The organism is Duganella levis, assembly GCF_009857605.1.
GTDB lineage: Bacteria > Pseudomonadota > Gammaproteobacteria > Burkholderiales > Burkholderiaceae_D > Rugamonas > Rugamonas levis.
On the sequence record NZ_WWCT01000017.1, the window covers coordinates 53,643 to 164,177 of the forward strand.

General features: G+C 63.3%; 93 protein-coding genes, 5 tRNA genes and 1 pseudogene (1 of these 99 cut by a window edge). 60 read left to right on the forward strand and 39 right to left on the reverse strand.

Features of this window, described 5'->3' with window-relative positions:
- From GTP69_RS19675 to GTP69_RS19715, 9 genes are all read right to left on the reverse strand, one after another.
- Positions 1-294 carry the 5' portion of a LysE family translocator gene (locus tag GTP69_RS19675; RefSeq protein WP_161056440.1) on the reverse strand. It extends 336 nt beyond the left edge of the window, so only the first 294 of its 630 coding nucleotides appear in the window; its start codon is at positions 292-294; its stop codon lies beyond the left edge, outside the window.
- A gap of 54 nt (positions 295-348) precedes the next feature.
- Positions 349-1,518 carry a methyltransferase gene (locus GTP69_RS19680; protein WP_161056441.1) on the reverse strand — a complete coding sequence of 390 codons (1,170 nt, stop codon included), beginning with the start codon at positions 1,516-1,518 and terminating at the stop codon, positions 349-351.
- Between the two features lie 87 nt (positions 1,519-1,605).
- Positions 1,606-2,520 (reverse strand): hypothetical protein, encoded by a 915-nt coding sequence (locus GTP69_RS19685; protein WP_161056442.1) that lies wholly within the window; start codon positions 2,518-2,520, stop codon positions 1,606-1,608.
- A gap of 78 nt (positions 2,521-2,598) precedes the next feature.
- The gene (locus GTP69_RS19690; protein ID WP_110848759.1) at positions 2,599-2,808 is read right to left on the reverse strand and encodes a hypothetical protein; all 210 of its coding nucleotides are present in this window, start codon (positions 2,806-2,808) and stop codon (positions 2,599-2,601) included.
- A gap of 43 nt (positions 2,809-2,851) precedes the next feature.
- Positions 2,852-3,364, reverse strand: a complete 513-nt coding sequence (locus GTP69_RS19695; protein ID WP_161056443.1) for a putative metalloprotease CJM1_0395 family protein — start codon at positions 3,362-3,364, stop codon at positions 2,852-2,854.
- A gap of 53 nt (positions 3,365-3,417) precedes the next feature.
- Positions 3,418-4,557, reverse strand: coding sequence for a serine hydrolase domain-containing protein (locus GTP69_RS19700; RefSeq protein ID WP_161056444.1), 1,140 nt, complete (start codon positions 4,555-4,557; stop codon positions 3,418-3,420).
- 8 nt (positions 4,558-4,565) lie between these two features.
- On the reverse strand, positions 4,566-8,486 hold the full coding sequence (locus GTP69_RS19705; protein ID WP_161056445.1) for an AAA family ATPase: 3,921 nt from the start codon (positions 8,484-8,486) through the stop codon (positions 4,566-4,568).
- Entirely contained in the window at positions 8,483-9,709 is a 1,227-nt protein-coding gene (locus GTP69_RS19710; RefSeq protein WP_161056446.1) for an exonuclease SbcCD subunit D C-terminal domain-containing protein, read from the reverse strand. The genes GTP69_RS19705 and GTP69_RS19710 overlap by 4 nt, the downstream gene beginning before the upstream one ends.
- Before the next feature lie 65 nt (positions 9,710-9,774).
- A complete protein-coding gene (locus tag GTP69_RS19715; protein WP_161056447.1) occupies positions 9,775-12,411 on the reverse strand; it encodes a sensor domain-containing diguanylate cyclase in 2,637 nt (878 codons plus the stop codon).
- Positions 12,412-12,546: 135 nt separating this feature from the next.
- Here GTP69_RS19715 and GTP69_RS19720 point away from each other — a divergent pair, with 135 nt between their 5' ends.
- The 7 genes from GTP69_RS19720 to clpB all read left to right on the forward strand — a co-directional run bounded on the left by GTP69_RS19720 (position 12,547) and on the right by clpB (position 23,768).
- Complete coding sequence (locus GTP69_RS19720) at positions 12,547-13,788, forward strand: winged helix-turn-helix domain-containing protein (protein WP_161056448.1); 1,242 nt, start codon at positions 12,547-12,549, stop codon at positions 13,786-13,788.
- A gap of 10 nt (positions 13,789-13,798) precedes the next feature.
- Complete coding sequence (locus tag GTP69_RS19725; RefSeq protein WP_161056449.1) at positions 13,799-14,788, forward strand: DUF2804 domain-containing protein; 990 nt, start codon at positions 13,799-13,801, stop codon at positions 14,786-14,788.
- Between the two features lie 7 nt (positions 14,789-14,795).
- Entirely contained in the window at positions 14,796-17,201 is a 2,406-nt protein-coding gene (locus GTP69_RS19730; RefSeq protein ID WP_161056450.1) for a bifunctional acetate--CoA ligase family protein/GNAT family N-acetyltransferase, read from the forward strand.
- A gap of 212 nt (positions 17,202-17,413) precedes the next feature.
- A complete protein-coding gene (locus GTP69_RS19735) occupies positions 17,414-18,037 on the forward strand; it encodes a hypothetical protein (protein ID WP_371868030.1) in 624 nt (207 codons plus the stop codon).
- Positions 18,038-18,115: 78 nt separating this feature from the next.
- Entirely contained in the window at positions 18,116-20,650 is a 2,535-nt protein-coding gene (locus GTP69_RS19740) for a DUF349 domain-containing protein (protein WP_161056451.1), read from the forward strand.
- Complete coding sequence (gene moaE, locus GTP69_RS19745) at positions 20,647-21,105, forward strand: molybdopterin synthase catalytic subunit MoaE (RefSeq protein ID WP_161056452.1); 459 nt, start codon at positions 20,647-20,649, stop codon at positions 21,103-21,105. Before GTP69_RS19740 ends, moaE begins: the two co-directional genes overlap by 4 nt.
- Positions 21,106-21,170: 65 nt before the next feature.
- Complete coding sequence (clpB, locus tag GTP69_RS19750) at positions 21,171-23,768, forward strand: ATP-dependent chaperone ClpB (RefSeq protein ID WP_161056453.1); 2,598 nt, start codon at positions 21,171-21,173, stop codon at positions 23,766-23,768.
- 4 nt (positions 23,769-23,772) lie between these two features.
- Here the strand turns inward: clpB and GTP69_RS19755 are convergent, their stop codons facing one another.
- Positions 23,773-24,666 (reverse strand): GGDEF domain-containing protein, encoded by an 894-nt coding sequence (locus tag GTP69_RS19755; RefSeq protein WP_161056454.1) that lies wholly within the window; start codon positions 24,664-24,666, stop codon positions 23,773-23,775.
- Positions 24,667-24,775: 109 nt separating this feature from the next.
- Positions 24,776-25,561, reverse strand: a complete 786-nt coding sequence (locus GTP69_RS19760; protein WP_161056455.1) for a helix-turn-helix transcriptional regulator — start codon at positions 25,559-25,561, stop codon at positions 24,776-24,778.
- 89 nt (positions 25,562-25,650) lie between these two features.
- Between GTP69_RS19760 and GTP69_RS19765 the strand changes: the two genes are divergently transcribed.
- Together GTP69_RS19765 and rraA are read left to right on the forward strand one after the other, a co-directional pair.
- Positions 25,651-26,886: an MFS transporter gene (locus GTP69_RS19765; protein WP_161056456.1), complete on the forward strand. Its 1,236-nt coding sequence runs from the start codon at positions 25,651-25,653 to the stop codon at positions 26,884-26,886.
- Positions 26,887-26,919: 33 nt separating this feature from the next.
- Positions 26,920-27,414: a ribonuclease E activity regulator RraA gene (rraA, locus tag GTP69_RS19770; RefSeq protein WP_161056457.1), complete on the forward strand. Its 495-nt coding sequence runs from the start codon at positions 26,920-26,922 to the stop codon at positions 27,412-27,414.
- A gap of 44 nt (positions 27,415-27,458) precedes the next feature.
- On the opposite strand, the gene GTP69_RS19775 is transcribed toward rraA, so the two are convergent.
- Positions 27,459-27,674: a hypothetical protein gene (locus GTP69_RS19775; protein WP_229261054.1), complete on the reverse strand. Its 216-nt coding sequence runs from the start codon at positions 27,672-27,674 to the stop codon at positions 27,459-27,461.
- Between the two features lie 2 nt (positions 27,675-27,676).
- Positions 27,677-27,934 carry a hypothetical protein gene (locus GTP69_RS19780; RefSeq protein WP_161056459.1) on the reverse strand — a complete coding sequence of 86 codons (258 nt, stop codon included), beginning with the start codon at positions 27,932-27,934 and terminating at the stop codon, positions 27,677-27,679.
- A 165-nt stretch (positions 27,935-28,099) separates the two neighbouring features.
- Between GTP69_RS19780 and GTP69_RS19785 the strand changes: the two genes are divergently transcribed.
- Positions 28,100-29,059: a 23S rRNA (adenine(2030)-N(6))-methyltransferase RlmJ gene (locus GTP69_RS19785; protein ID WP_161056460.1), complete on the forward strand. Its 960-nt coding sequence runs from the start codon at positions 28,100-28,102 to the stop codon at positions 29,057-29,059.
- Between the two features lie 45 nt (positions 29,060-29,104).
- On the forward strand, positions 29,105-30,370 hold the full coding sequence (locus tag GTP69_RS19790; RefSeq protein ID WP_161056461.1) for an EAL and HDOD domain-containing protein: 1,266 nt from the start codon (positions 29,105-29,107) through the stop codon (positions 30,368-30,370).
- 65 nt (positions 30,371-30,435) lie between these two features.
- Here the strand turns inward: GTP69_RS19790 and GTP69_RS19795 are convergent, their stop codons facing one another.
- The 3 genes from GTP69_RS19795 to GTP69_RS19805 are packed head-to-tail and all read right to left on the reverse strand — an operon-like array spanning position 30,436 to position 33,008.
- Positions 30,436-31,689, reverse strand: coding sequence for a lipoprotein-releasing ABC transporter permease subunit (locus GTP69_RS19795; protein WP_161056462.1), 1,254 nt, complete (start codon positions 31,687-31,689; stop codon positions 30,436-30,438).
- Between the two features lies 1 nt (position 31,690).
- On the reverse strand, positions 31,691-32,416 hold the full coding sequence (locus GTP69_RS19800; protein ID WP_161056463.1) for an SAM-dependent methyltransferase: 726 nt from the start codon (positions 32,414-32,416) through the stop codon (positions 31,691-31,693).
- A 1-nt stretch (position 32,417) separates the two neighbouring features.
- Positions 32,418-33,008 (reverse strand): Maf family nucleotide pyrophosphatase, encoded by a 591-nt coding sequence (locus GTP69_RS19805; RefSeq protein ID WP_161056464.1) that lies wholly within the window; start codon positions 33,006-33,008, stop codon positions 32,418-32,420.
- A gap of 125 nt (positions 33,009-33,133) precedes the next feature.
- Here GTP69_RS19805 and GTP69_RS19810 point away from each other — a divergent pair, with 125 nt between their 5' ends.
- The 30 genes from GTP69_RS19810 to GTP69_RS19955 all read left to right on the forward strand — a co-directional run bounded on the left by GTP69_RS19810 (position 33,134) and on the right by GTP69_RS19955 (position 57,936).
- On the forward strand, positions 33,134-33,631 hold the full coding sequence (locus GTP69_RS19810) for a YceD family protein (RefSeq protein WP_161056523.1): 498 nt from the start codon (positions 33,134-33,136) through the stop codon (positions 33,629-33,631).
- Positions 33,632-33,772: 141 nt separating this feature from the next.
- A complete protein-coding gene (gene rpmF / locus GTP69_RS19815; protein ID WP_072783806.1) occupies positions 33,773-33,955 on the forward strand; it encodes a 50S ribosomal protein L32 in 183 nt (60 codons plus the stop codon).
- 146 nt (positions 33,956-34,101) lie between these two features.
- Positions 34,102-35,163, forward strand: coding sequence for a phosphate acyltransferase PlsX (gene plsX, locus GTP69_RS19820; RefSeq protein WP_161056465.1), 1,062 nt, complete (start codon positions 34,102-34,104; stop codon positions 35,161-35,163).
- Positions 35,164-35,179: 16 nt separating this feature from the next.
- A complete protein-coding gene (locus GTP69_RS19825; protein ID WP_161056466.1) occupies positions 35,180-36,163 on the forward strand; it encodes a beta-ketoacyl-ACP synthase III in 984 nt (327 codons plus the stop codon).
- A gap of 100 nt (positions 36,164-36,263) precedes the next feature.
- The gene (fabD, locus tag GTP69_RS19830; protein WP_161056467.1) at positions 36,264-37,199 is read left to right on the forward strand and encodes an ACP S-malonyltransferase; all 936 of its coding nucleotides are present in this window, start codon (positions 36,264-36,266) and stop codon (positions 37,197-37,199) included.
- Between the two features lie 48 nt (positions 37,200-37,247).
- A complete protein-coding gene (fabG, locus tag GTP69_RS19835; RefSeq protein ID WP_161056468.1) occupies positions 37,248-37,994 on the forward strand; it encodes a 3-oxoacyl-ACP reductase FabG in 747 nt (248 codons plus the stop codon).
- A 142-nt stretch (positions 37,995-38,136) separates the two neighbouring features.
- Positions 38,137-38,376 (forward strand): acyl carrier protein, encoded by a 240-nt coding sequence (gene acpP / locus GTP69_RS19840; RefSeq protein WP_055936274.1) that lies wholly within the window; start codon positions 38,137-38,139, stop codon positions 38,374-38,376.
- 30 nt (positions 38,377-38,406) lie between these two features.
- Positions 38,407-39,654, forward strand: a complete 1,248-nt coding sequence (fabF, locus tag GTP69_RS19845) for a beta-ketoacyl-ACP synthase II (RefSeq protein ID WP_161047154.1) — start codon at positions 38,407-38,409, stop codon at positions 39,652-39,654.
- 156 nt (positions 39,655-39,810) lie between these two features.
- Positions 39,811-40,236: a protein YgfX gene (locus GTP69_RS19850; RefSeq protein ID WP_161056469.1), complete on the forward strand. Its 426-nt coding sequence runs from the start codon at positions 39,811-39,813 to the stop codon at positions 40,234-40,236.
- Between the two features lie 77 nt (positions 40,237-40,313).
- Positions 40,314-40,916 (forward strand): RNA polymerase sigma factor RpoE, encoded by a 603-nt coding sequence (rpoE, locus tag GTP69_RS19855; RefSeq protein WP_161056470.1) that lies wholly within the window; start codon positions 40,314-40,316, stop codon positions 40,914-40,916.
- Positions 40,917-40,963: 47 nt separating this feature from the next.
- A complete protein-coding gene (locus GTP69_RS19860; protein WP_161056471.1) occupies positions 40,964-41,251 on the forward strand; it encodes a sigma-E factor negative regulatory protein in 288 nt (95 codons plus the stop codon).
- Positions 41,252-41,442: 191 nt separating this feature from the next.
- Positions 41,443-42,855, forward strand: a complete 1,413-nt coding sequence (locus tag GTP69_RS19865; RefSeq protein ID WP_371868034.1) for a Do family serine endopeptidase — start codon at positions 41,443-41,445, stop codon at positions 42,853-42,855.
- Positions 42,856-42,902: 47 nt separating this feature from the next.
- Complete coding sequence (locus GTP69_RS19870) at positions 42,903-43,151, forward strand: glutaredoxin family protein (RefSeq protein WP_161056472.1); 249 nt, start codon at positions 42,903-42,905, stop codon at positions 43,149-43,151.
- 167 nt (positions 43,152-43,318) lie between these two features.
- Positions 43,319-45,112, forward strand: coding sequence for a translation elongation factor 4 (lepA, locus tag GTP69_RS19875; protein WP_161056473.1), 1,794 nt, complete (start codon positions 43,319-43,321; stop codon positions 45,110-45,112).
- Positions 45,109-46,026: a signal peptidase I gene (lepB, locus tag GTP69_RS19880; protein ID WP_161056474.1), complete on the forward strand. Its 918-nt coding sequence runs from the start codon at positions 45,109-45,111 to the stop codon at positions 46,024-46,026. The genes lepA and lepB overlap by 4 nt, the downstream gene beginning before the upstream one ends.
- A gap of 11 nt (positions 46,027-46,037) precedes the next feature.
- A complete protein-coding gene (locus GTP69_RS19885; protein WP_161056475.1) occupies positions 46,038-46,412 on the forward strand; it encodes a DUF4845 domain-containing protein in 375 nt (124 codons plus the stop codon).
- Positions 46,413-46,427: 15 nt separating this feature from the next.
- Entirely contained in the window at positions 46,428-47,222 is a 795-nt protein-coding gene (gene rnc, locus GTP69_RS19890) for a ribonuclease III (RefSeq protein ID WP_161056476.1), read from the forward strand.
- A gap of 12 nt (positions 47,223-47,234) precedes the next feature.
- Positions 47,235-48,140 carry a GTPase Era gene (gene era / locus GTP69_RS19895; RefSeq protein WP_110848724.1) on the forward strand — a complete coding sequence of 302 codons (906 nt, stop codon included), beginning with the start codon at positions 47,235-47,237 and terminating at the stop codon, positions 48,138-48,140.
- A gap of 12 nt (positions 48,141-48,152) precedes the next feature.
- Positions 48,153-49,010 carry a DNA repair protein RecO gene (gene recO / locus GTP69_RS19900; RefSeq protein ID WP_161056477.1) on the forward strand — a complete coding sequence of 286 codons (858 nt, stop codon included), beginning with the start codon at positions 48,153-48,155 and terminating at the stop codon, positions 49,008-49,010.
- 11 nt (positions 49,011-49,021) lie between these two features.
- Positions 49,022-49,783 carry a pyridoxine 5'-phosphate synthase gene (gene pdxJ, locus GTP69_RS19905; RefSeq protein ID WP_161056478.1) on the forward strand — a complete coding sequence of 254 codons (762 nt, stop codon included), beginning with the start codon at positions 49,022-49,024 and terminating at the stop codon, positions 49,781-49,783.
- The gene (acpS, locus tag GTP69_RS19910) at positions 49,780-50,175 is read left to right on the forward strand and encodes a holo-ACP synthase (RefSeq protein WP_161056479.1); all 396 of its coding nucleotides are present in this window, start codon (positions 49,780-49,782) and stop codon (positions 50,173-50,175) included. Before pdxJ ends, acpS begins: the two co-directional genes overlap by 4 nt.
- Positions 50,172-52,025: an excinuclease ABC subunit UvrC gene (uvrC, locus tag GTP69_RS19915; protein ID WP_161056480.1), complete on the forward strand. Its 1,854-nt coding sequence runs from the start codon at positions 50,172-50,174 to the stop codon at positions 52,023-52,025. Before acpS ends, uvrC begins: the two co-directional genes overlap by 4 nt.
- A gap of 98 nt (positions 52,026-52,123) precedes the next feature.
- Positions 52,124-52,705, forward strand: a complete 582-nt coding sequence (gene pgsA / locus GTP69_RS19920; protein ID WP_161056481.1) for a CDP-diacylglycerol--glycerol-3-phosphate 3-phosphatidyltransferase — start codon at positions 52,124-52,126, stop codon at positions 52,703-52,705.
- A gap of 86 nt (positions 52,706-52,791) precedes the next feature.
- Positions 52,792-52,867: transfer RNA gene (locus GTP69_RS19925), tRNA-Gly, on the forward strand.
- 70 nt (positions 52,868-52,937) lie between these two features.
- Positions 52,938-53,013: transfer RNA gene (locus GTP69_RS19930), tRNA-Gly, on the forward strand.
- 46 nt (positions 53,014-53,059) lie between these two features.
- Positions 53,060-53,135: transfer RNA gene (locus tag GTP69_RS19935), tRNA-Gly, on the forward strand.
- Between the two features lie 57 nt (positions 53,136-53,192).
- Positions 53,193-53,266, forward strand: a tRNA-Cys gene (locus GTP69_RS19940).
- Positions 53,267-53,275: 9 nt separating this feature from the next.
- A tRNA-Gly gene (locus tag GTP69_RS19945) sits at positions 53,276-53,351 on the forward strand.
- Positions 53,352-53,722: 371 nt separating this feature from the next.
- Entirely contained in the window at positions 53,723-56,716 is a 2,994-nt protein-coding gene (locus tag GTP69_RS19950; RefSeq protein ID WP_161056482.1) for a sensor histidine kinase, read from the forward strand.
- Entirely contained in the window at positions 56,713-57,936 is a 1,224-nt protein-coding gene (locus tag GTP69_RS19955) for a glycoside hydrolase family 5 protein (RefSeq protein ID WP_161056483.1), read from the forward strand. The genes GTP69_RS19950 and GTP69_RS19955 overlap by 4 nt, the downstream gene beginning before the upstream one ends.
- Positions 57,937-57,985: 49 nt before the next feature.
- Here GTP69_RS19955 and GTP69_RS19960 read toward each other — a convergent pair whose 3' ends face one another.
- The 3 genes from GTP69_RS19960 to GTP69_RS19970 all read right to left on the reverse strand — a co-directional run bounded on the left by GTP69_RS19960 (position 57,986) and on the right by GTP69_RS19970 (position 60,422).
- A complete protein-coding gene (locus GTP69_RS19960; RefSeq protein ID WP_202424496.1) occupies positions 57,986-59,419 on the reverse strand; it encodes an alpha/beta hydrolase family protein in 1,434 nt (477 codons plus the stop codon).
- Between the two features lie 131 nt (positions 59,420-59,550).
- The gene (locus GTP69_RS19965) at positions 59,551-60,111 is read right to left on the reverse strand and encodes a hypothetical protein (RefSeq protein ID WP_161056484.1); all 561 of its coding nucleotides are present in this window, start codon (positions 60,109-60,111) and stop codon (positions 59,551-59,553) included.
- Entirely contained in the window at positions 60,108-60,422 is a 315-nt protein-coding gene (locus GTP69_RS19970; RefSeq protein WP_161056485.1) for an autorepressor SdpR family transcription factor, read from the reverse strand. Before GTP69_RS19970 ends, GTP69_RS19965 begins: the two co-directional genes overlap by 4 nt.
- 385 nt (positions 60,423-60,807) lie before the next feature.
- On the opposite strand from GTP69_RS19970, the gene GTP69_RS19975 reads away from it, so the two are divergent.
- A complete protein-coding gene (locus GTP69_RS19975) occupies positions 60,808-61,830 on the forward strand; it encodes an XdhC family protein (RefSeq protein WP_161056486.1) in 1,023 nt (340 codons plus the stop codon).
- Between the two features lie 68 nt (positions 61,831-61,898).
- On the opposite strand, the gene GTP69_RS19980 is transcribed toward GTP69_RS19975, so the two are convergent.
- From GTP69_RS19980 to GTP69_RS20015, 8 genes are all read right to left on the reverse strand, one after another.
- The gene (locus GTP69_RS19980) at positions 61,899-63,011 is read right to left on the reverse strand and encodes a sensor histidine kinase (RefSeq protein ID WP_161056487.1); all 1,113 of its coding nucleotides are present in this window, start codon (positions 63,009-63,011) and stop codon (positions 61,899-61,901) included.
- Positions 63,012-63,158: 147 nt separating this feature from the next.
- Entirely contained in the window at positions 63,159-63,746 is a 588-nt protein-coding gene (locus tag GTP69_RS31605; RefSeq protein WP_161056488.1) for an RNA polymerase sigma factor, read from the reverse strand.
- Positions 63,747-63,956: 210 nt separating this feature from the next.
- Positions 63,957-65,309 carry an extracellular solute-binding protein gene (locus GTP69_RS19990; protein ID WP_161056489.1) on the reverse strand — a complete coding sequence of 451 codons (1,353 nt, stop codon included), beginning with the start codon at positions 65,307-65,309 and terminating at the stop codon, positions 63,957-63,959.
- Positions 65,310-65,312: 3 nt separating this feature from the next.
- Positions 65,313-66,149 (reverse strand): carbohydrate ABC transporter permease, encoded by an 837-nt coding sequence (locus GTP69_RS19995; RefSeq protein ID WP_161056490.1) that lies wholly within the window; start codon positions 66,147-66,149, stop codon positions 65,313-65,315.
- A complete protein-coding gene (locus tag GTP69_RS20000) occupies positions 66,146-67,063 on the reverse strand; it encodes a carbohydrate ABC transporter permease (RefSeq protein WP_229261056.1) in 918 nt (305 codons plus the stop codon). Before GTP69_RS20000 ends, GTP69_RS19995 begins: the two co-directional genes overlap by 4 nt.
- On the reverse strand, positions 67,060-68,163 hold the full coding sequence (locus tag GTP69_RS20005; RefSeq protein WP_308494442.1) for an ABC transporter ATP-binding protein: 1,104 nt from the start codon (positions 68,161-68,163) through the stop codon (positions 67,060-67,062). Before GTP69_RS20005 ends, GTP69_RS20000 begins: the two co-directional genes overlap by 4 nt.
- A complete protein-coding gene (locus tag GTP69_RS20010) occupies positions 68,160-69,257 on the reverse strand; it encodes a glycoside hydrolase 5 family protein (protein WP_161056491.1) in 1,098 nt (365 codons plus the stop codon). Before GTP69_RS20010 ends, GTP69_RS20005 begins: the two co-directional genes overlap by 4 nt.
- A 27-nt stretch (positions 69,258-69,284) precedes the next feature.
- A complete protein-coding gene (locus tag GTP69_RS20015; protein WP_161056492.1) occupies positions 69,285-70,523 on the reverse strand; it encodes a sialidase family protein in 1,239 nt (412 codons plus the stop codon).
- A gap of 170 nt (positions 70,524-70,693) precedes the next feature.
- On the opposite strand from GTP69_RS20015, the gene GTP69_RS20020 reads away from it, so the two are divergent.
- The 5 genes from GTP69_RS20020 (at position 70,694) to GTP69_RS20040 (ending at position 77,984) form a co-directional block, all read left to right on the forward strand.
- Positions 70,694-71,656: an ArsR/SmtB family transcription factor gene (locus GTP69_RS20020; RefSeq protein WP_161056493.1), complete on the forward strand. Its 963-nt coding sequence runs from the start codon at positions 70,694-70,696 to the stop codon at positions 71,654-71,656.
- A 314-nt stretch (positions 71,657-71,970) separates the two neighbouring features.
- Complete coding sequence (locus GTP69_RS20025) at positions 71,971-74,712, forward strand: TonB-dependent receptor (RefSeq protein WP_161056494.1); 2,742 nt, start codon at positions 71,971-71,973, stop codon at positions 74,710-74,712.
- 86 nt (positions 74,713-74,798) lie between these two features.
- On the forward strand, positions 74,799-75,734 hold the full coding sequence (locus GTP69_RS20030) for a Gfo/Idh/MocA family protein (protein ID WP_161056495.1): 936 nt from the start codon (positions 74,799-74,801) through the stop codon (positions 75,732-75,734).
- 16 nt (positions 75,735-75,750) lie between these two features.
- Positions 75,751-76,665: a CE1 family esterase gene (locus GTP69_RS20035; RefSeq protein ID WP_161056496.1), complete on the forward strand. Its 915-nt coding sequence runs from the start codon at positions 75,751-75,753 to the stop codon at positions 76,663-76,665.
- A gap of 113 nt (positions 76,666-76,778) precedes the next feature.
- The gene (locus GTP69_RS20040; RefSeq protein WP_161056497.1) at positions 76,779-77,984 is read left to right on the forward strand and encodes a DUF2252 family protein; all 1,206 of its coding nucleotides are present in this window, start codon (positions 76,779-76,781) and stop codon (positions 77,982-77,984) included.
- Positions 77,985-78,113: 129 nt separating this feature from the next.
- Here the strand turns inward: GTP69_RS20040 and GTP69_RS31860 are convergent.
- Together GTP69_RS31860 and GTP69_RS20050 are read right to left on the reverse strand one after the other, a co-directional pair.
- Positions 78,114-78,224 (reverse strand): annotated as a pseudogene (locus GTP69_RS31860) (SDR family NAD(P)-dependent oxidoreductase); the annotation flags it as partial.
- Between the two features lie 117 nt (positions 78,225-78,341).
- A complete protein-coding gene (locus tag GTP69_RS20050) occupies positions 78,342-81,782 on the reverse strand; it encodes an indolepyruvate ferredoxin oxidoreductase family protein (RefSeq protein WP_161056499.1) in 3,441 nt (1,146 codons plus the stop codon).
- Positions 81,783-81,912: 130 nt separating this feature from the next.
- On the opposite strand from GTP69_RS20050, the gene GTP69_RS20055 reads away from it, so the two are divergent.
- The 4 genes from GTP69_RS20055 to GTP69_RS20070 all read left to right on the forward strand — a co-directional run bounded on the left by GTP69_RS20055 (position 81,913) and on the right by GTP69_RS20070 (position 85,676).
- Positions 81,913-82,383, forward strand: coding sequence for an Lrp/AsnC family transcriptional regulator (locus tag GTP69_RS20055; protein WP_161056500.1), 471 nt, complete (start codon positions 81,913-81,915; stop codon positions 82,381-82,383).
- A gap of 90 nt (positions 82,384-82,473) precedes the next feature.
- Complete coding sequence (locus GTP69_RS20060; RefSeq protein WP_161056501.1) at positions 82,474-83,487, forward strand: dipeptide epimerase; 1,014 nt, start codon at positions 82,474-82,476, stop codon at positions 83,485-83,487.
- A 44-nt stretch (positions 83,488-83,531) separates the two neighbouring features.
- Positions 83,532-84,716 carry a serine hydrolase domain-containing protein gene (locus GTP69_RS20065; RefSeq protein ID WP_161056502.1) on the forward strand — a complete coding sequence of 395 codons (1,185 nt, stop codon included), beginning with the start codon at positions 83,532-83,534 and terminating at the stop codon, positions 84,714-84,716.
- 69 nt (positions 84,717-84,785) lie between these two features.
- Complete coding sequence (locus tag GTP69_RS20070) at positions 84,786-85,676, forward strand: helix-turn-helix transcriptional regulator (protein ID WP_161056503.1); 891 nt, start codon at positions 84,786-84,788, stop codon at positions 85,674-85,676.
- Here the strand turns inward: GTP69_RS20070 and GTP69_RS20075 are convergent.
- From GTP69_RS20075 to GTP69_RS20095, 5 genes are read right to left on the reverse strand one after another with little or no spacing between them, the layout of a single operon-like run.
- A complete protein-coding gene (locus tag GTP69_RS20075; protein ID WP_161056504.1) occupies positions 85,673-86,059 on the reverse strand; it encodes a YybH family protein in 387 nt (128 codons plus the stop codon). The two genes, GTP69_RS20070 and GTP69_RS20075, sit on opposite strands and share 4 nt — an antisense overlap.
- Before the next feature lie 7 nt (positions 86,060-86,066).
- Positions 86,067-87,431, reverse strand: coding sequence for an MFS transporter (locus GTP69_RS20080; protein ID WP_161056505.1), 1,365 nt, complete (start codon positions 87,429-87,431; stop codon positions 86,067-86,069).
- Positions 87,428-89,164, reverse strand: coding sequence for a M14 family metallopeptidase (locus GTP69_RS20085; RefSeq protein WP_229261057.1), 1,737 nt, complete (start codon positions 89,162-89,164; stop codon positions 87,428-87,430). The genes GTP69_RS20080 and GTP69_RS20085 overlap by 4 nt, the downstream gene beginning before the upstream one ends.
- A gap of 2 nt (positions 89,165-89,166) precedes the next feature.
- Complete coding sequence (locus GTP69_RS20090) at positions 89,167-90,669, reverse strand: aldehyde dehydrogenase family protein (protein ID WP_161056507.1); 1,503 nt, start codon at positions 90,667-90,669, stop codon at positions 89,167-89,169.
- 59 nt (positions 90,670-90,728) lie between these two features.
- Positions 90,729-91,640, reverse strand: coding sequence for a LysR family transcriptional regulator (locus GTP69_RS20095; RefSeq protein WP_161056508.1), 912 nt, complete (start codon positions 91,638-91,640; stop codon positions 90,729-90,731).
- A gap of 96 nt (positions 91,641-91,736) precedes the next feature.
- On the opposite strand from GTP69_RS20095, the gene GTP69_RS20100 reads away from it, so the two are divergent.
- Together GTP69_RS20100 and GTP69_RS20105 are read left to right on the forward strand one after the other, a co-directional pair.
- Positions 91,737-93,098, forward strand: coding sequence for an acyclic terpene utilization AtuA family protein (locus tag GTP69_RS20100; RefSeq protein WP_161056509.1), 1,362 nt, complete (start codon positions 91,737-91,739; stop codon positions 93,096-93,098).
- Complete coding sequence (locus tag GTP69_RS20105) at positions 93,085-93,396, forward strand: AtuA-related protein (RefSeq protein WP_161056510.1); 312 nt, start codon at positions 93,085-93,087, stop codon at positions 93,394-93,396. Before GTP69_RS20100 ends, GTP69_RS20105 begins: the two co-directional genes overlap by 14 nt.
- 3 nt (positions 93,397-93,399) lie before the next feature.
- Here GTP69_RS20105 and GTP69_RS20110 read toward each other — a convergent pair whose 3' ends face one another.
- Positions 93,400-95,007, reverse strand: a complete 1,608-nt coding sequence (locus GTP69_RS20110) for a GMC family oxidoreductase (protein WP_161056511.1) — start codon at positions 95,005-95,007, stop codon at positions 93,400-93,402.
- A complete protein-coding gene (locus GTP69_RS20115) occupies positions 94,997-97,141 on the reverse strand; it encodes a TonB-dependent receptor (protein ID WP_161056512.1) in 2,145 nt (714 codons plus the stop codon). Before GTP69_RS20115 ends, GTP69_RS20110 begins: the two co-directional genes overlap by 11 nt.
- A 414-nt stretch (positions 97,142-97,555) precedes the next feature.
- Here GTP69_RS20115 and GTP69_RS20120 point away from each other — a divergent pair, with 414 nt between their 5' ends.
- Entirely contained in the window at positions 97,556-98,281 is a 726-nt protein-coding gene (locus GTP69_RS20120; RefSeq protein WP_161056528.1) for a nitroreductase, read from the forward strand.
- A 33-nt stretch (positions 98,282-98,314) separates the two neighbouring features.
- Positions 98,315-99,979 carry an AMP-binding protein gene (locus GTP69_RS20125; protein WP_161056513.1) on the forward strand — a complete coding sequence of 555 codons (1,665 nt, stop codon included), beginning with the start codon at positions 98,315-98,317 and terminating at the stop codon, positions 99,977-99,979.
- Positions 99,980-100,098: 119 nt separating this feature from the next.
- Here GTP69_RS20125 and GTP69_RS20130 read toward each other — a convergent pair whose 3' ends face one another.
- Positions 100,099-100,764: a TetR/AcrR family transcriptional regulator gene (locus GTP69_RS20130; RefSeq protein WP_371868033.1), complete on the reverse strand. Its 666-nt coding sequence runs from the start codon at positions 100,762-100,764 to the stop codon at positions 100,099-100,101.
- Between the two features lie 314 nt (positions 100,765-101,078).
- Between GTP69_RS20130 and GTP69_RS20135 the strand changes: the two genes are divergently transcribed.
- From GTP69_RS20135 to GTP69_RS20150, 4 genes are all read left to right on the forward strand, one after another.
- On the forward strand, positions 101,079-103,712 hold the full coding sequence (locus GTP69_RS20135; protein WP_161056514.1) for a TonB-dependent receptor: 2,634 nt from the start codon (positions 101,079-101,081) through the stop codon (positions 103,710-103,712).
- A gap of 25 nt (positions 103,713-103,737) precedes the next feature.
- A complete protein-coding gene (locus GTP69_RS20140; protein WP_161056515.1) occupies positions 103,738-104,763 on the forward strand; it encodes a YncE family protein in 1,026 nt (341 codons plus the stop codon).
- A 183-nt stretch (positions 104,764-104,946) separates the two neighbouring features.
- Positions 104,947-105,606: a response regulator transcription factor gene (locus GTP69_RS20145; RefSeq protein ID WP_161056516.1), complete on the forward strand. Its 660-nt coding sequence runs from the start codon at positions 104,947-104,949 to the stop codon at positions 105,604-105,606.
- Positions 105,599-106,987 carry an ATP-binding protein gene (locus tag GTP69_RS20150; protein ID WP_161056517.1) on the forward strand — a complete coding sequence of 463 codons (1,389 nt, stop codon included), beginning with the start codon at positions 105,599-105,601 and terminating at the stop codon, positions 106,985-106,987. Before GTP69_RS20145 ends, GTP69_RS20150 begins: the two co-directional genes overlap by 8 nt.
- Here GTP69_RS20150 and GTP69_RS20155 read toward each other — a convergent pair.
- Entirely contained in the window at positions 106,913-108,025 is a 1,113-nt protein-coding gene (locus tag GTP69_RS20155) for a DegT/DnrJ/EryC1/StrS family aminotransferase (RefSeq protein WP_161056518.1), read from the reverse strand. The genes GTP69_RS20150 and GTP69_RS20155 overlap by 75 nt on opposite strands.
- Positions 108,026-108,128: 103 nt before the next feature.
- Complete coding sequence (locus tag GTP69_RS20160; protein WP_161056519.1) at positions 108,129-108,839, reverse strand: acid phosphatase; 711 nt, start codon at positions 108,837-108,839, stop codon at positions 108,129-108,131.
- A 253-nt stretch (positions 108,840-109,092) separates the two neighbouring features.
- Between GTP69_RS20160 and GTP69_RS20165 the strand changes: the two genes are divergently transcribed.
- A complete protein-coding gene (locus GTP69_RS20165) occupies positions 109,093-110,454 on the forward strand; it encodes a TolC family protein (protein WP_161056520.1) in 1,362 nt (453 codons plus the stop codon).
- Positions 110,455-110,535: the final 81 nt, after the last annotated feature.

Here is a 110,535-nt window from a genome sequence, read left to right on the forward strand (position 1 = left end):
GCCGCCGGTGTTGGCGAAAAACGCCCGCAGGCCGATGTAGATCAGATAGCCGGCACCGGCCAACTTGACGATCGTGAATGCAGTCGATGAGGTCATCAGCAAGGCGGACAGGCCGACGGCAGCGCACAGCGTGTGGATGAAATCACCGGCGGCGATGCCAAGGCCGGTGAGGATGCCGGTCTTGCGGCCGCCCTGGACGGTGCGGGTCAGCACCAGCAGCACCGCCGGACCGGGAATCAGGAACAGACCGAGGACGATGACAACGAAGGCGGCGAGATTGGACAAGTCAAACATGCGGTCACTCCGAAAAGAAGATCAGCAAATTCTAGCATCACCTTCGTAGGCGGTTCAGGCCGCTGCCAGTCGCCACAGCGACGTCACTTCAGCCGCGCGGGCGGTGTGGAGGGGATCGGTGTCGTCGCTGGCGCGCGGGTGGGTTGGGCGCACGTCCTGGCGGCCGGTGACTTTCAAGCCGGCGGCGGCGATCCATTCCAGTAGCTGTTCGCGCGGACGCAGGCCAAGGTGCTCGGCCAGGTCGGACAGGATCAGCCATCCTTCGCCGCCCGGCGTCAGATGCTCGGAGAGGCCGGCCAGGAAGCCGCGCAGCATGCGGCTGTCCGGATCGTAGACCGCGTATTCAATCGGCGAACTCGGACGCGCCGGCACCCACGGTGGATTACACACCACCAGCGGCGCGCGGCCTTCGGGGAACAAATCGGCCACGCGCAATTCGACTTTGTTATCGAAGCCCAGCAGCGCCAGGTTTTCGCGGGCGCAGCTCAGCGCGCGCTGATCCTGGTCGGTGCCGACCACGCGTGCTATGCCGCGCTTGGCCAACACCGCCGACAGCACGCCGGTACCGACGCCGATGTCGAACGCCAGATTGACGCCGGCCGGCAGTGGCGCATCGGCCACCATTTGCACGTATTCGCCACGCACCGGCGAGAACACGCCGTAGTGCGGATGGATGCGCGCTTCCAGTGCCGGAATCTCGACGCCGGTGCGGCGCCATTCGTGCGCGCCGATCAGGCCAAGCAGTTCGCGCAGCGAGGCGATGAACGGTTCTTCATAGCGGCCATAGGCTTCGTTGCAGGCCAGCTTGACGTCCGGCGCGCGGCGCAGCGGGATGGTGTAGCCATCCTCGAAAGGAATCAGCAGCATGGCCAGCGTGCGCGCGCGTTGCGACTGCGCCTGGCGATGCAGGTGGAAGGCTTCGGTCGGCGTGGCGGGAATCTTGGCTGGCTTGTTCTTTTTAGCCGGCTTGGCTTTGTGGTCGGCGCGGCGGGCCAGCGCTTGCAGCAGCTGGCGCGCATTCTGGAAGTCGCCGCGCCACAGCAGTGCGGTGCCTTCGCAGGCCAGGCGATAAGCTACATCGGCGTTGGTGCGGTCGTCGGCGATGACCACGCGTTTTGGCGGCGGCATGCCGGCTTCGGAGCGCCAGCGCGCGGAGCGTGGTTCGCCGTTCTCCTCCCAATGGATGTGTGATGGCGTCGGGGAGGAGGTAATTTGTTCGGGCATGTGGGGGCTATCGGCAGAATATAGGACGCGCTACGCCAGGCGGCGTAGCGGAAAGTGTCGCTATTATACCGGTCAGCCGGGCGGCGCTCAGGTTGATGCGGTGTTGGTCGGCGTTGTGTCGTCGGCAGCGGCTGCAGCATCGGCGGCGGCTGGCGTGCTTGCCGCCGTCGTTGGCGTCGTGACATCGGTGCTGGCTGGCGTATCGGTGGCGCTGGCGGCTGCCTTGGCTTTGTCTGCAGCCGTTGGCGGTGCGTAGGTGTTGGTGTCCTTGCTGTCGACCAGATTGAGCAAGCGCAGCGACAGGCCGCGCAGCGTGTTGCGGTCGATGCCGTCGGATTTGTCGTTGCTGTTGTTGGAGGTGGACAGCGCTGTTTGCAAATCGCGGCCTATCAATTGGAACAGATCCGCCAGCGTGCCGGGGAAGTCGATGTTCGGCAGCTGCACGCTTGGCAGATCTTTGGTCGACTTGCCATCGCCGGACTGCTTGGCCGGCTGCGCGCTGCTGGCGTTGTCGGCGCTGCTGGATTGGCTGGCTGCCGCACTCAGCTCGGCGTTGTACTGGACTTCCACTTCAAAATCGAACTTGCGGCCGTCGGCGGTGGTGATGGTGCCTTTGCCGACGAAGTGCGAACTGTCGGTCAGGCTGAAGGCCGCGGCATCGGTGGTGCCCTGGGCGCCGGAGGTGTGCTGGTAGCCGGAGGTGTGCTGGTAGCCGACGGCGACGCTGGAACTGGCTTCCAGGCTGGCCGAGTCGAAATCGATCACTGCGCCCTTGGCGTCGTCGCCGAACAGCGCTTGCGTGAAGCTATTGACGAAACTCTGGGCGAAATCCACCGTGGCGTTGCCGAGCGAGGCGACGCGGCTGTCCAGGTCCAGCGCCTTGCTGGACGAGTTGGCAGCGGAGACACCTTGCGTTTTCTGCAAGGCCGGCGTTTTCGGGTCGGCTTGCGTGCCGGTGAAGAGCGATGGCAGGCGCGCGCCCAGATTCGAGATGGTAGACATGGCAGATTCCGGTTTCAATGTAACTTCTACAATAATTAACGGTATCGTAGTCGATTACTTGAGGGCGCGGCGCGTAAATTAATGGTGGTGGGTCCAGCCCTCTGGTGCGGCCAGGTAGGATTGCACGGCGTCTTTCTGGCCGATGGCGTGATGTTTCACTTCGCCGCAGGCGCAAACACCCACGTAAGGCTGGATATGCGAGCAGGCCGACACCTTTTGCAGGCGGACTTGCACGGCTTTGGCGCATTTAACGCATTTGAAGGTGAGGGTGCGTGGTGCTTTTAACATGGTTGTATCGCTGCTTGAAAAGGCAAAGGCGGGATTTTATCACTCACGCATAGATATCCACCGAGGGCGCGGCCGCCGGCACGGCGCCATAGGCGTTCTGGGTTTTCTGCTGCGCCAGTTCGGCGCGGGCCTGGTTTTCCATCTGCTGCGCCTGGGAGGCAACCGCGCGATCGGCGCTGGACGGTTCGGCCGGGGCCAGCGCCGCCGCCTGGATGGTGCGCGCGCGTTCAATGGTTTCTTGCGGCGTGGCGCCGGGCGAGGTGTCGATATTGACTTCGCCGCCGGTAGCGTAATCGACGCCGTTCGGGCCGCGCTGATAGGTGTAGGATGCGCCGGAGGTGGCCAGTCCGCCGGCAGCGGCCAGGTGGGCTTGTTCGTGCTGGCGCACTTCGAGGTCACGGGATTTGAGCTTATCCAGCATGGCCAGCGCTGCTTCCGACAGCTGCGTGGTGGCCGATGGCGTGGCTTGCGGCGCAGCGCTAGCCGTCGGCGGCGCTGGCGCAAAGCGCGTCGCCGGAACGGTGGCATAGCTGGATGGGATGGCGCCGACATTCATGGGATGAGAACCTCCCTCTGAATGATAGCAAAAAAACAGCGCGGCGCTACATCCTATTCGGTGACGGTGGCCACCACGGTGTGCAGCAGGCGATTGACCTTGGCGCCCATGTCATCGGAGCCGTAATCGCCGGCGGTGACCACCAGCGTCAGATCCAGTTCCGGCACGATGAAGATGCGCTGGCCGCCGTTGCCAAAGCCGGCGTTCCAGGCGACGCGGTGATCCTTCCACGCCGCCGTGCCGGCCCACCACTGGTAGCCGTAATGGATTTCGTCCGGCTGGTCGCCTGGGCTGCGGAAGCCGACGCTCAGGCGTGGCTTGAGCGAGGCGTCGATCCAGTCTTCCGCCACCAATTGGCGGCCGTTCCAGCGGCCGTGGTTCAGCATCAGGCGTCCCAGCTTGGCCATGTCGCGTGGACGCAGGCGCAGGCCGGCGAACGACGCGGGGCGGCCGCGCAGGTCGGTCACCCACTGCCATTGGGTGATGCCGAGTGGCGCGAACAATTCGGCGCTGGCCACGTCCAGCCAGGGCTTGCCGGCGACGCGGCTGACGATGTCGGCCAGGATCAAGGTGCCGCCGCCGTTGTAGTTCCACTTGGTGCCGGGCGGCGCTTCGATCGGCCGTTCCAGCACGTAGCGTACCGGATCGGTTTTCCAGAACAGGCGCATCTCGTTGTTGGGCTGCGCGCCTTCGTCCCATTTCCAGCCGCCGCTCATGGTCAACAGGTGTTCGAGGTTGATAGCGTCCAGCGCGGGGGAGTGCAGGTCTTTGTATTCCGGGTAGTAGTCCAGCACCGGCGTGGCGAGGCTGGCGATTTTGCCTTGCTGTTTTTCGATGCCGACCAACAGGCTGATGACGCTTTTGCCGATGGAGCGGTTGTCGTGCAGCGTGTCCGGGCCGAAGTTGACGGTCGGCGCGAACGGCGGCCATACGCCGAGTCCACGGGCGATCGATTTGTCCTTGCCGCTGCGGTACATCTCGGCCACCAGTTTGCCATGGCGTTCGATGACGATGCTGTGGATGTTGTCCTTACCCTGGGCGATGGCGGTCAGCGTCAGGCACAGGGTGGTGGGATTGAAGCCGCTGGCTTCAGGCGTGCTGAGTTCCCAGCCGTCGGTTTGGATGGTGGGGATGGCGCAGGTGGCTGCGCCGGCCGACAAGGGAAACAGCAAGCAAAGAACGGCGCGGCGCATGCAAGCTCCTATTGAACGCTGATGGTGCTGCGGCCACCGGCGGATGGTTGGACCAGGATTCTGGCCGAGATCCGCTCGGTCATTTCCTGTACGTGGGAGATGACGCCGACCTTGCGGCCCATTGCTTGCAGGCCGTCCAAAGCATCCATGGCCACGCGCAGGGTGTCGGCATCCAGGCTGCCGAAGCCTTCGTCGATGAACAGCGATTCGACGCGCACGCGGTTGGAAGAGAGCGAGGCCAGTCCCAGTGCCAGTGCCAGCGAGACCAGGAAGGACTCGCCGCCGGACAGCGAGTGCACGGAGCGCATTTCGCCGCCCATGTCCTGGTCGCGCACCAGCAGGGCGAGCGATGGCGCGGCGTTGTTCTGGATGCGTTCCAGCTGGTAGCGGCGCGACAGGTGGTTGAGGTGGGCGTTGGCGTAGCCCAGCAGGACGTCCAGCGTGAATTGCTGGGCGTAGTTGCGGAAGCGTTTGCCGTCGGCGGAGCCGATCAGGTCATCCATTCGCGCCCAGCGCTGGGTGATGGATTCCTGGTGTTCGATTTCGGCCAGCATGGCGCTTGAGCGGTGGCGCTTGTCGTCGTCTTGCGCCAGCGCGAGGTGCAGCGCGGTGGCGTGGTCGTTGGCGGTTTTGCGTTCGGCTAGCAGGGCGTTGAGCAGGGCGGCGATGACCATGGCCGGCGGCTCGGCTGGCGCTTCGTCGGCGGCTGGCGCGGATTCCGGCAGCGCTTCGGACCACAGATCGGCGATGGCCGGCGCGGAGCCGTCTGCGGCCTTGGCGTTAGCGCTGGCGGGCGGCGCGGAGCCGGAATTTTCCGCGTCGTCCGACGTTTGGGCGGCGGTGCGTGGCGGCGGGGCGGTGAGTTGGTGCTGTTCACGCTGGCGCTGGCGTTCTTGCAGCACCGTCGTGGCCTGGTCGGCGGCGCGGGCCAGTGTTTGCAGGGCTTCGCGCTCGCTGTTGATGTCGTCGGCGGACAGGGCGAGCAGGTCGCGTAGTTGCGTCAGATCGTGCAGGCCGGCGTCGGGCTGGCGCTGCTGGAATGTGGTCAGCCAGTCTTCCAGGCGCGCGGCGGCGGTGGTGGCGGATGCGTGCAGCGTGGCGAGACGATTGCCTGCCTGCACCAGTGCTTCGTCGGCGCGCGTGCGGGCTTGCGTTGCTTGCTGCGCGGCGGCCTGGCTGGCCGCATGGCGCGCTTTGGCGGCATCGATGGCGGCTTGCAGCGCGGTTTCGACGTCGCGAATCTCCTTGCCGCCCCACATCGCCATGCGCTGTTCCTGACTGGCTTTTACGCCCGCATCGACAGACGTGAACGCAGCGCGCGCGGCGAGGGCGTCCTGGTCGGCCTTGGCCAGCGCGTCGTTCAAGCCTTTCAGCTCGACCTCAATGGCGGCCATGCCTGCTGCGCGGTCGTCATATGCCGCGCGCTGTGCCAGCCACTGCTTGCTCTCGGCCTGACGTGCTTCGTAAAACCGCGCCGGGCCGGACCTCCAGTCTTCCTTCCATTCTTCGCTCGGAATATCGCCGCCGCTGAAAGCCGAATCCAGATCGGCCAGCAGGCCGCTCAACACCAGCGCCACTTCGATGCGCTGATCTTCCAGCGCCTTGTATTCGGTATTCGCTTGCGCCAGTGCGGCCTTGGCGGCGGCAGCCACGGTTTGCAGTCGCGTATGTTCGGCTGCAAAGCGCTCGTAAGCCGTTTGCGCCTGGTCGCGCGCTACACGCGCCGCTTGCACCTCGCGCTCCTGCTGCTCGACGGCTTCCAGTCCTTGCTGCGCCTCTGTCAGCTTGTCGATGAACCACTGCGTGCGTTCGGCCTCCGGCGGCACCGCGTTGGCGACTACCAGCGCATGCGCGGACCACGTGGCAGACACGCGTTCCAACTGCTGCTGCAACGAGCGCTGCTCTGCCGCCAGTACGCTGAGATGATCGGCGCTGGCCTGCGCGGTGGCGCGCTGCGCGGCCTGTTGATTGACGTTGACTTCCAGCTGCTGACGGCTGCGCGCCACATCGCCCTGCAACTCGCGCAGCATGGTTTGCAGGCTGTCGTCGTTGTGGCGATACGGATGGTCCTTGGCGCCGCACACCGGGCAGGGCGTGTCGTCTTCCAAAGTCTGGCGCAGCGATTCCACGCTGGCTGCAGTGGCGGCTTCCGCCAGCTTGAGCGAACGTTCCGCCTGCACGCAAGTCGCCAGAATGGCGATGCCTTCCTGCTGCGCGGCCACCAATTGCGTTTCGGCGGCAGTCATCGTCTGGCGCAGTTGCGCCGATTGCGATTCGATTTGCGCGTTGCGGGTCTGGCGAGAGTCCAAATCCACCCAGATTTTCTCCGCGCCGGTCAGGCGGCTGCGGTACTGCTCCCAACTGGTGCGCGAAGCCTGCAACTGCTCGATCGAATACGAGGCAAGGTGCTGCGCGGTTTGCTGGCGCTGAAGCTCCAGCGTTTGCAGCGCTTCGACGGCGCCTGCCAGCCTGGTGCTGGCGTCAGCTTCCTCGTCGCGATGCAGTTGCGCGTTGCGCTGCACGCGCGATAAACCGGCATGCAAACGTTCTGCCTGCGCGGCAGCCTGGCCGGCCTGCACGAACAGCACGTCCCAACGCTCCCACTGCTGCGCCAAGGCCTTCCAGTGTTTGTGCTGCTCCAGCCATGTGACGCCAGCCTGTTGCTGCGCCGTCAGGCGCGCAAGTTCGCCTTGACGCGATTGCAGTGCAGCTTTTGCCGCGGCGTCGGATTGGTCGGCTTTCTCGCACGCGGCAGAGGCCTGCCGCCATGCGGGAAGCATCGCTTCGATGCGGGCGTCCAGCGCCTTGGCCTGATCCAGCTGCGGTGCGGCGGCGCGCTGCGCGGCTTCCGCTTCCTGCTGGCCGGCGGCGGCTTGCGCCTGTGCGGCATTGGCCTGTTCCAGCCCCAGCGCGGCCTGCTGCACGTTGTGCGTGCCGGCGACGATGGCTTCCTGCGTGGCGGTGATGTCGCCGTCGATGCGGCGAATATCCTCTGCCAGCGGACGTGCCGGTTGCACGGCGTCGATGCGCGCCAATGCGGCGCGGCGCGGTGCCGCGGCTTCCACCGAGGCTTGCGCGTCGGCGCTGGCCTGGCGCGCGGCTTGTTCTTCCTGTTCGAGGCGTTCCGCCTGCTGGTGCCAGCGCAGTTCCTGCTCCAGCTCCGCCTTCTGCTGATCCAGCGCTTGCAGGGCGACGCCGGCGTCGGCGCTTTTCGCCAGCAGCTCGGCGCGCTCCTCGGCGTTAAGCGGCTTCTGGTCGGCCAGGCGCAGGTTCAGTTTTTGCAGCGCGGCCTGTTCCAGCTTGTTGCGCTCAAAGGCGCGGATCGAGATTTCGGAATAGACGGTGCTGCCGGTCAGCGTCTCCAGCAGTTCTCCGCGCTCGTTGTCCTCGGCTTTCAGGAAGGCTGAAAACTCATTCTGCGCCAGCAGCACCGCGCGCGTGAACTGTTCAAACGACAGGCCAATGCGTTTTTCGATTTCCGCCTTGACCTCGGTCTTGGTGGCGCCAATCAGCTGTTCCGATGGCAGCAGCTTGAGTGACATGGTGGTCGGTTGCAGAGCGCCTTCCGCCTTGGTGCGGGAGCGGCGCACGCTCCAGCGTGCGCGGTACGAGGCGCCGTCGCTGCCGACGAAGTCCACTTCCGCATAACCTTCCGCCGTGCCGCGACGCAGCAGCGTGCGCGGGTCTTGCGTGGAGACGGTCTCGTTGCCGACGTCGGCCAGATAATTGCGTCCCGCCACGCGCAGCAGGCGTGGCGTGGCGTCGTACAGCGCCAGGCACAGGGCGTCCAGCAAGGTACTTTTGCCGGCGCCGGTCGGGCCGCTGATGGCGAACAGGCCGGTGGAGGCCAACGGCTCCGCTTCAAAATTGACGCTGAATTCCTCGGCCAGCGAGGCCAGGTTCTTGCCGCTGATTTTCAGGATTCTCATGGCAGCATCAACTCCGCAAAGGCGCTCAGTTGATCGGCCGGCGCTTCATTGCCGAAGCGCTGCTGGTACAGCTGCCTGAAAATGTCGTCGGGCTTGAGCTTCTCCAGCTGGTCCAGCGTCATCACTTCCTTGTCGATGGAAGAGGCGCGGGCGGCGGTTGAGGTTTCAATCTTCGCCAGCCGTACCGGCTTGCCGTCCAGTGCCGCTTCGATGCGCGCGCGCAGGCCGGGCTCCGGTTGCTCCAGCAGCACGCGCACTTCCAGATACGGCTGCTGTTCCACCGGCGCATCCGGCGGCGACAGCGCGGCCAGTTCCTCCAGCACCTGCGTTAGCGGCGCCGGCTTGGATGGCACGCGCAGCAGCTCCACCGCGCGCGGCACAGGTACTGGCACAATCTCGCGCAGCACCGGGCCATCGAGGTCGATGCGCAAAATCTGGTGCGCGTAATTCACCTCGGCGAAGGATAGCGGCAGCGGGCTGCCGGAGTAGCGGATATGTTCCTGCTTGCCGACGTTCTGCGCCAAGTGCAAGTGACCCAGCGCCGCGTAGGCGATGGCCGGATCGAAGATCCCGGCCGGCAGCATCTCGGTGCCGCCAATAACGATGCGGCGTTCCGAATCGTTGGACATCTGCCCATCCACCATATGGCAGTGGCCCATGGCGACGATAGCCTGGCCGTCCTGGCGCTTGCTCAGCGCCAGCGCAAACGCCTGCTGATACAGCGTGGCGATGCCGGCCAGATAAGGATCGGCGCCATCTTCAGTGGCCACGCGCGGCACGTCGCCGGGACGCAGGAACGGCACGGCCAGGCACCAGGCCTCGACTGCGCCGCTGCGGCCCGTCAGCGGCAGCACCAGTGATTCGACATCGATCTCGCCATCGGCATTGCGCTGCACGGCGCCGATCACGCGCGTGCCGTGGGCTTCCAGCAGCGGTCCGGGCGCATCCAGCCGGCCCGGCGAATCGTGGTTGCCGGCGATGATGATCAGGTTCAGATGCGGCGCGCGCTCTTTGGCGATCCGCAGGAAGCGGTACAGCTGCTTTTGCGAGGCGGATGACGGGTTGGCGTTATCGTAAATATCCCCTGCGATCAGCAGCACGTCGGCCTGTTCGGCGACGATGGCGTCCAACAGCCAGTCGAGAAAACGCTGGTGTTCGTAATGACGCTCGAAATTATGCAGGGATTGGCCGAGATGCCAGTCGGAGGTGTGCAGCAGACGCATGAAAAATAGGATGAAGCAGCCGGAAAGCGCTCAATATAGCGCAAGCCGGCGGCTCCCGGTTTGATTTATGCCGCGTTGCTTGTCGGTGGATGGGCCGGCAAACCGGCGCGGAAGGTGTTGCGGCCGGCCTGTTTGGCCTCGTACAGCAGGATGTCGGCGCGGTTCAGCAGTTCGGCGGGGCTGACGTCTTCGTCGCGGAAGTAGGTCAGGCCGATGCTGGTCGATATCGACACCACCGTGCCACCCAGGTCGAAATCGGCCTGCATGGCGGTGACGATTTTGGCGGCGGCGGCCGCCGCGTCATCGGTGCGGTGGATGCGCTCCATGATGATGGTGAATTCGTCGCCGCCCAGCCGGGCGATGGTGTCGCTGGCGCGCATGGTGTGGGTCAGACGTGCCGAGAAAGCTTTCAGCAGGGCGTCGCCGACGGCGTGGCCGAAAGTGTCGTTGACCGGCTTGAAGCGGTCGATGTCCATATACATCACTGCCATCAGGTTGCCGTTGGCGCGCGACGTGGCCATGGAGTCGTGCAGCTTTTGCAGGAAGCCGGCGCGGTTGGTCAGGCCGGTCAGGGCGTCGACCTGCGACAGCCGCAGCAAACGCTGTTTCTCGCGCTTTTGCACGGTGATGTCCTGACGCATGACGTGGAAGCCGATCACATTGGCGCCGTCTTCGTCCATTTGCGGGATGTACACCACTTCGTAGGTGCGTTCAGTGGTGTCGCTGTCGTCGTCTTCCTCGAAGGTCAACGTTTCGCCTGCCAGCGCGCGCAGCACGTACGGTTCCAGGAAGGCGTAGCGCTGCTCGCCCAGCGTTTCGCGGATACTGCGGCCCAGCACCGTGGAGCCGGTGCGGTTGAATTCCCGCTCGTAAGCGACGTTGTGGAAGCGGTAGACCTGTTCGGCGTCGATGTAGGCCACCATCGCCGGCAGCGTGTCGGCGATGGTGCGCAGCCGCGATTCGCTTTCGCGCAGCGCCATCACCGACTTGCGGACGTGGGTGATGTCGTCCACCGTGCCGACGTAGCCGTAGACTTTGCCGTCCACCACCATGGCGGCGATCTTGAACGAGACCCAGACGATCATGCCGTCCGGGTGCACGCAACGCAGCGTGTCCTGATACGGCGCGCGGGTTTGCGCCATGTGCTGTAGCGCGTTCTTGAGCACTACCCGGTCTTGTGGATGGACGGCGCGCATCCAGGCGTCGCCCAGCGCTTCCTCGCGCGTCAGGCCGGTGATCAGCTCAAAGGTGCGGTTGACGTAGGTGCAGTGGCCGGAGGCGTCGGCGCGCAGCAGGCCAAGCGGCGAGGCGTCGTTGACGGCGGTGAGTTCGGCCTGCTGCTTGCGCGCGGCCAGTTCGGTTTCCTTGCGCGAGGTGATGTCGCGCACGTTGACCGCGACGCCGTCGGTGATCGGAACGATCTGGTGGTGCAGCCAGTGGACTGCGCGGTTGGGCAGAAAGTCGACTTCGATTTCCTCTTCCAGCGGCTGACGCGATTCCAGCACATGGCGGAATTTTTCGACGAAGCCCTTGGAATGCAGTTCCGGCATTACTTCCACCAGGCGCTTGTCCTTGATGTCGGCGCTGCGGTAGCCCATCAGCTGTGCGCCGCGTTCATTCAGGTCGGCGATGGTGAAGTCGAGGATCTCGCGCCGCGCGCCGCGCATGCGGCAGGCCTTGAGCAGGTAGACCGCATCCAGGCTGGCGTCGGCGGCGGCGCGCAGCATCAGCTGGGCTTCGATCACCATGCTGGCGGTGCGGCGCAGGCGGTGCGCCTGGCGCATCAGCAGGTAAACGAACAGCGTTACCAGCACCGACACTACGGTGGCGGCGCCAAAGTACATATTGCGGCGATGTTCAAATCGCGCCATGGCCGATGGAATGGGATTGCCTACCACTGCCGTCAGCAGGTAGCGCTGCATCTCGGCGTAGCCGTACACGCGGTCGACGGCGTCGAAGCGGCGCTTGAGCAGAAATTCCTCGGCCGGCTGGGTGACGCTGGGCTGCGGCACGCTGAAGTCGATGCTGTCGCTGATGATCACCTGGTCGTCGATGCGGGCGGCGGACATGCCGTTTTCGCGGCTGATCAGCATCACCGCGCCGCCGGGATCGACGTTCAGGCGGTCGTAGTCCTCGACGAAATAGGCCGGATCGATCATCACCATGATCACGCCGGCGAAGCTGCCGTCGGGATGATTTAGGCGGCGCGAGATCTGGATCTGCCATTTCTTGGTGCGGCTGTCGACTACCGGCGTGGCCACCAGCGACACGTCGGACGGGTTGTTGGCGTGGTTGCGGAACACCGGCTGGCGTCTCAGGTCCGGCGTGAAGTAGCCGTTCAAGCTGTCGATGATGCGGCCGTCGCGGTCCAGAATCGCCAGCGGCAGATCGAGCTTGGTCGGCAGCAGCGAGTCGAGCAGGCCGTTCTTGCGGGTGAATTCGGCCAGCCGCAGCGCGCCGCCGGTTTCCTCGTATTTGAGCTTAAAGAGCTGGGTGGCGTGATCGACCTGGCGCAGCAGGTGGGTGCTATGCTCGGCCAGCGTGCGCGCCAGCGATTGGCTATGCAGCACCGCCTCGTAACGGGCGGTGTTCTGCTCCTGCCGGACCTGATAGGTGACGGCGGCCCAGGTGAAAATCAGCAGCGCCGCGCCGAAGGCGGGCAGCAGTATCGCGCGGTACAGACGGCGGAAGAAATCGCGCATCGGGGAGGGTTCCTCATCGGTATCGGAAATCTTTCGGGGTATTCTGCACGGAAATATCGCTTTTGGCGTGAAAGTGGTGAAAAAAACCTCAATCCGTTCACAGGCAATATTGAAAACTTTATTAGAATAGCGCTCATGACTGAACCGATATTGAGCCTGTCCGCCGCGCGCGCGCTGCACCTGGCGGCGCAAGGGCTGTTGCAGCCGCGCCGCCGCAAGGCGCGCCAACCCGATTTGCTGGCGGCGATCCGGCAAATGGGCGTGCTGCAAATCGATACCATCCACGTGGTGGCGCGCAGTCCGTACCTGGTGTTGTGGAGTCGTTTGGGCGACTATCCGCAGCCATGGCTGGAGCAGGCGCTGGCAGACGGTGAGCTGTTTGAATACTGGGCCCACGAGGCCTGCTTTGTGCCGGTCGAGGACTACGGCCTGTATCGCCATCGCATGCTGGACCCGGAGGCCATGGGCTGGAAGTATTCCGCCACATGGATGAAGGAGCGCCGCGCCGAAGTCGACGCGGTGCTGGAACATATCCGCGTCAACGGCCCGACGCGCTCCTCGGACTTTGAACGCACCGACGGCCAGGCCGGCGGCTGGTGGAGCTGGAAGCCGGAAAAGCGTTCGCTGGAAGTGTTGTTCACCACCGGCGCGCTGATGATCGCGGCCCGCCACAACTTCCAGCGCATCTACGACCTGGCCGAACGCGTGCTGCCGCACTGGGACGACAGCCAGTTGCCGCATATGGACGAGGTGCGCCGGGAATTGGTGCTGAAAGCCGTCAAAGCCATGGGCTGCGCGCGCGCCGGCTGGATCAGCGACTACTTCCGCACCAAGCCGCCGCGCTTCGATCCCGAAACGCTGGTGGAGCAGGGCGCCTTGCTGCGCGCCTGGGTGGATGACTGGGATGATCCGATCTACGTCCATCCCGACCACACGGACCTGCTGGACAGCGCTGCCGCCGGCATGCTGGGGCCGACGCTGACCACCATCCTGTCGCCGTTCGACCCGGTGGTGTGGGACCGCCGCCGTGCGCTGGAACTGTTCAACTTCGACTACCGGTTGGAATGCTACACGCCGGCCGACAAGCGCAAATACGGTTATTTCACGTTGCCGATCCTGCGCCGTGGCGCGCTGGTGGGCCGGGTGGACGCCAAGGCGCACCGGCGCGACGGTGTGTTTGAACTCAAATCGCTGGTGCTGGAACCGGCCGCGCACGTCAGCGACCGCTTCACGCGCGACGTCGCCGCCGCGCTGCAACGGCTGGCCGACTGGCACCAATGCCCGCAAATACAGATCACGCAAGCGACGCCCGCCAGTTTCGGGCCGCAGCTGCAAGCCGCACTCAGTGCGGCAGAACCAGGCAAGGAAGCCGCATGAAGGTAAGTAAATGACACTGCCCGCCGCCCCCGCCAGCCTGCTGGCCGCCGACGGACAGCCGCTCTTTGGACGTTACGCCGGCCAGGTCGGCAATATCGACTGGAGCCAGCTGGCCGCACCATTTTCCCGCAGCCCGCTGTGGCGAAGGTTTCACCACAAGCGCTGGCATTACGTGGCGCTGTGCACGGAGGAGGTATTCTGCGCGGTCGCCATCGTCGATCTGGGCTGGATCAGCACTGCCTTTGCCTATGCCTTCGAGCGCAAGGACGGCGACATGCTGGCCAACTTGTCGCAGGACGGCTTGCCGCTGGTGTCGGCCAAGCTGGCCAACCATGCCGGCGAGTCGAGCAGCTTTTCGCGGCGCGGTACCCACATCGCGATCGACACCAGTGGTGACGGCAGCTATTCGCTGACGCTGCGCAGCGATTACCTGGAAGTCGATGCCAGCTTCGGCCCGTCGCCATCGCCGCTGTTGCTGGCCACCGGGCCGATTGCACAAGGCTCGGTGCACGCCACGCAGAAATCGTCGGCCATGCCGATGCGCGGTGAAGTACGCACGTGGCGCGATGAATTCAAGCTCGATGGCGGTGTCGCCAGCTTCGATTACTCCAACGGCCTGCTGGCGCGGAACACCGCCTGGCGCTGGGCCTCGGCGCACAATATGGAACTGGGCTTCAACCTGCAGGCCGGCTATTTCGGCGATCATGAAAACGCGCTGTGGCTGGACGGCGACCTGATTGCGCTGGGTCCGGCCCACTTCCTGTACGATAAAAAGGATGCGCTGTCGCAGTGGCACATCTTTACCGAGGACGATATGCTGGATCTGTACTTCACACCGGAAGGCGCGCGCCGCGACAACAAGAAGATGATGGTGGCGGCCAGTCGCTATCTGCAGCCGATCGGCACCTTCAGCGGCTGGGTGCGCGCCGCGCCGGATCAGCCGAAACGCATGGTTACGCAGCTGATGGGCGTGACCGAAGACCATTCCTCCCGCTGGTAAGCCAAACATGAGCATCCGTAATCTCGACCGTCTGTTCCAACCGCGTTCCGTGGCCGTGATCGGCGCGTCGGACAAGCCGCTGCGCATCGGCACGCGGGTGCTGGCCAATCTGCTGGACGGGGAATTCACGCGCAGCGGCGGCACTGTATGGCCGGTCAATCCCAAGTACCAGCGGCTGCAAGGCTTGCAGTGCCATGCGCGGGTCAGTGCGCTGCCGGTGTCGCCCGACCTGGCCATCATCTGCACGCCGCCGGCCACCGTGCCGGGGCTGATCCACGACCTGGGCGCGGCCGGCTGCAAGGCGGCGATTGTGATGACGGCCGATCCGGGCCACAGCGGTGGCCGCGGCCTGCGCCAGCCGATGCTGGAAGCGGCGCGGCCGTATTTGCTGCGCATCCTCGGCGCCGGCAGTGCGGGCTTGCAGTCGCCGGCAATGGGACTGGACGCCAGCTTCACGCAAATGCCGGCGCGGAAGGGCAAGCTGGGTTTTGTCTCGCAATCGGCGGCGCTGGCAACGGCGGTGCTGGACTGGGCCGGCCAGCGCGGCATCGGCTTCTCGCGTTTTGTCGCCATGGGCGATGGCGCCGACGTCGATTTCGGCGACCTGCTGGACTATCTGGCCGCCGATGGCGAAACGGAAGCCATCCTGCTGTGTATTGAACATGTGAGCAGCGCGCGCAAGTTCATGTCGGCCGGGCGGCTGGCCGCGCGCGGCAAGCCGGTCATCGTGCTGAAAGTCGGGCGCGATGCGGCGCCGGGCGCGGACCTGGTGTTCGATGCGGCGATCCGCCGCGCCGGCATGCTGCGCGTGTACTCCACCGAGGATTTGTTCGACGCCGTCGAAACGCTGGCGCGCCAGCGGCCGCAGCGCGGCGAGCGGCTGGCGGTGCTGACCAACGGCGGCGGCCTCGGTTTGATCGCGGCCGATGCGCTGTCCTTCACCGGCGCGCAACTGGCGGAGTTTTCGCCGGAGACGCTGAAGCGGCTGGCGCAGGCCGGCGCGCCGCAAACCAATCCGGTCGACTTCCTGGCCGACGCGCCGGTCGAACGCTACACCGGCGCGGTGCAGGCGCTATTGAATGAATCGCAGGCCGACGCGCTGCTGTTCCTGCACGCGCCGACCGCCATGGTGGGCAGTGAGCTGATCGCCCGCGCAGTGGCGCCATTGATGCAGGCGGCAGGCAAGAACGTGCTGTCCTGCTGGCTGGGTGGCAGTTCGGTGGCGCAGGCGCGCCGCGTATTCGCCGACGCCGGCCTGCCAACCTACGACACGCCGGAGAAAGCCGTCAATGGCTTCCTGCAGATTGCCCAGTACCGGCGTAACCAGGAGCTGCTGATGGAAGTGCCGGTCGGCGTGCCGACCACCGGCGCCAAGCAGCGGGCGGCGGCGCGTGCGCTGGTGCAAGCCGCGCTACACGCTGGCCACAGCGAATTGACCGACGCCGATGCGCGCGCGCTGATGGCGGCGTATGGCATCGCGCTGGCGACGCCGCAGCAGGCCGCGCTGGCCGGCGCCACGCTGGCGGCGGCGCGCATCCAGATCAGTCACGATCCGGTGTTCGGGCCGGTGGTGTTCTTCGGCCAGGGTGGCATTGCGGCCGATGTGGCGGCCGACCGCGCGGCCGGCCTGCCGCCATTAAATATGGCGCTGGCGCGCGACCTGGTCGACCGTACCCGCGTCTCGCGCCTGCTGGCGCAGGGCCAGACCCCGGCCGACGCCGAGGCGCTGATCCGCACGCTGGTGCAGGTGGCCGACATGGTGGCCGACCTGCCGGAATTGACCGAACTGGATCTGAATCCGCTGCTGGCGATCGGCGGCAGCGTGGTGGCACTGAGCGCGCGCATGCATCTGGCCAAGGCGCGCGGACGGCGCACGGAACTGGCGATCCGCCCGTATCCGCAGGAGCTGGAAGAGCGGCTGGACTGGAAGGGCGGCCAGATCCTGCTGCGACCGATCAAGCCAGAAGATGGCGCGCAGCACCAGCAGTTCTTCAGCGCGCTGGCGCCGGACGATGTGCGGCTGCGCTTTTTCTCCGCCATGCGCGAACTGCCGCCGGCCCAGCTGGCGCGGTTGACGCAAATCGATTACGACCGTGCCATGGCGTTCATCGCCACCCGGCCCAATGCCCAAGGCCAGCCGGAAACGCTGGGCGTGGTGCGGGCGGTGCTGGACCCCGATAACCAATCGGCCGAGTTCGCCATCATCGTGCGTTCCGATTTGAAAGGCAAAGGACTGGGCTACATTTTGTTCCAGAAACTGGTGGATTATTTCCGCGCCCGGGGCACGCGCGAGATCGTCGGCGACGCCTTGTCGGAAAATGCCGGCGTGCAAAAATTGATACGCCACTTCGGCGGCGTGGTATTGCCGCATCCGGAAGCAGGAATGGTGCGCTTGCAACTGCCTTTGCGATAGCATTCGCGCCACGCTTGAGATATATTGGTGCTACCAAACGTGCCTGCGGGTTTGTTCTAGCGCAAAGCGCCGTTGTCGGGAAACTTTACACTTTTACTTCCGCTATCCAGCCTTGGGAGTCAGTCAGAATGTTAACCGCCACATACACTTTGGTAGCCCTCTCGGTCGAGCAAGCCAGTGTTCGTTTGAGTCTGCTATCGTTTCAAAAGTATGTGCGCACCACGCTCATGCAGCAGAACCGCATGACGCTGTCGCAACTGGAATATGCTTGCGAAAACCTCAATACCCTGTATCAGGCTTGCCATTGGCGCAAGACTGAAATGTACCTGATCCCGGCGCTGCGCGACGCGACCGAGCGGGCCGATCATCTATTAGACGAACTCAACCGCCTGAACCAGTCGGCGCTGACTTCGATCCGCCTGCTGCAAGATAAGCTGGGGTCGTTGGCCGATGTGCGCGACGAGCAAGTCAGCGAAGTGTGCGACAGCATCGACCTGTTCTGCGCCTCGCTGCTGAAGCGGCTGGAAAAAGAGGAGCAGGAGCTGTTCGGGCTGGCGCGCAACGCCATCGCCGGCGATACCTGGTTCTCGATTGCCAACCAGTTGATGATGCACGATAAGCATCTGGATGAAATGAAACGTTCCGGCCTGCCGCCGGCGGAAGCGGCGCAAGTGTCGGCCCGCCGTCGCGCGCTACCGGGCGGGGAGGTGGATGACGGCCAGATTTCGATTCCCGGCTTGCAGGTGCTGCCCATCGTCAGCCTGGAAGAAGTACCGGCCCCACCGCCGAAAAAGCCCGTGCGGCAGTCGTCACGCGACGATGCAATTATGAAATAACCGCCCCGTAGAGCACTAGCCGGGCAAATTTCCCCTGCTTTGCTATGATGGTGGTTTTAGCCATCACCACTGGGCACCATGTTCGATTTCCTCTTTAAGCGTGCGACCGAAACCTCGGCCGTTCCCACAGCACCTGCGGCCACGCCCGAACAGGATGCGGCTGCGGCCGCCACTGCCGGTCGTCGGGACGAGCAAACGCAGCGCGCCGCCGCGCTGAATGGCAACGAAGCGGCCGCCGTCGCCTTGATCCTGGAGAGCGAGTTTGCCAGTGTGCGCCTGAGCGCGGCTGAGCATGTGCAGTCGCAGCCAGCCCTGGAACAGGTGTTGCAGGCGGTGCGCAATACCGACCGCCGCGTCGCCAAGCTGATGCAGGGGCGGCTGGACGCCATCCGTTACCAGCTGGCCGAGCAGCAAAAAGCCCAGGCTTGCCTGGATCAGGCGCACCGGATGTTGCAAGATGAGAAACTGACGCCGAACCAGGTGGCGGAGCTGGATCGTCAGTGGCAGGTGGTGGCGGCGGTGCCGGCGCTGGCCGAACCGTATGCGACCGCGCGCGCGGCGCTGGCGGCGCGGCTGGAGGCGCAGGTGGCATTGCAGCGCCGCATCATCGATGCGTTGGCGGCGGTGCGCAAGTTGCCGCACGCCGGTTTGCCGGCGGACGGGGCGCTGCAAGCGCTGGAACGTCATGCCGCCGACCAGGCGGAATACCAACAAGCACCAGAACACGGCGCCTTGCCGCGCCACCTGCTGAGCGACTTCGCCCAAGCGGTCGAGCAGGCGCGCGCCGCGCTGACGGTGGCGCAGAAGCCTGCCGCCGCGACTGGCGTTGCCCCGGCGTCGAAGCCTGCTGCCACGTCCGCCGCTGCCAACGCGGCAGCAGGCGCGTCTGCGGACCCGGCGACGGGTGATGCCGCCTCCGCCACAGCGAGCGGTGAATCCGCCGCTCCCGGCGCTGCATCGGCCGACGCCGTGCCCGCCAAGCCAGCCAAACAGCCAAAACAACCCAAGCAGCCGCCGACGGAAGTCGACAAAAAATTCCTGGAAACCATGGACGCGCTGGAAGCCGCCCTGGAGCAAGGTCAACTGCACGCCGCCGCCGAGCACGACAAATGGCTGCGCGACCACAAGGCCCGCCTCACGCCCGCCCAGAACGACCACCTGACCCACGTCCGCGCCGAACTGAAGCGCCTGGGCGACTGGGCCCGCTGGGGCGGCAACGTCTCGCGTGAAGAGCTGGTCAAGGCCGTGGAAGACCTGGCCGGCCAGAAAATGGCCATGAGTGAGCTGGCCAAGAAAGTCGGCAGCATGCGCGACCGCTGGAAAGCGCTGGACGCCGTCTCCGGCCACGCGCCGAAATCGCTGTGGGAGCGCTTCGACGCCGCCTGCACCAGCGCCTACGCCCCGGCCGCCGCCCACTTCAAGCAACTGGCGGACGAGCGTCACGCCAACGCCGCCAAGGCCGAGGCGCTGATCGCCGAGACCCGTTCGCTGGCCGAATCGGTGGCTGCCGATGGCGCCGACCTGAAAAACGTGGCCGCCGCTGGCCAACGCCTGCGCCAGATGTGGACCCGCCTGGGCACCATCGACCGCAAGGAAAAACGCAAGCTCGACCACACCTTCGACAAGGTGCTGGCCGCCATGCTGGCGCCGCTGTCCGAGCAGCGCAAGGTAGAAGCCGCCAAGCGCGAGGAACTTATTACCGAAGCGGAAGCGCTGGAGCCGTCCGAGCGCCACACGCTGGACAAGCTGCGCCGCCTGCAGGAACGCTGGCAGGAGCAGGCCAAGTCGCTGCCGCTGGAACGCAAGGTCGAGCAGGCGCTGTGGCAGCGTTTCCGCGCCGCTTGCGACGCCATCTTTGCCAAGCGCAAGGAAACCGCCCACGCCGCCGATCACGAGCGCAAGGCCCATCTGCATGCCCGTGAAGCCATCTGCCACGAACTGGAAGAAGCCACCTTCAGCGGCGACGACAAGGCCCAGCTGGCCGCCATCGCCAAGGCGCTGAAGGATGCCGCCAACGCCTGGAACGCCGCCGGCGTGGTGCCGCGCGCGTCCGAGGCACGCATCAACCAGCGTTATCACAACGCGGTCGGCAAGGTGCAGGCGCAGGCGGACGCGATCAAGCGCCGCGCCGGCGCGGCCCAGGCCAATGCGCTGCGCGACAAACTGCGCCTGAACCAGGCGCTCGAAAACGAAGTCGCTTCGGATGGCGCCGCCATCGACGCGGCCGAGTGGCAAGCCAAATGGGCGGCGTTGCCGTCGCTGGGCAATGATTACGAACGCGCGCTGCAAGGCCGCTTCAACGCCGCGCTGGACGCGCTCAACGGCAAGCGCAGCGACTACGCGGCGCAGCTGGAGCGCAACCGCGCCAAGCTGCTGGACGAAGTGCTGCGGCTGGAAATCGTGGCCGGCGTCGACAGTGGCGCTGAGTTTGCCCGTGAACGCCTGAAGATGCAGGTCGAAGTGCTGCAATCGTCGCTGAAATCCGGCCAGAAACCGCAATCGGCCACCGCCGCCTATCTGCAACTGTGCGCGATGCCGGCCCTGGCCGACGCCCGCACCGCCAGCCGCATCGAGCAACTGTTCCGCCGCATCGGCGCCTCGGAGCGCGCATGAGCTTGAACGAAGTCCGCATTCAGACCGGGGATTTCGATTTGTCGACCGAGGTGGCGCAGCTGCGCGCCGGCTACCCCAAAGTAGGGGGCGTGGTCACCTTCGTCGGCACGGTGCGCGATCTGAATGAAGGCGCTACTGTGTCGGAGATGGAGCTGGAGCACTATCCGGGCATGACCGAGCAGGCGATCAGTGACATTATTGACAAGGCCAGGCAGCGCTGGCCGATTTTCAGTGCGCTGGTGATTCACCGCGTGGGGCCGCTCAAGCCGAAGGATCAGATCGTGCTAGTGGCGGTCACCTCGGCGCACCGGGGCGAGGCGTTTGCCGCCAGCGAGTTCATCATCGACTATCTGAAGACGGAAGCGCCGTTTTGGAAGAAGGAGCAGACGCCTGAGGGCGCGCGCTGGGTGGATGCCCGCGTCAGCGACGACCAGGCGCTTAACAAATGGTTGTAGCTGCTCCTTGAAAAGCTATCGCTGATCCCTATGTTAGCGATAGTTAAATATATCGGAGCAACACCATGCGTCAAGACAAACTCACCACCAAACTCCAGGAAGCCCTGTCGGACTCGCAGAGTCTGGCCGTGGGCAATGACAACCAATACATCGAACCGCTGCACCTGCTGACGGCCCTGCTGAATCAGGACGACGGCAGCGCGCGTTCACTGCTGCAACGCGCCGGCGTCAATGTCGGCAGTCTGACCAAGTCGCTGGCGGCCGCCATGGAGCGCCTGCCGAAAGTCTCCGGCACCGATGGCAACGTGCAAGCCAGCCGCGAGCTGGTAGGCGTGCTCAACCTGGCCGACAAGGAAGCGCAGAAGCGCGCCGACCAGTTCATCACCAGTGAAATGGTGCTGCTGGCACTGACGGAAGACAAATCCGACGCCGGCACGCTGGCGCGCGAAAGCGGCCTGAGCCGCAAGTCGCTGGAAACCGCGATCGACGCCGTGCGCGGCGGCGCCAAGGTGGACAACGCCGACGCCGAAGGCCAGCGCGAAGCCCTGAAAAAATACACGCTCGACCTGACCGAACGCGCCCGCAAGGGCAAACTCGACCCTGTGATCGGCCGCGACGATGAAATCCGCCGCGCCATCCAGGTGCTGCAACGCCGTTCCAAGAACAATCCGGTGCTGATCGGCGAACCGGGCGTGGGCAAGACCGCCATCGTCGAAGGCCTGGCGCAGCGCATCATCAATAACGAAGTGCCGGATTCGCTGAAAGGCAAACGGGTGCTGGCGCTGGACATGGCCGCGCTGGTGGCGGGCGCCAAGTACCGCGGCGAGTTCGAGGAACGCCTGAAGTCCGTGCTGAAGGAACTGGCCATGGACGAAGGCCAGACCATCGTCTTCATCGACGAGATGCACACCATGGTCGGCGCCGGCAAGGGCGAAGGCGCGATGGACGCGGGCAATATGCTGAAACCGGCGCTGGCGCGCGGCGAGCTGCATTGCGTCGGCGCCACCACGCTGGACGAGTACCGCAAATACGTCGAGAAAGATCCTGCGCTGGAGCGCCGCTTCCAGAAGATCCTGGTCGATGAACCGAGCGTGGAAGACACCATCGCCATCCTGCGCGGCTTGCAGGACAAGTACGAGCTGCACCACCAGGTCGCCATCTCGGACGCGGCGATTATTGCAGCGGCTGAGCTGTCGCATCGCTACATCACCGACCGCTTCCTGCCGGACAAGGCAATCGACCTGATCGATGAAGCAGCGGCCAAGATCAAGATCGAGATCGATTCCAAGCCGGAAGTCATGGACAAGCTGGAACGCCGCCTGATCCAGCTGAAGATCGAGAAGGAAGCCGTCAAGAAAGAGAAGGACGACGGTTCGCGCAAGCGTCTGGAGCTGATCGACGAGGAAATCGTGCGCCTGACGCGCGAGCTGAACGACTTCGAGGAAATCCTCAAGGCGGAAAAAGCCGTGGTGCAGGGCAGTACCCACATCAAGGAAGAGATCGAACGCATCAAGCTGCAGATGGAGCAGGCCACGCGTGAAAGCAACTGGCAGCGCGTCTCGGAGCTGCAATACGGTCGCCTGCCGCAGCTGGAAGCGGAACTGAAGCAAGCCGAGGCCGCATCGGCCAACGGCGTGTCGCTGGAAAAGAATACGCCGCCGAAACAGCGTTTGCTGCGCACCGAAGTCGGCGCCGAAGAGATCGCCGAAGTGGTGTCGCGCGCGACCGGCATTCCCGTGTCGCGCATGATGCAGGGCGAGCGCGACAAGCTGCTGCACATCGAAGAGAAGCTGCACGAGCGCGTGGTGGGCCAGGACGAGGCGATCAATGCGGTGGCCGACGCCATCCGCCGTTCGCGCGCCGGCCTGTCGGACCCGAATCGTCCGTATGGTTCGTTCATGTTCCTCGGCCCAACGGGCGTCGGCAAGACCGAGCTGACCAAGGCGCTGGCCGGCTTCCTGTTCGATACGGAAGAATCGCTGATCCGCATCGACATGAGCGAGTTCATGGAGAAGCATTCGGTGGCCCGTTTGATCGGTGCGCCGCCGGGCTATGTCGGCTACGACGAGGGCGGCTACCTGACCGAAGCCGTGCGCCGCAAGCCGTACAGCGTGATCCTGCTCGATGAGGTGGAGAAAGCCCATCCGGACGTGTTCAACGTGCTGTTGCAGGCGCTGGACGACGGCCGCATGACCGACGGCCAGGGCCGCACGGTGGACTTCAAGAACACGGTGATCATCATGACCTCGAACCTGGGTTCGCATAAGATCCAGTCGATGGAGGATTCCGATCCCGGCGTGATCAAGCTGGCGGTGATGGCCGAGGTGCGCTCGCACTTCCGTCCGGAGTTCATCAACCGGATCGATGAGATTGTTGTGTTCCACGGCCTGGATGAGAAGAACATCGGCGCGATTGCGCGGATTCAGCTGGCCATCCTGGAACGTCGTCTGGCCAAGATGGAGATGACCTTGCAGGTGACCGACGCGGCGCTGCACAAGATTGCCGAGGCAGGCTACGATCCGGTGTATGGCGCGCGGCCGCTGAAGCGGGCGATCCAGCAGGAGATCGAAAATCCCCTGTCCAAGCTGATCCTGCAAGGGCGCTTCGGGCCGACCGACACCATCCACGTGGATGTGAACAACGGCGAGCTGACGTTCCGGTAATCCCTTACGAGCGGACGATGCGGTTGCGGCCGTCGCGTTTGGCGCAGTACAGCGCGTCGTCCGCCCGTTTCAGCACTTCTTCGTAGGACAGGTCGCCCACGGCCATCTCGCTCAGACCGCCGCTGATGGTGGCGCCGGTCTGTTCAGCGATGCGCTGGCGCAGTCTTTCTGTGATCGGCAGCGCTTGTTCGCTGTCGGTGTGCGGCATCAGCACGACAAACTCATCCCCTCCCAGCCGCGCCGGAAAATCGGTGGCGCGCAACTCCCGCCGGCAGACGTCGGCAGTGGCCGCGATGGTCTTGTCGCCGGCCAGATGGCCTTGGCCGTCGTTGATACTCTTGAAGTGATCGATATCGAAAATCAGCACCGAGGCCGGCATCTTGTAGCGGGCGAACAGTTCGAAATGCTCGGTCAGGCTGCTCATCAGCTTGCGGCGGTTGGGCAGGTTGCTCAGTGAATCGGTCTCGCTCTGCATGCGCAGCAGCGCTTCCAGTTTCTTGCTGGCGGTGATATTGCTGGCGACCCACAGCACCGCTTCTTCTTCCAGCACCTGATAGTCCAGCGGCTGCACGCGGCCTTCAAACCAGATCAGTTCTTCCGGGCCATCGGTGCCGATGCCTTTGACGTCGTCCCGCCCCAGCGCGTACTCCACCACATGCAAACCGTGCGAAGCCAGCGCGATGGCGACCTGTGCCTGGAACCAGGCGGCTTTTTCCGGGTGCAGCACGTCGTCCAGCGTCTTGCCGACCAGGCCGCTACCGTCGTGGTAATAGCGGCTATCGGTACCGCCGAATACAGCGGCGTAGCGGCCGCTGCGGGTGAGAATGAATGCCGGGTCCGGCAGCGCCGACAGCAGGGCCGCGATCTGTTCGTTCGAGAAGAGAGACAGGTCCGCCATTCGATAGGTTTTTTCTAATTGATTGGTTTCCACTAATGTACCGTACTTTTGTCCAAGCACAGCTTATCGGCAGAAAATAGGAAAACTTAACGAACGGTCATTATTGTTGTTATTTAAAAAATGCCGACGGCGAACAGCCGAAGGTTTTGCGGAACATGGCCGAAAAAGCGGACTGGCTGGCATAGCCCAGTTCGGCCGCCACCTGCGACAGCGGCATGCCGTTGGCGATCAGCGGCGCCGCGTGCGCCAGCCGCGCTTGCTGGCGCCATTGCGCGAAGCCCATGCCCAGTTCGCGCTCGAACAGGCGGGCGAGGGTGCGTTCGGAGGCGCCGACCTGGCCGGCCCAGTTGGTTAGCGTGCGTTCCGCGCCGGGATCGGCGATCAGCGCGTCGCACAGCGCTTTCAGGCGCTTGTCGGTGGGCAGCGGCACGCGCACCGGCTGCACCGCGCAGCGCGGAATTTCGTCGAGGATCATTTCCATCAGCAGGTGTTCGCGCGGCGATTGCTCGCTGCGGTCGTGCTGTTCCAGCGCCGTCAGCAGCTCGCGCAGCAGGCTGGACAGTTCCAGCACCTTGCATTCGTTGCCGGCGAACGGCGCGCGGCCGGCGTACACCGACATCGGCCGCAGATGGGTATTTTCCAGTACGGTCACGCCATGCACCACGCCGGGCGGAATCCAGACGGCGCGCTGCTGCGGCACGATCCAGCTGCTGTGGTTGGCTTCGACCCGCATCACGCCTTGCAGCGCGTAAGTGAACTGGCCCCAGCTGTGGTGGTGCGGCAGCAGCACGGCGGCCGCTTGCAGGTCGCGTCCGGACATCGTCAGCGGCCGCTCGGCGCTGGGCGTGTCGCTGTGCCAGTCGAAGCGGGTATGGTTGACGATGGGAATAGGCATGGCAGAAAAGCGATAAATGTTGTCGCTCTATCTTAAATCAGACTGACGCAAATTGCTTACACTTTGGCAAAACAACCAGGGGGAGCAGTATGAACGACAAGACCTTGCTGCGGCAGGACGCCCGCGTGATCGGGCTGGTAGGGCTGGCGCATGGCACTTCGCATTTTTATCACGTGATTCTGGCGGCGCTGATTCCGTGGCTGAAGCCGGAGTTTGGGCTCAGCTATTCTGAGCTGGGGCTGCTGATGACGGTGTTCTTCGTGGTGTCCGGCGTAGGGCAGGCGATGGCCGGCTTCGTGGTCGACCGGCTCGACGCGCGCACCGTGCTGTTCAGCGGCATTGCGCTGCTGGGCTTGTCGGCGGTGATGCTGTCGAGCGCACACAGCTATCCGCAACTGATGCTGGGCGCCTTGCTGGCCGGCTGCGGCAACAGTGTGTTTCATCCGGCTGACTACACGCTGCTGAACCAGCGCGTGTCCAAGGCGCGGCTGGCGCATGGCTTCTCGGTGCACGGCATCAGTGGCAATATCGGCTGGGCGCTTTCGCCGCTGTTCCTGACGTTTGTGGCGGCCCGTAGCGACTGGCGCACCGCGTTGCTGAGCGCTTCGCTGTTGCCGCTGCTGGTGCTGGCGCTGCTGGTCTGGAACCGCCATGCGCTGCGTCCCGAGCCGGCCGCGATTCCGGTTGCCGGCGTGGCCGGCGCCAAGGCCGGATTGGCCGACGCCAGCGCCTTTGGCTTTCTCAAGCTGAAAGTGGTGTGGCTTTGCTTTGCCTTTTTCCTGATCTCCGCCGTGGCGCTGGCCGGCATCCAGACCTTTGCCGCCACCAGCCTGGTCAGCCTGTACGGCATGTCGCTGGGCACGGCCACCTCGGCCTACACCTGCTTTATGTTCGCGTCGGCGGCTGGTATGGCGTATGGCGGCTTCCTCGGCGCGGGCAGCCGCAACCATGACCGCATCATCATGATCGCCTTCGGCACGGCGGCTGTGCTGGCGCTGATCCTGGCGGCGGCCGTGGTGCCGGCGTGGATGGCGGTGGTGCTGATGGCCGCGATCGGCCTGGTGACCGGCATCTCCGGCCCGTCGCGCGACCTGATGATACGCGGCGCGGCGCCGGCCAACGCCACCGGCCGCGTGTTCGGCGTGGTGTACTCGGGCCTGGACAGCGGCCTGGCGCTGGGTCCGCTGCTGTTCGGCGCGCTGATGGATGCGCACCATCCGGCCGGCGTGTTCGTGTTTATCGGCATATTCCAGGCGCTGGTGATCCTGACGGCGGTGGGTGTGGGCAGCAACAGCCGCGTGGCCGTCACCGCCAAAACCGCATAGAATCAAAGCATCTTAACGATGCAAGGAACCGCCATGAGTTTTGCCACCACCGATTTGTGCGACGACAACGCCAACCTGCTGGAAGACGGCCGCCTGAACGTGCTGCCGCCGGTGTTCAAGCATTACGGCCAGCGTGTGCGCTTTTCCGGCCGCGTGGTGACGCTGAAGGTGCATGAAGACAACGCCATGGTGCGCGCCATGCTGGAAACGCCGGGCGACGGCAATGTGCTGGTGGTGGACGGCGGCGGCAGCCTGCGGCGGGCGCTGGTCGGCGGGCAGTTGGGTTTGCTGGCGCAGGACAACGGCTGGTCCGGCATCATCGTTGATGGTTGCATCCGAGATACCGAGGAAATCAACGCCTGCGACATCGGCGTGCGCGCGCTGGCGGCGCATCCGCAAAAGAGCAGCAAGAAGGGTGTGGGGGAGCGCAATGTGCGGGTGCAGATCGCCGGCGTGCCGGTCAATCCGGGCGATTGGGTTTATGCCGATGCCGACGGCGTGCTGATTGCGCAGCAAAAGCTGGCTTGAGGAGAAGAAACCGCAGCGGCAGCGTCGCTGCGGCTTGGCCTTGATTAAGGCTGCTGGTGTTTCTGCAGATGACGACGCAGGCGCTGCTGGAATTCGTCGACATCATCGACCGTGGTCAGGTCATCGTCGACTTCGATCATATGGGTGGCGTGACCCGGCGCAAACGACACCGTGGCCTCCACACCATCTTTCTTCTCCGTCAGGTTATGCCCCTGGATGGCGCCCAGCACGTTGCCGTGCACGTCAGTTACGATGGTCATCTTCATGACATCCCCCCGCCTTGCAAGTTGTGGAAGCAGCCGCCAACGCCCTGGTTGTGGATGGTGACGAAATACGTGGCGTTGCCGTTGTTGTCCTTGGCCTTGCGCTGCTGGTCGGCCAGGTGGATGGCGCCCTGGTTGGGCGTTTTGACGTCTGCCGATGCAAACTGGGTGCCGCGGTCGCCGCCGTAGGTATAACTCCAGGTGACGGATTGGCCGGGGGCCAGGAAGGTCAGCGGCCCTACATTATTGAAAGCCATAATCTCCTCCATGAAATAGGCTGCGCCAACGGATGCCGACGCAGCAGTTCCATCTTAGTCAGCCCGCATGCAGGCGCTTTGATGCAAACGATATGCGGGCTTTTTTTGGTTGCCGGCCGGTTCTGAGGGATAATGTCGGATTGAATCAATCAGGATCACCAGCTTATGTTCTCTTACCGCCATGCCTTCCACGCGGGTAACCACGCCGACGTGCTCAAGCACTTCATCACCATCCAGTTACTGCAGTACCTGAATCAGAAAGATGTGGCCTATAGCTACATCGACACCCATTCGGGCGCCGGCGTCTACGAGCTGGACGGCGCGTTCGCGTCCAAGAATGCCGAGTACGACACCGGCATCGGCCCGCTGTGGAACCTGACGGATATGCCGGCCCCGGTCAAGGAATACGTCGACCTGGTGCGCGGCATGAACCCGAGCGGCAAGATGCGCTACTACCCGGGCTCGCCGTACGTCGCCGACAAGGTGGCGCGCGAGCAGGACCGCCTGCGCCTGTTCGAGCTGCACCCGGCCGACTCCAAGCTGCTGGCGGATAACTTCCGCAAGCTGGATGAGCACGCTGCGCAGCAAGGCATTCGCTCGACCGTGCGCGGCAAGCGCGTGCTGGTCACGCGTGGCGACGGCTTTGCTGCACTGAAGGCGCTGCTGCCGCCGCCATCGCGCCGCGCGCTGGTGCTGATCGATCCGCCGTATGAAGACAAGCAGGACTACAAGAAGACCAAGGACGTGCTGGCCGAAGCGCTGGGCCGCTTCCCGACCGGCACCTACGCGGTCTGGTATCCGCTGTTGCAGCGCATGGAATCGCGTCAGTTCGCCGACAAGCTGAAGCAGCTGCCGGCCGCACAGTGGCTGAACGTGGTGCTGACGATCAAGACGCCGATGCCGGACGGGATTGGCGGCCTGCACAGCAGTGGCATGTTCATCCTGAACCCGCCGTACACGCTGGAACCGATGCTGAAAGAAGTCATGCCTTGGCTGGTGAAGGCGCTGGGGCAGGACGCCGGCGCGCGCTTTACGCTGGAGGCGGGCACACAGACGACGGGTACGCGCAACACTAGCGAGCGCCGTCCACCTATCCGTCAGAAAAATATTGTAAAGAGTACATAATTAGGTATAGGCTGGGGACAAGCAGATTGACACTGGGAGCTCCCCATGATGTTAGCTTCGCCGGCCTCACCGAAATTAGCAGATAATTTCTTCCTCGCGCGCCAGCCCATCCTCAACCGGGGACAGCGGCTGGTGGCGTATGAGCTGCTGTTCCACGACGCCGGCTCCTACAACGGCGCGCACGTCACCGACGATATCCAGGCTACCGCAACCGTCATCGCCCACGCATCCGAGCTGGGCATGGGGCAGGTGGTGGGCGACCAGATGGCGTTTGTGAACGTGGACGCGGTCGGGCTGATGAGCGACTTCATTCGCTTCCTGCCGAACGACAAAGTCATTCTCGAAATCCTGGAAACCGTCAAGGCCACGCCAGAAGTGCTGGCGCGCGTGCGCGAGCTGAAAGAGGCCGGCTTCAAGTTTGCACTGGACGACGTGATCGGCCACACGGAAGACGTGCAGAAGCTGACGCCGCTGTGCGACGTGATCAAGGTCGACATCAAAGACATGCAGCCGGGCACCTTGCCGGCATTGGCCCGCGTGCTGAAGAATCCCAAACAGAAACTGCTGGCGGAGAAGGTTGAGACCGTCGAAGAGTTCCAGCAGTGCATGGACCTCGGCTTCGAATACTTCCAGGGCTATTACTTTGCGCGGCCGGTGATCCTGAGCGGCAAGAAAATCTCGCCGTCGCAGATGAGCGTGCTGAACCTGCTGGAACTGCTGGACAAGGACGCCACCAACGCCGAGATCGAACGCAGCGTCAAGCACGACGCGCTGATCACGCTGAACCTGCTGCGACTGGTGAACACGCCGGCGGTCGGCGCGCGGCAGCGCATCAACTCGGTCAGCCATGCGCTGATGGTGCTGGGGCGGCGCCAGCTGCGCCGCTGGTTGCAGATCCTGCTGTACGTAAAGAATGGCGGCACGCAGGAATTCACCTCGCCGCTGTTGCAGCTGGCGACTACGCGTGGCAAGACCATGGAATTGATGGTGGAGCATCGGCAGCCGGGGCAGCGGGTCAGCGCCGACATCGGCTTCACGGTGGGGGTGATGTCGCTGATGGACACCTTGTTCTCGATCCAGATGCGCGACGTGCTGGAAAGCGTCAACGTGCTGGACGACGTGCGCGGCGCCTTGCTGCACCGCGCCGGCGACTATGGCAGCATGCTGAGCCTGATCGAACACTTGGAGCGCGGCCGCGACGGCCGCGTCTTGGCGCAGATGCTGCATCAGCTCAGCCTGCGGCCATCCGATCTCTACGCCATCCAGCTGGCCGCCATCGAGTGGGTCACCGACTACACCCGCAACATCTAAATCCGGGGTCAGGTCCGGCACTTGGACATGAGCTCGTGTCCAAGTGCCGGACCTGACCCCGGAGTTTATTCGTAGCGCAGGGCCTCGGCCGGGTTGGCGCGCGTGGCCCACCAGCTTGGATACAGCGTGGACAGGAAGGACAGCACCACCGCCACGCCCACCACGCCCGTCACGTCGCTCCACAACAGCTGCGACGGCACCGAGGTGATGAAGTAGATATTCTTGTCGAGCAGCTGGATGCCCAGCAGGTGCTCGATGCCGCTGGCGATTTGCGGCAGGTTCCACGCGATCAGGATGCCCAGCGTGGCACCGGCCGCCACGCCCATCAGGCCCGACAGCAAACCCTGCACCATGAAGATCTTCATGATCGACGCCGGCCGCGCGCCCAGTGTGCGCAGGATGGCGATGTCGGCGCGCTTGTCGGTCACCGACATCACCAGCATCGCCACCACGTTGAACGCGGCCACGGCCACGATCAGCGTCAGGATGATGAACATCATGTGCTTCTGGCTTTGCACGGCGGCGAACCAGGTCGAGTTGCGCTGGGTCCAGTCGCGCACCAGGTAATTGCCGTTGAGGCTGTTCTTCAGTTCGTGCGCGATCTGCGGCGCCTGGTTGGCGTCGGTGATGCGCAGGCGCAGGCCCATCGGCGCGGTCAGATGCAGGATGTCTTGCGCGTCCTGCATGTGGATGAAGGCCATGCCGGAGTCGAATTCAAAATGACCGACTTCAAACGTGCCGGCCACCGTGAAGCGGTAGGTCTGCGGCATCAGGTTGTTGACGGTCGATTGCTGCGACGGCATCGCCAGGATGACATGGTCGCCGGCCTTGACGTGCAGCGCCTTGGCCAGCTCCGAACCCAATACGATCTGTTTGGCGCCCGGCTTCAGCATGTCCAGCGCGGCGGCGTTTTTGCCTTGCATGAAATCGGCGACCTTGGCTTCCTGTTCCGGCAGGATGCCGCGCAGCAGCGCCGGCTTCATGCTGTCTTCCTGCAGCAGCATGCCCGGCAGTTCGACGAAGGGGGCGGCGCCCTTGACCGCCGGATTGCGTTCGGCGTCGCGCGCGGTGGCTTGCCAGTCCGGCAGGATGCCGCGCGCGTCAAATACTTCGATGTGCGACAGGATCGAGATCATGCGCGCGCCGACGTCGCGCTGGAAGCCGTTCATCACTGACAGCACGACGATCAGCGCCGCCACGCCGAGGCCGACACCGGCGATCGACACCAGCGACATGAAAGAGATGTAGCTGTTGCGGCCACTGCGGCGGCCGGCACGGATGTAGCGCAGGCCGATCAGCCATTCATAAGGCGTCGTCATCTTATTGGCCCAGCAACAGGAACACGGTCGGCTTCTTGTGGAAGTCCGGCGCCGGCGCGATTTTCCACTGCGCCGCCGTCATGGTGCGGATGGTTTCGGATGGCAGGCTCAGATCGGTCGCCACGCACACCAGCGTGCCCGGCGCGCAGGCCGCCACCAGCGCTTCCAGCATGGCGGCGTTGCGGTATGGCGTTTCGATGAAGAGCTGGGTTTGCTTTTCCTTGCGCGAGCGCAGTTCCAGTTCCTTGATGCGCTTGTCGCGCTGGGCCGCATCGGTCGGCAGGTAGCCGTTGAAGGCGAAGCTTTGGCCGTTCAGGCCGCTCGCCATGACGGCCAGCAGCAGCGACGACGGGCCGACCAGCGGCCGTACCGGAATCTTGTGCTGATGCGCCAGGCGCACCAGGTCGGCGCCGGGATCGGCCACCGCCGGCACGCCGGCTTCCGACACCAGGCCGCCATCCTGGCCCGCCAGCAGCGGCGCCAGCAGGTCGGCCAGCGCGGCGGCCGGGGTGTTGACGTTGAGTTCGGCGATTTTGATTTCCTGCATCGGCTTGCACAGCGGATGCTGGGCGCCGACCAGCTTCAGGAAGGCGCGCGCGGTCTTGGCGTTTTCCGCCACGAAGTAGTCGAGCTGCGAGGTGATGCGCTGGACCTGTTCAGGCAGCACATTGGCGAGCGCTTCGGTCTCGCCCAGGGTGTTCGGAATTAAAAAGAGGATGCCAGTCATATTATTGTTGGAAGAAGGTGATGCCAATATTGCGCAGCATGCCTGTCAGCGCGATTAATGGCAAGCCGGTGAGGGCGGTCGGGTCGTTGCTGTCGATGCGTTCGAGGATGGCAATGCCCAGCGCTTCGTTCTTGGCGCTGCCGGCGCAGTCGTAGGGCTGCTCGATGCGCAGGTAGGCGTCCAGCTCGGCATCCGGCAGGTCGCGGAACTTGACCACGGTCTGGATGTCTTGCAATTGGTGGCTGCCGTCGCGGCCGTCCCACACGCACAACGCGGTATGGAAGATGACTTCACGGCCGCGCATTTTTTGCAATTGCGCCAGCGCGTTGGCGTGGTTGCCCGGCTTGCCGATCTGTTCGTCATCCAGCGTGGCGACCTGGTCGGAGCCGATGACGATGGCGCCCGGCATCTTGGCGGCCACGGCGGCAGCTTTTTCCAGTGCCAGCCGCAGCGCGGTGGCACTCGGCGTCTCGCCCGGCTGCGGGGATTCGTCGATGGCCGGCACGACCACTTCGAATGGCAGTTGCAGGCGCGATAATAATTCTTTGCGGTAGGCGGAACTGGAAGCCAGTACGAGTAAACTTGATGTCATGAGGGGAATGTTATATGCTCTGTCGCCGGCGCTAGAAGCGACAAAAATGTCGCAAAAATCGCTAAGGCTTTGACTTAATGTCGAAAACCCTGCTATTATCGCAGGTTTTCCGGGGAACCTCTGTAATGAATGCTCTTGTGATCGACACCTTTGAATTCTGTCGGACCAACAGCAGCAGGGATGGTGTGACCCCCGTTGCGGAAATGACCCGTCTGGCCAAGGAATGCGCGAATGCGTCCGGCGAGATCGCCTGGAAGGCAGTCGGAAGCACCCATAAACTGGGCTTCCCGCAGATGACGCTGTCGGTCAACGGTACCGTGCAACTGATTTGCCAGCGCTGCCTGCAGCCTTACGCTCACCACCTCGATTCGTCGACCGTGCTGATGCTGGGTAAGGACGATGAGCAGGCGGATGAAATTGAAGCGACGATAGACGACGAATCGATCGACGTCATCGTTGGAAGTCGCAACATGGAGCTGATGTACCTGGTGGAAGACGAAGCGTTGCTGGCCTTGCCGCAATCGCCACGTCACGATGTCTGCCCGGATTCCAGCCTGTTGGACAAAGCGAAAAGCGAGAAGATCTCGCCCTTCGATGCTCTGAAGAGCCTCAAACCCGAATAAGTAGTAGTGAAGAACGTGTCAGAACGCGTGTAAATCGAGTCTTGGCAAGTTAGCAGTGCAATGTAGTAGGGCTCGATTCGCATGTTGTATGCCGGTCGATTGTGTTAGAATTTTAGAACTTATGTATTAGGAGTCATTAACATGGCAGTTCAACAGAACAAAAAATCCCCATCGAAGCGCGGTATGCACCGTTCGCACGATTTCCTGGTTGCTCCACAACTGGCAATCGAGCCAACCACCGGTGAAACCCACCTGCGTCACCACATCAGCCCTAACGGCTTTTACCGTGGTCGTAAAGTCCTGAAAACCAAAAACGACGAGTAATCGACGCTTTTGCTGGACCCGGAAATAGGCGGTGCTGACTTGCGTAGCATCGCTTTTTCTTTTTTAATCGGCTGCAATTTGGTTTTGCACACCGTCATGTTCCAACGCGGAGTCCGGAAGTCGCGGTCCCGCTGCTTGCCATAACAATGACAATCAAAATTTCTATCGACTGCATGGGTGGCGATCACGGCCCCTCAGTCACTATCCCCGCAGCTGTTTCCTTCGTTAAACGTGAGCCTGATGCCGAGCTGATCCTTGTCGGTCTCGAAGACGTCATCCGCGCCGAACTGAAGAAACACCATGCCGACGCCCATCCGCGTCTGAGCGTGGTACACGCCTCCGAACAAGTTACCATGGACGATCCGCTCGAAGTGGCCCTGCGCCGCAAGAAGGATTCGTCGATGCGCGTCGCCATCGAGCAAGTGAAGGACGGTAAAGCCCAGGCTTCCGTCTCGGCCGGCAATACCGGCGCGCTGATGGCGGTCGCGCGCTACGTGCTGAAGACCATGAGCGGCGTCGACCGCCCGGCCATCTGCAGCATCATGCCCAATCAAAAGGGCGGCCCGACCTATATGCTGGACCTGGGCGCCAACGTCGATTGCGAACCGCATCACCTGCACCAGTTCGCCATCATGGGCTCGGTGCTGGTGTCGTCGATGGAAAACATCGCACGCCCGACCATCGGCCTGCTGAACGTCGGCACCGAAGACATCAAGGGCAACGACGTGGTCAAGGCCACCAGCAAGCTGCTGCAAGCCGACCACGAGCGTGGCGCGCTGAACTTCTACGGCAACGTTGAAGGCAACGATATCTTCAAGGGCACCACCGACCTGGTGGTGTGCGACGGCTTTACCGGCAACGTCACGCTGAAGGCAGTGGAGGGCGTGGCCCGCTTCTTTGCCGATACCGTCAAATCGGAATTCACCCGCAACCCGCTGACCATGCTGAGCGCATTGATCGGCCGCGGCGCGCTGAACAATATTAAAAAACGCCTGTCCCCGTCGCGTTACAACGGCGCCAGCCTGCTGGGCCTGCGCGGCCTGGTCTTCAAAAGCCATGGCGGCGCCGACGCATATTCCTTTGAATGGGCGATCAAGCGGGCGTATGATGCTGCAAAAAATGACGTGTTGCCGCACATTTCGACCCTGATCGCCGAGCTGATGCCGCGTAACACCGAAACACCGGAAGTACCCAGCTCAACTATTTAGTGGACGGTAAAACGGCATGACTTTGTATAGCAAAATTCTCGGCACCGGCAGCTACCTGCCGGCCAAACGGGTGACCAACCAGGAATTGGCTGATCAACTCGCTGCCAAAGGCATCGAAACCTCGGACGAGTGGATCGTCAGCCGCAGCGGCATCGCGGCGCGTCACTTTGCCGCAGCGGATGAGAAATCGTCCGACCTGGCAGTCAAGGCCGCCAACAACGCGCTGGATATGGCTGGCTTGCAGCCCAACGATATCGACCTGATCATCGTTGCCAGCTCGACGCCGGATTTCTTCGGCAGCTTCCCCAGCACCGCCTGCATCGTGCAGCAGAAACTGGGCATCACCAACCACGGCGCCGCCGTCGACGTGCAGGCTGTTTGCAGCGGCTTCGTCTACGCGCTGTCGACCGCCGATGCGTTCATCCGCGCCGGCGTGCACAAGAACGTGCTGGTGATCGGTTCGGAAGTCTTCTCCCGCATTCTCGATTTTAACGACCGCACCACCTGCGTGCTGTTCGGCGACGGCGCCGGCGCTGTCGTGCTGAGCGCATCGGACGAGCCGGGCATCCTGTCGACCGCGCTGCATGCGGACGGCAGCCACTCCGACATCCTGTGCATGCCGCATAGTTTCGGTGGCGCCACCGCCGGCGAAGCTTACCTGTACATGGACGGCCCGGCCGTGTTCAAGCTGGCGGTCTCGGTGCTGGCCAAGGTGGCCGACGAGGCGCTGGAAAAAGCCAAGATGCAAGCGGAAGAAATCGACTGGCTGATCCCGCACCAGGCCAACCTGCGCATCATGAGCAGCACCGCCAAAAAGCTGGGCCTGCCGATGGACAAAATGGTGGTCACGGTGGATCAGCATGGCAATACCTCGGCTGCTTCGATTCCGCTGGCGCTGGACGCTGCGGTGCGCGATGGTCGTGTCCAGCGTGGCCAGAACCTGATGCTGGAAGGCGTCGGCGGCGGCTTTACCTGGGGCGCCGTTCTGGTTCGTTTTTGACCCTGAATTAGAATTAGAGTTCTAACGGACTCAACGGTAGCAGCGCCGTCATGATTCGATGATAGCTTTGCTGCCAATAATAAAGAGATGGATGGAAGTCATGACTAAATTTGCTTTTGTATTCCCAGGCCAAGGTTCGCAAGCGATTGCGATGCTGGACGGCTTTGCCGGTAACCCGGTCGTTGCACAGACCGTCGCTGAAGCGTCGGAAGCGCTCGGCTTCGACCTCGGCAAACTGATCGCCGAAGGCCCGAAAGAAGAACTGGACCTGACCACCAACACCCAGCCGGTGATGCTGACCGCTGCGGTCGCCACTTACCGCGCCTGGATCGCCGCTGGCGGCGCCGTGCCGTCTGTGGTTGCCGGCCACAGCCTGGGCGAATACTCGGCGCTGGTGGCTGCCGGCGTGATTTCGTTCAAGGACGCGGTGCCGCTGGTGCGCTTCCGCGCGCAAGCCATGCAGGAAGCGGTGCCGGTCGGCCAGGGCACCATGGCCGTGGTGCTGGGCCTGTCGGATGACGACGTCCGCGCCGCCTGCGCCGAAGCCGCCGCCGCGGGTGGCGTGGTCGAGGCCGTCAATTTCAACGCGCCGGCGCAAGTCGTCATCGCCGGCGATACCGCCGCCGTTGAGCGCGCCTGCGAGATCGCCAAGGGCAAGGGTGCCAAGCGCGCCATGAAGCTGCCGGTGTCGGCGCCGTTCCACTCGTCGCTGTTGAAGCCGGCGTCGGACCGCCTGCGCGACTACCTGGCCAACATCACGTTCACTGCGCCGCAGATCCAGCTGATCAACAACGTCGACGTCGCCGTGCTGACCGATCCGGCAGCGATCAAGGACGCGCTGGTGCGCCAGGCCGCCGCGCCGGTGCGTTGGGTGGAAACCGTGCAGAAGATCGCCGCCGACGGCATCACCAAAGTGGTCGAGTGCGGTCCGGGCAAAGTGCTGATGGGTCTGACCAAGCGCATCGACGCCAATCTGGTGGGCGACGCGATTTATGATCAGGCCACGCTGGAACGCGTATTGAGCGAACTCAAATAATCGTTTGCGGTTTCAGGCACACTCCGTATTTACTGTAGAAGGACTTACATGACTTTAGCAAATCAAGTCGCCCTGGTAACGGGCGCATCGCGTGGCATCGGCAAGGCGATTGCCCAGGAACTGGCGCGCCAGGGTGCGAAAGTGATCGGCACCGCCACCACCGAAGCCGGCGCGGAAGCGATTTCCGCCTACCTGGCCGAGATCGGCGCGGAAGCAGGCAAGGGCATGGTGCTGAATGTCACCAACGCCGAAGCGTGCTCGGCCATCCTGGACGACATCAGCAAGACTTATGGCGCGGTCGGCATCCTGGTCAACAACGCCGGCATCACCCAGGACCAGCTGGCCATGCGCATGAAGGATGAAGAGTGGGATAGCGTCATCGCCACCAACCTGACTTCGGTCGGCCGCCTGTCGCGCGGCGTGCTGCGCGGCATGATGAAGGCCAAGAGCGGCCGCATCATCAACATCACTTCGGTGGTGGCGTCGACCGGCAATCCGGGCCAGATCAACTACGCCGCCGCCAAGGCCGGCGTGGAAGGCATGACGCGCGCGCTGGCGCGTGAAATCGGCAGCCGCAACATCACTGTCAACAGTGTGGCGCCGGGCTTCATCGATACCGATATGACCAAGGCGCTGGGCGATGAGCAGCACGCCGCCTTGTTGACCCAGATTCCGCTGGCGCGCCTCGGCAAGCCGGAGGATATCGCCGCAGCCGTCGCCTTCCTGGCGTCGCCGCAAGCCGCTTATATTACCGGCACCACCTTGCATGTGAATGGCGGTATGTATGTAAACTGATGAGAATGGGCGTAAATCAAAGCCGATTCAAATCTTTTAGTAGTAATTTCGGTATATTTAGCAGCACTCATCGAAATTAGTTTTTCAGTGCGCAAACCTGATAAAATGCGCGCTTTCCGTAACAAACAAATGGAGCCATAACATGTCGGATATCGAACAACGCGTTAAGAAAATCGTCGCTGAACAACTGGGCGTCGCCGAAGCAGACATCAAAACCGAATCGTCGTTCGTTGACGATCTGGGCGCTGATTCGCTGGACACCGTTGAACTGGTGATGGCCCTGGAAGACGAGTTCGAAATGGAAATCCCTGACGAACAAGCAGAGAAAATCACCACCGTGCAGCAAGCGATCGACTACGCTACCGCTCACGTCAAGGCGTAATTTCTGCCCGATCGACTTTAGGAGAATCGCTTGAGAGGTTCTAAAAACCGTCGTGTTGTCATTACCGGCCTGGGCGCCGTGACTCCGATTGGCAATAACATTGCCGATACGTGGGCCGCAGCCGTCGAGGGTAAATCCGGTATTGCCACCATCACCAAGTTTGACGCAACAGCTTTCAGCACCCGCTTTGCCGGTGAAGTCAAAGGCTTCAACATCGAGGATTATATTTCCGCGAAAGAAGCCCGCCACATGGATACTTTCATCCATTACGGCATGGCGGCCGGCATCCAGGCTGTGCAAGACTCGGGCGTGGTTGTCACCGAAGAAAACGCCGACCGTATTGGCGTGATCGTCGGTTCCGGTATCGGCGGTCTGCCGATGATCGAAGAACAAAAGGAAGATTACGACAAGCGCGGTCCGCGCCGTATCTCGCCGTTCTTCGTGCCGGCCTCGATCATTAATATGATCTCGGGCAACCTGTCGATCAAGTACGGCATGCGTGGTCCTAACCTGTCGATCGTGACGGCCTGCACCACCGGCCTGCATTGCATCGGCGCTGCCGCGCGCATGATTGAGTACGGCGATGCCGACGTCATGGTGGCCGGTGGCGCTGAATCGACCGTGTCGCCGCTGGGTCTGGGCGGTTTCGCCTCGGCCAAGGCGCTGTCGTCCCGTAACGACGATCCGGCCACCGCTTCCCGTCCATGGGATGCGGACCGCGACGGCTTCGTGCTGGGCGAAGGTGCGGGCGTGATGGTGCTCGAAGAGTACGAACACGCCAAGGCGCGCGGCGCCAAGATCTATGCGGAAGTGCTCGGCTTTGGCATGAGCGCGGATGCGTATCACATGACCTCGCCTCTGGAAGATGGCAGCGGTGGCAGCAAGTCGGCGCAAGCCGCGCTGCGCGACGCCGGCATCAATCCGGACCAGGTGCAGTATGTGAATGCGCACGGTACCTCGACGCCGCAAGGCGACGTGGCGGAAGTGCAGGGCATCAAGCGCACTTTCGGCGACCACGCCAAAAAGCTGGTGGTCAATTCGACCAAGTCGATGACCGGCCACTTGCTGGGCGGCGCGGGCGGTCTGGAGTCGGTGTTTACGGTGCTGGCGGTACACCATCAGGTGTCGCCGCCGACCATCAACATCTTCAACCAGGATCCGGCATGCGACCTGGACTTTGTTGCCAACACGGCGCGCGACATGCAGATCGAGTATGCAGTCAAAAACTCGTTCGGCTTCGGCGGCACCAACGGCAGCCTGGTCTTCGGTAAAGTGTAAAAAAGTTTGAACCAATTCTCGTCTCGTCCTGTCCAATCAGGGTGAGCGAGAATTCGGCGCCGGCATTCGCCGGCGCCTGAATTGCCCGGCCTTGCGGCCGGCGCTTCCACGCAGTATCCCCCCAATTTTTATTCATGTGTTTGTGGTGCTGCCGTCATGTCGATCGCGGTGTCCGTCATCGTTCGCCCCTCGCGTGGCTTGCGCATTGCGCATGCCGGCCTGTGCTGTTGCGTGATGGCGTCCGCCGCTGCTTGCCCCGGCGTGGTGGCGCAGCTGTTGTGCCTGTTGGTCGGCATCGTGGCGTGGCTGGGCGGACGCCCGCCGGCTATTGCACGCCAGCTTGATATATCCGGTGTCGGCCAATTGCGGCTGGCGGTATACCAGCACAACGGCAGCGCGCTGCGCCTGCTGGGCGGCTCGACCTTATGGCCGCGCTTGCTGTTGCTGCGGCTGGTCGCCGCGGACGGCAAGGTGCAGGTGCTGGCGGTGCTGCCGGACAGCGTGGCGCCGCCGCAATGGCGCGCGTTGGCGCTGGCGTGCCGCGCGGCGGCGCGCACCGAAATAAACACACCGGCAGTGTGAACTTCTTGCAGCGGGCTAACTCTATAGCATATGACTATACGAATCGGCTGCGCTGCAGGCCATCGAGGAATGCAGGAGTGACGACAGAACGCGAGTGTGACCAATTGCTGGTCGAGCGGGTCCGCGATGGCGACAAGCAGGCGTTTGATATGCTGGTGGCGAAATACCAACGCCGGCTGATGCGCCTGTTGTCGCGTATCGTGCATGACCCGGCCGAGGCTGAGGACGTGGTGCAGGAAACCTTTATCAAGGCATACCGGGCGTTGCGGCATTTCCGCGGCGACTCGGCTTTCTACACCTGGCTGTACCGCATCGGCATCAATACCGCCAAGAACCACCTGGCGACGCAGGGGCGGCGCACGCTCACGTCTGCCGACGCCGATCATGAACAAGCCGAAGGATTTAACGATGGCGAGCATTTGCGCGACATCAATACGCCAGAGTCCATGCTGGCCAGCAAACAGATCGCCCAGACCGTCAACGCGGCCATGGACGCCTTGCCGGTGGACTTGCGTACCGCGATCGCCCTGCGCGAGATCGAAGGGCTGAGCTATGAGGAAATTTCCGACATCATGGCCTGTCCCATCGGCACCGTGCGCAGCCGCATCTTCCGCGCCCGCGAAGTCATCGCCGAAAAATTGAGGCCCCTGCTGGATATGCCGGTTGACAAGCGCTGGTAAGGCAGGAATGATGATGTTATTCGGCAACTTGAGATGGCGGGATAGCTATGGACACCGACAAAAAACTGCGTGAACATATCTCGGCACTGGCTGACGGCGCCTTGCCGGACAGCGAACGCGAGCTGACCCTGGCGGCGCTGAACACCAGCGCCGGGCAGGCCGCCTGGCGCGCCTATCACCTGACCGGCGACGTGCTGCGCAGCACGCCTGGCGGCGAACTCAGCGACGGCTTCAGCGCTCGCCTGGCGGCGCGGCTGGCGACCGAAGCGCCGTATGCGCCGGCGCCGGCGCCGGCCGCTATTGAAGATCAGCCCGCCGCCATCATTTTCCCCTAAGCCGGATCCCCTTATAATCTTTTGGCGCATACGGTGGAGCGAGTTTTCGCTTACCATGTGCTAGCCTCATGTCGCGCTTGCATACTGACTTTTGAAGAAGAGACCGATACTCCATGAAAAATAACTTCTCTGCTGGTGGTAAAACGCTGTCCGCGCTGGTGCTTGGCGCAAGCTTGTGGATGTCCCTGGGCATGTCGCCCGCCACGGCGGCCACGCCGGTCACCGGCGCCGTCATCGGCTTGCCGGACTTTGCCGACCTGGTCGACAGCGTCGGCCCGGCCGTGGTGAATATCCGCACCACCGAGCGTCTGAAGCAGGGCAAGGGCGCCGCCGGCATGGGCGACGATGATATGCAGGAACTGCTGCGCCGCTTCTTTGGCGGCGCCATTCCGCCGGGCGCGGTACCGAACGGCCGCTCGCCGCGCCGCCAGGCGCCGTCCGATGAGCCGGTACAACGCGGCGTCGGTTCCGGCTTCATTCTGTCGGCCGACGGCTATGTGATGACCAACGCGCACGTCGTCGATGGCGCCGACGAAGTATTCGTCACGCTGACCGACAAGCGCGAATTCAAGGCCAAGGTGCTGGGCGCCGACGCCAGTACCGACGTGGCCGTACTGAAAATCGAGGGCGAGAAGCTGCCGTTCCTGCAAATGGGCGATTCGGGCAAGATCCGCGCCGGTGAGTGGGTGATTGCCATCGGTTCGCCGTTCAACCTGGAAAACACGGTGACCGCCGGTATCATCTCGGCCAAGTCGCGCGACACCGGCGAATACCTGGCGCTGATCCAGAGCGATGTGGCGGTCAATCCGGGCAATTCGGGCGGTCCGCTGATCAATATGCGCGGCGAGGTGATCGGGATTAACTCGCAGATCGCCACGCTGTCGGGCGGCTCGAACGGCATTTCGTTCGCGGTGCCGATCAACGAAGCGATCCGCGTTTCCGAGCAACTGAAAAAAAACGGCAAGGTCACGCGCGGCCGCATCGGCGTGCAGATTGGTGAAGTCAGCAAGGAAGTGGCTGAGTCGCTGGGCCTGAAGAACGCGCAGGGCGCCGAGGTGGCGCTGGTGGAGCCGGGCGGTCCTGCCGACAAGGCCGGCGTCAAGGCGGGCGATATCATCCTGAAATTTAACGGCACGGTGGTCAACAAGTCGTCGGACCTGCCGCGCCTGGTGGGCGACAGCCCGCTCGACACCAAGGGTTCGGTGACCGTGTGGCGCAAGGGCGCCGAGCTGACGCTGCCGGTGACGGTGGTTGAGCTGGACGCTGACAAGGGCGCCAAGGCGGCCAAGGGCAAGGGCGGCAAGCCGGCGCCGGAAGTTGCCAAGGCCAATGCGCTGGGCCTGAAGGTGATCGACCTGAGCGCCGATCAGAAAAAAGAGCTGGGCGTGGATGGCGGCGTGCTGGTGGATTCGGTGGAAGGCGTGGCGGCCAATGCCCAGCTGGAAGAGGGCGATGTGCTGCTGCAGTTGAATAACACCGAAATCAAGAGCGCCAAGCAGTTCAACGAGCTGGTGGCCAAGCTGGATCCGAAGAAGGCGTCGGTGGTGTTGGTGCGCCGCGATGACTCGACCCGCTTCATCTCGCTGCGCCCAAGCGCGAAGTAAAGGCGTGCCGCGCCGCCGGTCACCGGCCGGCGGCGCGGCGGTTCCACATGCATTTCACCTTGTATTCGCGCAGTTATTGCCATTTATGCCAGGACATGCTGGACGCGCTGATGCGTCTCCAGCCGCCGGGCCAGACCTTTACCGTCGATGTCATCGATATCGACCAGTCTGACGATCCGGCCTTGCTGGCCAAATACGACGAACTGGTGCCCGTGCTGTTCGCCGATCTGGCCCAGCCGGCGCTGTGTCACTACTTCCTGGACGAAGCCCAGGTCCGTAAAGTGCTGAAAACCTAAGCTAAGTGCATGCCCCATGGCATAAATCGGGCTTTCCACTCTGAAATCCGGTAAAATGCCCGGGTAAAGTATATTTCCACAAGGCGCTCGCCAGGGCTTCGCCCCGTTCGGAGCGCTTTTTTGTATTGTGGGCTCGTCGTGTCAAACCCGTTTTTGAATATTTGTTAATGAACAACATACGCAACTTCTCCATCATCGCCCACATCGACCACGGCAAATCGACGCTGGCTGACCGCATCATTCAGCTGTGCGGCGGCCTGTCCGACCGCGAGATGGAGGCGCAAGTGCTCGATTCGATGGATCTGGAACGCGAGCGCGGCATTACCATCAAGGCGCAAACCGCCGCCCTGCAATACAAGGCCCGTGACGGCATCGTCTACAACCTGAACCTGATCGATACGCCCGGTCACGTCGACTTCTCGTACGAAGTGTCGCGTTCGCTGTCGGCGTGCGAAGGCGCGCTGCTGGTGGTTGACGCTTCGCAAGGCGTGGAAGCCCAGACCGTGGCCAACTGCTACACCGCGCTCGACCTGGGCGTGGAAGTGGTGCCGGTGCTGAACAAGATCGACTTGCCGAACGCCGATCCGCCGAACGCCATCCAGGAAATCGAAGACGTGATCGGCATCGAAGCCGGCGACGCCGTGCAGTGCTCGGCCAAGACCGGCCTGGGCGTGGAAGACGTGCTGGAATCGATCATCGCCAAAGTGCCGCCACCGAAGGGTGATCCGGCCGCACCGCTGCAGGCGCTGATCGTCGACTCGTGGTACGACGCCTATGTGGGCGTGGTGATGCTGGTGCGCGTGGTCAACGGCACGCTGAAACCGAAAGAAAAAATCAAACTGATGGCGACCGACTCGCTGCAACTGGTGGAAGACGTCGGCGTGTTCTCGCCGCGCTCGTTCTCGCTGCCGCAACTGTCGGCCGGCCAGGTGGGCTTCGTCATCGCCGGCATCAAGGAACTGAAGGCCGCCAAAGTGGGCGACACCATCACCCACGCGCTGCATGGCGCCGCCGCGCCGCTGCCGGGCTTCAAGGAAGTCCAGCCACAGGTGTTCGCCGGTCTGTTCCCGGTCGAGGCCAACCAGTACGACGCACTGCGCGACTCGCTGGAAAAACTGAAACTGAACGACGCCGCGCTGATGTACGAGCCGGAAGTATCGCAGGCGCTGGGCTTCGGCTTCCGCTGCGGCTTCCTCGGCCTGCTGCACATGGAGATCGTGCAGGAACGTCTCGAACGCGAGTTCGACATGGACCTGATCACCACCGCGCCAACCGTGGTCTACGAGGTTGAGCTGCGCGATGGTTCCGTCATCAAGGTCGACAATCCGTCGCGCATGCCGGACACCACCAAGATCAACGAGATCCGCGAGCCGATCGTTACCGTCAACCTGTACATGCCGCAAGAGTACGTCGGCTCGGTGATTACGCTGTGTATCGGCAAGCGTGGCGTGCAGATGGACATGAGTTACCACGGCCGCCAGGTCAAGCTGGTCTACGAAATGCCGATGGGCGAGATCGTGCTGGACTTCTTCGACAAGCTGAAGTCGACCTCGCGCGGCTACGCTTCGATGGACTACGAGTTCAAGGAATACCGCACCGCCGACGTGGTCAAGGTCGACATGCTGATCAACGGCGAGAAGGTTGATGCGCTGGCGATCATCGTCCACCGCTCGAATTCGGCTTACCGTGGCCGCCAAGTGGCCGCCAAGATGCGCGAACTGATTCCGCGCCAGATGTTCGACGTGGCGATTCAGGCCGCCATCGGTGTCAACGTCATTTCGCGTGAAAACGTCAAGGCATTGCGCAAGAACGTGCTGGCCAAGTGCTACGGCGGCGACGTCAGCCGCAAGAAGAAACTGCTGGAGAAGCAAAAGGCCGGTAAAAAACGCATGAAGCAAGTGGGCTCGGTTGAGATTCCACAAGAAGCATTCCTGGCAATCTTACAAGTGGACGAGAAATGAGCCTGCAAGTCATTTTAGGGAACTTCGCATTAATCCTGTTCGTGCTGATGGTCATCACCGGCGTGATCTGGTGTCTGGACGTGTTTTACCTCGCCAAGCAGCGCCGTGCCGCCGCCGACCGCGCGCTGGCCGAGTACGACGCCCGCAACGCCAAGGCCACCGCCGATGGCATCAAGCTGGACAACCAGGGCAAGCGCGCCGAGATGGAAGCCAGCATCATTCGCCAGCCGACCTGGATCGAATACTCGGGCAGCTTCTTCCCGGTGATCGCGCTGGTGTTCTGCCTGCGTTCGTTCCTGTATGAGCCGTTCAAGATTCCATCGTCGTCGATGGTGCCGACCCTGCTGGTAGGCGATCTGATTCTGGTGAACAAGTTCACCTACGGCATTCGTCTGCCGGTGCTGAACAAGAAAATCATCCAGATCAACGACCCGCAGCGCGGCGACGTGATGGTGTTCAAATATCCGATGGATATGAGCCAGGATTACATCAAACGCGTGATCGGCGTGCCGGGTGATAAAATCACGTATGAAAACAAGCGCTTAACCGTCAATGGCGTGGAAGTGAAGTACACCGCGCTGGACGATTACCTGGAAGACGAAAAGCTTGTGTATAACAAGCAGTTCGAGGAAAACCTGAGCGGCGTCAGCCATCGGATCCTGAACAACGCTGCCGCGCCGACCTACAACCGCGATAATGTGCTGCCGTTCCCGCATAATGATGCCTGCACCTACCGCTATGAAGGCTTTACCTGCACAGTTCCAGCAGGCAACTACTTCATGATGGGCGACAACCGCGACAACAGTGCGGACAGCCGCTACTGGGGCTTTGTGCCGGATAAGAACATTGTCGGTAAGGCATTCTTTGTCTGGATGAACCTGGGAAATCTGCGCCGTATCGGTAGCATCCATTAAAAGGGACTAAGATGCACAAACGACAGCAGGGGATTTCGCTGGTAGGCTTGATCGTGGTGCTGGCGGCGCTGGGCTTCGTGCTGATGCTGGGCCTGAAGATTGTGCCGACCTACATGGAATACCGCGCGATCAAGAACGCCATCGCCACCGCCAAGGCCACCGGCGGCGGCGTGATCGAGATCCAGAAGTCGTTTGACGCCAGCGCCACCGCCAGCTACATCAGTTCGATCAGCAGCCGTGACCTGATCATTGAAAAAAACAACGGCGAGACCGATATCAGTTTCGCCTACGAGAAGAAAATCCCGCTGGTCGGACCGGCCAGCCTGCTGCTTGAGTATGAAGGCACCACCGCCAAAAGTGGCGCCACACCCGCGAAAACCGAATAAAGAACCGATCACATAATGAATCTCCAGTTATTGCAAACTCGTTTAGGCTACACGTTCCAGGATGCTGGTCTTTTGCAGCAGGCCTTGACGCACCGTAGCCACAGCAGTGTGCATAATGAGCGGCTGGAATTCCTGGGCGACTCCATCCTCAACTGCGTGGTGGCGTCCATTCTGTACGATCGTTATCTGGATATCGACGAAGGTGACCTGTCGCGTCTGCGCGCCAACCTGGTCAAGCAGCAGTCGCTGTTCGAAATCGCCCAGAAGCTGGAGCTGTCGCAGTTCCTGCGCCTGGGGGAGGGCGAGCTGAAATCGGGCGGCTTCCGCCGGCCGTCGATCCTGGCCGATACGCTGGAAGCACTGCTCGGCGCCATCTTCCTCGATGGCGGCTTCGAGCCGGCGCGTACCGCGATCCGCTCGTTCTACATCCCGATCCTGGATTCGGTCGATCCGCAAACGCTGGGCAAGGACGCCAAAACGCTGCTGCAGGAATTCCTGCAGGCGAAGAAAATCTCGCTGCCGCTGTACAACGTGATCGCCACCCATGGCGCCGCGCACAGCCAGGAGTTCGAGATTGAATGCCTGGTGCCCAAGCTCGGCATCCAGGTGTTTGGCCGTGGCGGCAGCCGCCGCGCCGGCGAACAGGCGGCCGCCAAGCTGGCCCTGGCCGCCGCCGAGCTGGCCGTGCAGAAAACCCCGGCCACCGCCCGCAAGTCCAAGCCGCGCGCCGCCCAGCTCAAGCTGGCCGGCATTGCCACCGTGCAGAGCAGCGACGCACCGTCGCCGTCTGCCAAGGCCGCCAACAAATAAAAGAGAATTACCATGACAACCGAAACGACCTCCGCCAGCAACTACCGTTGCGGCTATATCGCCATTGTGGGCCGCCCTAACGTCGGCAAGTCCACCCTGATGAATACGCTGATTGGCGCCAAGGTCAGCATCACCTCGCGCAAGGCGCAGACCACGCGCCACCGCATCACCGGCATCCAGACCTATGACGACGCGCAGTTCATCTACGTCGACACGCCTGGCTTCCAGACCCGCCACGCCAATGCGCTGAACAAGACGCTCAACAAAACCGTCACCAACACGCTGATTTCGTCGGACCTGATCCTGTTCGTCATCGAAGCGGGCACCTTCGGCCCGGCCGACCAGCAAGTGCTGGACCTGCTGCCGACCGAAGTGCCGGTAGTCCTGGTGATCAACAAGGCCGACCGCGTGAAAGACAAAGCCGCGCTGATGCCGTTTGCGCAGCAGGTTGCCGCCAAGTTCAACTTCGCCGCCATCGTGCCGGTATCGGCCAAGCTGCGCTTCCAGCTGGATGGCCTGGAAAAGGAACTGAAACGCCTGCTGCCGGAGAACGAAGCGATCTTCGGACCGGACGACATCACCGACCGCAGCGAGAAGTTCATGGCGTCGGAAATCGTGCGCGAAAAGCTGTTCCGCTTTGTCGGCGACGAGCTGCCGTACACCAGCACCGTGCTGATCGAACAATTCGAGCAGGAGGGCGACCTGCGCCGTGTGTTTGCCGCCATCCTGGTGGAACGCGATACGCACAAGTCCATGATCATCGGTAACAAGGGTGCTCGCCTGAAGGAAGTGTCGACGCAAGCGCGTCTGGACATGGAAAAGCTGTTCGGCGGCCCGGTGTACCTGGAGATCTGGGTCAAGGTCAAATCCGGCTGGGCAGATAACGAAGCGGGTCTGCGCGCTTACGGCTACGAGTAATCCCTCACCAGCATGTCCTCCACGCCAGACGCCACCCTGGAAGCGCCGCAAGCTGCGGCGCCGGTGGCTGCTGCGCCAGCCGCACCCGCAGCACCAGCCGCACCCTCTGCACCAGCCACGCCGAAGCGCCCGCGCGCGCCGTCGCGTGAGCGCACCATCGGCACCAAGGTCGCCGGCCAGCCGGCCTTCGTCCTGCACAGCTATCCCTACAAAGAAACCAGCCTGATTATCGACCTGTTCACGCGTGACTTCGGCCGCGTGGCCTTGATCGCCAAGGGCGCCAAGCGGCCGCACTCGCAACTGCGCGGCGTGCTGCAAACCTTCCAACCGCTGTCCAGCAGCTGGGTCGGCAAATCCGAACTGCGCACGCTGACCGACGCCGAGTGGGTGGGCGGCATGCTGCCGCTGGAGAAAACCGCGCTGCTGTGCGGCTTCTACCTGAACGAACTGCTGGTCAAGCTGCTGGCGCGCGACGACGCCCACCCGGCCTTGTTCGACCATTACGTCTCCACGCTCAACCAACTGGCGCACAACGAGCCGGCCTCCATCGTCTTGAGAAAATTCGAACGGGCCTTACTTAAAGAGACAGGCGTCGCCGCCGATCTGGCGCGCTGCGTGGAAACGCGGCGCGCGGTGCAGGCAGACGTAACCTATGTCGTCGATCCCGAGCGCGGCCCGCGTCCCGAACGCGCCGCCGATCCGTGGCCGCGCGTGGCCGGCAAGACGCTGCTCGACATGGAATGTGAAAATTACGAAGACATCGCTACGCAAGCCCAAAGCAAGCAGCTGATGCGCTTCCTGGTCGCGCACCACCTGAATGGCGCGCCGTTGAACACCCGCCAGATCCTCATCGATCTGTCCCAGTTATAAGAGAAAAAACAATGAGCTTCCTGCAACCGTCCGGCACCATCATCGACCTTGGCGTGAACATCGACCACGTTGCGACCCTGCGCAACGCGCGCGGCACTAAATACCCGGACCCGATCCGCGCCGCGCTGCTGGCCGAGCAGGCAGGCGCCGACTGCATCACGCTGCACCTGCGCGAAGACCGCCGCCACATCAAGGACGCAGACGTCATCGCGCTGGCGCCGCAGCTGATCACCCGCATGAACCTGGAAGCCGCCGTCACGCAGGAAATGGTCGACTTCGCCTGCCAGATCAAGCCGGCCGACGTCTGCCTGGTGCCGGAAAAACGTACCGAAGTCACCACCGAAGGCGGCCTCGATGTCGCCGGCAACTTCAACGCCGTCGAGCGCGCGGTCAAGCAGCTGCAAGCCGAAGGCATCCGCGTCAGCCTGTTCATCGACGCCGAAGAAGCGCAGATGGATGCCACCGCCGCCCTCGGCGCGCCGGTGATCGAACTGCACACCGGCCGCTACGCCGACACCGAAGGCGCCGAGCAGGCGGCCGAGCTGGAACGCATCCATCGTGGCGTGCTGTATGGCGTCGGCAAAGGCCTGAAGGTCAATGCCGGCCATGGCCTGCACTACACCAACGTGCAGGCGATTGCCGCAATTCCGGAAATCGCCGAACTGAATATCGGCCACGCCATCGTCGCGCACTCGGTGTTCGTCGGCTGGGAAAACGCCGTGCGCGAAATGAAGGCCATCATGGTTTCTACACGTATTGGACGCGCATCGTGATTTACGGCATTGGCACCGACATCTGCAAAATCCCGCGTATTGAAACGGCGCTGGCCAAGCATGGCGACCGCTTTGCGAAGAAGATCCTCGGCCCGCAGGAGATGGAGAAGTATTTGGCGCGCAAGGCCAAGCATCCGGTGCGCGGCATTCGCTTCGTGGCGACCCGTTTCGCCGCCAAGGAAGCCTTCGCCAAGGCCATCGGCCTGGGCATCCGCATGCCGATGACCTGGACCAGCGCGCAGATGCTGAATCATCCGAGCGGCAAGCCGATGATTGTCTGCAGCGGTGCACTGAAAGAATTCATGGACAAGAACAAACTGTCGGCCCAGGTGACCGTCAGCGACGAGGCGGAATATGCCGTCGCCTTCGTCATCGTGGAGCAGGAAAAGTGACTGAAGAAGTAAGCGATCCGCGTGAACAAGTACTAGCCACCGTTGCCAAGCTGCCCAATCTGCCGGGCGTGTACCGCTATTTCGACGCCGAGGACAAGGTGCTCTACGTCGGCAAGGCGCGCGACCTGAAGAAACGCGTATCGAGCTACTTCCAGAAGAACCTGGCCAGCCCGCGCATCGCCATGATGGTCGAGCGCATCGCGCGGCTGGAAACCACCGTCACACACAGCGAAGCGGAAGCGCTGATCCTTGAGAATAACCTGATCAAGGCACTGGCGCCGCGCTTTAACATCCTGTTCCGCGACGATAAATCGTATCCGTATTTGAAGATTACCGGCGGCGATGCGCCGCGCATGGTCTACTACCGCGGCGCGGTCGACAAGAAGAACCAGTACTTCGGGCCTTTCCCCAGCTCGTGGGCGGTCAAGGAATCGATGCAGATTTTGCAGAAGGTATTCCAGATCCGCACCTGCGAGGAGAGCGTCTACGCCAACCGCACGCGCCCCTGCCTGCTGCATCAGATCGGCCGGTGCAGCGCGCCGTGCGTCGATTTGATCAGCAAGGAAGACTACAAGCTCGATGTCGACAACGCCGCGCGCTTCCTGCGCGGCCGCCAGTCCGAAGTGCTGGCCGACCTTGAGCAGAAAATGCATGGCTACGCGGCCGAGCTCAAATTCGAGCAGGCAGCGTCGGTGCGCAACCAGATCCAGTCGCTGTCGCGCGTGCTGCACCAGCAAAGCATGGAGACCACCGGCGACGCTGACGTCGACATCATCGCGGTGCTGGTGCAGGGCGGGCGCGCCTGCGTCAACCTGGCGATGGTGCGCGGCGGCCGTCACCTGGGCGACCGCGCCTACTTCCCGACCCACGTCAGCGATGCCGAGGCGATTGCCGAAGATCCGATCGAAGTCGAGGTGCTGGCCGCCTTCCTGGCGCAGCACTACGCCGACAAGTTCATCCCCGGCACGCTGATCCTGAACATCGAATTCAATCACCCGGCGCTGATCCAGGCCTTGCAGGAGCAGTGCGGCCACCGCATCAACCTGATCTTCCAGCCACAGGACCAGCGCCGCAAATGGCTGGAGCTGGCGCAGAAGGGCGCCGAGATCTCGCTGGCGCGGCTGCTGTCGGAGCAGGGCTCGCAGCAATCGCGCACGCGCGCGCTGGTCGAGGCCTTGCAGCTGGAGCCTGAAGACATCGACGCGCTGCGCATCGAGTGCTTCGACATCTCGCACACGCAGGGCGAGGCCACACAAGCTTCGTGCGTGGTGTTCCATCACCACCAGATGCAGAATGGCGAATACCGGCGCTACAACATCAACGACATCACGCCGGGCGATGATTACGCCGCCATGCGGCAGGTGCTGTTCCGCCGTTACGAGAAGGTGGCCAACGGCGACGGCGTGATGCCGGACGTGGTGCTGATCGACGGCGGCAAGGGCCAGATCGAAATGGCGCGCCAGGTGTTCGCCGAACTGGGGCTGGATATCAGCCTGATCGTCGGCGTCGCCAAAGGGGAAGGGCGGCGCGTTGGCCTGGAGACGCTGATGTTCGTCGATGGCCGGCCGTCGCAGGAGCTGGGCAAGGAATCGGCGGCGCTGATGCTGGTAGCGTTGATCCGCGACGAGGCGCACCGCTTCGCCATCACCGGCATGCGCGCCAAGCGCGCCAAAACGCGCCAGACCTCGCGCCTGGAGGAAATCGAAGGCATCGGCGCCAAACGCCGGCAACGCCTGCTGGCGCGCTTCGGCGGCCTGCGCGGCGTGGTCAACGCCAGCGTCGAAGATCTGAAAACAGTTGAAGGCATTTCCAGCGCCCTGGCCGAGGAAATCTACAAGCAATTGCATTGATGGCGGCGGCAGGTGCAACGGTGCTGGTTTAATGCGCGGGGTCAAGGTAGACTAGCGGCGCATTATAAAATTTCATCGCCGCACATCACTTTTAGCTTATGCCCTTCAATATTCCGATACTGTTGACCTGGTTGCGCGTTGCGCTGATTCCGCTGGTGGTGGGCGTCTACTACCTTCCCACCACGATGCTCCCGGTAGCAGATCAGAATCTGGCGGCCACACTGGTGTTCATCGTGGCCGCCGTCACCGACTGGTTCGACGGCTTCCTGGCCCGGCGCTGGAATCAGACCTCGGCCTTCGGCGCCTTCCTCGACCCGGTGGCCGACAAGCTGATGGTGGCCGGCGCCTTGCTGGTGCTCGTGCAGCTGGACCGCGCCAATGCCGTGCTGTCCTTCATCATCATCGGCCGCGAGATCGCCATTTCCGCGCTGCGCGAATGGATGGCGCAGATTGGCGCCTCCAAATCGGTGGCGGTCAGTTCGCTGGGCAAGATCAAGACCACGGCGCAGATGATGGCCATCCCGCTGCTGCTGTTCCATGACGTGCTGTGGGGCGCGGTTGACACCCAGTTCTGGGGCTCACGCCTGCTGGAAGTGGCGGCGGTGCTGACCGTGTGGTCGATGTTCTACTATCTGCGTCTGGCATGGCCGCTGATCAAGGAAAAATCGGGCCAAATCTAACCGTATAAACAATATTTTCATTTGGCATTGACAGGCTCTGTAGATCCTCTATAATGCTGGCCTGTTGTTGATGACAACGCAGCAAAGCGGGAGTAGCTCAGTTGGTAGAGCGCAACCTTGCCAAGGTTGAGGTCGAGAGTTCGAGACTCTTCTCCCGCTCCAAACGAAGTCATCAGAAACAAGTAGTACTAGCAAAAACAGCAGTCACCTGCTAAGATGCTGGACTCGAAATGCGGGAGTAGCTCAGTTGGTAGAGCGCAACCTTGCCAAGGTTGAGGTCGAGAGTTCGAGACTCTTCTCCCGCTCCAGTTTCTTCGGAAATTGGCTGGCGTAGTAAAATTAGCAACACTCCAAGCGGGAGTAGCTCAGTTGGTAGAGCGCAACCTTGCCAAGGTTGAGGTCGAGAGTTCGAGACTCTTCTCCCGCTCCAGAATTCTGGATTGCAGCGCGTAACCCCGCTGTGGTCTTGCAGTAAAAAGTTTCCTCTGGCGAGGTAGCAAAGCGGTTATGCAGCGGCCTGCAAAGCCGTCTAGGTCGGTTCGACTCCGATCCTCGCCTCCAAAGCTCCATGCGGGAGTAGCTCAGTTGGTAGAGCGCAACCTTGCCAAGGTTGAGGTCGAGAGTTCGAGACTCTTCTCCCGCTCCAGTATTGAAGAAGGGCAGCCCAGTGGGCTGCCCTTTTTGCGTTTGGGCCGGGGGATCACCAACGTCTGTTTTCGCCGCAGGCGGTGTGAAAACCCGAGTTGCTATGCCGTGAATGGCTAAGCCAGGACTTCCGCCGCCAGGAGCGCCACAATTGTTCACCAGGGTGGAATCAGACGCTTGTACAATTAGTTCACACAAATCAATCAAAGGACAAGGCATACCCGTTCAGCTCGTTGACCAAGTCCCCCTTTCTGCCACACGCCATTTTCCATATTGGGGTGCTGCTCGCGCAAACCGAACTACAATTTTATGTCTTTAAGTTTTCTTTTCGTATTGCAAACAATCGTTTGCTTGAAGAACTATGCGAGTCGGGTGCTGATCCCGCGCAAACTGATTTACCTGATGCTTTTCCTTGGCTTTGTTCCAGCCACGACGGCATCTGGCTCGACCTCGGTTGCGCGTGGTCATGAGACTGCCCGTCCGCTCATTGATTGGTTGCATACCAGTTGGACTGCGCGTGAGGGGGCACCGCCCAATATCACCGGTATCGTTCAAACGCCAGACGGCTGGATTTGGGTCAGCAGCGCCTCCAGCTTATACAAGTTCGATGGCGTACGGTTTCTGCGGGTTTCAGGATCTGAAGCGCCGTTATCCTCGTACATTAGTACCATTGGCGTTCTACGAGATGGGCGGCTCTGGGTCGGTTATGCCCAGGGTGGGATCAGCTTGCTGGAAGGCGGCAAGATGCGGCATTTGAACTCAGGCCAGGATAATCTGCCGCTGCCACCAACATACGATGTGGCATTGGACGCTTCGGGTCTGCTCTGGCTGGGTACGCAAGCAGGACTTTATTACTTTGACACGCAATGGCGGCCGGTCGCTGCTGCAATGGGGTTTCCGGGCGGGCGCGTGCACTCCATGCTGCTTGACCGAAGCGATGTGCTTTGGGTGCGCTGCGAAGCCGGCTTATTCGCACTGCCACGCGGGAGTCGGAAGTTCCTTCAGAAATCGGCCCGCACCGGCCTGGGTAAATTGGTGCAGCACCCGGATGGGAGTATATGGACGAACAGCGACGACCTTACTGGTGTCGTGTCAGTAACGATTGATGGTTCTGGACGTCTTCAAAAGCTAAACAGCGTTGCGTTAATAACCGCGTTCCTGTTCGATCATGAGGGCAATCTATGGACCAATGCCGAGGGCGTCAAACGGTTCAAGGTTGCGGAAGTGGATACTGCAGTACAGCAGACAGAACTTGAGCAAGGATTGAGTGGCAGTCGTGTATCCGCCTTGCTGCAGGACCGGGAGAAGAACCTTTGGGTGGTCACTGAGGGCGGCCTGGATCGTTTCACTGAGCCGCGCCTCCGTCCTTTGGCTTTGCCAGAGTACAGTGTGTTTGGTGGGCGGCCGATTGCCGGTGGCCCAAACGGCAGCGCGTTCGTCAATGGATCGCTGGTCGCTTCGGCCGCCGCCAAGCCGCAGCCCATTGCACCTGACTACAAAAAGTTGACGGTCAATTTATATCGCGCGCCCGACGGTACCTTGTGGGGTGGCGGTGATGGTTTCTGGACGCTTGATTCAACCGGAATACACGAACTTGCACTTCCTGATGGTATTCCAAAGCCCTTTGTTAATGCCATTGCCCAGGATCGTGCAGGCGATCTCTGGATCAGCTTAGGGCGGAATGGTTTATACAAATGGAGAGCGGGGCACTGGTCGACGCCTCATGGCATCGACAGCAAAGGTCGCTCGGTTTTATCCATCAAGGCCGATGCGCTGGGCCGGATCTGGTTGGGGCTGATTGGTGGCCGCGTCGCCGTGGTCGACAAAGATGAGGTAAAGTGGTTTGATCATCAGAATGGATTGAACATCGGGACGGTGGCGCAGATTGTGCCGACGGACAGTGGCGTGTGGTTCGGTGGAGAGAACGGGATCCGGTATTTCGACGGTCGTCGCTTTGTCCCCCTCATTGGCAAGGGTGGCGAGCTCTTCACGGGCAGTACCGGGCTGGCATTTGGCCGCGATGGAACCTTGTGGATCAACGGTAGTGCTGGCATTTCAAGTGTTGCGTCCACTGAAGTGACGCGCGCCATGGCCGGCTCAGGCAACGCAGTAAGCTTTCGTCGATTGGATTACCGCGATGGTGTTCGTGGGGGAACGCATCCGCAAATCCCGATTCCTTCGGTCGCTACCAGCGATGACGGCACGTTGTGGTTCTCAAACACCGGTGGGGTCTACGCTATTGGCCCAGGCACGTTATCTTTTAATACCGTCATTCCGCCGGTGTTGATTACGCGGTTGCGATCGGGGGCGAAAGAATTTCCATTGGTTGATGGATCGCTGATCTCAGCGGGAACTGACACGCTGCAACTGGATTTTACGGCGTTGTCATACCAGGCTCCCGAGCGGATGGAGTTTCGTTACCGCCTGGAAGGGGTAGACCGCGAGTGGCGCGACAGCACTGGAAACCGCACGGCGAACTACACAAATCTCGGACCGGGTCATTATACGTTTCGCGTTGTAGCGTCGAATAATGACGGGGTTTGGAACAACCAAGGCGCGACGATTTCATTCACCATTGAGCCGCTGCCGACGCAAACCTGGTGGTTTAAGCTGTTATGCGCGCTGGCGATTCTGGCGATCCTTGCGGCCTTGTATAGCTGGCGCACGCGCCGTATCAGCAGGCGGTATATCGAGCTTTTGCAGGAACGCATCGCTGAACGTGAGCGTATTGCGCGGGCGTTACACGATACGTTGATGCAAACCATGCAAGCCATGCTGATGCGTTTCGGGACAGCGACGAAACGCTTGCCGTCCGAAGATTCGACGCGAGCGACCATGGAAGAGCTGCTCGATGAGGCTTCTGACGCAATGACGATGGCCCGGGACGAGGTACATGATTTGCGCGCAGGGCCGATTCAGGACGGGGTCAATATCGAACACGCCCTCGCGCAGTTTGGATATTCTTTTCAGGAGCAATTGAAGATTCAATTCAAGATCAAGGTTGTCGGCAACGTTAGACCTTTGACCGCCTTTGCCTGGCAGGAGATATCGGCTGTAGCACGGGAAGCGATGTTTAACGCTTTCATACACGCCCATGCAAAGAACATCGAAGTTAATATTGTCTATGGCCTGCGCCGCTTCAAATTATCGGTTTGCGATGACGGAACAGGCATTGATGAAACAGTACTGCGAGAGGGGAGCCGTCGTGGTCACTGGGGCTTGCCCGGCATGCGAGAAAGGGCAATCGTTTTGGGAGGCTGCGTGACTTTATTGAGTAGCCGGGAACGAGGAACCCAAGTCCAACTCTCAGTGCCGCACCACAGCGCATACGCCAAGCGAGAAACATGGAGCCACTACAAAACATGACTAAAGACTCTATCGGCGTTGCTGTCGCGCTGTTGGTGCTTGCCGCCTGTGGCACCGCCACTGCGGCATCGACCGCCACCTGCGCCGCCGTCTACAAGCCGCCTGCGGCGACGCCGCCAGCGGGAACCACGTTTTGCACCAACCTGTCCACCGCTCCCGACGCCAGCGGCAACGGTCGTGAAAACGGCAAGACCTGCCGCGCACGCACGGCCGTCGATATCGTCAAGGACATGGGGCAGGGCTGGAATCTCGGCAATACGCTGGACGCTTTCGGCAATACGGCGAACCCGCTCGCCGACGAAACCTACTGGGGCAATCCGAAGACCACCAAGGCCATGATCGACACCGTGCGCAAGGCTGGCTTTACCACGTTGCGCCTGCCGGTCAGCTGGGACGACCACATGAGCGGCGCCGCGCGCACCATCGATCCGGCCTGGATGAACCGGGTCGAGGAAGTGGCGAAGTACGCGCTCGACAACGGCATGGCGGTGATCGTCAACATCCACCACAACAACGGCTGGGAAGCGCCGACGCTCGCCAACGAGGCCGGCGCCAAGGACACGCTGACCAAGCTGTGGACGCAGATCGGCGAGCGCTTCAACAAATATGACCAGCACATCACGTTCGAGGTGATGAACGAGCCGCGCGTGGCACCCGGCGGCGTCGACGACTGGACCGGCAAGGCCGAGTACTACGACGTGCTGAACCGCCTGAATGCCACGGCATTGGCGGCGATCCGCGCCACCGGCGGCAACAACGCTCGCCGGCTGGTGATGATCCCATCGTACGCAGCGGCGCCGGACGACGCCCAGCTCAACCTGCTGGTGCTGCCGTCCGACCCCATGATCGCACTGTCCAGCCACGCCTACCGTCCGTGGAATTTCGCCGGCGACCAGAAAGGCACCAGCATCTTCGCCGGCCAGGCCGAATTCGACCAGCTGTTCAGTCGCCTGAACACGAAATACGTGGCGAAGGGCATTCCGGTGGTGATCGGCGAATGGGCGTCGACGGACAAGGGCAACGCGGCCGAGCGCGTCAAGCACGCCATGGCGTTCGTCCAAGGCGCGACGAAGTATGGCATGCCGACCGTGTGGTGGGACAACGGCAACAACACGCGGTCGGCGACCTCGACTGACGTGATGGCGCTGCTGGATCGCTCCAACAACACCTGGCCGCACCAGGACATCAACGACGCGATCTTCTGCGCAGCGCAGCGCTGACCAGCACAGCGCTTTGGCGGGGCATCTCCAAACCGCGAGGTTCTATCGCTTAATTTTGCAGGCGAAGTGGATCGCTGTGCGTCACCACCCAGTCGGAAATTATCTTGAGTGCCGTCGGCGCGATTGTCTCTTCGATCTCGCCGTATTCGGCTGGCGTTCCCAGCTTGGCGGTCTGGAACAGGTGGTTGAGATTTGGTAGTTCGGCGACCGTGGCCCTTGAATTGCCTTGCAGAGCCGCGCTGATCTGACTCAGGTTCTCTTCGGCCGGCACCTGCAGATCGCGGCTGCCATTGAGCGCGAGCACCGGTGTCTTCACCTGGCGCAGCGCCGGGATGGGGTCGTAAGCGAAGGCTTCGCGCGCCCAGGGGCTGGTCGTCATCGTGACCAGCGCATCGGCACTCGCGGCCGGAATGATCTGCTCGGCAACCGCTTCGGCAACGTCGGTCTTGGCGACGACCAGCGCCTGCTGTTCGCTTTTGGCGACCGCCAGGTCAGCGTATAACTTGTCGAAAAAGGCCAATCTGCGCGCGATGTCGGCCTCCGGGGTCCCGGACGCTTTGGCGATCCTGGCAGTCTGCAGCCGCAACAACTGCCCAATCCGTATACCGGGCGCGGCCATCAGGACCACGAACTGCACCGACGGATCGCGTACCGCCAGCATCGGCGCCACGGCGCCCCCCTCCGAATGGCCAACCAGGCCGACGCGGTCGGCCGCGATCGCCGGGTGCGACCGCACAAATCGGAGCGCCGCTTCGGCGTCGGCGGCGAACTCGGCGATGGTGGCGGTCGCATAGCTGCCGGTCGACTCACCAACGCCGCGCTTGTCATACCGCAGGACGGCGATACCGCGACGATTGAGCGCATCGGCCAGCACCAGGAAGACCTTGTGGCCCATCACCTCTTCGTCGCGTGTCTCGGGGCCGGATCCGCAGATCAGGACGACCGCTGGGAAAGGGCCGTCGCCATCGGGAATGGTAAGGGTGCCGGCGAGCTTGATGCCTGCGCGCTCGTTGGCGAAGTTCACCGCTTCTTGCCGGTAGGGACGTGGCCCGGCGGCGATCGCCTCTTCTTGCGGCCGCCTGGCGGGCGCCAGGGCCGCCGCCCGGCTGGTCATCCTGGACAGGATCAGCGCGAGCGTCTGTCCTTGGGTCCAGGTGCCGGCCCAGCCGTTCTTCTCGGCGTTCCAGGTTCCAGCAAAGCTGCCGCCGATGGAGGTGATCGTGAAGCTGAAATGATCGGCGTCGATGGCGACCTTGTCGGCAGGCATGACGGCGCTGCCCTGATCCGGACTTTCGAGCGTCGCGCCATACTGGCCGCCGGCATCTTTCGTGACATGCACGATGATGTGGAGTTGACCCGCCAGCAGTCCGCTCCAGTCGCCTACCGCTTCTTTGGCGCAGGCGCTGCCGGCTGCGAGCGTCGCGCTCAATGCGATAAACAGCCAAAGCGCAACGATGCCTTTCGATAAACGAAATCGGTTCATGATCTATACTCGCTGGTGACGTGCGTGGCCGCAGTCCGGGAAGTGGCCCAGGACTGGTCGTGGCCGGACTAGAAAAAGAAGTACAGGGGAGGGGAGACGCGCCGATTATCGACGCCATCGCCAGTGGCGGCTTATGCCGGTCCGGTCGGCGGAATCGAGCGGTCACTGCGGATAAGGCACAGCACCACGCGGGATGCGAAGGTGAGCAGCAAGATCGAGAGCGCCACGTCTTCGGCGTAAGCCAGCGGCAGACATAGCCAGGCCAGGGCATAACCCAAGCCGGCTAAGACCATCGCCTTGCCGTTGGCCCGCAACAGCGCGGCGCGGCGTGGTGACGTGATCGCTTTCTTGGGGATGGCATTGCCGATCACCATGACGAACGCCCCGGCAAGACATTGGCAGGCACGCACGCGGAACTCACCCGATGCGGCGATCCATCCCAGCGCCTCGCACAACCCTACGCTCAACAGCAGACCGGCATAGGCAATCGACTGCGTAATTTTGTGACGGGACTCCTCGCCCGCTTTGGTCTTGCCGCGGAACACACTGCGGATCAGCCAGGCTATGCCTGTCACAGCCACCCCCAGTGCGCATTGCCAGCGTCGCTCGGGATGCATATAAAACACATAGCTGCCGGCGAACACAACCCATGCGCTGATTAGCAGCGCCAATTTGTCAGTCATCGTTTTCATCGTTTCCCTTCCGGCCAGGAATCTGGCTCGACAGATGGATTAATCGCCTTGACCTCAATGCCCAAAAAGCCGGCAAATCCAGCCAGGGCTTCTTCAAGTACCGACAGCTTGAGGCAGTACACCACAGACTTGCCAAGCTTGGACGAATCGATCAAGTCGGCCTCGCGCAGGATGGCAAAGTGCGCCGACATGGTCGGCTTGGATACCTCGAAATGGTCGGCCAGTTCGCCGGCCGTGAGCGGGCCATCCTTCAACAGGGTCAATACCTGGCGGCGAGTTGGATCGGCTAACGCCTTGAATACTTTGTTCATGTTTTCAAGATTAGCTAATTATCGAAATGACGTCAAGAAATTTGTTATGTGTGCATTTGGTGCACGAAGCGGGCCAGCTTGAGCACTGTCGGACGTACGCGATGTCGGAATGAATCGTTCCCCTGCTACGGCGAGTTGCAGGGGCTTGGTGAGCTGTTTAACAGACGCTGACGCAGCTGGTGCGTAGCCTGCAACTGCGTTTGAGCGCGAAGAGTCGAGGCGCGCTTGTGCTACGTGATCGAGATGGCGAGTTTGAAGACCAAACAGACTTCCGTCAATGTCGAATATTGTTCATCTCAAGTGAACAGTGAAGTGGCTTTGCCAGTAATGATCTCGCTGGCTATTTTCACTACACTGGGGCACTGAAATTGTCCGGGGAGAGAAGATGGAAGCTGCCGACTTGAATGTGATTAAAGCCTGCCAGCGGTGGCAGGCGGCTGGCTCGCAGGTGGTGCTGGTCACCGTGGTGCACACTTGGGGTTCGTCGCCCCGTCCGCCAGGTTCGATGATGGCGATCCGCGATGATGGCGCGGTGATCGGCTCCGTCTCCGGCGGCTGTATCGAAGACGACCTGATTATGGAAATGCAGGCGCGCACCGGCGATGGCCGCGGGTTCGACGTTGCGCCATCGACGCGTGTGTATGGCATCAAATCCGACCAGGCCCATTTGTTCGGCATTCCCTGCGGCGGCACACTGGAGCTGGTGCTGGAACCGTTGCAGGCGCATAGCGGCATCGGCGATCTGGTTACAGCGCTGGAGCAGCGCCGCCAAGTGACCCGCACGCTCCACCTGCAAACCGGTGCGGTGTTGCTGGAAGACGGCGCCGTTGATGTCGGTATCCGCATGACGGATGAACGGCTGATTCACGGCCTCGGCGCCCGCTATCGCATGCTGGTGATCGGTGCCGGCCAGCTATCGCGCTATCTGTGCGACATCGCCATCGGCGCCGGCTTCGACGTCCAGGTGTGCGATCCGCGCGAGGAATTTCATGCGGACTGGGATATCAAAGGTGTCGAGATCAGCCGCGTCATGCCGGACGATATGATTCTGGCGGCGTTGCCCGATGCGCGTACCGCGGTTATCACGCTGACTCACGACCCCAAACTGGATGACCTGGCCTTGATGGAAGCGCTGCGTTCGCCGGCGTTCTATGTCGGCGCGCTGGGATCGCGCCGTAATCACGCGTTACGCGTAGCGCGTATGTCGGAGCATTTCGACATGAGCACGGAGGAGTTGGCCCGTCTTCGCGGACCTGCGGGGCTGTATATCGGTAGCCGGACGCCACCGGAAATCGCCATATCCATTCTCGCTGAAATTATCGCGGTGAAGAACGGGGTGAGACTGGCCGAGGAAGCCTGCGTCGGCATGGCAAAAGAACTGCAGGGGTGTCCTGCAGCACGGGTTTGAGCCAGGCTGGGAACTCCCGTCGCCACAGATTGCAGGAGGAGAATGGAGGCTTTGGAAAGGGCGTAACGTCATGGTGCGAACAGGCGACAGTCGATCGGCATGTCGATCACAAAGGTGTTACCGTCGTCGGCGGTGCTGTCGACCCAAACACTGCCGCCATGGTTGCGTGCCACGCGCCTGACGAACGGCAGCCCTAGGCCCCATCCATCAACCGTGTCGGGATGGTTTGCATGCGGCTGACTGAAGAAGATGGAGTGGCGCCTGTCGAACGGGATCGGAGTTCCACTGTTGTGTATGGCAAGGCGGAGTCGATCGCAGTTCCGGGCGGCGTGTAAGCGCACGATAGACCCGTCGCCGTATTTGTATGCATTGATGACCAGGTTTTCCAGCGCGCGTCGCACCGACTTCTCACACCAATAACCCCATATCGACTCGCTGACGGCGTCCAGCATACAGCCGCGGCTGTGAAACTCGTCGCTAATCTCGGCAATGAGCACCTGCATATCGAAATGCTTGATGACCAGCGGGAGCCGCTCCCGCCCTTCGACCGTGAAGGTATCGGTCAGCTCGGTGATCATATTTTCCAGACGGCGCCCGGCGGCTTGCACCCGCAGCGCGCCACGGTGCGCCGTTTCCAGCGTTTCGGCTTTCGCCACGAGTTGTGCGCCGGCCTGCATCAGCGCGAGCGGTGAACGAAGATCGTGGGCAAGGCAGGCGGACAGGCAACGACGCTGCCGTGAGCGTCCTGCCACGAACTGATCTACAGCGCTACGCAAGGCCAGGTCGTGCGCGCTTTGCAGCGCTGTCAATTCAGCCGTTCCGAGATCGATGTGCTCTTCGTGTGCAACGCTACGAATTGCTTCGCGCAGTAGCTGGAATTCCAGGATGAGCTGATCAACACTGAAGTCAGTCATCCGGGATCGCAATTCGCCATGCGCCGCAGCGATAATCTGATTGTTGGGGCGGAGAGCGTCAGGTAGGTTGGTTGTGATTGCGTCGATCAGGTTGTCATAAACCATGCGGAGGCTGTCGTCCAGCAGGGGTTCAGGCAAACTGACCGCACCGTCGAGACTTGCACAAAAAAGTTGTTCCCAGCGGGCGAATACGTGTTCCCGTTTTCCTAGCATCGTCTGGCTTATCGCCGTGCGACTAGCAACATTCTGATCGGTAGCCAAGGCCATGAACCAGCTCCATCGCTGCAGTTTCCGTCATATGGATTATAGCCAGCGTTGCATCGACTGTCATGAATGAGGTGCGCAATCGCAACGAAACCTTGCCGGCAAATTCATCGGCACTGATCAGGTCGCTACGTTGGCGTGGCCCGCCGGTCACAAGCCCATCAGCGTTGCGTCGCAGGCCAGGCGTAACCGTGCGCGCCTGATCAGGGTCTTGACACTGCCTAGCGGCATGTCGAGCGATTCGGCGATTTCGCAGTGGGACAGTTCGCGATAATAATTGAGAACGATGACTTCTCTTTGCGCAGACGTCAGTAGTTCGATTGCCGACGCGATCGCGCGACTGCGGACATCTGTTTCGTACAGCGTTTCGGGCGTTGTCTCCAGTCGACCGGTCTCGTCTTGGTCGTCCCCCGGAAAGCTCAGCCATTTGCTGGAGGTTTCGACTCGCAGGTAGTCAATCGCGCGACTTTTGCATAACATCAGCAACCACGTGAGCACGCTGCTGCGGCTCTCGTCAAACTTCTCCGCGTTGGCCCAGGCGTAGAGAAACACCTCCTGGACGATTTCCTCCGCGACGTCACGTTTTCTTAGTATGTACAAGGCGCGGGAAAAGAGGGCGCCGCGTGAGACCGCATAGATAGAGTCGAACGACAGTTGCGCGGTGCCGTATTTTTTTGACAGGCAGGGAACAACACCGCCCTGGTGCGGCCGACGTTCGACAGTTGGCGGTTTTTTCACTTTATTCCCCGGCGCTGAGGCGATGCTGCTCTCTGCTATTAATCTATCTTCATGGGGCGCGCTTCTCTGTGAAGTGCCGTACCAAAAAAAGCGATGAGGAAATATTTTCGGCGTTAATGCAACAATCGCGTGCACACGCGACCCAGGCTCGCTGTGGAACAACCGCCAGGCCGAGGTTGACTGGCCGGGCGGGAAGCGCCTGGTTGGCTTTCAGCGCGCCGTGGCTGCATCACCCTGAAACTGGGCGTCGCGCTCCAGCATGCGGTTGATGCTGGTCTCGGTGCGCGTCAGCGTTTGCGCCACATCGGCGCCATACACCACGGTACTGATCAGCGCATCGCCCAGCGTCTTGGTGATGATGGCCTGGCGCGCCACTTCAATCGGCAGCGCCACGCCGTCGCGCGCGATGGTGGCGATCCCGCTGCGCAAGGGCAGCTGGCGGAACGCCGCCGAATCGATCACGGAGCGCCGTGTCGGCAACTGCCCGGTGCGCGCCCACACGCCGCCTTCGTCGTACAGGAACTTGAGGAAGGACAGCGCCGCCGCGTGGCTGCGGGCATCGGCCGTGCCGCCTTTCAGCATCACCATGATGTGATTGTCGGCCCACATGGCGCTGGTGCCGTACAGCTGCGGGAACGGCGTGGCGGTGTAACCCTGGTAGGTGGCGCTGTCGGCCTGCTTCGACTGGCGCAGCAGGTCGCCGATGATCCAGGTGCCGTTGATCATGACGGCGCCTTCGCCGGCGGCAAAGCCTTGCAGCGCAACGCTGTAGTCCATGCCGCGCGAAGTCAGGCCTTCTTCGTACATGGTCTTCAGCAGCTGCACCGCGTCGCGCACGATGGGGCTGTGCAGGTCGATGTGGAAGTCGTCTTTGGGGAACAGCGAGCCGTTTTGCTGGCCGATCATGGACAGCAGGGTGCGCGCGAAGAAGGCCGGATCATTGGCGGTCAGCCAGATGAAGTAGGGCTTGCCGGTGGCCTGCTTGAACTGGCGCGCCTGCGCCAGCAGCTGCTGCGGCGAATGTGGCAGCACCGGCTCGCCGTCCTTGACCAGGCCCGCCTTGCGCATCAGGTTGAGGTTGAAGTGCCACAGCCAGGAATGGGTGTCGAAGGGCAGGGCGTAGTGCTGGCCGTCGATGGTCACCGCCGTTTCGGCTTGCGGCGTGAAGTCGGCGCTGGCGATGCCCACCTTGCGGAATTCGGCGTCCAGCGGCGCGATCAGGCCGCGCTTGACGAAGTCGTTCAGCGCGGAGCTGTGCAGGATGGCCACCGCCGGCACGTCGCGGCCGACGATGCGCGCACCGAGCTGGCTGTAATACGAGGCATGTTCGACCACCTGTGTGCGCACCACGATCTGGCCGCGGTGCTCGGCGTTGAACTTGTTGGTCAGCGCGGTGATGATGCCGCATTCGCCGGTGGCTTTGGCGGGATCGGTGAGGTTGCCGTAGTCCGCTTCGCAGGAGCCGAAGAAGCGCGCGAACGAAATTTCTACCGGCGCGGCCCATGCCGGCGCCGCAGTGGCCAGCAGCAAGGCCAGCGCCACGCTTGGTTTGATGAGTCTCATGCTTTACCGTACCTTGGTGCCGGCAACTGCGGCAACGATGTATTGTTGGAAGTAGGCATACAGCACCAGCACCGGCGCTGCCGCAAACACGGCTTGCGCCATCAGGAAGCCCAGTCCTTCGGATTGCGCGAAGTTGGTCTGGGTCGAGGCCAGTCCCAGCGTCAGCGTGTAATGGTCCGACTGGGTGGCGGAAATCAGCGGCCACAGATAGTCGTTCCACGCGCTGAGGAAGGTGACGATGCCCAGCGTGGCTTGCACCGGCAGCGACAGCGGCAGGATCACGCGGGTGAACACGGTCCAGCGCGAGGCGTTGTCCAGCAGCGCCGCTTCCTCCAGGTCACGCGGGATGGCCTTGAAGTATTGCGTCATCAGGAACACGCCGAACGGCGCCGCCAGGCCGGGCAGGATCAGGCCCGCATAGCTGTTGTGCAGACCCAGGTCGGCGAACATGCGGTGCAGCGGGATCACCACGGCGGTCTGCGGCACGGCCAGCCCGGCCAGCACAAAGCGGTACAGCCAGGTCTTGCCGGGGAACTCGGTGCGGGCAAAGCCGTAGCCGGCCAGTGACGACAGCAACAGCACCAGGACGGTCTGGCCGAACGCCACCACGCAGGAATTGGCGATCCAGCGGAACACCAGCGAGGTGCCGAGGATGTCGCTGTAGTTCTTCAGCGTGTAGGGTGGCGCGAACAGGATGTCGGTGCGTTGCGCCAGCAGCTCGTTCGGCTTGAGCGACAGCAGCAGCACCCACAGTAGCGGCGCCACCCAGGCAATGGCGGCGGCGATGGTGACGCCGAGGATGACGCGGTTGCCCCAGCGGTTGGTCAGGTTGGGATTCATGCTTGTGCCTTTCCGGCGCGGCGTTCCAGCCAGCCTTGCAGCGACATCCCGGCCAGCATCAGCAGGAACAGCGCCTGCGCGCCGGCGGCGGCGTAGCCGAGCTGCCATTGTTCGAACATGGCTTCGTAGACGAACATCACCAGCGAGCGGGTGCTGTTGTTAGGGCCGCCCTGTGTCAGCAGCTGCACCTGGCCGAAGACCTGCAACTGCGCGATCATCTGCGTGACGGCCACCAGCACCACGCCATGGCGGATGGCCGGCAGCGTGATGTGGCGGAAGCTGCGCCAGCGGCTGGTGTTGTCCAGCGCGGCCGCCTCGTAGACGTCGTGCGGGATCTGCTGCAGCGATGCCAGGAACAGCATCATCGGCATGCCGATGCCCCACCAGACGGTGGCCAGCGCCACGGCCGGCAGTGCCAGCCATTCGTGGTTCAGCGGCGCCACGGCGGCCATGCCCATGCCGTGCATGGCGTTGGCCAGCAGGCCGCGTTCGGGCAGCAGCACCAGCCGCCAGATCAGCGTGACGATGGTGACCGACAGCACGCCGGCGCCGAAGAAAATGCCGCGCAAAATGGCGGTGGTGCGGCCCGGCCGGTTCAACGCCAGCGCCAGCGCCAGGCCGGTGATGACCATGACCGGTGTGCACAGGGCGGCGAACAGCACGCTGTTGAAGGCGGAACGCACGAACATCTCGTCCTGCAGCAGGTCGATGAAGTTGGTGACGCCGACCCAGCGACCCATGTTGGACAGCAGGTCGATGGCGTGGAAGCTGAGCCAGAAGCCGTTCAGCAGCGGCCAGACCAGCAGCGTCAGGTAGCACAGCAGGAAGGGCGCGATGAACAGCAGTCCGATCCAGCCGGTGCTGGCGCCGAGGCGCGGCTTGGCCTGCACGGAGGAGGGCAGGTCGCGCATCATGCTGGATGGTGCGCGGCGCCAGCCGCGTCGAACAGGTGGCCACGCTGCAGGTCCATGCGCAGGCGGATGGTGGAGCCGATCGGCGGTTCGGCGGCACGGGGCGGCGCGTCGGCGACCACCAGCAGGCCGTCGGCCAGTTGCACGTGCAGCAAGGTGCGGTCGCCGAGGCGTTCGATGACTTCGACCACGCCTTGCAGCTGGCCGTCGGCCGCCGGCGTCAGTGCATCCGGGCGCAGGCCGAGTTCCATCGCGTCCCCTGCAGGCGGCGCGGCGCAAGGCACGGCGGTGCGCACCGTCTGACCATTGGCCAGCGTGACGGCACAAAAGCCATCTTCATCGGCGGCGCGCTGCACCGGCAGGAAGTTCATCGACGGACTGCCGACAAAGCCGGCCACAAAGCGCGTGGCGGGCCGCTCGTACAATTCCATCGGGGCGGCAAACTGCTCGATGCGGCCCTGGTTCATCACGGCGATGCGGTTCGCCAGTGTCATCGCCTCGACCTGGTCGTGGGTGACGAACAGCATGGTCGCACCGAGGCGCTTGTGCAGGCGCGCCAGCTCAAGGCGGGTGCGCGTGCGTAGCGCCGCATCCAGGTTGGACAAGGGCTCGTCGAACAGGAAGGCCAGCGGCTCCTTCACCACCGCGCGGCCGATGGCCACGCGCTGGCGCTGACCGCCCGACAGCTGCACTGGCTTGCGCTCCAACAGCGCCTGTAATTCCAGCATCTGCGCGGCGGCGGCCACGCGGCGCTCGATCTCCGCTGCATCCATGCGGACGTTGCGCAGGCCGAACGCCATGTTGTCGCGCACCGTCATGTGCGGATACAGCGCGTACTGCTGGAACACCATGGCGATGCCGCGCTGTCCCGGCGCCAGATCGGTGACGTCGCGGCCACCGATGGCGATGCGGCCGCTCGATACCGGCTCCAACCCCGCCAGCATGCGCAGCAGGGTCGACTTGCCGCAGCCCGAAGGCCCCAGCAGCGCGATGAACTCACCGGCCGCGATCGACAAATTGAAGTTCGGGATCACTGTATGCTGGCCATAGCGCTTGCTGACGTCACGCCACTCGATGCCACCCAGTTCGTGCGTCATCTTCATACGGCATTGACGTGCTGCCGCAGCAGCTCGGTCTCACGGGTGCGATACGGCTTGCCGTCGGTGTGCAGCACGTCGTGGAACCAGACCGACGGCGGCGCGAAGGTGTAGGGATGCTTCCACGAGTCCCACGGCATATTGGTCTGGCTCTTGCCGACCACGAAGCCCCAGTTGATCATGCCGATGTTCTCGGCGCGGGCAATCGGCAGGATGGTGTCGAAGGTCGACCCCATGCCGCGCGCCATGTACTCGGTGCACACCAGCGGACGGCCGTAGGCTTGCAGCTGGCGCACGCGGGCCAGGAATTTCTCCGGCCAGCTGTAGTCGTGGAAGGTGACGATGTCCGACAGCGCCATCTGCGCCTTCTGCACATCGTTCAGGATGGCCGACGTCGGCGACCAGTCTTCGCCCAGCCAGATGCCGCTGGTCAGCGGCTGGGTCGGCGCGCAGGCCTGGGCCCAGCCAAACACCTGCGGCAGCAGCTGCGCCACCAGTGCGATCTTGTCCTGTGCTTCGAACTGCTGGTAATAACCCATGCCACCGCCCTGGTTGTCCGGTTCATTCCACAGGTCCCAGCACCACACGCGTTCGTCGTTGCCGAAGCTCGTCACGATATCTTCGACATAGGCACGTAGCGCCGGGTAGCTGGCCTGATCGGCCAGTTGCGCCGCGCCGGGGCTCTGCACCCAGCCCGAGTTGTGGATGCCGGGCATGGGCGCACGCTGCGTACCCAGGGCGGGACGCGGATCCCAGCACGAATCGAATAATACCAGCATGGTGCGGATGCCATGCTTGGTGGAGATGTCGAGATAGGTGTCGATGCGCTGCTTGAAGCCGGCGGCATCCTGCGCCCATACCAGGTCGTGCAGGAACACGCGCATGGTGTTCATGCCGAGCGCGGCGGCCCAGCCCAGTTCGAGGTCGATGCGTTCGACGTCGAAGGTCTCGGCCTGCCACATCTCCAATTGGTTGATGGCGCTGGCCGGCAGGAAGTTGGCGCCGAGGATGCGCGGCTGCGCCGCATACCAGGCATGCGCGCGCTGGGCACTCCACGTTGGAGCTTGGGGAATGGCGGGCGTGGCGTTTGCAGTAGTCATCTTCAATCTTTCTTGGTGGGTGAGTTATCAGGGCACCAGTGCCGCGCTGCCGAAACGGGTGCGGCAACTGGTGTCGGCGCCGCCATCGCTTTGCAGGATGGTCAGCGTCTTGCCATCGGCCGAAGGCAGCAGCGGCGTGGAATAGTTCTGGCACCAGTTGGTGGCGCCCGGCGGCGACGGAATGGCCAGCGGCGAGGCGACTGCCTTCCATGGGCCGCTGCCATCGGCGGTGGTGTTGGTGAACATGGTCTTGCCGTTGCCGGCATCGACCGCGCCGTTTTTATCGAACAGGATCTGGCCGATGGCGATCAGCATGCCGTTGGACTGGCCGGCGACGGGCGCCCAGGCAAAGGTCGGCGCGTGGCGGAAGAACTGGCCGCTGGCGGTCTCCAGGCGGAAGCCGGAATCGTTGGCGGCGCCCCAGTTGATGCCGTCCGCCGAACGCTTGGCGCGTACCGTGCAGTCGAGCGGGCCGCCGTAGCAGTTCTCATAGGTCATCAGGTAAGCACCGGACGGCAGCTGGCGCACGATGGCCATGCCGGGACGGGCGTTTGGATCGTCGCCGGCCACCACGGTTTGCGGCGCGCTCCAGTTGACGGCGTCGCGGCTGGTGACTTCGACCAGGATCTGCGAATGCCCGGCCAGCGTTTCGTCCGAGTAGTAGCAAACCAGTTCGCCGCTTCTGGCGATGCCGAATTCCGGCTCCCAGATGCCCGACGGGTCTTTCAGGTTCTTGGCGATGCGGCCCTTGCCGCACAGGGACAGGTAGTTCCAGGTGACGCCGCCGTCGGCGCTCTGATAGATGCGGTTTTCCATCGGCGCATTGCGTTCCTGGCCAACCGAGGTAGAGTAGAGCAGGGTGCCGGCCGGCAGCGCGCCGATCTTCACCGGCAGTTCATACAGCGTGCCGCAGCACTGGCCCTGTTTGAATTCCGCATCGGCGATGGCGCCGATGCGGCTGAAGCTCTTGCCATCGTCGCTGCTGGCGTAGATGCCGCCGACCGGCGCACCGTTTTCGGTGGACGAGATGCTGGCCACCAGGCGGCCGTTCAGTGCGGCGTTCTGGTGGTGGCTCTGGCGGACCAGGCGTGGATAGGTGCCGAAGATCTCAGCCAGCAGTGTGCCGCGTGGTGGACTGGCAGCGGCGGGTGGTGTGGTGGCTGGTGTGGTGGTAGCGGCGGCGATGGCGCTGCTGCCGCCACAGGCACTCAGTATAAATCCCGCGCATAGCGCGGCAGCGGCAAAAATGCCGGTACGGTAGGTCATGCTTGTCTCCTGGTTGTTGTCGGACTTTAAAGTCACAAATATTTTTGTTGGATTAATTATCGCAACATTTCTCATTAGTGACAACAATATTTGTTATAAATTTTGATCTGCTGGGGTTTTCGCCACGCTGTATCATGCGAACCAACAAACTAATTCATAGGAATACAGGCATGGACGCGAATCGGGCACTGCTGGTGGAGGGGGATGCGGTACTGCCGCTGGTGAAGGCGCTGTCGTCGGAAACGCGGCAGGCGATGCTGGCGCTGTTGACGCACAAGGTGCTCAATCTGTCGGAGCTGGCCGCCACCATGAACCTGCCGCATTCCACCGTCAGCTTCAACGTCAACCAGTTGGAGGCGGTGGGCCTGGTGGTGGTGGAGACCGAGCCAGGCACGCGCGGCATCCAGAAACTGTGCTCCAAGCGCTACGACGAAGTGCGCATCCGGTTGCCCGGTGCGGCGGTGGAAGCGGAGCAGAACACGGTCACCATCAGCATGCCGATCGGCAGCTACCGTAGCGTCGAGGCCAGCCCGACTTGCGGCCTGGTGAGCGAGACCAAGATCATCGGCATGCTGGACGATCCGCGCTCCTTCTTCGAGCCGGAGCACGTCAATGCGCAGCTGCTGTGGTTCGGCGCGGGCCATGTGGAATATGCCTTCCCTAATAATGTGCCGTACGGCGCGGTGACCACCGACCTGTCGCTGTCGATGGAGCTGTGTTCGGAAGCGCCCAACTACAATCCGGAGTGGCCGTCCGATATCACGCTGTGGATTAACGATGTGGAAGTGGGCACCTGGACCTCGCCCGGCGACTTCGGCGGCAAGCCGGGGCTGCTCACGCCGGCGTGGTGGCAGATCGAGGGCACCACCTATGGCGTGCTAAAACAATGGAGCGTCAGCGAGCGCGGGGCGATGATCGATGGCGTGACGCTGAGCGCCACCACCATCGCCGACCTGAGTCTGGCGCAGGCCAATCACATCCGGGTGCGCATCGGCGTCAAGGATGACGCCCGCAACAAGGGCGGGCTGAATCTGTTCGGCCGAAAATTCGGCAATTATCCGCAGGATATCGTGATGCGCATGGGCTTTGAATTTCCCGCCGGTGCCGCCGTGCCGATCGCCGGAACGATCTGATTGACTATCAAGCGTGACGTTTTTCCAACAACTTTTGTTGGTGCTTAGGGCGGGAAAACGTCTACCTAGTGAAATTTTGGTGATATTTCGCCATTAGTCGCAAATATTCTTGAAATAAAAATCAAATAGCTTCACTATTGCATCGTTACTAGGGCACTGTCGCAAAGAAGTTTGCGAGATTGCCGCCCATAACGAATATATAAAGCGATGACGCGCCGTGCAACGCGCTGGAGGCATCCGGTATCAGTAGCTCGCCAGGGCATACCGGGTCTGCACGGGAGCAGTCGTCCTATACCAATAGTGGAGACACAGACATGCAACAGTTCAAAAGAACGCCGCTCGCAGCGGCGTTGCTGAGTGTATTGGCAGGCGTACCGGCATGGGCGCAGCAGCAGCCGGCCGACAGCACCGACGACGGCACCACCGTGGTGGTATCGGGCATCCGCCAGAGCGTGCGCAAGGCCGAAGACATCAAGCGCACCGCCGACCAGGTGGTCGATTCCATCAACGCCGAGGACATCGGCAAATTCCCCGACCGCTCGGTGGGCGAGGCGCTGCAGCGCATTCCCGGCGTGCAGGTCAGCCGCACCGCCAGCGAAGTTAACAGCGTGCTGATACGCGGCCTGCCGGATCTGGCCACTACCATCAACGGCAACGAAATCTTCACCGGCGACGGCCGCCGCCTGTCCTACCAGGATCTGCGCATCGAAGGCGTGGCCGGGCTGGACGTCTTCAAGTCCGCCACGCCGAATCAGCAGGAGGGCGGCATCGCCGGCCTGATGGACGTGCGCCTGCGCAAACCGTTCGACTTCAAGGGCCTGAGCGCGTCGGGCTTCGTCGACGGCGTCAATGTCCATCCGCGCGGCACCAGCGCCAAGTCGTACACCGATCCGTCATTGGGCGGCCTGATTTCCAACCGCTGGAAGACCGAGCATGGCGACGTCGGCGCACTGCTGGACGGCACCTACGTCAAGGACCGCTTCGTCAATCCGGTGCAGTGGCTCGCCGAGCCGGGCGGCGCCGGCCTGTGGCAGGTGCGCGCCGATGGCACGGCCTACCGCGACGATCCGAGCAATCCGAACCTGGCGGCTGAAAAGGCCAAGGGCGGCGCGACCACGGCGGCGGTGATGCCGTTCCCCGGCGGCGTGTACAACTCCGGCGAGCGCGAACGTCAGCAGCTGCACGGCGCCCTGCAATGGAAGCCGAGCGACAAGCTGGAACTGGACAGCCAGATGATCTACATGGGTTACCGCAGCCGCAGCGCGGAAGACTATCTGTTCGGCGTGGCGCGCGACGGCTTTGCCGCCACCAACGTGGTGCTGGCGCCGGACGGCGACTATTGCAACACCAGCCGTGGCCACGCCTGCCCGATCGCTTCGGCCGACGTGCTGGCTGCCGCCGACGGCAACACGCCGTACACCGCGTCCAGCACCCAGGCGCACCAGCAGAAGACCGATACCGCCTATGGCAGCTTTGGCGCCAAATACAAGGATGGTCCATGGCAGGCCAGCACCGACCTGGCGTTCACGTACTCCAAGTTTACCGATGACCGCATCATCGTCGACCAGAGCGTGCCGAATGCGAGCCTGCACGTGGTTGGCCTGGACGCCAGCGGCCACGGTGGCTTCTCCGCCTCCACGCCGGGCCATCCGAATGCCCTGAGCGACCCGAATCAATATGTGCTGCGCGGCTTCTTCCAGTCGTGGAGCGAGAGCAGCGGCCGCCAGGTCCAATGGCGCAATGATGTCAGCTACCGCCTCGGCGAAGGCTTCATCAGCAAGCTGTCGGGCGGCTTCCGCCTGTCGTCGCGCGACGCCGAGTACCATGGCGCCGAAGGCGGTGTCGATACGCCAGGCGGTGCGCGTCCGGTGCCGGTCAGCGTATTCGGTCCGGCGTTTGATTCCGTCGTGCCAGGCGTCGAGCGTCTGGGCGGCGCCTTCGCGACGCCGTCCACCGACTTCCTGCTGGATAACCGCGATCAGGTGCGCAAGTACTACGGCCTGGCGGCGGGCCGCCTGCCGGATGATCCGAACCGCCTGTTCAAGCAGACCGAGAAAACCTATACCGGCTATGGCATGGCCAACTACGGTTTCGATGTCGGCTCGGTCGGCGTTTCCGGCCTGGCCGGCGTGCGCGTAAGTCGCGTCCAGCGCGATTTGAACGGCAACAGCCGCATCGGCGACACTATCAGCAATATCGATCTGAGCACCTCGCACACCGACGTCCTGCCGAGCATCAGCGCCAAGGTGGATTGGGCCAGCGACTGGGTGTCGCACATCGGCTGGGGCAAGACCGTGACCCGTCCGGACTTCGCTTCGCTGAATCCCGCGCTGTCGCTGACGCCACCGTCGATCAACCGTCCAGGCTATGGCACGGCCGGCAATCCGACCCTGAAGCCGGTCGAATCGAAGTCCTTCGACATCACGCTGGAACGCTACTTCGACAACAACGGCTACGCATCGGTCGCCTACTTCGACCGCCGCATCGATGGCTACCTGCAGCCGTTCTCGCAAGTGGAGAGCATCAACGGCCTCGATTACACCGTGACCCGTCCGCAAAATGCCGGCAAGGGCAAGCTGCATGGTTACGAGCTGTCGGCGCAGAAGTTCCTCGACTTCCTGCCGGGCGTGCTGTCGGGACTCGGCGTGCAGGCCAACTACACCTGGATCACCGGTACCACCGAAAGCGCCAACACGCTCAATGGCAGCGACTACACGGTGACGCCGTTGACTAACGTCGCCAAGAAGAACGCCAACGTGGCGCTGATCTATGAGAAGTTCGGACTCAGTGGCCGCCTGGCTTATTCGCGCCGCGACAGCTATGTCGAGTCGCTGAACAATGGCGGCATCCAGCTGCCGGCGACCAATGTAGTGCGTCCGCGAACCCAGGTCGATCTGTCGATCGGCTATGAGATCAACCCGCACCTGTCTTTGCAGTTCAACGCCTGGAACCTGACGCACGCCGCCTATGAAAGCTATAGCGGCTACCAACAGTTCGCACGCGATATCCGTTACGACCCGGCCGTCTACTCGCTTGGCTTGCGCTTCAAGCTGTAACGCCGCGTCATCCGCTCCAGTGTAGTACTTGCGCAGGGAGCTTGCTCCCTGCTTTTTTTTGCGCGCACAAAACAGGAGTCTGCAACATGAAGAAAAAGCGCCCCATCAAGATCGCCATTGTGGGCGTCGGAAAAATCGCCTGCGACCAGCACTTGCCGGCGATTTGGGCGAGCGATGAATTTGAACTGGTGGCGTCGGCCAGCCTGGGCGAAACCGTCGCCGGCTGGCCCGGCTTCCGCTCGATCGATGACATGCTGGCGGCCGTGCCGAAGATTGAAGCGGTGGCCCTGTGCGTGCCGCCGCAGTACCGTTACATGGCAGCGCGCGCGGCGCTTTTGGCTGGCAAGCACGTGCTGATGGAAAAGCCGCCCGGCGCGACGCTGTCGGAGGTGGAGGATTTGCAGGCCCTGGCCGCACGCCAAGGCTGCACGCTGTTCGCCAGCTGGCATTCTCGCCACGCGCCGGCGGTGCAGCCGGCCAAGGCGTTTCTGGCCGAGTGGCCGCCACTCAGCGTGCAGATAGTCTGGCGCGAAGATGTACGCCTATGGCACCCCGGCCAAGACTGGATCTGGCAGGCCGGCGGCCTTGGCGTCTTTGACCCCGGCATCAATGCCTTGTCCATTCTTACCGAGATCCTGCCGTCACGCGTGTTCCTGCAGCGCGCGACACTGGGCTTTCCCGCAAACCGCGCCGCGCCCATCGCGGCCGAGTTATTTTTCCAGGACGCTGACGGCATGCAGGTGCACGCCGACTTCGACTGGCGCGAAACCACGCAGCAGCGCTGGGACATCGTGGTGCAGACCGCCGCCGGAGAGCTCAGGCTCGGTGACGGCGGAGCGAGCCTGTGGCGGCAGGGCGCTGCGCAAGCGCTGGGCGATGAGAAGGAATATCCATCGCTGTACCGCCACTTCGCCGCGTTGATCAAGGATGGCCGTTCGGACGTGGATTTGTCGCCATTGCGCCATGTAGCCGACGCATTCATGCTAGGCTTGCGCGCGCAGTTGGGATTATTCGATCACTGAACCGGGAGAACAGCACATGACAGGACGCCAGCGCTTCGCCACGATATTTGCAGCCTTATCCCTTGGACTGGTACCGCAAGCGACGGGACAAACGGTACAACAGTTCGAGGTGCCCGGCGAGTCGCCGGTCGCGCTGTACAGTCCCGCGTCGGTCAAGCCGGGCGTGAAAGCGCCGCTGGTATTCCTGCTCCATGGCAGCTCGGGAGATGGCCTATCCATATTAAGAAACTCCGGTTTGAAAGCAGCCGCTGACAAACATGGCTTTATCATCGCGGCGCCGACTGGCGCAATTCATCTCGACAAAGGATTTGCGTGGAACGTGCCGGGCGTCGCGACAGTCAGTGGCAAGCCTCCCGGCGCAGGCGACAGGGACGACGTCAAATACATGCTGTCCATCCTGGATGCACTGGTCAAGCAAGGCAGCGTTGATCGCAGCCGTGTCTACGCCACCGGCATCTCCGGCGGCGGACGCATGACCAGCTGGTTAGGCTGCGTTGCCTCGACGCGGTTTGCCGCCATCGCGCCAGTGGTGGGGCTGCGCGCTGGAACACCGCTCAAGTCAGATCCGTCCCGGCCCGACCCTGAGAGCTGTCAGCCAGAATCTGCCCTTCCGATCATCGCGTTCGCTGGAAACAAAGATCCGGTCAATCCGATGGACGGCGGCGGCGCGCCATATTGGCAGTACTCGATGCGTTCCGCCGAGATCAGATGGGCGACGCTGAATCACTGCCAGGCTTCCCCGGTAACGAAAGCAATCTCGCCGGCCCTCTACCAAGAACGCTACGACGGCTGCCGGGATAACGCCGTGGTCACTGCCTACATTACCGAGGGAGGAGGGCACAGCTGGCTTGCCGACAATGACGTGATGTGGGCTTTCTTTAAGGACTACGCGCGGGCTGAGGATGGCAAGCTGCTGAAGGTCGCTAACTAAAGAGATATGGGACCGCTGCCTGTCCGATACCCATCACCAGCTATGCGCGGGAAATTTTTACGGGCGTCATAAAGCGCACTCAGGCGCCACGCGATTTCCCGCACAATGGCGCCATGGACAAAGTTACGACCCGATTTACCGATGCCTCCCTCTTGCCTTCGCCGGACAGCCGCCGCGCGCCATTGATCAAACGCCGGGATCTGAAGATGGCCAGGTCGCCGCATGCCTACGTGCGCGGCAATACCGCCCAATACTATGACTGGCTGCACTCCTTGCCGGGACAACGGCTGCCCCGTGGGCCGGCAATCTGGATCTGCGGCGACTGCCATGTCGGTAACCTGGGACCGGTTGCCGATGCACAGCGAAAGGTTCAGCTGCGCCTGCGCGATTTTGATCAGGCGACCATCGGCAATCCCTCGCACGATCTGATCCGCCTTGGCCTGTCGCTGGCCAGCGCCGCGCGCGGCTCGTCACTGCCCGGCATCGTGACCGCGCACATGCTGCAGCACATGTTGCTGGGCTACCAGCGGGCGTTCTTTCCAGGTCACGAAGAGATCTTCGTCAAGCCGCAGGTGGTCAAGACAGCCTTGCGCCAGGCGCAGCAGCGTTCCTGGAAGATGCTGGCGCGCGAGCGGGCCATTGACGGCAGCCAGACCATCCAGCTGGGCAAAAACTTTTGGCCGATTAGTGCTGCGGAACGGTCCGCGATCGACGAGATGTTTGCCGACCCCGCCATCCTTGCCCGCGTGACGGGCGGTGAAGTTGGCGATACAGCGCGCCTCCCTGTGGTGGTCGACGCCGCGTATTGGGTCAAAGGCTGCAGTTCGCTGGGCTTGCTGCGCTATGCAGTCCTGGTCGATTACAACGGCACGCGCCGTTTACTCGACATCAAGGAAGCCGTTGCGGCGACCAGTCCGCGTTATCGCCGTGCCAGCATGCCGCGCGATAACGCCAAACGCGTGACGGAAGGAGCCTGCCATCTGACGCCGGCATTGGGCGAACGCATGGTGGCGCGCCGCTTTATGGAGCGCGGCGTGTTTATCCGCGAACTGCTGCCGCAAGACCTGAAATTGGAGATTGAGCAGTTGGGCATCGAGGACGCGGTGCTCACTGCCAGCTATCTGGCGTACGTGGTCGGTAGCGCGCATGCGCGGCAAATGGACGCGGGGACGCGCCACGCCTGGCTCAGCGAACTGATGGGCAAACCGACCAAATCCAGCGGCGCGCCGCATTGGTTGTGGCACAGCGTGGTCCAGCTGGTCGCCAGTCACGAAGCGGGCTATCTTGAGCACTGCCGGAAATACGCGATGTCGGAATGAATCGCTGCGGTTTGCGCGTCGGCAGCAGGTCGATCAGGGGGGGCGGAAACAGACCAGGGTGACAGCTCCATGCGGCAGTAGTTCAGTTGGTAGAGCGCAACGTTGTGTGCCAAGCCGCCTTTCGAAGCGCTACAAACCCGGCGATAAGCCACCATCCACACGCAGGTTGGTGCCGGTAATATAGCCGGCCACCGGGCTGGCAAGGAAGGCCGCCACGACGCGCCCGACCGGCACCCGCGCGAACAGGGGCACTACGAAGCGCTCGATCGTCTCCCACGGCGCATTGATGTCGAGGCCATGCCGGACGGCGACCATGGATCGCAACCAAGGTCGCACTGTGGGCCATGAAGTGACCGCTTAGAAGTTGACGGCGGCGGAAAGCGTCACCGGGTGCCGCGCTAGCTGCTGCTGACATTCGCGTATCGCCTGTTGCTTGACCGGCCCGAAGCCGCGCACTTGCTGTGGCAGGCCTGCCAGCTTGAGCGCCTGCTCGTAGCCTGCGCTATCGAGGTAGGTGCACTCATGCTCGATCAGGCCAATGAACTGTTCCGCCAGTGCGCGCTCGCGACGTCGCTCTTCGGTGTGGCCGAAGGGATCGAAGACAGTGCCGCGCAAGCCTTTCAGGCCGGCCAGCATCTTGAATGCCGTGAACACCCACGGACCGACCTTGTGCTTGCGCGGCCGTCCGGTGGCCTGATCCAGACGCGAGAACAAGGGCGGCGCCAGCCAGATCGACAGCCTGGCGTGATCGGCAAACTGCGCGGCCAGGCTGGCGCGGAATTCCGCATTGCTATACAGGCGCGCCACTTCATATTCATCCTTGTACGCCATCAGACGGTAGGCGCTGAGCGCCACCTGGCGGCTGAACTCTTGCTGGCCTGGCGCGGCACGTTGCTCGGCGTCGCGTGCGCGCTGCACCAGTTTGCGGTAGCGCTCCGCGTAGGCCGCGTCCTGGTAGGCGGTGAGATCCTGCACGCGTGTGGCCAGCAACTGCTCAAGGCTTTGCGAGGCCGGCGTGACCGCCACCGGCGCGCCGCGCACCCGCTCCAGCAAGTCCGGATGACAGGCCGCGATACGGCCCCAGCGGAAAGCGCTGTGGTTCAGCGCTACCGCCGCGCCGTTCAGTTCGATGGTACGGTGCAGCGCTTCAAACGACAGCGGCACCAGTCCCTGCTGCCAGGCGTAGCCCAGCATCAGCGTGTGCACTACCACCGTGTCGCCAAACAGGGCCTGCGCCAGTGCGTTGGCTTGCAAGGTGTGGAAGCGCGCCGGCACACAGCGCTGGCGGATGCGTTCGCGCATCAGCGAGGCCGGCTGGGTGGCGTCGCGCTGGCGCACCACGGCCGAGGTTGGCGTTTCATCGAGGTTGAGTACGGCGCCGGAGCGCTGTGGCGACAGCCGGGCGGCGTTGTCGGCCGCCGCCGCCACCACCATGTCGGCGCCCAGCAGCAGATCGGCCGCGCCCTGGCCGATGCGCACCGCGCCGATCTCGTCCGCCTGCGCGGCAAGCCGCACCTGGCTCACCACCGCGCCGTTCTTCTGCGCCAGTCCGGTAAAGTCCAGCACCGTGGACGCCTTGCCTTCCAGGTGTGCGGCGCCGCCCAGCAGCGCGCCTGTTGTCAGCACGCCGCTGCCGCCGATGCCGGCCACCAGGATGTTGAACGGCCGGTCCAGCGCCGGCACCTGCGGTTGCGGCACACCGGGCCACAGTTCCGCTTCCAGCGCCTGCAGCCGTTGCGCATCCGGCTTGCGCAGGCGCGCGCCGGTGATGTCGACAAAGCTCGGGCAAAACCCTTTGACGCAGGAGAAATCCTTGTTGCAGCTGTTCTGGTTGATGCGGCGCTTGCGGCCGAACGCGGTGTCCAGCGGCTCGACCGCGATGCAGTTCGACTGCACCGAGCAATCGCCGCAACCTTCGCACACGCGTTCGTTGATGAACAGGCGGCGGTCGGGATCGGGCATGGTGTTGCGCTTGCGGCGCCGGCGTTTCTCGGCCGCACAGGTCTGTTCGTAGACGATGGCGGTGACGCCGGGCACGCCGCGCAATGCGCGTTGCACCGCATCCAGCTCGCCGCGCTCATGCACGCTGGTGCCGGGCGCCAGCGCGGCATCATGGCGCCATCGGGCCGGATCGTCGGACACCAGCGCGATACGCTGCACGCCTTCCGCCTGCAATTGGCGGGTGATGCGGGCCGGATCGATCACGCCTTCGGCCGCCTGACCGCCGGTCATGGCGACGGCGTCGTTGTAGAGAATCTTGTAGGTGATGTTGGCGTTGGCCGCCAGCGCCGCGCGGATCGCCAGCAGGCCGGAGTGCTGGTAGGTGCCGTCGCCCAGGTTCTGGAAAATATGGCCGGTCTGCGAGAACGGCGCCGCCCCCACCCACTGCGCACCTTCACCGCCCATCTGCGAGAAGCTCGGCGTCTTCAGTTCCGGCTGCGCCAGCGCCATGACGTGGCAGCCGATGCCGCCGCCCGTGATCGAACCCTCCGGCGTGCGGGTCGAGGTGTTGTGCGGGCAGCCGGAGCAGAAGTAGGGGGCGCGCACGGGGATCACGGCCGCCTTCAGCGGCGTGGCGCTGGCGTCCCAAGCCGCCAGCCGGTGCTGCAGCAAGGGCAGCGCATCGCCGAAGCGGCGCGCCAGCGCACGCGCCACGATCCGCGGCGTGAATTCGGCAATCTCGGACAGCAGCGCGCCGCCATCGCCGTCGGTCTTGCCGCTGATGCGCGGGCGCTGCGCCAGACAGTACAGTGCGTCCTTGAGCTGGGTCTCGACATTGGCGCGCTTTTCCTCGATGACCAGCACTTCCTCGTGGCCGGCGGCAAACGCGCACGCGCCCTCGGTCTCCAGCGGCCAGCTCATGCCCACCTTGTAGACCGAGACGCCCAGTTCGGCCAACTGCGCGGCGTCCAACTGCATGTCGTCCAGCGCCTGCATCAGATCCTGGTGCGCCTTGCCGACGGTGATGATGCCGAAGCGCCGCTGCGGCGCGGCGATCACGCAACGGTCGATGCCGTTGACGCGCGCCCAGGCCCGTGCGGCCGGCAGGCGCTCATCGATCAGCCGCCGTTCCAGCTCGGCGCGTTGGCCGGGCCAGGCCAGCGACGGATCCCAGCCCAGGCCGTGGGCCGGCAGCGGCAGCGCCGGCGCGCGGTATGCGGGCAGCCCGTCCAGCGATACCGTGGCCGCCGTCTCGATCACCTCGGCGATGGTTTTCAGGCCGACCCACAGGCCGCAATAACGCGACAGCGCAATGCCGGCCAGGCCCAGTTCAATCACTTCGCGCACATTGGCCGGTTGCAGCACCGGCATCGACGCGGCATGGAAGATGCCGTCGGTCTGGTGCGGATACATCGACGATTGCGCCGCATGGTCGTCGCCCGACACCGCCAGCACGCCGCCCAGCGCCGACGTGCCCAGCATGTTGGCGGTGCGGAACACATCGCCGGTGCGGTCGACGCCCGGGCCCTTGCCGTACCAGATGCCGAATACGCCATCGACCTTGGTGGGACCGTAAGCCTTGTGCATTTGGGCGCCCCACAGCGCGGTGGCGGCCAGGTCTTCGTTGAGGCCGGGCTGGAACACGATATCGTGCGCCTGTAATTGCTTTTCTGCTTTCCACAGTTGCTGGTCGTAGGCGCCGAGCGGCGAGCCGCGGTAGCCGGAGACCAGCCCGGCCGTGTTCAATCCCGCTGCGCGGTCGCGTTGTCGCTGCAACATGGGCAGCAGCACCAGCGCCTGGATTCCGCTCAGGAACTGGACGCCGTCGGTTGGCTGGAGGTGGGGACTTGGCTTCATGGTCTGGTCGCAGAGTGATCGATGCGAAAATTTTACGCTCAGGTGCCGAGTCGTTTTCTGCCAAAATACACCATGATTGGTGCAATAATTAGTCGACAATATCCAAAAATGAATAGAGGGATGGAGAAATATGGCTAATCAGGATGATCTCGATAAAATCGACCGCAAGCTGCTGCAGGTGCTGGCGCGCGACGGCCGCGTGGCGTGGAGCGAGCTGGCCGAGCAGATCGGCTTGTCGCTGACGCCGACCCTGCGGCGCGTGCGCCAGCTGGAAGAGGCTGGCTATATCCAGGGCTATGTCGCCCAGCTCGACGAAGGCAAGCTGGCTGGCCGCGTGTGCGTGTTCGTGGCCGTCACGCTGAGCAGCCAGGCGGAAGACGCCATCCAGCGCTTTGAGGAACAGATCGCGCTCGCCCCCGAGGTGATGAGCTGCTTCCTGATGACCGGCGACGCCGACTACACCTTGCGCGTGGTGGTGCCCGACCTCGACACCTATCACCGCTTCCTCACCCGCACGCTCACGCGCATTCCCGGCGTGGCGCACATCAAGTCCAGCTTTGCCCTCAAGACGGTGCTGATGCGTCCTTCCCCGTTGCTGTAGCCGCCGGTCGCATTCCCCCAACAGGGTATTGCGACCGGTGCAGGCGCGAGCGATTATCTGCTGCTCTTGCCGACCTGGGGACGATCTCTGATGCGAACAGCAAAAATGAAAGTGGCGATACAGCACTGGCCGTATCGCCAGAAAATCAGCATTTCACGGGGCGTGCTGGAAACGCAGACCATATTGCACGCGACCGCCAGGGCCGGCGACATGCTGGTGCATGGCGAAGGCGAGCAGCATGAATCCGACGAGCAGGAAAGCGTGCGCGCGCTGGTGCGCGGCCAACAGGCGCTGTCATGGCTGGAGCAGATGCCGGACCGCGCCGCGCTGCGTGCCCGCCTGCCGCCCGACGGCCTGCGCAATGCACTGGACGCCATGCTGTGGGATCTCGAATGCAAACAGCGCGGCCTGCGCGCCTGGGAACTGGCCGGCCTCGACGCTATGAGCGCCGCCACCCGGTATCCCACCATGCTGACCGTCACGCTCGATACGGCGGACGCGATGGCCGCGCAGGCCCGCCGCTGGGGTCGTGCGCCGGTGCTCAAGGTCAAGCTGGGCGATCGCAGCGATGGCGGCCTTGAACGCGATATCGAGCGCCTGCATGCCGTGGCGGACGCCGCGCCCGGCAGCACGCTGACCATCGACCCCAACGAAGGCTGGACGCCCGGCGGCCTGCAGCGCTTTGTGGCGGCGGTGCGGCGCTTGCCGCTGGCGCTGATCGAGCAGCCGCTGCCGGCCGGCCAGGAGGACCTGCTGCCGGGCCTGCAACTGGGGGTGCCGGTGGCGGCCGACGAAGCCTGCACTTCGCTGGCCAGCCTGGCGCGCCTGGTTGGGCGGGTGCAATACCTGAATCTCAAACTCGACAAATGCGGCGGCCTGACCGAAGCGCTGCTGATGTGCGGCGAGGCGCAGCGGCTTGGCCTCAAGCTGATGGTGGGCTGCAATTGCGGCACCTCGCTGGCGATGGCGCCGGCTTTCCTGGTGGCGTCGTTTTGCGATTTCGTCGATCTCGACGGCCCGCTGCACATGCGCAACGACCGCACGCCGCCGGTCTCCTACGCCGCCGGCTACCTGCATGCGCCCGACGCCGCCCTGTGGGGCTGAGCGCGGCGCATTCTTCTTTTTCACCATCCACCAAGGAGCTCGTCATGCCCCCCAGCAGTAACAACATGCCCGCCTTGCCGGCGCAACACCTGCCGAACGCCGAGGATTTTTTGATGTGGCCGCCGTGCCTGCAATCGTATGGCTTCCGCAATGTCGACCGGCTGTTCGCCAGCCGCACCATCCGTCGTGGCCCGCGCGTGCGCGTGCTGGCGCGCGGCCCGCTGTACGATGCGCCATTCAGCGCGGGCGAACGGCAGATGTCGATTGCCGACCTGATGAACCAGAACAATATGACCGGCCTGACGGTGACCTGCCGCAACCAGGTGGTGCTGGAAAATTATGGCCTCGGCCTGCTGGAACACGAGCGCTGGAGCACCATGTCCATGGTCAAGAGCATGACGGCGGTGCTGGTGGGCGCAGCCATCGCCGACGGCGCCATCGGCTCGCTGGACGACGCCGTCACCAGCTACCTGGCGCCGATGCGCGGCTCCGGCTACGAAGGTGTGTCGATCCGCCACCTGCTGACCATGTCGTCCGGCGTGCGCTGGATGGAGGAGTACACCGACCGCGACTCCGACGTCAACCGCTACAGCCGCTCGCTGGCCAACAAGGTGCCGGGCGGCGTGCTCAATCTGATGGCCTCGCTGCCGCGCGCGCATGCGCCCGGCGCCTTCTGGAATTACAACACCGGCGACACCTATCTGCTGGGCGCCGTGATGTGCGCCGCCACCGGACGCACGCTGGCCGACTACATGTCGGAAAAAATCTGGCGGCCGGCCGGCATGGAATTCGACGCCTACTACACGCTGGAATCGGCGGATGGGCAGGAGATCAGCGGCAGCCGCGCCGGCATGGCCTTGCGCGACATGACGCGCTTTGCCATGCTGGTGATGAACGGCGGCGAGGTGGACGGCGTCCAGCTGCTGGGCGACAACTGGATCGAGACGGTCGGCACGCGCGCCTTCGAACTGGCCGGGCTGGAGAACACCGCCGGCACCGAGCTCCTCGGCGTCTCCGCCTATGGCCTGAGCTGGTGGCTGGACGATGACGGCGGCATGTGGGCGCTGGGCCATTCCGGCCAGCGCCTCTACATCAACCGCCGCGAGCAGATCACCGTGGTGCAGCTGGCGGTGTATCCCGAACCCGCATATTTCAGCAGCCAGGAGCCGGACCGCGATACCGATCTGCTGCACTTCATCCGCACCGTGCGCCAGCACCTGGCAAGCTGACCTTATTGCACCGGCGCCGTACGCGTCCGGTGCTAGAATTGTTGCCTGTTACCGATACGAACTAGCATCATGGAAATCTCCCGGATTCAGGATATCCCCGCCGCCACCATCACGCTCGATACGGCACTGGCGACGGCGCTGGGCAATGTGATCCAGACGGTGGGCAAGCCGGAGTTTTTCCATGGCCTGCTGGAGTTCCTGACCAGCATCTGCCCGATGCATTCGGGTGGCGCCATGATTTTTTCGCGCCACCAGCGGCCGCAGCTGTTGCTGTACCGCCGCTGGACCAGCGCGCGCAAGGTCGGCGTGCTCGACTATTTTTCCGGCGCCTACATCCTCGATCCGAATTACCAGCGCTTCCTGGCCGGCGGCGGCAGCGGCATTTACTGCCTGCGCGACGTCGCCCCGGACGAGTTCTCCAACAGCGAGTTCTATCTGCAGTTTTATTCGCAGCTGGGGCTGGCCGATTACATCGACATCATCTGGCGCATTGACGAGGATACCGCGCTGTCGGTGTTCCTGGAACAGAACAAGCCCAGCACCGGTTTCGCGCCCGAGCAGGTGGCCGCCATCGAAACGGTGCTGCCGATTATCTTTTCCGCCATGGAGAAGCATCACGGCCAGCTGGCGCTGGTGCCGGCCATCGGCGGCGACGACAACAACCTGATCCACCGCAAGGTGCAGAGCTCGATCGACAACTTCGGCAGCTCGCTGCTCACCAAGCGCGAGCGCGAGGTGCTGTTCTACATGTTGAGCGGTTACTCGGCGACGCTGACGGCGGACCGGCTGAAGTCGACCGAGGGCACGGTCAAGGTCCAGCGCAAGAGCATCCACCGCAAGCTGGAAATCGGCTCGCAGGCGGAACTGTTCGCGCTGTTCATCCGCTGCATACCGTACGCCACGCCGGACGAGGACAGCGACCCGCTGGCCGCCTACCAGTCCTTCGTCGCGCCGGGCTAGGCGGCCAGCCGGGTGGCGTGGTAGCGCTCGATGCGCCAGACGCCGTCTTCGCGCCTGAGGATCGCGGTCTCCAGGAAGCTGTACGGTGTCTGGGTGCCATCGTTGGCGGTCCAGACCTCATCGTTTTGCACGGTGGTCCAGGCGGTATCGCCTTGCACCGCGGTCCGGAAGCCGTGCAGCACCGCCCGTTGCCGGCCGCGGCTGGCGCTGGTCATCAGCAGTGCCAGCAGGGCTTGCTTATCGAAGATGCGGTCGTGCTCGATCATCAGGAAGCCGGTGGTCAGGCCGGCCACCACGGCGGCCCAGTTGTGGGCCTCCAGCGCCGCGTGCCAGGCGTGCAGGCAGGCTTCGGCGGCCCGGCTGTCGTTGTCAGGAGGGGTCATGGGCGCCTCAATCGGCTGCCACCGCGCGCCCCAGGCGGGCATTGCGCCGCTGGATCACCGCATGCAGGCGGGCGGTGATGGGGAACGACCAGATCACCACGGCCGCTATCAGGAAAAAGCTCATCGGCAGCACAAAGGCCGACAGCCGCAGGCCCAGCAGCGCATCGCCCGCATACGGCGCATGCTTGGCTTCGAAACCGAACTGCGACAGCACCAGCAGCGACAGCGAGGTGCCGATGCCGAAGGTGGCCTTGCGCACGAAGGTCAGCACTGAGACGTACTGGGCGGTACGCTGCACGCCGGACTTCATCAGATCGTAGTCGGCCAGGTCGCCCACCATGGTACTCGGCAGCATGTCGATCACGATGTAGAACATGGTGTGGGCAAACGAGCACATCAAATAGAAGAACAGCACGTTGGGGGCGCCCGGACGCAGCGGCATGAAGGCCAGGTAGCAGCAGGCGCAGCCCAGAGCCGACCAGGCAAACACGCGGTGCTTTTCGTAGCGCTTGAGCAGCCATTCGGCGATGCCGACGCCGGCCAGCGCCGCCACGCCCCACTGCAGCAGCACCATGCCGATGGCGCCGCCCAGGCCGAGATACGAATCCAGCAGCAGGAAGCCGACCGCCGACCCGGCAGCGTCGCCCAGGCTGGCAAAGGCAGAGGCAATCAGGAAGCGCATGCAGGCCCGGTTGGCGCGGATCGCGCGGAAGGAATCGATCAGGCTGTGGCGCTTGGTGAACACGGCCACGCCGCGCGGCACGTATTTGATGCACAGTACGCTGATCGGCGGCAAGGTCACGGCCACGATCCAGGCCAGCACGTGCAGGGCGTCGAAGTTCATGTCGCTGGTGGGCAGGAACCACAGCAGCGGGATCAGTCCCAGCAGCGCGCCGCTGGCGACATTGAAGTACTGGCGGGCGACGGCGATGCGCGAACGCTCGCGGTAATCGGTGGTGAGGTCGACGGCCCAGGCGCCGTAGGGAATTTCGTTGATGGTCCAGGCGAAGTAGGCGATAAAGAACCAGATGGCGAAGTACCCGGCGTCGGCATCGGACGGCGGCACGTACAGCTTGAACACGCAGGCCACGGTCAACAGCGAGCCGACCAGGAACCAGCCCTTGCGGCCACCCCAGCGGTCGTAGGTGGCGTCGGTGGCCCAGCCCACGCCGACGTCAAGGAAGCCGTCGAAAATGCGTACCAGTAGCAGCACCAGCGACATGGTGCCCAGCGAAATGGCGAAATGTTCCGAATACAGCGCCGGCAAGATGCCGAACGCCGGCCCGCGCAGCAGGTACATCGGCAACGTCGGCAGGGCGAACAGTACCAACAGCGGCCAGGACAGGCGGTTGGAGGGCTTGGACTTGATCATGTAGGCAGCTTTCGGGACAGCGTTAAATGAGGTTCTGGGGCCGCCAGCGTCAGGCTGGTGTGGAGGGCGCCGGCGCGTGGCGCGGCGGCGCGCAGTCCGATGCGCGTGCCGGCCGGCGCTTGCACGATCCATTCGGCCAGCGCGCGGTCGGCGGTCGGCGTCGCATCCGGCGACAGCGCCAGCAGCGATTTTTTCGGCGCGTGCCCCATCAGTTGCGGCCCCTGGATGCGCGCCGTGCCGCCGCACAGCGCGGCTTGTGACGGCGCTGCGGGCAGGTCGATGTGGAACACCACGCCCTCCACCACGTGGTGCGCCAGCGCCTGTTTGGTCACATAGGCCGGCAGCCAGCCGCTGTTGCAGACCACCAGGCGGATCTGCCAGGTGTCCGCGCCGATGTACTGCGCTGCGGCGCTCACCAGTTCCAGCCGCGGCAGGCTCAGCGCGATCTTGTCCATCCACGCCGGGAAACGCTCGACCTCGGCCTGGCGCAAGCCGGGCGGCGGATTGCGCCAGTAGTTGAGCTGGTCCCAGCCGCCGATTTCCACCGCGCCCAGCTGCGGATGCTGGAACGGTTGCCAGTCGACATAAGCCTGGCCGGCGCAGTGCTCATCGCTCCAGCGCAGCAACTTGAGGTCGTCCTCGACCGGGTGCGCGCGGAACCAGTCGATCCACTTGTAGCCGCTGATGCCGGCCTGGCGATTGGGGCTCCATAGCTCCACCACCCAGTACAGCGCGCCCAGTTGTTCGTACAGCCAGTCCTGGGTGCCGCCCACCAGTTCCTTCGGATGGTATTTGAAGTCATGCCAGATGCTCAGCGACGGGTAGCCGCTGAGCTCTGTGCCAAGCTCGCTGAAGCGCTGGTAGCACCACAGGTCTTCGGCAATCATGTCGGCATCGCTCATCATGCCCATCGGCCGCAGGATGACGCCGCTGAAGGTGTGGTAGCTGATGGCGGCGCCGATGTTGGGATGGGCCAGGACGAAGTCGACCATCGCCTTGACCTCCGGTTCGCTGGCCGGGTAAGGACCGGCGCCTTTCTGCTCGTGCTCCGGCCGCCAGTAGGACGGGAAGTTGCGGTTCAGGTCCAGCGCCTGTGGCTGCGGCTTCAGCTGCACGGTATAGCCGTCGTAGTCGTGCACCGTGCCTTCGGGCAGGATGCGGTAATACTCGCCGCCGAATTCGCCGATCTCGCGCGGCACCATCAGGCGCGGCTGGGCGGCGTGTTTTTTCCAGGTCCCATTCGGGTCCGGCATGCGCATCGACAGCACGCGGCCGTCGCCGTCCACATCCCCGATCGCCAGGCCGGCCGGGGCCGGATCGGTGGACGGGTAGAGGCGGGCGCTGGAGCGGACATGGCGCGGCTGGTCGGCCAGGGCCAGCTCGGCGCCGTCCGGACTCAGACGCGGACACAGGTAGATGGTGCGGGTCTCCAGCAGGTGGGTCAGGGTGGCGTCGGCGCCGTAGCCGCTGACCAGGTGGTGCAGGTAGTACAGCACGGCGGTGCAGCCGGTCAGTTCGATCGAATGAATATTGCCATCGGCCCAGAACGCCGGCTTGTCTTGCGGCTGGCCGGTGGCCAGCGCGGTAACGGTCAGCACCCAGATGTCGCGGCCTTCATGGCTCTTGCCGATCGACGCCAGTTGCACCAGCTCCGGATACGCCGCTGCATAGCCGTGCAACAGCGCAGTGAGTTCCGCGTAGCGTGGAAATGCTTCGAAATCAGGCGGCGTCATGCTCATGCCAGCCGGAACTGCACGTTCTTGGCGCGGGTGTAGGCCAGCAGGCCGGCCATGCCGCCCTCGCTGCCGAAGCCTGACACGCGTGCCGGCTCGACCGAGGCGCCGGTGACGAAACCTGGCGCCGGCCGGGCGACGGCGTTGACCGTGACCGGGCCGCCATGCACCCGGCGCGCCATCTGGTTGGCGAGGTAGAAGTCGCGCGTCCACAAGGTGGCGGCCAGGCCGAACTGGCAATCGTTGGCCAGGTGCAGCGCCTGCTCCGGGCTGTCGAACGGCAGGATGCCGGCCACCGGGCCGAAGATTTCCTCCTGCATGAAAGGATGGCTGTGCGGCACCTCGGCCACCAGCGTCGGCCGGTAGTGGCAGCCGCCCATGGCCTCGTCGCGCGCGCCGCCGGCCACCACTTTGGCGCCGCTGCTGCGCGCGGCCTCGACCATGGAGGCCACGCGTTCCAGTTGCACGGCGCTGGCCAGCGGTCCGAGCTGGGTGGCGGCGTCCAGCGGATCGCCGCTGCGCTGCGCGTCCAGCCGCGCCACCATGCGTTCCATCAGCGGCGTGTACAGCTTGCGCGTGACCAGGATGCGGGTGCCGGCCACGCACACCTGGCCGCTGTTCCAGACGTAGCCGTGGACGATGGCCTCGGCCACCGCGTCCAGGTCGCCCAGGTCGTCGAGCACGATCTGCGGCGACTTGCCGCCGCATTCCAGCAGCAGCGCCTTCAGGTTGGATTGCGCGGCGTACTGCATCAGCACGCGGCCTGTGTTGGTCGAGCCGGTAAAGCTGAGGCAATCGACATCCATGTGCAAGGCCAGCAGGCGGCCGGTCTCCGTGCCGAGGCCGGGAATGACGTTCAGCACGCCGGCCGGAATGCCGGCCGCGTGCGCCAGGTCGGCCAGCCGCAGCGACGACAGCGACGCCAGTTCGGAAGGCTTGAGCACCACCGAATTGCCCATCGCCAGCGCCGGTACGATCTTGGCCACTGCCACGTACAACGGGAAATTCCACGGCGTGATGGCGCCGACCACGCCGTGTGGCACGCGCAGATTCAGGGCCAGCGTGCTGGGCGCGCTCGGCAGCAGTTGCTCGCTGAGCTGGTTCACACGCTCGGCCACGCCGCGCACGATGCCGGCGGCCACCTGGATGTCGGGCAGGGCGGAACTGATCGGCATGCCCATTTCCAGGCTGTCGAGCAGGGCCAGTTCTTCCTGGTTGTTTTCCAGCGCATCGGCCAGTTTCAGCAGCACCCGGCTGCGTTCGTAGGGCGAGCGCTGCGACCAGCTACCCTGCTGGAAGGCCTTGCGGCTGCTTTCCACCGCACGGTCCACTTCGGCCTGGCCGCAGGACGGCAGCGAGGCGACGATGGCGCCGTCCTGCGGGTTGATGCTGTTGAAGCGCCCCCAGCCGTGCACGTCGACCCGCTCGCCGTGGATGAACGCGCGGGGATCGATGTGCAGCTGGCTGGCGCGCTGGTGCCAGTGAGGTTGGACAGTTGGATTCATGAGGCTGGACTGGGTGTGGTTTTGCATCGTTCCAGTGTAGAGACGAAAATTTTCCCCAGCTATACCTCGCGAGAGATATGCGGCGGCCAGTGTTGCTGGATCAAGGCCAGCATGCCTTGCGCCGCGAGCGACAGCGGTCGCTCCGGGTGACGCACGATCAGCAGCGGCCGGGGCGGCTGGCCGGGCTCCAGCGCGATCGCCTTCAGCGGCAGGTGACGGAACTGGAACAGTGTTAATTCCGGCAACAGCGCCACGCCCAGCCCCTGCGCGATCAGGCCGGCGACGGTGGCCAGGTGCTCGACTTCCAGTCCCGAGTGGCGCACGCCGATGCCGGCGGTCAGCAGGTCGGCGTGCTGGCGCACGCTGCTGGCTTTGCTCAGGTGGATCAGCTCGCATCCCGCCAGTTCGGCCAGCGCGATGCTGGCCTTGCCGGCCAGCGGATGGTCGGCGCGGCACACCAGGTAAAACGGGTCGTCGCACAGCGGCGCGGTCACGAATTCCTCCAGCTTGCCGCCCGGCGCCGTCAGCGCCAGGTCGACCGTGCCGGCGTTCAGCAACGCCAGGCATTGGTCGGACAGCGCATCGAATAACTGTACGGTGATGCCGGGATAGCGCCGCCTGTAGCCGGCGATGACGGCGGGCAGGCCGTTGGCCGCCAGCGACGGCAAAGCGGCCAGCGCGACCCGTCCCTTGCGCCGCGCGATGTAGTCGCCGAAGTTGGCGAAGGCGTGCTCGAACTCGCTGACCAGCGCCTGCGCCACCTCGACAAACATCTCGCCCTCCGGCGTCAGCGTGACGTTGCGGGTGTCGCGTACCACCAGTTGGGCGCCGACCGCCGTTTCCAGCTTCTGGATCAGCATGCTGAACGCCGACTGCGACAGGTTGCTGCGGGCGGCGGCGCGCGTGAAATGGTGGCACTCGTTCAGGGCCAGGAAGGCGCGCAGCAGCTTGGGCGAAATATTGGCGTACATGATTGATCTGGAAAGTAGCTTAATGCGCCCGAAAAATCGATTTTACAACGCAATCAGGGCGACGGATGATGGCGGTCATTTCAACGGAGACCCATCATGACTGGAAGGAAAAGAGGAATACGCATCGGCGCCGGATCGGGCTACGCGGGGGACCGCATCGAGCCGGCGGTCGAGCTGGCGGCGCACGGCGATATCGACTATCTGATTTTCGAATGCCTGGCCGAGCGCACCATCGCGCTGGCGCAGCAGCTCAGGCAGCGCTCGCCCGAGCTGGGCTACGATCCGCTGCTGGAGGCGCGCATGCGGGCCGTGCTGCCGCTGTGCGCGCAAAACGGCATCCGCATCATCAGCAATATGGGCGCGGCCAATCCGCTGGCGGCGGCGGCCCGCGTGCGCCAGATCGCCGCCGAACTGGGCCTGCGCAAGCTGAAGGTGGCGGCAGTCACCGGCGACGATGTGCTGGCAGTGCTGCAGCGCGATCCGCAAGCCGGCCAGCGTTGCCAGCCGCCGCTGGGGGAGGGCGTTGGCATGCTGTCGGCCAACGCCTATCTGGGCGCGCAATCGCTGGTGGCGGCGCTGGCGCAAGGCGCCGACGTCATCATCAGCGGCCGGGTGGCCGACCCGGCGCTGGTGCTGGCGCCGCTGATCCACGAATACGGCTGGGCCATGGATGACTGGCAGCGCCTCGGCCAGGGCACGCTGGCCGGCCACCTGCTGGAGTGCGCCGGGCAGGTCAGCGGCGGCTACTTCGCCGATCCCGGCTACAAGGATGTGGCGGGGCTGGCGCGGCTGGGCTTTCCGATTGCCGAGGTCGACGCGGACGGCGCGCTGCTGATCACCAAGGTGGCCGGTTCCGGCGGTTGCGTCACCGCCGCCACCTGCAAGGAACAGCTGCTGTACGAGATCCATGACCCGGCCGCGTATATGACGCCGGACGTGGTGGCCGACTTTTCCCGTGTCGAAGTGATTGAGGACGGTCCGGACCGCGTGTTGCTGCGCGGCGCGACGGGCCGGGCGCGGCCGGATACGCTGAAAGTGTCGGTCGGTTATCTGGACAGTTATCTGGGCGAGGGACAAATCTCCTACGCCGGCCCGGGCGCGGTGGCGCGCGCCAGCCTGGCGCTGGACATCGTCAAGGAGCGGCTGCGGCTGACTGGGGTTGCCGTCGGCGAAGCGCGCTACGAACTGATCGGCATGAATGCGTTGCACGGCGAACGCCTGGGGGCGGCATCGGGCCCTTACGAAGTGCGGCTGCGCGTAGCTTGCCGTACCACCAGCCTGGCCGACGCCATCCGCATCGGCAACGAGGTGGAAACGCTGTACACCTGCGGCCCCGCCGGCGGCGGCGGCGCCAGCAAGCTGGCCAGGGAAGTGGTGGCCATCTGCTCGACCTTGCTGCCGCGCGCGCTGGTCCAGGAAAACATCCATTTTGAGGAGAGTGAACATGCTGTTGCGTGAAATTGCCCATGCCCGTGCCGGCGACAAAGGCGATGTGTCCAATATTGCGCTGATCGCCTACAACCCGGCCGATTACGCGCTGCTGGCACGTCTGGTCACGGCGCAGCGCGTCAAGCAGCACTTCGCTGGCATCGTCACCGGAGCAGTGCTGCGCTACGAATTGCCGGCGCTGGGCGCGCTGAATTTCGTGCTGCACGGCGCGCTGGGCGGCGGCGTGACCCGCTCGCTGGCGCTGGACGCGCATGGCAAGAGCCTCGGCAGCGCATTGCTGGCGATGGCGCTGGAAGACCCGCGCTGACCGTCAACCGCGGCGGATCAGGTCCGCCGCCCGTTCGCCGACCATGATCACCGGTGCGTTCAGGTTGCCCGAGGTGATCTGCGGGAACACCGATGCGTCGGCCACCCGCAGATTGGCGACGCCCCGCACGCGCAAGTGCGGATCGACCACGGCGCGTTCATCGGAACCCATGCGACAGGTGCCGCAGCTGTGATGGCAGGTCGCCACCGCCGCGCGCGCAAACGCTTCCAGGCCGGCGCGGTCGGTGCGGTGCAGGCCGTCGTGCGGCCGCACGCGGCCGACCAGGCTGTTGCGGAACGGTGGCTGGTTGACGATGTCGTCCACCAGGCCGATGGCGTTGACGATCAGCGCCAGGTCGCGCTCGTCGCCCAGCAGGTTGGGCTGGATGCGCGGCGCCGTCATCGGATCGCCTGACGCCAGCCACAGCTTGCCGCGCGAATGCGGCCGGCAGATCGACGGCGTGATGCTGTACAGCGGCTGGCGGCCGGTGAAGGCGCCATCGGCAATCTGTCCGAATGGACCGGTGAAATACAGCAGGTCCGGCTCGTCCAGGCGGCCGCTGGAACTGCCGTACGCGAACACGTGCGTGCCGGGCGAAGTGGCCGGACCGGTGCGGCGCAGCAGGAATTCCAGCCCGCTGGCCGGCAGGCGGTACCAGCGGCCGGCATCGGAATAGGTCGGCTGCGAGACTGCGTATTCGACGTACAGGTCCGGATGATCCTGCAGGTTCCGGCCCACCTCGGGCGCATCCACCACCGGTGTGATGCCCAGGTCCCGCAGCTGCGCCGCCGGACCGATACCGGAGCGTAGCAACAGCGACGGGCTTTCCAGCGCACCGGCGCACAGCACGACTTCGCGCCGCGCCATGATGCGTTGCACGGCACCATCATCGCGGCGTACTTCGACGCCGCTGGCCCGGCCGTTGGCGATCAACAGCCGCTGTACCCTGGTGTGCTTGAGGATGGTCAGGTTGCGTGGCGGATGGCGCAGATAGGCGGTCTCGGTGCTCTGGCGCAGGCCGGCGCGCTGGTTGGTCTGCGTGATGGCCGCCGCCGCGCCGCGCGCCTGATTGATATCGCACACCAGCGGGAAGCCGGCTGCGCCAAAGGCATCCAGCAAGTCGCGCGACAGCGGATGCGGCGAACGGAAGGTCTCCACCCACACCGGGCCGTGCTGGCCGCGGTCCGGTCCCGGCAGGCCCATCGCGCTTTCCGCCTTCATGAAGTAGGGCCGCACGCTGTCCCACTCCCAGCCGCTGGCGCCAAGCGCGGCCCAGGTGTCGAAGTCGCGCGGCAGGCCGCGCGCCCAGATCATGCCGTTGATGCTGCTGCTGCCGCCCAGCGTGCGGCCGCGCCGCCAGTGGTCGGCTCGGCCGCCGCGCGATGGATCGGGTTCGGTGACGTATTGCCAGGCGTACGGCGACCAGTCGCGGATGAAACTCATCGCGCCGGTCAGCATCAGCAGCGGCGTCCGGCCGCTGCCGCCGGCTTCGATCAGGATCACATTGACGTCAGCCTGTTCGGCCAGGCGCGCGGCCACCACCGCGCCCGCCGAGCCGGCGCCGACCACGATGTAGTCGGCGCTGAAGTCGGCTTCGGCCTTAGAAGTCATAGCGCACGCTGAAGCCGACCGTGCGCGGACGGATCGGATAGAACTCGGTGTAGGTCGCGGGGAAGTCCACCCCCGAGGACAGCCCCCTGGCATTGAAGGCGTTGTTGGCATAGGCGGTGACTTCGACGCCGCTCCAGGACAGGCTGGCGCGCAGGTCGGCCGTGGTGTAGGCCGGCAGCACCAGATCGGAGTCGATCTGGGCAAAGCGCTTGCCGGTGTAGGCCACCAGCGCCGACAGGCGGCCGCCGCTGTTCCAGGGGCCGTCAAAGGTCTGCGTGGCGTTGAACGAGCCCTGCATCTTGGCGGTGCCCGGCAAGCGGGTGCCGCCGGCGATCGGCGTGCCGCCGAGGCTGATGCCGCCGCTGGTGACGGCCTTGGTGTAGGCCAGCGCCCCCTTCAGCGACAGCGACGGCAGCGGCCGCCAGCCGGCGGCCAGCTCCACGCCTTGCGAACTGGCCTTGCCGACGTTGCCGGTGACGAGGAAACTGCGGGTGGTGACGGGATCGGTGTACAGCTCGGACAGCTGGACGTCGGACCAGTCGATCTGGAACACGCTGACGTCCAGCGAGGCGGTCTTGCTGGGGCTCCAGCGCCATCCGGCCTCGTAGTTCCACAGCGAGTCCGACTTGTAGGGCAGGCCGGCCGGACTGCTGCCGAGGTTGGAGATGCCGCCGAAGCGGTAGCCGCGCGAGGCCAGGGCATACACCGACATGGCGCTGTCGATCACGTAGCGCAGCGAGTACTTCGGCGTGGTGCCGCTTTCCCCGGTGGCATATGGTGTGCTGTCGCCGGCACCGGTGGCGCCGACGATGCGGTCATACGACAGCTCGGTCTTGTAGTGGCGCGCACCGATGTCGGCGATCAGCTGGTCGGTCAGCTTGATTTCGGCGTCGCCAAAGATGGCGCGTTCGCTGGCCTCGCCGTTGCGGCGGAAACGCAGGTCGGCCACCGCGCCGCGCGGCTCCAGATAAACCAGCTGGTCGCGCTGAATCTCGGCGTTCATCCAGAAGGCGCCGGCCAGCCAGTTGACGCGGCCTGCCGACACCGGCGCCAAACGCAGCTCCTGTGATTTGGCGGACGAGTTTAGAAAACCGTCCGAGGTCCATTTTTCTCCCACCGTCTCGGGGGTGTAGAAGTCGCGCGTGAAGTCCTCGCGCGCCACGCGCGATTTGGTCTGCCGTCCGCTTAGCGAGGTCAGTCGGTAGCCGCCGATATTCCAGTTGGCCTGGATGGTGGCCAGGTCAAACTTGGAGTCGTAGCGCATCGGGTAGGCGGTCCGCACGGTGAGCTGGTCGTAGGCTTTGACGTAGCCTTCGCCTGTCAGGTAGTTGAACGGCGAAATGCCGGGACCGTCGTCCTGCTTGCTGTGTTGCGTGAGGTAGGTGGCGGTGACGTCGAAATCGTCGCTCGGCTTGTAGGTGAAGATGGCGCGGCCGCCGTCCACATGCACGGTATTGGCATCGTTGACGCCGGTGCCGAGGTTATCGATGAAACCGGCTTCCTTGCGGGCGTTGACGACGAAGCGCAGGCCCGCCTTGCCGTCGGCCAGCGGCAGGTTGGCCATGACGGAACTGGTCCAGCCGGTGCCGCCGCCGGTGGTGCTGGACGCGCCCACCAGCACCGAGCCTTCCGTGAGGTGGGTATTGGGCTTGTTGACGATGTAGCGGATCGCCCCGCCCAGCGACGACGAGCCGTACAGGGCGCCTTGCGGACCGCGCAACACTTCCACGCGCTCCAGGTCGAACAGGCCGAGATCGGGTGTCGATACGAAGGCGAACGGATCGGTGAACGGCACGTCTTCGATATAAATGCCGGTCGGCGACTGGGTAAAGCCCTGGGACGGGCCGTTTGAGTTGGTGCCGACGCCGCGAATGGAAATCAGGCCACCATCGGTGGCGCTTTTATTAAACTGCACGCCCGGCGTCAGCTTCAACAGATCCTCGGCATCGGCACTGCCGAATTTTTCCAGCTCGGCGCCGCTCACTGCCGTGACGGTGCCGGCCAGGTCGCTCAGTTTCTGCGCGCGCTTGCTGGCCGTGATGACGACGGTGTTGGTGGCTACGGCGTCCTTGTCAACTGGCGGTTCGGACTGGGCTCTGGAGGTGCTGCACGACAGCAGCCCGATTGCAATCATGATCGCCGATGCTTCCGACGGAAATGCAATACGAGGAGATAGTGTTGTTTTGCTTGTACTCGGGACCGGCATGCTATGCGCTCCAAATTGTAGTGTTGACTCGGCTGTTGGCAACCTCCTGCTCACGGTAGGTAGCGTCTGCCACGAATTGCATTCATCGATGGTGCGCTACTGAATGTAAAGTTATACAAGGGTGCCTTCTATACCCCTGTAGAGATATGTCTATTTCATGCGACAAGCAACGCGGCAGGCCGGCTCCGGGTGTATTTGCGCTTGACTTAAGTGAATCTCGATTCTACTATTATTAAGTAGAATTTAAATTCGCTTAATGCCCTTGCAGGCGCCACCAGTGCGGCAAAACGCTTGGGGGCCATCGCGCACTGAGCCAAAAGGAGAGTACTGTTGAATGATGGGCTGAATATACGCGTGGCAGAGGCTGCCGGCCTGGATGCGGAACACCTGCGGCGTGCCGTTGATTGGACCCTGGGGAGCCGGCGCTCAATCCGGGCTTATTTACCGAGACCGGTGCGGCAGCACGATCTGACCGCGATTCTTGACCTGGCGCGTTTCTGTGCTTCCGGGGTCAATACCCAGCCCTGGCACGTGCATGTGGTCACCGGCCAGGCAAAGGAACGATTGAGCACGGCAATTCTCTGCGCGTATGACGATCCGCACACCATGGCCCGGCTGGCCGAACCGTATGACTACTATCCCGCGCAGTGGTTTTCGCCCTACGTTGACCGGCGCCGGGCAGTCGGCTGGGACCTGTATGGCTTGCTGGGCATCGAGAAGGGTGACAAGGCGCGGATGCACCAGCAGCATGGCCGCAACTACCGGTTTTTCGATGCGCCGGTCGGCTTGCTATTTACCATCGACCGGCGCATGGGGCGCGGCAGCCTGATCGACTACGGCATGTTTTTGCAGAACATCATGCTGGCGGCGCGCGCCCGTGGCCTGGATACCTGTGCGCAAGCGGCGTTCAATGCCTTTCACGAAATCATTGCGCGAGAATTATCGATTCCTGCTGAGCAAATGCTGGTCTGCGGGATGAGTTTAGGTTATGCAGACCTCGACAGTATTGAGAACACACTGGTGACGCAGCGTGTCGCGGTGGGCGATTTCACCACGTTTCACGGCTAAGGTTACACCCATAAAAATGAAGGAGACTAAACGATGAGCGCAAGTGCCTACGCGCATGACCTGGACAAGAATGCGGCCAATTATCTGCCGCTGACGCCATTGGGATTTCTTGATCGCACAGCGGAGGTCTACCCCGCCCGCACCGCCATCGTGCATGGCGCATTGCGGCAGAGCTGGGCCGACACGCGGCAGCGCTGTTACAGGCTTGCATCTGCGCTGGTAAAACGCGGCATCAAAGCGGGGGATACGGTCTCCATCATCGCGCCCAACACGCCGGCGATGCTGGAGGCGCACTTTGGGGTGCCACTGTCCGGCGCGGTGTTAAATACCATCAACTGCCGCTTGGATGCGGACGGGATCGCTTTTATATTGCGGCATGGAGAATGCAAGCTGCTGATGGTCGACCGTGAATTCAGCGCCGTGGTTGCCGCCGCGCTGGAGGGGATCGCAGAGCGGCCTCAAGTGATCGATATTAACGATCATCTGGCCCCGGTAGGGCCGGCGATCGGGCAGACCGACTACGAATCCTTGCTCAATACAGGCGATGCGGATTTTCCCGGTATTTGGCCGCGCGACGAGTGGTCGCCAATCGCGCTGAATTACACCTCCGGCACCACAGGCGACCCCAAGGGCGTGGTGCCGAGCCACCGTGGCACCTATCTGATGAGTTTGCTGCAGATGACCAACTGGCCATTGCCCCACGCACCGGTTTACCTGTGGACGCTGCCGATGTTTCATGCCAACGGCTGGTGCTTCACGTGGGCGATCACAGCAGCGGCAGGGACCCACGTTTGCCTGCGCAAGGTAATACCCGAGGACATATTTGCTGCCATTGAACAACATCAGGTCGACCATTTTTGCGCCGCGCCGATCGTGCTGGCGACGCTTGCCAATGCCGCCAACGCCGCGGCCCCGATCTTGCAGCGTCGGGTGCGGGTGCTGACTGCCGGTTCGCCGCCGCCGGCAACGGTGCTGGCGGCGATGGATAAGCTGGGATTCGAGGTGAACCATGTGTTCGGTATTACCGAGGTATCGGGCACGCCGGTCAGCTGTGCCGACCAGCAGGCATGGCAGGATCTGGCGGCAGACGAACAGGCGCGCATCAAGGCGCGCCAAGGCGTGCGCGCCGCTGGCCTGGAGCATTTGCGTGTCGCTGACGCCGATACCTTGGCGGCTGTCTGCAACAATGGTGCGGAGGCAGGGGAGATACTGTTGCGGGGCAATACCGTAATGATGGGCTATCTCAAAAATCCTGCTGCGACTGCCGCCGCGTTTGCGGGCGGCTGGTTCCACACCGGTGACGTGGCAGTGGTGCATGTCGACGGCTACCTGCAAATTACCGACCGCGCCAAGGACATCATCATCTCCGGCGGAGAAAACATTTCGTCGGTCGAGGTCGAAGAGGTGCTGTACCGCTATCCCGGTGTCCTGACCGCGGCAGTAGTGGCCCAGCCGGATGAAAAGTGGGGCGAGGTACCTTGTGCATTCGTCGAATTGAAACCCGACATGCCGCCCATCAGCGAAGCCGAGATGATTGCTTTTTGTCGTGACCGTCTGGCGCACTTCAAGGCGCCGCGTCGCATCGTATTCGGAGCGTTGCCCAAGACCGCCACCGGCAAAATTCAGAAATTCATTTTGCGAAAACAAGCCGGTAGCCGTGATGCCATCACTAAGCTGAGCGGCAATTTGCCCGCATGAGGAAATGACATGAAATCGACGGTAGGGGGCTTGCGCTGACTGAATCGCTGCGCGTGCACGCGACTGGCATCATGCAGTTGAGCACGCCGAAGGTGCAGGTACTGCGGCGAACGCCCGGTTTACTGCGGCGCCGCGAACACGAGTGGCCCGCCCGACACCCCGCGCAAGCAAAAACTGATGATTTCGATGGCGTGCTCTGTCGGCCCGGGCTCACCGGATGAACTATCGGTCGACAAGGGGTTGACCAGGCCTTCGAACAGACATCCGACGATGCACGCCGCAGACCCGCGCTCATTTTGCCTGGGGAACTCGCCGCTGCGCACCCCATCTTCGATAATGGCAGTAAACACACCTGCCAGCGCGCGGTGATATTTCAGGCGCGCCGCCTCGATCTCCGGTTCCACCGGCTCCGCCACCAAGGCATACGCCATGCGTCTGCCACGCAAGGCGCGATTGGCGAATGTCCAGGCCGCAGCGCCAAGGCGTTGCGCCGCAGTTCCTTGTTCCCTCGCAACGCTGGCAACGACGTCGACTTCCCGCTGGGCCGTCAGTGATACGACTTCGATCATCAAATCGGATTTGGCCGGAAAGTAGCGGTACAAGGTTCCGATTGCAATGCCTGCAGCGTCGGCAATGGACGACATCTGCACGTCGCGAAAACCATGGGCCGCCACGAGATCGCGCGCCGCCTTCAGTATCAAGGGATATTTATCCGGGCCGCGAATGCGAAGACGCGGCTTGCGGCCAGAGGGGGACGGTAGTGTCAGGTCATTCTCCGTGTTCACGCAGCCTCCTATGAAATGCTAATTTGGATTATACATGGACCAATCAGCGGTTATCGGCTGGCGCCCTGGCTCAGTCACCGGGGCGCCATCTGCGCCGGCAACGGGGCGTTATCAGGCAGGCCAGTGGCTGCTCTTTTTTTATTTCTTGTTTTTATAATTTGATGTTAATTAAAAATAGAAAAAATATATTCGCTTTAATATTTAAGCATGTGAAAATTAACTGAATATGATTTCAAATTATATTTTTACCTGTCATTAAATTGTAATAATCGGAATGTAATTTACGCGGTTTTAAACCGATGTAAATCAATCCCATGAAAATCAAATGCCGTAAATATATTGCCGTTCGTCCTTATAAACACACAGTCATCGCGCTTGCGATCGGACAGCTGTTCGCCGTCACCGCGATGGCCGCCACCGATAGCGCTGCAGAAGCAGCCGGCGATGGCGCCAGCGCCAGTGGCGAACTGCAGACCGTCAAGGTCGCCGGCCAGCATACGCCGCGTGCCGCCGCCCGCAAGCAGCAGGAAAACGCCCCCAACCTGGTCAATGTGCTCAGCTCGGAAGACATCATCAAGCTGCCGGATGTCAATGCCGGCGAGGCGTTGCGGCGCGTGCCGGGCATTTCGATGTCGATGGGCAGCGGTGAAGGCCGCTTCATCAACATCCGCGGTCTCGACGCCGACCTGACCACCACCACTTTCGGCGGCGTGCGCCTGCCGCCGACCAATGTTTCCACGCCGTTCGGCGGCGGCCGCGCGGTCGAGATGGGCGTGATCCCGGCCGGCATGATCGGTTCGATCACGGTCACCAAAACCAACAAGCCGGAGCAGGACGCGGAAGCGCTGGGCGGCACCGTCGAGATCACGCCGAAAGCGCTGGCGCCGTCGCAGGACGCGTTCTTGAACGGCAAGATCGGCGTCGGCATCGAACCGCTGCGCAGCACCGGCGTGAGCGACCTGTCGGTCAGCGGCGGCACCCGCTTCGGCATGGGCGCCAGCCCATCCTCGGGCCTGACCGGCTACTCCGACCGCCCATTCAGCTTTGTCGGCACCGCGTCGTTCTACCGCGACAAGCGCGGTTCGGACGACCTGGAAGGCTCGTACTCCAGCAAGAGCCCGTTTTCCAAGGCATACAGCAGCCTGGACCAGCGCTACTACAGCCTGACGCGCCACCGCTACGGCATTGGCGGCGAATTGAGCTATGAGCCGGATGCGGCCAACAAATGGTATGTGCGTTACTACGACTCCGGCTACCGCGAGACCATCAACCGCCAGCGCCTGACCTACAATTTCTCCGGCGCCCCGGTCGCCAACGCGGACGGCAGCTTCACCGACGCCAAGACCACCCTCAGCAAATCGCTGCGCGACGAGCAGGAAACCATGAGCTCGCAGGTGTTCACGCTCGGCGGCAAGCACACCCTGGCTGGCGGCGCGCGCGTCGACTACGACGTCGCCCATACCGCCGGCACCGACGACCGTCCATTCGACTACAACAGCACCTTCGCCAACCCGACCAGCACCGCCGCCACCTACAACAACGTCGCCAACGCCAACTACCCGACCATCAGCACGGCGGGTGTCAATCCGGCGTCGCCGGCCGGCTTCGTGCTGTCGAGTTTCAACAACACGCCGCTGCGTGCCCGCACCACGGAATGGTCTGGCGCGGCCAACCTGGCGCTGCCGACGCACCTGACCTCGGCGCCGGACGAGGAACTCAAGCTGGGCGTCAGCGTTCGCGAACGCACCAACGATTACCACGTCTATCCTTACACCTACAGCGCGGTGCCTGCCGTGCCGCTGTCGCAGACCATCATCGGCGCGCCGGTCACTTACTACGGCAACAGCCTGCAGAACGGCTACAACGTCAGCGACCAGGCCATGCGCGACCTGTATGCGCAGGGCAGCGGCTTCGTGCGCAACACGGCGGCCGATACGCTGAACTCGGCAAAGCAGAGCACCCACAACACGGAAAACGTGTTCGCCGCCTACGTGCAGCAACAGGTGAACTTCGACAAGCTGGGCCTGCTGGCCGGCGTGCGCGTCGAAACCACCAAGGCCGACCACGCCGGCAACGCCATCACCGGCAGCACGGTCACGCCGGTGCAGACCAGCAACAGCTACACCAATCTGTTCCCGTCGGTGCAGGCGCGCTACGAACTGGCGCCGGCCTCGCTGCTGCGCGCCAGTTTTTCCAGCACCATCGCGCGGCCGGGCTTCAACCAGACCAGCGCCGCCACCAATATCGACGTCGGCAATAACATCGTCACCACCGGCAATCCGAACCTGAAGCCGACGTTGTCCAACAATTTCGACCTGTCGTATGAGCGCTATCTGCCGCAGGGCGGCATCCTGTCGGTTGGCGTGTTCGACAAGGCGCTGCGCAACTACATCGTCAACCGCAGCGTCGTCCAGACTTTCGCCAGCAGCGGCGCCTACACCGGCATCGCCCCGAATACCCGCGTGGTGACCTATGGCAATGTGTCGTCGGCGCGCGCCACCGGCCTGGAAGCCAACTTCGAGCAGCGCTTCACCACGCTGCCGGGCGTGCTGGGCGGCCTCGGCGCCGCGTTCAACTGGACCTATGTCGACTCTTCGCTGGAAATCCGTCCGGGCGAGAAAAAGATGCTACCGTCGACCTCGCGCAACACCTACAACGGCGCCGTGTTCTGGGAGCGCGACGGCCTGAATCTGCGACTGGCGGCGAACTACATGAGCCGCAATATGTATTCGATCGGCAGCAACAGCAGTTCCGACGTGTTCGCCGAGTCGCGGGTGTCGGCCGACTTCGGCGCCAGCTACCAGGTCAACAAGCACTACGGCGTGTTCTTCAACGCCAAGAACCTGACCAACACCGCGCTGAAATACACCCAGGGCAGCGCCGACCGCGTGATCCAGCGCGAAACCTACGGCATGACGCTGGAAGCCGGCGCCACGTTCAATTTCTGATCCATCCTTAACCACTGAAGAATCCATGATGCATATCCTGAAAAAATCCACCATCGCCTGCCTGTCCATGCTGGCCCTCCTGTCCGGCGGCTCCGCCAGCGCGGCACCGCCGCTGGAACTAGTGGCGCAGACGCCGCTGCCGGCCGTCACCGGCGGCGACTTCGACCATTTCGCGGTCGACCTGGCGAAAAATCGCCTGTTCGTGCCGAGCGAGGTGTACCAGTCGATCGAAGTCTTCGAACTGTCCAGCGGCAAGCACCTGCACAGCGTGACCGGCACGGTGCAGGGCCCGCACATGCTGGAATACATCGCCGACCAGAACGCGCTGTTTGTGGCCGACGCCCGCAACGGCTATTGCGATGTGCTGGACGCCAGCGATTTCCACCTGATCAAGCGCATTACCCTGCGCCCGGGCGCGGATTTCGGCGTCTATGATGCGCGCACCCGGTTGATCTACCTGGGCAACGGCGGCAAGGCGCTGAAGGCCGACAACTCGGTGATCAGCGTGATTTCGGTCGACACGCGGGAAGTGGTCGGCGAGATCCCGGTGCAGGCGGCAGTTATCAAGGGCATGCAGCTCGATGTGCAGCGCAACCGCCTGTACGTCAACCTGCGCGATAAAAGCCAGGTGGCAGTCGTCGACCTGGCCAGCCGCAGCGTGACCGCCAGCTGGACTTTCCCCGGCCTGACCGGCAATGCGGCGATGGGCTTCGACGCCCTGCACCGCCGCCTGTTCGTCGGCGCGCGCAATCCCGGCGTCATGTTCGTGGTCGATCCGGACAGCGGCAAGCTGGTCGGCACTTTCGGCACCGTCAACATCTCGGACGATATGACTTACGACCCGGTCGCCCAGCGCCTGATCGTGTCCGGCGCCGACGGCGTCGACGTGTTTGCGCAGGATAATCCCGATACCTACCGCCTGCTCCAGCATGTCGACACGCTGGGCGGCAAAACCTCGGTGTATGTACCGTCGCTGAAACAGTTCTACGTCGTGCATACCAAGGGCGTGCAGGCGCCGCAGGCGGGTTTGCAGGTATTTAAGGTTAATTAATTAACCTGTTCGGCGCCGCCGGCATTTGTCGCGCGGCGCCGATCATATGCATCATTAAATCGGCATTAAAGAAATAGAATTAAATATCATTAAGAGATAATAATTCAATTGAATAGAATATTATGAGGTAATTCCATTGTAATAAACGGTGGGTATTATCTTCATGTTTTACATGGAGAAGACATGCGTTTGTTGTTGGTGGAAGATGATCCAGCGCTCGGGAAAAGCATTCGTTCCGGACTGGATGGTTTTGGTTTTGTGGTCGACTGGGTTCAGGATGGTCTCAGCGCCGAAACCGCGTTGTTCGCCGCCGACTACCTGGCGGTTCTGCTCGACATCGGCTTGCCGCGCAAATCGGGGCTGGCGGTGCTCGGCAGCATGCGGGCGACCGGCAACAATACGCCGGTGATCGTGCTGTCGGCGCGCGACGCCGTGCGCAACCGGATTGAAGGCCTGGACGCCGGCGCCGACGACTACCTCGACAAGCCGTTCGACCTGAACGAACTGGCGGCGCGGATACGGGCTTTATTACGCCGCAACAAGCAGCAGGTCAGCCCGGTGCTGAGGCATGCCGGCATTACCTTCGACCCGTCCACCCAGCAAGTCCACTACCAAGGCAGGCACGTGGTGCTTGGCGCGCGCGAACTGGCGCTACTGGCCGCCCTCATGAGCAATCCGGGCGTGCCCTTGTCGCGCAGCCAGCTGATCGAGCGCATCTACGGCTGGAACGATGAAGTGGAAAGCAACACCATCGAAGTCCACATCCACAAGCTGCGCAAGAAGTTGTCGCCCGATTTTGTGCACAATATTCGCGGCATCGGCTATCTGCTTGCCGATGAGTAAAGCGTACTTCTCCATCAAGCGCAGCCTGCTGGTGTGGCTGCTGTCCAGCCTGTTCCTGCTGAGCGCCGCGTTCGCGCTGGTGACCTACGGACTCGACCGCATCACGCTGCGCGACCAGGAAAGCAGCCGGCTGCGGCAGATCGCCGTCGGCCTGCCGGCCGATCTGCAGCATGCGGACCTCAGCCACATCAATGTCGAGCTGCGCCATCGGCGCGACGATTTCATCCTGCAAATCTGGGACAGCGAGCACCGGCTGATCTACCATTCGCATCCCGATTTGATCTTGCCGCAATTTACGCAAACCGGCTTCAGCATCCAGCCCTGGGGCGGCGACCGCTGGAAGGCCTTCATCCGCTATGCCGATGGCAACCTGATCCAGATCGCCCAATCGATCTCGGCGCGCAAGGAAATCGCCAAGGACGAGGCGCTGCACCGCGTGGTGCCGCTGCTGCTGTTCATTCCGGTGATCGCGTTTTTTATTCCCTTCTGCGTCAACCGCGGCCTGCGTTCGCTGAGCCGGCTGTCGCGGGAGCTCGACCGCCGCAATTCCAGTTCGCTGGCGCCGTTGCAGGAAGCGCAGCAGCCGGCGGAAATCGTGCCGCTGACGCGCGCGCTCAACACCTTGCTGACGCGCCTCGGTGGTGCGCTGGAACAGCAGCGCAACTTCATTGCCGACGCATCGCACGAGTTGCGCACGCCGTTGACCACGCTGCAAATTCAGGCGCAGCTGGTCGAACACGCGCTGGGACCTGCGCAGCGGCACGCCGCCCTCGACGATCTGAAGACCAGCATCCGCCGTACCGGGCATCTGGTGGAGCAGCTGCTGATGGTATCCAAGCTGGAAGCGGAAGGCGAGCAGGCCGCCTTCCGGCCGGTGGACCTGGCGGCGGCCGCGCGCGAGGTCGTGCTGGCGCTGCTGCCGTTTGCGCAGGCCAGAAAGATCGATCTGGGCATGGCCGGCAGCGGCGCCGGCGCGGCGCCGGGCGATGCCGACCAGCTCAAGCTGCTGGCGCGCAATCTGATCGACAACGCCATCCGCTACACCCCGGCGGGTGGCCAGGTGGATGTGGAAATCATTGCCGGCGACGGGTACATCGATTTCTGCGTCGAGGACAGCGGCCCCGGCATTCCAGCCGACCAGCATGCGCGCGTCTTCGACCGGTTTTTCCGCTGCGTGGGCCATGACTTGCCGGGCAGCGGCCTGGGCTTGTCCATCGTGCGGCAGGTGGCGCAGCGCCACCACGGCAGCATTCGCCTCGGCCGCAGCGAACGCCTCGGCGGCCTGAGTGTGCGGGTGCGCTTCGGCTTAGCCTGGCGCCAGCACGTCCGCAATGGCGGCGCAGACGCGGTCGACGTCGGCGGTAGTCATGCCGCAGTGTAGCGGCAGCGTTATCGTCTGCTCGCCGATCCGTTCGGCATTCGGGAATTGCCCGGCGTGGTACCCAAGTCCCAGTCCAAGCGAAGTCAGGTGGGAAGGTTCATACGACAGCCCGGTCGCGATGCCACGTTCGCGCAGCGCCGCCCGGAACGCATTGCGTGTGGTATGCAGGTGCTGGTATGGCAGCAGGACGCAAAACATATTCCAGCTCTGTCCGGGCACGCCCTGGGGCGGCAGCACGGCGTCCGCGATCGTCGGGAAGACTTCGAAGTAGCGGTCTGCGAGCTGGCGCCGCTGTGCGAGAAAAGCGGGAAGCTGCTGCAACTGCGCGATGCCGATTGCAGCCGAGACATCCGACATATTGTATTTTCCGCTTGCCACGCTGACATCGCGGGTGTCGTCAGGGCGGCGTGTGATGCCGTGGAAGCGCAGCGTTTCGACCAGGCGCGCAGTTGCTTCGTCGGCAACGACGATGGCGCCACCTTCTATGGTCGTCATATTTTTGTTGGGATGGAAGGAAAACGTTGCGATGTCACCGAAGCTGCCAATGGCGCGTCCCTGCCATTCCGACCCCTGGACCAGCGCAGCATCTTCGATGACGCGCAGACGGTGGCGGCGCGCCAGCGCATACAGGGCATCCATATCGCCCAGCGCGCCGGGGAAGTGGGTCGGCACAATCGCCTTGGTGTTGGGCGTAATGGCCGCTTCAACCTGCTGCAAATCGATCGCGCGCGTCACCAGATCGCAATCGACAAAGACGGGTTTGGCGCCGACCTTGACAATCATGTTCATGGTGGAAAAGAAGCTCTGCGTCGACGTGATGACTTCATCCCCCGCACCAATGCCGCACGCCAGCAGGGCGATTTCCATGGCGCCGGTGGCTGAGGTCAGCACGCGCGTAGGGCGATGGTTGAACGTTGCAGACAACAGGCATTCAAATTCCACAACGCGCGGGCCGCTGGCGATCCAGCCGCTGCGCATGGTGGCCACCATGGCTGCGATGGTGTCTTCAGAAATTAAAGGTTGAGAGAAATTCAGCATGCAACAACCGCCTTCGTAGCATCTATCAAAACGCCATATTAGCAGCCTGCGACAGCAAAGCGTGGTCTGCCCGCCGATCTACGGCATGCAGCGTGGACGGCGGTTACGGCCGCAGCTGCGGCAAGCCCAGCGCCTGCCGTAGCTCGGCGGTGGCGGCGTCGCGCTCCGCCTTGAACGCCGGGTTGGCATCCATCAGCGCGTGGGCGGCGTAGGCCAGCACCTTGCTGGCTTCGATATCGCTCCGGTAGTGCACGCCGCAGACCAGGCGCTGGCGCGCATAGTCGTCGGCCCGCGCCAGGATCGCATCGCGTTGTTCCGGCACCATCTCGATCAGCACCAGGCCGGCCATGTAGCCGGCGGTGGCGTGGCCGCTGGGATACGAATCATCGCTGGATTTGGCGCCGCAAATCGCGTGCAGCGTGGTATCGAGGTTGTACGGCCGCATGCGGTGAAAATACTGCTTGGCCGGACCGGCGTTGGCGCCGTGGTCATTCTTGACGTGGTCGGCCAGGGCTGCCGTCAGCGGCAGCGTCGCCGGCGCAAAGCGAGGACCGAGCACGTCCGCGTAGAGGAACATGGTTTCATTTTTGGCGTCCGACATCGCCTGTGCCGCCTGGGCCGGCGTGCGGGCCGCTTGAATGCGGTGCAACTCCGCAAGTTCGGCATTGGACTCGGCAGTACCCGGCGCGGCCGGCGCCTTCGGGATCAAGTCGGGCCGGGTTTGGTCGGCGCCGACGAAATACGCCTCGCGCGCCGAGACGTTGGTGATACACAGGGCTGCCAGGATAACAGCGGGAACGGCAAGCATTTTCATAGGGTGTAGGTGGCTTGAGAGGTGACGATCTGCGCCGCCTAGGCCGCGCAGGACATGCGGTGTATGCCGCCGCCGTAATACTACTGACGCAAAATGATCTCAAAATGAAGGTGGCAATCGCTTCGATATCGAGGCCGCCGCTGTGCAGCGCCAACCGGATTACATCATGCCGAAACCCTGGCACACACTTAATGCGGGATTAATTATCGGGACTTTAAGCTGAGCACGTTACTCTCCAGGCCAGGACCCGTGAATGCCGAAACCCTTGAATCTTCCGCTGTGGCGGCCCTCATTGCTGCTCGCCGGGCTGTTGCTGTCGTCCTGCGCCAGCTACCAGCCGTTGCCATTGCAGGAGGGCCGGCCGGCCGGCCTGGTGGTCGATACCCGCAGTCTGCCATTCGCGCCGATGGCGGCGCACCGCTTCGATCCGGCCGACGGACTGGACATCGTGGAAGTGGCGATGCTGGCGGTGGTCAACAATCCCGACCTGCGGCTGGTGCGCGACGATGCGGCGATCGCCCATGCGCAATCGTTTTCCGCCGGGTTGCTGCCCGATCCACAACTGGCCCTCAGCCGCGACCTGTCCAACAGTGTCGGCGCCGGCGGCACCAAGGCGTTCAGCCTGGGGCTGAGCTACGACATCACCAGCCTGCTGACGCACGGCGCGCTGCATGGCGCCGCTGAGCGCGACGCCGACAAGACCGACTTGACGCTGCTGTGGCAGGAGTGGCAGGTGGCTTCGCAAGCGCAACTGCTGTTCGTCAAGCTGGTGCAGGGACGCCGGCAACTGGCGATCCTGGACCAGACGCGCCAGCTGTTCGCCGACCGCTACCAGCGCACCCGCCAGGCGCTCGACCGCAATCTGCTCAACAGTGACGCCGTCACCCCGAACCTGACCGCGCTGCAGGATGTCGACCGCCAGCGTTTCGATCTGATGAAACTGCAAAACCAGGCCGCACACGATCTCAACGCCTTGCTGGGACTTGCGCCGGAGACGGCCCTGGTGCTACGCGACGACAGCGGTCTCGGCCAGCTCGACACGCAACTGGTGGGCGCCGCGCTGGACGGTATCGCGCAGCGCCGGCCGGATCTGCTGGCCTTGCAGGCCGCCTACCAGGCGCAGGACCAGCGCTACCGTGGCGCGCTGCTGGCGCAATTCCCGGCGCTGAACCTGGGTTTTACGCGCGCGCGCGATTCGAGCAACGTGTATTCCAGCGGCATCGGCATCAATATGTCGCTGCCTTTCCTCAATCGCAACCGCGGCAATATCGCGATTGAACAGGCCACCCGGCGCAAGGCGTACGACGAGTACCAGGTGCGGGTGCAGGCCGCGCGCAACGATGTGCGGCGCATCCTCGACGAACAAGCCTTGAACCAGGCGCAGGGCGCCAGGCTGGAGGCCGATCTGCGCGCGCTGGCGGCCGCCCTGGCGCGCAGCGAGCAGGCGTTCCGCGCCAGCGACGCCGATGCGCTGGCCTACGCCACCGCGCGCTCAGCGCTGTTGTCCAAGCAACTGGAGCAAGTCGCCCTGCAGCAGGCGGTAATGGAGCAGCGCGTGGCCTTGCGCACGCTGCTCGGCATCGATATGACCCAACTTGAAAGCGTTAAACCATGACCCGGAATAAATTGATGCTGGCGGCCGTCGTGCTGGCCGCCGCTGGTGGCGCCTGGTGGTACAGCCAGCGCGCCGGCAGCG

Excerpts from the sequence above, each read along its gene's own strand:
- GTP69_RS19680 (WP_161056441.1), bottom strand. The coding sequence starts at position 1,518 with ATGCCCGAACAAATTACCTCCTCCCCGACGCCATCACACATCCATTGG.
- GTP69_RS19685 (WP_161056442.1), bottom strand. The coding sequence starts at position 2,520 with ATGTCTACCATCTCGAATCTGGGCGCGCGCCTGCCATCGCTCTTCACC.
- GTP69_RS19690 (WP_110848759.1), bottom strand. The coding sequence starts at position 2,808 with ATGTTAAAAGCACCACGCACCCTCACCTTCAAATGCGTTAAATGCGCC.
- GTP69_RS19695 (WP_161056443.1), bottom strand. The coding sequence starts at position 3,364 with ATGAATGTCGGCGCCATCCCATCCAGCTATGCCACCGTTCCGGCGACG.
- GTP69_RS19700 (WP_161056444.1), bottom strand. The coding sequence starts at position 4,557 with ATGCGCCGCGCCGTTCTTTGCTTGCTGTTTCCCTTGTCGGCCGGCGCA.
- GTP69_RS19705 (WP_161056445.1), bottom strand. The coding sequence starts at position 8,486 with ATGAGAATCCTGAAAATCAGCGGCAAGAACCTGGCCTCGCTGGCCGAG.
- GTP69_RS19710 (WP_161056446.1), bottom strand. The coding sequence starts at position 9,709 with ATGCGTCTGCTGCACACCTCCGACTGGCATCTCGGCCAATCCCTGCAT.
- GTP69_RS19715 (WP_161056447.1), bottom strand. The coding sequence starts at position 12,411 with ATGCGCGATTTCTTCCGCCGTCTGTACCGCGCGATACTGCTGCCCGCC.
- GTP69_RS19720 (WP_161056448.1), top strand. The coding sequence starts at position 12,547 with ATGACTGAACCGATATTGAGCCTGTCCGCCGCGCGCGCGCTGCACCTG.
- GTP69_RS19725 (WP_161056449.1), top strand. The coding sequence starts at position 13,799 with ATGACACTGCCCGCCGCCCCCGCCAGCCTGCTGGCCGCCGACGGACAG.
- GTP69_RS19730 (WP_161056450.1), top strand. The coding sequence starts at position 14,796 with ATGAGCATCCGTAATCTCGACCGTCTGTTCCAACCGCGTTCCGTGGCC.
- GTP69_RS19740 (WP_161056451.1), top strand. The coding sequence starts at position 18,116 with ATGTTCGATTTCCTCTTTAAGCGTGCGACCGAAACCTCGGCCGTTCCC.
- moaE (WP_161056452.1), top strand. The coding sequence starts at position 20,647 with ATGAGCTTGAACGAAGTCCGCATTCAGACCGGGGATTTCGATTTGTCG.
- clpB (WP_161056453.1), top strand. The coding sequence starts at position 21,171 with ATGCGTCAAGACAAACTCACCACCAAACTCCAGGAAGCCCTGTCGGAC.
- GTP69_RS19755 (WP_161056454.1), bottom strand. The coding sequence starts at position 24,666 with ATGGCGGACCTGTCTCTCTTCTCGAACGAACAGATCGCGGCCCTGCTG.
- GTP69_RS19760 (WP_161056455.1), bottom strand. The coding sequence starts at position 25,561 with ATGCCTATTCCCATCGTCAACCATACCCGCTTCGACTGGCACAGCGAC.
- GTP69_RS19765 (WP_161056456.1), top strand. The coding sequence starts at position 25,651 with ATGAACGACAAGACCTTGCTGCGGCAGGACGCCCGCGTGATCGGGCTG.
- rraA (WP_161056457.1), top strand. The coding sequence starts at position 26,920 with ATGAGTTTTGCCACCACCGATTTGTGCGACGACAACGCCAACCTGCTG.
- GTP69_RS19775 (WP_229261054.1), bottom strand. The coding sequence starts at position 27,674 with ATGACCATCGTAACTGACGTGCACGGCAACGTGCTGGGCGCCATCCAG.
- GTP69_RS19780 (WP_161056459.1), bottom strand. The coding sequence starts at position 27,934 with ATGGCTTTCAATAATGTAGGGCCGCTGACCTTCCTGGCCCCCGGCCAA.
- GTP69_RS19785 (WP_161056460.1), top strand. The coding sequence starts at position 28,100 with ATGTTCTCTTACCGCCATGCCTTCCACGCGGGTAACCACGCCGACGTG.
- GTP69_RS19790 (WP_161056461.1), top strand. The coding sequence starts at position 29,105 with ATGATGTTAGCTTCGCCGGCCTCACCGAAATTAGCAGATAATTTCTTC.
- GTP69_RS19795 (WP_161056462.1), bottom strand. The coding sequence starts at position 31,689 with ATGACGACGCCTTATGAATGGCTGATCGGCCTGCGCTACATCCGTGCC.
- GTP69_RS19800 (WP_161056463.1), bottom strand. The coding sequence starts at position 32,416 with ATGACTGGCATCCTCTTTTTAATTCCGAACACCCTGGGCGAGACCGAA.
- GTP69_RS19805 (WP_161056464.1), bottom strand. The coding sequence starts at position 33,008 with ATGACATCAAGTTTACTCGTACTGGCTTCCAGTTCCGCCTACCGCAAA.
- GTP69_RS19810 (WP_161056523.1), top strand. The coding sequence starts at position 33,134 with ATGAATGCTCTTGTGATCGACACCTTTGAATTCTGTCGGACCAACAGC.
- rpmF (WP_072783806.1), top strand. The coding sequence starts at position 33,773 with ATGGCAGTTCAACAGAACAAAAAATCCCCATCGAAGCGCGGTATGCAC.
- plsX (WP_161056465.1), top strand. The coding sequence starts at position 34,102 with ATGACAATCAAAATTTCTATCGACTGCATGGGTGGCGATCACGGCCCC.
- GTP69_RS19825 (WP_161056466.1), top strand. The coding sequence starts at position 35,180 with ATGACTTTGTATAGCAAAATTCTCGGCACCGGCAGCTACCTGCCGGCC.
- fabD (WP_161056467.1), top strand. The coding sequence starts at position 36,264 with ATGACTAAATTTGCTTTTGTATTCCCAGGCCAAGGTTCGCAAGCGATT.
- fabG (WP_161056468.1), top strand. The coding sequence starts at position 37,248 with ATGACTTTAGCAAATCAAGTCGCCCTGGTAACGGGCGCATCGCGTGGC.
- acpP (WP_055936274.1), top strand. The coding sequence starts at position 38,137 with ATGTCGGATATCGAACAACGCGTTAAGAAAATCGTCGCTGAACAACTG.
- GTP69_RS19850 (WP_161056469.1), top strand. The coding sequence starts at position 39,811 with ATGTCGATCGCGGTGTCCGTCATCGTTCGCCCCTCGCGTGGCTTGCGC.
- GTP69_RS19860 (WP_161056471.1), top strand. The coding sequence starts at position 40,964 with ATGGACACCGACAAAAAACTGCGTGAACATATCTCGGCACTGGCTGAC.
- GTP69_RS19865 (WP_371868034.1), top strand. The coding sequence starts at position 41,443 with ATGTCGCCCGCCACGGCGGCCACGCCGGTCACCGGCGCCGTCATCGGC.
- GTP69_RS19870 (WP_161056472.1), top strand. The coding sequence starts at position 42,903 with ATGCATTTCACCTTGTATTCGCGCAGTTATTGCCATTTATGCCAGGAC.
- lepA (WP_161056473.1), top strand. The coding sequence starts at position 43,319 with ATGAACAACATACGCAACTTCTCCATCATCGCCCACATCGACCACGGC.
- lepB (WP_161056474.1), top strand. The coding sequence starts at position 45,109 with ATGAGCCTGCAAGTCATTTTAGGGAACTTCGCATTAATCCTGTTCGTG.
- GTP69_RS19885 (WP_161056475.1), top strand. The coding sequence starts at position 46,038 with ATGCACAAACGACAGCAGGGGATTTCGCTGGTAGGCTTGATCGTGGTG.
- rnc (WP_161056476.1), top strand. The coding sequence starts at position 46,428 with ATGAATCTCCAGTTATTGCAAACTCGTTTAGGCTACACGTTCCAGGAT.
- era (WP_110848724.1), top strand. The coding sequence starts at position 47,235 with ATGACAACCGAAACGACCTCCGCCAGCAACTACCGTTGCGGCTATATC.
- recO (WP_161056477.1), top strand. The coding sequence starts at position 48,153 with ATGTCCTCCACGCCAGACGCCACCCTGGAAGCGCCGCAAGCTGCGGCG.
- pdxJ (WP_161056478.1), top strand. The coding sequence starts at position 49,022 with ATGAGCTTCCTGCAACCGTCCGGCACCATCATCGACCTTGGCGTGAAC.
- pgsA (WP_161056481.1), top strand. The coding sequence starts at position 52,124 with ATGCCCTTCAATATTCCGATACTGTTGACCTGGTTGCGCGTTGCGCTG.
- GTP69_RS19955 (WP_161056483.1), top strand. The coding sequence starts at position 56,713 with ATGACTAAAGACTCTATCGGCGTTGCTGTCGCGCTGTTGGTGCTTGCC.
- GTP69_RS19960 (WP_202424496.1), bottom strand. The coding sequence starts at position 59,419 with ATGAACCGATTTCGTTTATCGAAAGGCATCGTTGCGCTTTGGCTGTTT.
- GTP69_RS19965 (WP_161056484.1), bottom strand. The coding sequence starts at position 60,111 with ATGAAAACGATGACTGACAAATTGGCGCTGCTAATCAGCGCATGGGTT.
- GTP69_RS19970 (WP_161056485.1), bottom strand. The coding sequence starts at position 60,422 with ATGAACAAAGTATTCAAGGCGTTAGCCGATCCAACTCGCCGCCAGGTA.
- GTP69_RS19975 (WP_161056486.1), top strand. The coding sequence starts at position 60,808 with ATGGAAGCTGCCGACTTGAATGTGATTAAAGCCTGCCAGCGGTGGCAG.
- GTP69_RS19980 (WP_161056487.1), bottom strand. The coding sequence starts at position 63,011 with ATGGCCTTGGCTACCGATCAGAATGTTGCTAGTCGCACGGCGATAAGC.
- GTP69_RS19990 (WP_161056489.1), bottom strand. The coding sequence starts at position 65,309 with ATGAGACTCATCAAACCAAGCGTGGCGCTGGCCTTGCTGCTGGCCACT.
- GTP69_RS19995 (WP_161056490.1), bottom strand. The coding sequence starts at position 66,149 with ATGAATCCCAACCTGACCAACCGCTGGGGCAACCGCGTCATCCTCGGC.
- GTP69_RS20000 (WP_229261056.1), bottom strand. The coding sequence starts at position 67,063 with ATGATGCGCGACCTGCCCTCCTCCGTGCAGGCCAAGCCGCGCCTCGGC.
- GTP69_RS20005 (WP_308494442.1), bottom strand. The coding sequence starts at position 68,163 with ATGAAGATGACGCACGAACTGGGTGGCATCGAGTGGCGTGACGTCAGC.
- GTP69_RS20010 (WP_161056491.1), bottom strand. The coding sequence starts at position 69,257 with ATGACTACTGCAAACGCCACGCCCGCCATTCCCCAAGCTCCAACGTGG.
- GTP69_RS20015 (WP_161056492.1), bottom strand. The coding sequence starts at position 70,523 with ATGACCTACCGTACCGGCATTTTTGCCGCTGCCGCGCTATGCGCGGGA.
- GTP69_RS20020 (WP_161056493.1), top strand. The coding sequence starts at position 70,694 with ATGGACGCGAATCGGGCACTGCTGGTGGAGGGGGATGCGGTACTGCCG.
- GTP69_RS20025 (WP_161056494.1), top strand. The coding sequence starts at position 71,971 with ATGCAACAGTTCAAAAGAACGCCGCTCGCAGCGGCGTTGCTGAGTGTA.
- GTP69_RS20030 (WP_161056495.1), top strand. The coding sequence starts at position 74,799 with ATGAAGAAAAAGCGCCCCATCAAGATCGCCATTGTGGGCGTCGGAAAA.
- GTP69_RS20035 (WP_161056496.1), top strand. The coding sequence starts at position 75,751 with ATGACAGGACGCCAGCGCTTCGCCACGATATTTGCAGCCTTATCCCTT.
- GTP69_RS20040 (WP_161056497.1), top strand. The coding sequence starts at position 76,779 with ATGGACAAAGTTACGACCCGATTTACCGATGCCTCCCTCTTGCCTTCG.
- GTP69_RS20050 (WP_161056499.1), bottom strand. The coding sequence starts at position 81,782 with ATGAAGCCAAGTCCCCACCTCCAGCCAACCGACGGCGTCCAGTTCCTG.
- GTP69_RS20055 (WP_161056500.1), top strand. The coding sequence starts at position 81,913 with ATGGCTAATCAGGATGATCTCGATAAAATCGACCGCAAGCTGCTGCAG.
- GTP69_RS20060 (WP_161056501.1), top strand. The coding sequence starts at position 82,474 with ATGCGAACAGCAAAAATGAAAGTGGCGATACAGCACTGGCCGTATCGC.
- GTP69_RS20065 (WP_161056502.1), top strand. The coding sequence starts at position 83,532 with ATGCCCCCCAGCAGTAACAACATGCCCGCCTTGCCGGCGCAACACCTG.
- GTP69_RS20070 (WP_161056503.1), top strand. The coding sequence starts at position 84,786 with ATGGAAATCTCCCGGATTCAGGATATCCCCGCCGCCACCATCACGCTC.
- GTP69_RS20075 (WP_161056504.1), bottom strand. The coding sequence starts at position 86,059 with ATGACCCCTCCTGACAACGACAGCCGGGCCGCCGAAGCCTGCCTGCAC.
- GTP69_RS20080 (WP_161056505.1), bottom strand. The coding sequence starts at position 87,431 with ATGATCAAGTCCAAGCCCTCCAACCGCCTGTCCTGGCCGCTGTTGGTA.
- GTP69_RS20085 (WP_229261057.1), bottom strand. The coding sequence starts at position 89,164 with ATGACGCCGCCTGATTTCGAAGCATTTCCACGCTACGCGGAACTCACT.
- GTP69_RS20090 (WP_161056507.1), bottom strand. The coding sequence starts at position 90,669 with ATGAATCCAACTGTCCAACCTCACTGGCACCAGCGCGCCAGCCAGCTG.
- GTP69_RS20095 (WP_161056508.1), bottom strand. The coding sequence starts at position 91,640 with ATGTACGCCAATATTTCGCCCAAGCTGCTGCGCGCCTTCCTGGCCCTG.
- GTP69_RS20100 (WP_161056509.1), top strand. The coding sequence starts at position 91,737 with ATGACTGGAAGGAAAAGAGGAATACGCATCGGCGCCGGATCGGGCTAC.
- GTP69_RS20105 (WP_161056510.1), top strand. The coding sequence starts at position 93,085 with ATGCTGTTGCGTGAAATTGCCCATGCCCGTGCCGGCGACAAAGGCGAT.
- GTP69_RS20110 (WP_161056511.1), bottom strand. The coding sequence starts at position 95,007 with ATGACTTCTAAGGCCGAAGCCGACTTCAGCGCCGACTACATCGTGGTC.
- GTP69_RS20115 (WP_161056512.1), bottom strand. The coding sequence starts at position 97,141 with ATGATTGCAATCGGGCTGCTGTCGTGCAGCACCTCCAGAGCCCAGTCC.
- GTP69_RS20125 (WP_161056513.1), top strand. The coding sequence starts at position 98,315 with ATGAGCGCAAGTGCCTACGCGCATGACCTGGACAAGAATGCGGCCAAT.
- GTP69_RS20135 (WP_161056514.1), top strand. The coding sequence starts at position 101,079 with ATGAAAATCAAATGCCGTAAATATATTGCCGTTCGTCCTTATAAACAC.
- GTP69_RS20140 (WP_161056515.1), top strand. The coding sequence starts at position 103,738 with ATGATGCATATCCTGAAAAAATCCACCATCGCCTGCCTGTCCATGCTG.
- GTP69_RS20145 (WP_161056516.1), top strand. The coding sequence starts at position 104,947 with ATGCGTTTGTTGTTGGTGGAAGATGATCCAGCGCTCGGGAAAAGCATT.
- GTP69_RS20150 (WP_161056517.1), top strand. The coding sequence starts at position 105,599 with ATGAGTAAAGCGTACTTCTCCATCAAGCGCAGCCTGCTGGTGTGGCTG.
- GTP69_RS20155 (WP_161056518.1), bottom strand. The coding sequence starts at position 108,025 with ATGCTGAATTTCTCTCAACCTTTAATTTCTGAAGACACCATCGCAGCC.
- GTP69_RS20160 (WP_161056519.1), bottom strand. The coding sequence starts at position 108,839 with ATGAAAATGCTTGCCGTTCCCGCTGTTATCCTGGCAGCCCTGTGTATC.
- GTP69_RS20165 (WP_161056520.1), top strand. The coding sequence starts at position 109,093 with ATGCCGAAACCCTTGAATCTTCCGCTGTGGCGGCCCTCATTGCTGCTC.